The organism is Rahnella perminowiae (assembly GCF_019049695.1).
GTDB lineage: Bacteria > Pseudomonadota > Gammaproteobacteria > Enterobacterales > Enterobacteriaceae > Rahnella > Rahnella perminowiae.
Window position 1 is genome coordinate 1 of record NZ_JAFMOT010000179.1, and the last position, 115,343, is coordinate 115,343.

Annotated in this window: 111 protein-coding genes and 1 other RNA gene (1 of these 112 running past the window's edge); 63 read left to right on the plus strand and 49 right to left on the minus strand. The window is 51.3% G+C overall.

All coding sequences use genetic code 11. From position 1 onward, the window contains the following. Positions 1-90: 90 nt before the first annotated feature. From J1781_RS14420 to smpB, 5 genes are all read right to left on the minus strand, one after another. The gene (locus J1781_RS14420) at positions 91-648 is read right to left on the minus strand and encodes an HNH endonuclease (protein WP_217233791.1); all 558 of its coding nucleotides are present in this window, start codon (positions 646-648) and stop codon (positions 91-93) included. A gap of 3 nt (positions 649-651) precedes the next feature. Next, positions 652-1,944 carry an AAA family ATPase gene (locus tag J1781_RS14425; RefSeq protein WP_217233792.1) on the minus strand — a complete coding sequence of 431 codons (1,293 nt, stop codon included), beginning with the start codon at positions 1,942-1,944 and terminating at the stop codon, positions 652-654. A gap of 192 nt (positions 1,945-2,136) precedes the next feature. Next, on the minus strand, positions 2,137-3,378 hold the full coding sequence (locus J1781_RS14430) for an integrase (RefSeq protein ID WP_217233793.1): 1,242 nt from the start codon (positions 3,376-3,378) through the stop codon (positions 2,137-2,139). 204 nt (positions 3,379-3,582) lie between these two features. Continuing rightward, positions 3,583-3,946, minus strand: a transfer-messenger RNA (tmRNA) gene (gene ssrA, locus J1781_RS14435). A 49-nt stretch (positions 3,947-3,995) separates the two neighbouring features. Next, entirely contained in the window at positions 3,996-4,478 is a 483-nt protein-coding gene (smpB, locus tag J1781_RS14440) for an SsrA-binding protein SmpB (protein ID WP_129952915.1), read from the minus strand. 156 nt (positions 4,479-4,634) lie between these two features. Here smpB and J1781_RS14445 point away from each other — a divergent pair, with 156 nt between their 5' ends. Then, positions 4,635-5,069: a type II toxin-antitoxin system RatA family toxin gene (locus tag J1781_RS14445; RefSeq protein WP_120506496.1), complete on the plus strand. Its 435-nt coding sequence runs from the start codon at positions 4,635-4,637 to the stop codon at positions 5,067-5,069. Further along, complete coding sequence (locus tag J1781_RS14450; protein WP_217233794.1) at positions 5,062-5,346, plus strand: RnfH family protein; 285 nt, start codon at positions 5,062-5,064, stop codon at positions 5,344-5,346. Before J1781_RS14445 ends, J1781_RS14450 begins: the two co-directional genes overlap by 8 nt. A 77-nt stretch (positions 5,347-5,423) precedes the next feature. Here the strand turns inward: J1781_RS14450 and bamE are convergent, their stop codons facing one another. The 3 genes from bamE to nadK all read right to left on the minus strand — a co-directional run bounded on the left by bamE (position 5,424) and on the right by nadK (position 8,517). Beyond that, positions 5,424-5,768 carry an outer membrane protein assembly factor BamE gene (gene bamE / locus J1781_RS14455; RefSeq protein ID WP_037040188.1) on the minus strand — a complete coding sequence of 115 codons (345 nt, stop codon included), beginning with the start codon at positions 5,766-5,768 and terminating at the stop codon, positions 5,424-5,426. Between the two features lie 112 nt (positions 5,769-5,880). Then, complete coding sequence (recN, locus tag J1781_RS14460) at positions 5,881-7,542, minus strand: DNA repair protein RecN (protein ID WP_217233795.1); 1,662 nt, start codon at positions 7,540-7,542, stop codon at positions 5,881-5,883. 96 nt (positions 7,543-7,638) lie between these two features. Further along, on the minus strand, positions 7,639-8,517 hold the full coding sequence (gene nadK, locus J1781_RS14465; RefSeq protein WP_129952912.1) for an NAD(+) kinase: 879 nt from the start codon (positions 8,515-8,517) through the stop codon (positions 7,639-7,641). 137 nt (positions 8,518-8,654) lie between these two features. Between nadK and grpE the strand changes: the two genes are divergently transcribed. Beyond that, entirely contained in the window at positions 8,655-9,242 is a 588-nt protein-coding gene (gene grpE / locus J1781_RS14470; protein ID WP_129952911.1) for a nucleotide exchange factor GrpE, read from the plus strand. A gap of 56 nt (positions 9,243-9,298) precedes the next feature. On the opposite strand, the gene ung is transcribed toward grpE, so the two are convergent. Next, entirely contained in the window at positions 9,299-9,979 is a 681-nt protein-coding gene (gene ung / locus J1781_RS14475) for a uracil-DNA glycosylase (protein WP_217218838.1), read from the minus strand. On the opposite strand from ung, the gene J1781_RS14480 reads away from it, so the two are divergent. Both J1781_RS14480 and grcA read left to right on the plus strand, forming a co-directional pair. Further along, a complete protein-coding gene (locus tag J1781_RS14480; RefSeq protein WP_129952909.1) occupies positions 9,972-10,199 on the plus strand; it encodes a hypothetical protein in 228 nt (75 codons plus the stop codon). The two genes, ung and J1781_RS14480, sit on opposite strands and share 8 nt — an antisense overlap. 118 nt (positions 10,200-10,317) lie before the next feature. Further along, the gene (grcA, locus tag J1781_RS14485) at positions 10,318-10,701 is read left to right on the plus strand and encodes an autonomous glycyl radical cofactor GrcA (protein ID WP_129952908.1); all 384 of its coding nucleotides are present in this window, start codon (positions 10,318-10,320) and stop codon (positions 10,699-10,701) included. A gap of 88 nt (positions 10,702-10,789) precedes the next feature. Here grcA and srmB read toward each other — a convergent pair whose 3' ends face one another. Continuing rightward, entirely contained in the window at positions 10,790-12,118 is a 1,329-nt protein-coding gene (srmB, locus tag J1781_RS14490; RefSeq protein WP_217233796.1) for an ATP-dependent RNA helicase SrmB, read from the minus strand. A gap of 156 nt (positions 12,119-12,274) precedes the next feature. On the opposite strand from srmB, the gene trmN reads away from it, so the two are divergent. Further along, the gene (gene trmN / locus J1781_RS14495; protein WP_129992118.1) at positions 12,275-13,021 is read left to right on the plus strand and encodes a tRNA(1)(Val) (adenine(37)-N(6))-methyltransferase TrmN; all 747 of its coding nucleotides are present in this window, start codon (positions 12,275-12,277) and stop codon (positions 13,019-13,021) included. Positions 13,022-13,083: 62 nt separating this feature from the next. On the opposite strand, the gene nadB is transcribed toward trmN, so the two are convergent. Further along, the gene (gene nadB / locus J1781_RS14500; RefSeq protein WP_205952702.1) at positions 13,084-14,685 is read right to left on the minus strand and encodes an L-aspartate oxidase; all 1,602 of its coding nucleotides are present in this window, start codon (positions 14,683-14,685) and stop codon (positions 13,084-13,086) included. A 214-nt stretch (positions 14,686-14,899) separates the two neighbouring features. On the opposite strand from nadB, the gene rpoE reads away from it, so the two are divergent. Genes rpoE through rseC form a run of 4 tightly spaced genes read left to right on the plus strand, consistent with a single transcriptional unit; the run spans position 14,900 to position 17,616 of the window. Continuing rightward, positions 14,900-15,475 (plus strand): RNA polymerase sigma factor RpoE, encoded by a 576-nt coding sequence (rpoE, locus tag J1781_RS14505; protein ID WP_129953316.1) that lies wholly within the window; start codon positions 14,900-14,902, stop codon positions 15,473-15,475. Between the two features lie 30 nt (positions 15,476-15,505). Then, a complete protein-coding gene (gene rseA, locus J1781_RS14510) occupies positions 15,506-16,153 on the plus strand; it encodes an anti-sigma-E factor RseA (RefSeq protein WP_129952904.1) in 648 nt (215 codons plus the stop codon). Further along, positions 16,153-17,103 (plus strand): sigma-E factor regulatory protein RseB, encoded by a 951-nt coding sequence (gene rseB / locus J1781_RS14515; protein ID WP_129952903.1) that lies wholly within the window; start codon positions 16,153-16,155, stop codon positions 17,101-17,103. Before rseA ends, rseB begins: the two co-directional genes overlap by 1 nt. A gap of 48 nt (positions 17,104-17,151) precedes the next feature. Then, positions 17,152-17,616 (plus strand): SoxR-reducing system protein RseC, encoded by a 465-nt coding sequence (gene rseC / locus J1781_RS14520; RefSeq protein WP_217139389.1) that lies wholly within the window; start codon positions 17,152-17,154, stop codon positions 17,614-17,616. 68 nt (positions 17,617-17,684) lie between these two features. Here the strand turns inward: rseC and J1781_RS14525 are convergent, their stop codons facing one another. Further along, entirely contained in the window at positions 17,685-18,503 is an 819-nt protein-coding gene (locus J1781_RS14525; RefSeq protein ID WP_129952901.1) for a DUF6585 family protein, read from the minus strand. A 423-nt stretch (positions 18,504-18,926) separates the two neighbouring features. Here J1781_RS14525 and lepA point away from each other — a divergent pair, with 423 nt between their 5' ends. From lepA to acpS, 7 genes are all read left to right on the plus strand, one after another. After that, entirely contained in the window at positions 18,927-20,726 is a 1,800-nt protein-coding gene (gene lepA / locus J1781_RS14530; RefSeq protein WP_129952900.1) for a translation elongation factor 4, read from the plus strand. A 28-nt stretch (positions 20,727-20,754) separates the two neighbouring features. After that, positions 20,755-21,732: a signal peptidase I gene (gene lepB / locus J1781_RS14535; RefSeq protein WP_129952899.1), complete on the plus strand. Its 978-nt coding sequence runs from the start codon at positions 20,755-20,757 to the stop codon at positions 21,730-21,732. Between the two features lie 211 nt (positions 21,733-21,943). Then, on the plus strand, positions 21,944-22,624 hold the full coding sequence (gene rnc / locus J1781_RS14540) for a ribonuclease III (protein ID WP_015698392.1): 681 nt from the start codon (positions 21,944-21,946) through the stop codon (positions 22,622-22,624). Then, on the plus strand, positions 22,621-23,526 hold the full coding sequence (gene era, locus J1781_RS14545; RefSeq protein WP_129952898.1) for a GTPase Era: 906 nt from the start codon (positions 22,621-22,623) through the stop codon (positions 23,524-23,526). The genes rnc and era overlap by 4 nt, the downstream gene beginning before the upstream one ends. A gap of 11 nt (positions 23,527-23,537) precedes the next feature. Next, positions 23,538-24,275, plus strand: coding sequence for a DNA repair protein RecO (recO, locus tag J1781_RS14550; RefSeq protein ID WP_129992115.1), 738 nt, complete (start codon positions 23,538-23,540; stop codon positions 24,273-24,275). 103 nt (positions 24,276-24,378) lie between these two features. Beyond that, positions 24,379-25,110 carry a pyridoxine 5'-phosphate synthase gene (gene pdxJ, locus J1781_RS14555; RefSeq protein WP_015698389.1) on the plus strand — a complete coding sequence of 244 codons (732 nt, stop codon included), beginning with the start codon at positions 24,379-24,381 and terminating at the stop codon, positions 25,108-25,110. After that, entirely contained in the window at positions 25,110-25,490 is a 381-nt protein-coding gene (acpS, locus tag J1781_RS14560) for a holo-ACP synthase (protein WP_129952896.1), read from the plus strand. Before pdxJ ends, acpS begins: the two co-directional genes overlap by 1 nt. Positions 25,491-25,638: 148 nt before the next feature. Here acpS and J1781_RS14565 read toward each other — a convergent pair whose 3' ends face one another. Both J1781_RS14565 and J1781_RS14570 read right to left on the minus strand, forming a co-directional pair. Beyond that, on the minus strand, positions 25,639-25,893 hold the full coding sequence (locus J1781_RS14565; protein ID WP_129952895.1) for a YfhL family 4Fe-4S dicluster ferredoxin: 255 nt from the start codon (positions 25,891-25,893) through the stop codon (positions 25,639-25,641). A 113-nt stretch (positions 25,894-26,006) separates the two neighbouring features. Continuing rightward, positions 26,007-26,855 (minus strand): MurR/RpiR family transcriptional regulator, encoded by an 849-nt coding sequence (locus J1781_RS14570; RefSeq protein ID WP_129952894.1) that lies wholly within the window; start codon positions 26,853-26,855, stop codon positions 26,007-26,009. Positions 26,856-26,997: 142 nt separating this feature from the next. On the opposite strand from J1781_RS14570, the gene murQ reads away from it, so the two are divergent. The 4 genes from murQ to tadA all read left to right on the plus strand — a co-directional run bounded on the left by murQ (position 26,998) and on the right by tadA (position 30,544). Beyond that, entirely contained in the window at positions 26,998-27,903 is a 906-nt protein-coding gene (murQ, locus tag J1781_RS14575) for an N-acetylmuramic acid 6-phosphate etherase (protein ID WP_129952893.1), read from the plus strand. Positions 27,904-27,931: 28 nt separating this feature from the next. Then, on the plus strand, positions 27,932-29,302 hold the full coding sequence (locus tag J1781_RS14580) for a PTS transporter subunit EIIC (protein WP_217233822.1): 1,371 nt from the start codon (positions 27,932-27,934) through the stop codon (positions 29,300-29,302). Between the two features lie 4 nt (positions 29,303-29,306). After that, the gene (yfhb, locus tag J1781_RS14585) at positions 29,307-29,945 is read left to right on the plus strand and encodes a phosphatidylglycerophosphatase C (RefSeq protein ID WP_129952892.1); all 639 of its coding nucleotides are present in this window, start codon (positions 29,307-29,309) and stop codon (positions 29,943-29,945) included. A gap of 71 nt (positions 29,946-30,016) precedes the next feature. Further along, positions 30,017-30,544, plus strand: a complete 528-nt coding sequence (gene tadA / locus J1781_RS14590; protein WP_269154559.1) for a tRNA adenosine(34) deaminase TadA — start codon at positions 30,017-30,019, stop codon at positions 30,542-30,544. 18 nt (positions 30,545-30,562) lie between these two features. Here the strand turns inward: tadA and mltF are convergent, their stop codons facing one another. Further along, on the minus strand, positions 30,563-32,023 hold the full coding sequence (gene mltF / locus J1781_RS14595) for a membrane-bound lytic murein transglycosylase MltF (protein ID WP_217233798.1): 1,461 nt from the start codon (positions 32,021-32,023) through the stop codon (positions 30,563-30,565). 278 nt (positions 32,024-32,301) lie between these two features. On the opposite strand from mltF, the gene purL reads away from it, so the two are divergent. The 5 genes from purL to J1781_RS14620 all read left to right on the plus strand — a co-directional run bounded on the left by purL (position 32,302) and on the right by J1781_RS14620 (position 40,459). After that, positions 32,302-36,192: a phosphoribosylformylglycinamidine synthase gene (gene purL, locus J1781_RS14600; RefSeq protein WP_217219572.1), complete on the plus strand. Its 3,891-nt coding sequence runs from the start codon at positions 32,302-32,304 to the stop codon at positions 36,190-36,192. Positions 36,193-36,446: 254 nt separating this feature from the next. Then, positions 36,447-37,058, plus strand: coding sequence for a lipid IV(A) palmitoyltransferase PagP (pagP, locus tag J1781_RS14605; RefSeq protein ID WP_129952888.1), 612 nt, complete (start codon positions 36,447-36,449; stop codon positions 37,056-37,058). 172 nt (positions 37,059-37,230) lie between these two features. Further along, positions 37,231-38,532: a bifunctional glucose-1-phosphatase/inositol phosphatase gene (agp, locus tag J1781_RS14610; protein WP_129952887.1), complete on the plus strand. Its 1,302-nt coding sequence runs from the start codon at positions 37,231-37,233 to the stop codon at positions 38,530-38,532. 100 nt (positions 38,533-38,632) lie between these two features. Continuing rightward, positions 38,633-39,640 carry a fatty acid desaturase gene (locus tag J1781_RS14615; RefSeq protein ID WP_129952886.1) on the plus strand — a complete coding sequence of 336 codons (1,008 nt, stop codon included), beginning with the start codon at positions 38,633-38,635 and terminating at the stop codon, positions 39,638-39,640. A 12-nt stretch (positions 39,641-39,652) separates the two neighbouring features. Next, positions 39,653-40,459: a phosphate/phosphite/phosphonate ABC transporter substrate-binding protein gene (locus J1781_RS14620; protein WP_129952885.1), complete on the plus strand. Its 807-nt coding sequence runs from the start codon at positions 39,653-39,655 to the stop codon at positions 40,457-40,459. A gap of 46 nt (positions 40,460-40,505) precedes the next feature. On the opposite strand, the gene sseA is transcribed toward J1781_RS14620, so the two are convergent. The 3 genes from sseA to J1781_RS14635 all read right to left on the minus strand — a co-directional run bounded on the left by sseA (position 40,506) and on the right by J1781_RS14635 (position 42,862). Beyond that, positions 40,506-41,351, minus strand: coding sequence for a 3-mercaptopyruvate sulfurtransferase (gene sseA, locus J1781_RS14625; protein ID WP_217233799.1), 846 nt, complete (start codon positions 41,349-41,351; stop codon positions 40,506-40,508). A gap of 33 nt (positions 41,352-41,384) precedes the next feature. Then, positions 41,385-41,933, minus strand: coding sequence for a GNAT family N-acetyltransferase (locus J1781_RS14630; RefSeq protein WP_129952883.1), 549 nt, complete (start codon positions 41,931-41,933; stop codon positions 41,385-41,387). Between the two features lie 137 nt (positions 41,934-42,070). After that, positions 42,071-42,862: a helix-turn-helix transcriptional regulator gene (locus J1781_RS14635; protein ID WP_129992106.1), complete on the minus strand. Its 792-nt coding sequence runs from the start codon at positions 42,860-42,862 to the stop codon at positions 42,071-42,073. 137 nt (positions 42,863-42,999) lie between these two features. On the opposite strand from J1781_RS14635, the gene J1781_RS14640 reads away from it, so the two are divergent. Next, on the plus strand, positions 43,000-43,770 hold the full coding sequence (locus J1781_RS14640; protein ID WP_217233823.1) for a class I SAM-dependent methyltransferase: 771 nt from the start codon (positions 43,000-43,002) through the stop codon (positions 43,768-43,770). Positions 43,771-43,825: 55 nt separating this feature from the next. Here the strand turns inward: J1781_RS14640 and J1781_RS14645 are convergent, their stop codons facing one another. Continuing rightward, on the minus strand, positions 43,826-44,746 hold the full coding sequence (locus tag J1781_RS14645) for a DUF808 domain-containing protein (RefSeq protein WP_217139385.1): 921 nt from the start codon (positions 44,744-44,746) through the stop codon (positions 43,826-43,828). Between the two features lie 389 nt (positions 44,747-45,135). On the opposite strand from J1781_RS14645, the gene J1781_RS14650 reads away from it, so the two are divergent. From J1781_RS14650 to ppnP, 8 genes are all read left to right on the plus strand, one after another. Continuing rightward, positions 45,136-45,411, plus strand: a complete 276-nt coding sequence (locus J1781_RS14650; protein WP_217233800.1) for a YdgH/BhsA/McbA family protein — start codon at positions 45,136-45,138, stop codon at positions 45,409-45,411. A gap of 263 nt (positions 45,412-45,674) precedes the next feature. Beyond that, a complete protein-coding gene (locus tag J1781_RS14655; protein WP_129952879.1) occupies positions 45,675-46,253 on the plus strand; it encodes a class I SAM-dependent methyltransferase in 579 nt (192 codons plus the stop codon). A 272-nt stretch (positions 46,254-46,525) separates the two neighbouring features. Continuing rightward, on the plus strand, positions 46,526-47,050 hold the full coding sequence (gene aroL / locus J1781_RS14660; protein ID WP_129952878.1) for a shikimate kinase AroL: 525 nt from the start codon (positions 46,526-46,528) through the stop codon (positions 47,048-47,050). A gap of 538 nt (positions 47,051-47,588) precedes the next feature. After that, positions 47,589-48,383: an IclR family transcriptional regulator gene (locus tag J1781_RS14665; RefSeq protein WP_217220999.1), complete on the plus strand. Its 795-nt coding sequence runs from the start codon at positions 47,589-47,591 to the stop codon at positions 48,381-48,383. A 61-nt stretch (positions 48,384-48,444) separates the two neighbouring features. Continuing rightward, positions 48,445-50,022 carry an OPT/YSL family transporter gene (locus tag J1781_RS14670; RefSeq protein ID WP_129952876.1) on the plus strand — a complete coding sequence of 526 codons (1,578 nt, stop codon included), beginning with the start codon at positions 48,445-48,447 and terminating at the stop codon, positions 50,020-50,022. Between the two features lie 134 nt (positions 50,023-50,156). Next, positions 50,157-51,086 carry a DUF1177 domain-containing protein gene (locus tag J1781_RS14675; RefSeq protein ID WP_217233801.1) on the plus strand — a complete coding sequence of 310 codons (930 nt, stop codon included), beginning with the start codon at positions 50,157-50,159 and terminating at the stop codon, positions 51,084-51,086. 4 nt (positions 51,087-51,090) lie between these two features. Beyond that, positions 51,091-51,768, plus strand: a complete 678-nt coding sequence (locus J1781_RS14680) for an AroM family protein (RefSeq protein WP_217233802.1) — start codon at positions 51,091-51,093, stop codon at positions 51,766-51,768. Between the two features lie 180 nt (positions 51,769-51,948). Beyond that, the gene (ppnP, locus tag J1781_RS14685) at positions 51,949-52,239 is read left to right on the plus strand and encodes a pyrimidine/purine nucleoside phosphorylase (RefSeq protein WP_013576688.1); all 291 of its coding nucleotides are present in this window, start codon (positions 51,949-51,951) and stop codon (positions 52,237-52,239) included. Positions 52,240-52,323: 84 nt separating this feature from the next. Here ppnP and rdgC read toward each other — a convergent pair whose 3' ends face one another. Next, a complete protein-coding gene (rdgC, locus tag J1781_RS14690) occupies positions 52,324-53,238 on the minus strand; it encodes a recombination-associated protein RdgC (RefSeq protein WP_129992102.1) in 915 nt (304 codons plus the stop codon). A gap of 209 nt (positions 53,239-53,447) precedes the next feature. Between rdgC and mak the strand changes: the two genes are divergently transcribed. Next, positions 53,448-54,368 (plus strand): fructokinase, encoded by a 921-nt coding sequence (mak, locus tag J1781_RS14695; RefSeq protein WP_217158665.1) that lies wholly within the window; start codon positions 53,448-53,450, stop codon positions 54,366-54,368. A 70-nt stretch (positions 54,369-54,438) separates the two neighbouring features. Here the strand turns inward: mak and J1781_RS14700 are convergent, their stop codons facing one another. The 5 genes from J1781_RS14700 to sbcD all read right to left on the minus strand — a co-directional run bounded on the left by J1781_RS14700 (position 54,439) and on the right by sbcD (position 61,777). Next, positions 54,439-55,260 (minus strand): ABC transporter ATP-binding protein, encoded by an 822-nt coding sequence (locus tag J1781_RS14700; RefSeq protein ID WP_238483384.1) that lies wholly within the window; start codon positions 55,258-55,260, stop codon positions 54,439-54,441. Beyond that, entirely contained in the window at positions 55,257-56,021 is a 765-nt protein-coding gene (locus tag J1781_RS14705; RefSeq protein ID WP_217221001.1) for an ABC transporter permease, read from the minus strand. Before J1781_RS14705 ends, J1781_RS14700 begins: the two co-directional genes overlap by 4 nt. 11 nt (positions 56,022-56,032) lie before the next feature. Then, the gene (locus tag J1781_RS14710) at positions 56,033-57,055 is read right to left on the minus strand and encodes an ABC transporter substrate-binding protein (protein ID WP_217158666.1); all 1,023 of its coding nucleotides are present in this window, start codon (positions 57,053-57,055) and stop codon (positions 56,033-56,035) included. Between the two features lie 238 nt (positions 57,056-57,293). Continuing rightward, on the minus strand, positions 57,294-60,542 hold the full coding sequence (sbcC, locus tag J1781_RS14715) for an exonuclease subunit SbcC (RefSeq protein WP_217233803.1): 3,249 nt from the start codon (positions 60,540-60,542) through the stop codon (positions 57,294-57,296). Next, positions 60,539-61,777, minus strand: a complete 1,239-nt coding sequence (gene sbcD / locus J1781_RS14720) for an exonuclease subunit SbcD (protein ID WP_217139382.1) — start codon at positions 61,775-61,777, stop codon at positions 60,539-60,541. The genes sbcC and sbcD overlap by 4 nt, the downstream gene beginning before the upstream one ends. 227 nt (positions 61,778-62,004) lie before the next feature. Between sbcD and phoB the strand changes: the two genes are divergently transcribed. Together phoB and phoR are read left to right on the plus strand one after the other, a co-directional pair. Further along, on the plus strand, positions 62,005-62,694 hold the full coding sequence (phoB, locus tag J1781_RS14725) for a phosphate response regulator transcription factor PhoB (RefSeq protein ID WP_013576682.1): 690 nt from the start codon (positions 62,005-62,007) through the stop codon (positions 62,692-62,694). Between the two features lie 22 nt (positions 62,695-62,716). After that, a complete protein-coding gene (gene phoR, locus J1781_RS14730; protein ID WP_129952867.1) occupies positions 62,717-64,036 on the plus strand; it encodes a phosphate regulon sensor histidine kinase PhoR in 1,320 nt (439 codons plus the stop codon). A gap of 33 nt (positions 64,037-64,069) precedes the next feature. Here phoR and J1781_RS14735 read toward each other — a convergent pair whose 3' ends face one another. Together J1781_RS14735 and J1781_RS14740 are read right to left on the minus strand one after the other, a co-directional pair. Next, positions 64,070-64,402, minus strand: a complete 333-nt coding sequence (locus J1781_RS14735; protein ID WP_217221003.1) for a helix-turn-helix domain-containing protein — start codon at positions 64,400-64,402, stop codon at positions 64,070-64,072. Then, positions 64,395-64,676, minus strand: coding sequence for a type II toxin-antitoxin system RelE/ParE family toxin (locus J1781_RS14740; RefSeq protein ID WP_217221004.1), 282 nt, complete (start codon positions 64,674-64,676; stop codon positions 64,395-64,397). The genes J1781_RS14735 and J1781_RS14740 overlap by 8 nt, the downstream gene beginning before the upstream one ends. Positions 64,677-64,949: 273 nt before the next feature. Here J1781_RS14740 and J1781_RS14745 point away from each other — a divergent pair, with 273 nt between their 5' ends. After that, positions 64,950-66,053, plus strand: coding sequence for a cobalamin-independent methionine synthase II family protein (locus J1781_RS14745; protein WP_217233804.1), 1,104 nt, complete (start codon positions 64,950-64,952; stop codon positions 66,051-66,053). A gap of 309 nt (positions 66,054-66,362) precedes the next feature. Here the strand turns inward: J1781_RS14745 and J1781_RS26335 are convergent, their stop codons facing one another. Next, positions 66,363-66,497, minus strand: a complete 135-nt coding sequence (locus J1781_RS26335) for a hypothetical protein (protein WP_268838425.1) — start codon at positions 66,495-66,497, stop codon at positions 66,363-66,365. On the opposite strand from J1781_RS26335, the gene brnQ reads away from it, so the two are divergent. After that, positions 66,496-67,815: a branched-chain amino acid transport system II carrier protein gene (gene brnQ, locus J1781_RS14750; protein ID WP_129992097.1), complete on the plus strand. Its 1,320-nt coding sequence runs from the start codon at positions 66,496-66,498 to the stop codon at positions 67,813-67,815. The two genes, J1781_RS26335 and brnQ, sit on opposite strands and share 2 nt — an antisense overlap. Positions 67,816-67,978: 163 nt before the next feature. After that, complete coding sequence (proY, locus tag J1781_RS14755; protein ID WP_217221005.1) at positions 67,979-69,403, plus strand: proline-specific permease ProY; 1,425 nt, start codon at positions 67,979-67,981, stop codon at positions 69,401-69,403. A gap of 143 nt (positions 69,404-69,546) precedes the next feature. Here proY and ggt read toward each other — a convergent pair whose 3' ends face one another. The 3 genes from ggt to J1781_RS14770 form a co-directional block, all read right to left on the minus strand. Next, positions 69,547-71,298 (minus strand): gamma-glutamyltransferase, encoded by a 1,752-nt coding sequence (gene ggt, locus J1781_RS14760; RefSeq protein WP_217233805.1) that lies wholly within the window; start codon positions 71,296-71,298, stop codon positions 69,547-69,549. Between the two features lie 256 nt (positions 71,299-71,554). Beyond that, on the minus strand, positions 71,555-72,157 hold the full coding sequence (locus J1781_RS14765; RefSeq protein WP_013576674.1) for a peroxiredoxin C: 603 nt from the start codon (positions 72,155-72,157) through the stop codon (positions 71,555-71,557). A gap of 224 nt (positions 72,158-72,381) precedes the next feature. Further along, positions 72,382-72,963, minus strand: coding sequence for an ACP phosphodiesterase (locus J1781_RS14770; protein WP_217221006.1), 582 nt, complete (start codon positions 72,961-72,963; stop codon positions 72,382-72,384). A 133-nt stretch (positions 72,964-73,096) separates the two neighbouring features. On the opposite strand from J1781_RS14770, the gene queA reads away from it, so the two are divergent. The 5 genes from queA (at position 73,097) to secF (ending at position 78,748) form a co-directional block, all read left to right on the plus strand. Further along, the gene (queA, locus tag J1781_RS14775) at positions 73,097-74,170 is read left to right on the plus strand and encodes a tRNA preQ1(34) S-adenosylmethionine ribosyltransferase-isomerase QueA (protein WP_129952859.1); all 1,074 of its coding nucleotides are present in this window, start codon (positions 73,097-73,099) and stop codon (positions 74,168-74,170) included. Positions 74,171-74,268: 98 nt separating this feature from the next. Then, a complete protein-coding gene (tgt, locus tag J1781_RS14780; RefSeq protein ID WP_129952858.1) occupies positions 74,269-75,393 on the plus strand; it encodes a tRNA guanosine(34) transglycosylase Tgt in 1,125 nt (374 codons plus the stop codon). Between the two features lie 162 nt (positions 75,394-75,555). Further along, positions 75,556-75,888 (plus strand): preprotein translocase subunit YajC, encoded by a 333-nt coding sequence (gene yajC, locus J1781_RS14785; RefSeq protein WP_013576670.1) that lies wholly within the window; start codon positions 75,556-75,558, stop codon positions 75,886-75,888. A 27-nt stretch (positions 75,889-75,915) separates the two neighbouring features. Continuing rightward, on the plus strand, positions 75,916-77,763 hold the full coding sequence (secD, locus tag J1781_RS14790; protein ID WP_129952857.1) for a protein translocase subunit SecD: 1,848 nt from the start codon (positions 75,916-75,918) through the stop codon (positions 77,761-77,763). A gap of 73 nt (positions 77,764-77,836) precedes the next feature. After that, the gene (gene secF, locus J1781_RS14795) at positions 77,837-78,748 is read left to right on the plus strand and encodes a protein translocase subunit SecF (RefSeq protein WP_217139566.1); all 912 of its coding nucleotides are present in this window, start codon (positions 77,837-77,839) and stop codon (positions 78,746-78,748) included. A 79-nt stretch (positions 78,749-78,827) separates the two neighbouring features. On the opposite strand, the gene J1781_RS14800 is transcribed toward secF, so the two are convergent. Further along, a complete protein-coding gene (locus J1781_RS14800) occupies positions 78,828-79,391 on the minus strand; it encodes a DUF3251 domain-containing protein (protein ID WP_129952855.1) in 564 nt (187 codons plus the stop codon). A gap of 160 nt (positions 79,392-79,551) precedes the next feature. Between J1781_RS14800 and nrdR the strand changes: the two genes are divergently transcribed. From nrdR to pgpA, 6 genes are all read left to right on the plus strand, one after another. Beyond that, positions 79,552-80,001 carry a transcriptional regulator NrdR gene (gene nrdR, locus J1781_RS14805; RefSeq protein WP_015698341.1) on the plus strand — a complete coding sequence of 150 codons (450 nt, stop codon included), beginning with the start codon at positions 79,552-79,554 and terminating at the stop codon, positions 79,999-80,001. Between the two features lie 9 nt (positions 80,002-80,010). Beyond that, a complete protein-coding gene (gene ribD / locus J1781_RS14810) occupies positions 80,011-81,159 on the plus strand; it encodes a bifunctional diaminohydroxyphosphoribosylaminopyrimidine deaminase/5-amino-6-(5-phosphoribosylamino)uracil reductase RibD (RefSeq protein ID WP_217221007.1) in 1,149 nt (382 codons plus the stop codon). Positions 81,160-81,282: 123 nt separating this feature from the next. Continuing rightward, positions 81,283-81,753: a 6,7-dimethyl-8-ribityllumazine synthase gene (gene ribH, locus J1781_RS14815; protein WP_013576664.1), complete on the plus strand. Its 471-nt coding sequence runs from the start codon at positions 81,283-81,285 to the stop codon at positions 81,751-81,753. A 20-nt stretch (positions 81,754-81,773) separates the two neighbouring features. Further along, positions 81,774-82,187: a transcription antitermination factor NusB gene (nusB, locus tag J1781_RS14820; RefSeq protein WP_013576663.1), complete on the plus strand. Its 414-nt coding sequence runs from the start codon at positions 81,774-81,776 to the stop codon at positions 82,185-82,187. Positions 82,188-82,353: 166 nt separating this feature from the next. Continuing rightward, complete coding sequence (gene thiL, locus J1781_RS14825) at positions 82,354-83,340, plus strand: thiamine-phosphate kinase (RefSeq protein ID WP_217221008.1); 987 nt, start codon at positions 82,354-82,356, stop codon at positions 83,338-83,340. Between the two features lie 62 nt (positions 83,341-83,402). Further along, positions 83,403-83,897: a phosphatidylglycerophosphatase A gene (gene pgpA / locus J1781_RS14830; protein WP_129953312.1), complete on the plus strand. Its 495-nt coding sequence runs from the start codon at positions 83,403-83,405 to the stop codon at positions 83,895-83,897. Between the two features lie 68 nt (positions 83,898-83,965). Here the strand turns inward: pgpA and J1781_RS14835 are convergent, their stop codons facing one another. The 4 genes from J1781_RS14835 to xseB form a co-directional block, all read right to left on the minus strand. Further along, the gene (locus J1781_RS14835) at positions 83,966-84,940 is read right to left on the minus strand and encodes an aldo/keto reductase (RefSeq protein ID WP_129992092.1); all 975 of its coding nucleotides are present in this window, start codon (positions 84,938-84,940) and stop codon (positions 83,966-83,968) included. Between the two features lie 148 nt (positions 84,941-85,088). Continuing rightward, the gene (dxs, locus tag J1781_RS14840; RefSeq protein WP_129992091.1) at positions 85,089-86,951 is read right to left on the minus strand and encodes a 1-deoxy-D-xylulose-5-phosphate synthase; all 1,863 of its coding nucleotides are present in this window, start codon (positions 86,949-86,951) and stop codon (positions 85,089-85,091) included. Between the two features lie 18 nt (positions 86,952-86,969). Then, on the minus strand, positions 86,970-87,899 hold the full coding sequence (gene ispA / locus J1781_RS14845) for a (2E,6E)-farnesyl diphosphate synthase (RefSeq protein WP_217233806.1): 930 nt from the start codon (positions 87,897-87,899) through the stop codon (positions 86,970-86,972). Positions 87,900-87,905: 6 nt separating this feature from the next. Further along, the gene (xseB, locus tag J1781_RS14850; protein WP_129952849.1) at positions 87,906-88,148 is read right to left on the minus strand and encodes an exodeoxyribonuclease VII small subunit; all 243 of its coding nucleotides are present in this window, start codon (positions 88,146-88,148) and stop codon (positions 87,906-87,908) included. Positions 88,149-88,424: 276 nt separating this feature from the next. On the opposite strand from xseB, the gene thiI reads away from it, so the two are divergent. Then, on the plus strand, positions 88,425-89,873 hold the full coding sequence (thiI, locus tag J1781_RS14855) for a tRNA uracil 4-sulfurtransferase ThiI (RefSeq protein ID WP_217233807.1): 1,449 nt from the start codon (positions 88,425-88,427) through the stop codon (positions 89,871-89,873). Between the two features lie 112 nt (positions 89,874-89,985). Here thiI and yajL read toward each other — a convergent pair whose 3' ends face one another. Next, positions 89,986-90,594, minus strand: coding sequence for a protein deglycase YajL (gene yajL, locus J1781_RS14860; RefSeq protein ID WP_129952847.1), 609 nt, complete (start codon positions 90,592-90,594; stop codon positions 89,986-89,988). Beyond that, the gene (gene panE / locus J1781_RS14865; protein WP_217233808.1) at positions 90,557-91,468 is read right to left on the minus strand and encodes a 2-dehydropantoate 2-reductase; all 912 of its coding nucleotides are present in this window, start codon (positions 91,466-91,468) and stop codon (positions 90,557-90,559) included. The genes yajL and panE overlap by 38 nt, the downstream gene beginning before the upstream one ends. Before the next feature lie 238 nt (positions 91,469-91,706). On the opposite strand from panE, the gene J1781_RS14870 reads away from it, so the two are divergent. After that, entirely contained in the window at positions 91,707-92,198 is a 492-nt protein-coding gene (locus J1781_RS14870) for a YajQ family cyclic di-GMP-binding protein (RefSeq protein ID WP_129952845.1), read from the plus strand. 165 nt (positions 92,199-92,363) lie between these two features. Here J1781_RS14870 and J1781_RS14875 read toward each other — a convergent pair whose 3' ends face one another. The 9 genes from J1781_RS14875 to J1781_RS14915 form a co-directional block, all read right to left on the minus strand. After that, entirely contained in the window at positions 92,364-93,662 is a 1,299-nt protein-coding gene (locus J1781_RS14875; RefSeq protein WP_129952844.1) for a Gfo/Idh/MocA family protein, read from the minus strand. Between the two features lie 169 nt (positions 93,663-93,831). Next, positions 93,832-95,196: an MFS transporter gene (locus tag J1781_RS14880; protein WP_129952843.1), complete on the minus strand. Its 1,365-nt coding sequence runs from the start codon at positions 95,194-95,196 to the stop codon at positions 93,832-93,834. 172 nt (positions 95,197-95,368) lie between these two features. Further along, on the minus strand, positions 95,369-96,253 hold the full coding sequence (cyoE, locus tag J1781_RS14885; RefSeq protein ID WP_129952842.1) for a heme o synthase: 885 nt from the start codon (positions 96,251-96,253) through the stop codon (positions 95,369-95,371). 18 nt (positions 96,254-96,271) lie between these two features. Beyond that, complete coding sequence (locus J1781_RS14890; protein WP_013576648.1) at positions 96,272-96,604, minus strand: cytochrome o ubiquinol oxidase subunit IV; 333 nt, start codon at positions 96,602-96,604, stop codon at positions 96,272-96,274. Beyond that, positions 96,604-97,218: a cytochrome o ubiquinol oxidase subunit III gene (locus tag J1781_RS14895; protein ID WP_013576647.1), complete on the minus strand. Its 615-nt coding sequence runs from the start codon at positions 97,216-97,218 to the stop codon at positions 96,604-96,606. The genes J1781_RS14890 and J1781_RS14895 overlap by 1 nt, the downstream gene beginning before the upstream one ends. Further along, a complete protein-coding gene (gene cyoB / locus J1781_RS14900) occupies positions 97,208-99,199 on the minus strand; it encodes a cytochrome o ubiquinol oxidase subunit I (protein ID WP_013576646.1) in 1,992 nt (663 codons plus the stop codon). Before cyoB ends, J1781_RS14895 begins: the two co-directional genes overlap by 11 nt. Before the next feature lie 3 nt (positions 99,200-99,202). Continuing rightward, positions 99,203-100,162 carry a cytochrome o ubiquinol oxidase subunit II gene (gene cyoA, locus J1781_RS14905; RefSeq protein WP_129952841.1) on the minus strand — a complete coding sequence of 320 codons (960 nt, stop codon included), beginning with the start codon at positions 100,160-100,162 and terminating at the stop codon, positions 99,203-99,205. A 431-nt stretch (positions 100,163-100,593) separates the two neighbouring features. Next, the gene (gene ampG / locus J1781_RS14910) at positions 100,594-102,072 is read right to left on the minus strand and encodes a muropeptide MFS transporter AmpG (RefSeq protein WP_217233809.1); all 1,479 of its coding nucleotides are present in this window, start codon (positions 102,070-102,072) and stop codon (positions 100,594-100,596) included. 148 nt (positions 102,073-102,220) lie between these two features. Next, complete coding sequence (locus J1781_RS14915) at positions 102,221-102,799, minus strand: lipoprotein (protein WP_217233810.1); 579 nt, start codon at positions 102,797-102,799, stop codon at positions 102,221-102,223. A 328-nt stretch (positions 102,800-103,127) separates the two neighbouring features. On the opposite strand from J1781_RS14915, the gene bolA reads away from it, so the two are divergent. The 9 genes from bolA to J1781_RS14960 all read left to right on the plus strand — a co-directional run bounded on the left by bolA (position 103,128) and on the right by J1781_RS14960 (position 113,821). Next, entirely contained in the window at positions 103,128-103,442 is a 315-nt protein-coding gene (gene bolA / locus J1781_RS14920) for a transcriptional regulator BolA (protein WP_112151718.1), read from the plus strand. Positions 103,443-103,874: 432 nt separating this feature from the next. Next, positions 103,875-105,179, plus strand: a complete 1,305-nt coding sequence (gene tig, locus J1781_RS14925; protein ID WP_129952838.1) for a trigger factor — start codon at positions 103,875-103,877, stop codon at positions 105,177-105,179. 414 nt (positions 105,180-105,593) lie between these two features. Then, on the plus strand, positions 105,594-106,217 hold the full coding sequence (clpP, locus tag J1781_RS14930) for an ATP-dependent Clp endopeptidase proteolytic subunit ClpP (RefSeq protein ID WP_013576640.1): 624 nt from the start codon (positions 105,594-105,596) through the stop codon (positions 106,215-106,217). Positions 106,218-106,425: 208 nt separating this feature from the next. Then, a complete protein-coding gene (gene clpX / locus J1781_RS14935; RefSeq protein ID WP_095924953.1) occupies positions 106,426-107,700 on the plus strand; it encodes an ATP-dependent protease ATP-binding subunit ClpX in 1,275 nt (424 codons plus the stop codon). A 191-nt stretch (positions 107,701-107,891) separates the two neighbouring features. Continuing rightward, positions 107,892-110,246: an endopeptidase La gene (lon, locus tag J1781_RS14940; protein ID WP_129952837.1), complete on the plus strand. Its 2,355-nt coding sequence runs from the start codon at positions 107,892-107,894 to the stop codon at positions 110,244-110,246. 216 nt (positions 110,247-110,462) lie between these two features. Further along, the gene (hupB, locus tag J1781_RS14945) at positions 110,463-110,738 is read left to right on the plus strand and encodes a nucleoid-associated protein HU-beta (RefSeq protein ID WP_013576637.1); all 276 of its coding nucleotides are present in this window, start codon (positions 110,463-110,465) and stop codon (positions 110,736-110,738) included. Between the two features lie 165 nt (positions 110,739-110,903). Next, positions 110,904-112,784, plus strand: coding sequence for a peptidylprolyl isomerase (gene ppiD, locus J1781_RS14950; protein WP_217233811.1), 1,881 nt, complete (start codon positions 110,904-110,906; stop codon positions 112,782-112,784). 139 nt (positions 112,785-112,923) lie between these two features. Continuing rightward, the gene (locus J1781_RS14955; RefSeq protein WP_217233812.1) at positions 112,924-113,301 is read left to right on the plus strand and encodes a ComEA family DNA-binding protein; all 378 of its coding nucleotides are present in this window, start codon (positions 112,924-112,926) and stop codon (positions 113,299-113,301) included. A 118-nt stretch (positions 113,302-113,419) separates the two neighbouring features. After that, positions 113,420-113,821: a YbgC/FadM family acyl-CoA thioesterase gene (locus tag J1781_RS14960; protein WP_129952834.1), complete on the plus strand. Its 402-nt coding sequence runs from the start codon at positions 113,420-113,422 to the stop codon at positions 113,819-113,821. A gap of 109 nt (positions 113,822-113,930) precedes the next feature. Here J1781_RS14960 and queC read toward each other — a convergent pair whose 3' ends face one another. Together queC and J1781_RS14970 are read right to left on the minus strand one after the other, a co-directional pair. Further along, complete coding sequence (gene queC, locus J1781_RS14965; protein ID WP_129952833.1) at positions 113,931-114,629, minus strand: 7-cyano-7-deazaguanine synthase QueC; 699 nt, start codon at positions 114,627-114,629, stop codon at positions 113,931-113,933. Between the two features lie 109 nt (positions 114,630-114,738). Then, a protein-coding gene (locus J1781_RS14970; protein ID WP_217233813.1) for an SgrR family transcriptional regulator crosses the window boundary here: on the minus strand, positions 114,739-115,343 show its final stretch. 1,108 nt of this gene lie beyond the right edge of the window; 605 of the gene's 1,713 nt are visible here — the last part of the coding sequence; its start codon lies off the right edge, out of view; the stop codon is at positions 114,739-114,741.

Genomic DNA, 115,343 nt, shown 5'->3' on the forward strand with positions numbered 1-115,343 from the left:
TTTCAGGACGGCGATGATCTGGTGCTCAGTGAATCGGATCTTACGCATAGCGATCTCCTCAGGGGACATAATCAGTATGTCGGAAGATCTCTAAAAATGAATGGGCCGTTTTGGTGGGATACTTACATTTGGTTCACTCAACATTAGTGACAGAGCAACTTGTGCAACCCCAAAAGCCTCCATTCTTTGAGCTACTCGATCCAGCGCAACTTGCTCATTATTTGAATCGGTAAAAACTTGTATAGGTTTATCTAAGCCAACTAAGCGCAGCGTATTTCTTGCCATTACTTTTTGTCGTTGCGAAAGATGTGGAGCCAAAGCAATACTGCCATCTACATTATATTTATAAGCATGGAATGTATTGTCTCTATCAGGAAAAATAAACCGACGGAAGTTAACCTTTCCACTACCTTTACATGAGTTGCAGTTGGTACAAGCTAACAAAAAGTTAGACCAACGTTTTTCTAGGGCTGGTTTCCCATAGACACCATCTTTGGGTTCAATATGCTCAACTGCTAATAACGTTACAATTTTTCTTTCACAATAACTGCAATAAAGGCCTAAACGACTCACTAACTCTGGTTTAGCATCTTCATACTTACCAAAATCACCAGCAATAGGAGAAATTCCCTTTTGTACCGGTCGCATCTGCTATTCTCCTAACTTCGCCACACGTTGCATCTCCAAAAAAGCTTGAAAAGCAGGGTTGTCTGCATATGGAGCCAACGAATTAGCCAATCTATCTTTATACTGCTGTAACTTGTCTTCAGGTGCGGTTTTTGCTTCATTGAGAGTTTTCAAATATTCTTTTGCAACTCCTTTCATTTCAGTATATCTGTGACTTACCTCAGGTGTATTCACATCCATTATCCCGTCAGCGATATCTTCAAGGGTTTTGTTCGCTAGTTGAGCAGGAACCAAGCCATCAAGCATTATAAGTTCTTCACTTGAACGGAGGGATTGTATTAAGAATGGAGAGTGTGAAGTGAAAATAAATTGGATTTCCGGAAATGTTGTCCGTAAATCTTCTATCACATGCCGCTGCCATTTTGGATGAAGATGTAAATCGAGTTCATCGATTAAAACAACACCTTCAGTTTTTTCTAGCACCTCCTCACCCAAATGGGGATTTAAAAGCGCTGCTTTTTGAGCAATATCAGCAATCAATGCTAAAACACATCGTTGGCCATCACTCAGCATACTAAATGGCTGAGGTTCAGAATCCCGTAATTTTAATATTAATTCTGATCTTTTAGGATCATAATAAAGATGTTCTGCATTTTCGATACAACTTATTACCGCTTTACGAACCACCGTAAGCATGGTTGATTCTTTCCCTAATTGGTAAGCGTGCCATTCTTGGCGAGCAAACCAAGCAATTAGCTCCTTTAAGCCAATTCGAGGATCCACGCAGTATTTGTATCCATCTAACCTAGAGGGTTTGCTATTAGATTTGCTTAGTAATGGAGTGGTCCTGGATACTTTGGGATCTTGCCATAAACGCATCGTACCGTAATAACTGATTAAAGGTAGAGAAACGTCTTTTTCTAAACTAGTATCGCATTCTTTTGCTAAAGCAATCAAATCACTTGCGTCCCCATAGCGAGTGTTGCCACTAGGCGAGGCCTTGGAACGCTCCCAGTCTATTTTTTTCCCTTTTACGATACCTGATGCTGCTACCACTACTGGCCATGCTTCAACAAATTGAGGCTCACCTTCTTTCTCAAAATAAGACAAAGTAGCATCCGTTGGCTCTAAGCTTTTTTTGTCGTTCTTCTTTTTAAATCCCAATATCCAAGATGCAATAGCGATAGAAACAGCATCCAACAAAGCTGTCTTACCTGTCGCATTTTGACCAACGATCAAGTTGATGTTTGGATGGAACTGGAAGGCTCTTTCTTTATAACAACGAAAGTTTTTTACCGACAGAGTATTTAGTTTCAAAGGCTTGTCCTCGACAGTTGGCAGCGAAACTATCATATCGCATTTAAAATTTTATTTCAGTGTGGTGACTCCCAGCCTTTACCGACATGCTAGAGACAGCGTGTTTTGATGCCGCTTCTAGCATATTGAAGACCTAATGCTAGAGCTTCCCCTGTTAGGTTAAAAGTGATAACTAGTCTTTATTCATTCCCGTCATCCAACTAACCGCATTCCTTTCATCCCCCCTTCAATCATGCTCACACGGTCTGCTGCCATAATAAAATCAGCCCACCACTGCATCATTGGACGACGCTGCTCCAGATAATCGCTGCGGTTGTACGCTCGACGAACTTCGTTCTTATCCACATGGGCAAGTGCCGCCTCAATGACATCAGGCGGAAAACCTTGCTCATTAAGGGCCGTACTGGCAATAGAACGCAGCCCGTGCGAAACGAGCACCCCACCAAAACCTGCGCGTTTTAGCGAAGCGTTAACCGTCTGGCTATTCATTGGCTGGTTGGGCTTGATACGGCTAGGGAAGATAAATTCCCGGTTGCCGCTTAACGGCTTCATCATTTCCAATATCGCAATTGCTTCATCTGACAATGGAACAGTGTGGTCACGGTTCATTTTCATGCGTGATGCGGGGATTTTCCATTCTCGTGCTTCCAGGTCTATCTCGTCCCATCGGGCTTCAGCCGCTTCGGCAGGACGGGTGATAGTAAGAAGTTGCCACATGAATAGGCATCGTGTTGGCAGGATAATGTTGGCGGTACGCATGGTCTGCATGAGTTGCGGTAGCTGGTCTGGACGGATACTCGGCATGTTCTTTTTCTGAGGCTTCTCGAATGCCTTGCCAATATTGACACTGGGGACTGCATCAATCAGACCTGTGTTTTGAGCATAAACCATGACCTCATTGATACGTTGGCAAAGACGACGGACAGTTTCCAAGGCTCCTCGGACCTGAACCGGTTGAACGGCCTGAACCAAAGTATGAGCTTTAATATCTGTAACGATGACGTCACCAATCGCAGGAAAGATATCTCTCTCAAGAGAGCGCCAGATATCTTCTGCATAGTCCTCGGTCACACTGGCTTTCTTCACATTCCACCAACGTTCAGCAACGAGCTGGAAAGTATTGGTTTTAGCTTCAAGCGAACTGCGCAGTTGTTCTTGTTGATGCTCCTGAGGATCGATCTGTTTCGTCAGAAGAGAACGAGACTCTGCACGATAGTTTCGGGCATCAGCAAGGGTAACTGACGGGTAGGGGCCAATACTCTTCTTTGCACGTTTCTTGGTGACAGGACGAATGTAGCGAAACTGCCATATTTTGCTGCCGGTGGATTTGATGAGTAGCTCAAGGCCATAGCCATCATAGAGAACGTAGTCCGCTTCCTTGGGTTTGGCGGATTCGATTTCTTTGACGGATAAAGGTTTGGTTTGTCTTGCCATTGCCGGGTTTCCATAGTTTTAGGCACCTCAAAAACAATAATGCTTTATGAGGTGCCTAACAAGGTGCCTAAAAGGTTCGGATTTAATTAGTTTGCTTCAGACTTCCCGGGACAAATTGAAGGCACAAAAAAGCCCGCAGGGCTTGTGCCATGCGGGCTCTTTAGACTTAATCGGATGACTCTGGTAATCATCGATTGAAGATTTTGGTGGAGCTGGGGGGATTTGAACCCCCGTCCGAAATTACTACACCGTCGGCACTACATGCTTAGTCCAATCTTTACATTCGCCGGTTAGCTGCGGATGGACACGCCACTAACAAACTATCCTGATTGGGTTTAACGCTTTCACCCCAGGCAAGGTGTCCACGCGATCTCTTTTAGGTTTGACCTCTCTTGATCCCCGTCCTAAGAGCGGAGGCTAGGGAGAGAGGGCTCTGAGCAGGGTATTAAGCTGCTAGGGCGTAGTTTTCGTCGTTTGCGACTATTTTTTTGCGGCTTTTTACGAGGCCAACCGCCCCTCGGCATGCTCCTTGGGCTTCGCAAATCCCGTCGAATCCAGAATCAGCCCCAAGTACTGTTGTGCAGTATATCAGAAAAACACCATGCGAAGCCAGAGGCTTAGCGGTTTGCATTCTTCATGATACGTGCTTTGTCTACTTTCCATTCACGATCTTTGATGTCATCGCGCTTGTCGTGCTCTTTCTTACCTTTCGCCAGGCCAATTTTTACTTTGGACCAGGCGTTTTTCCAGTACATAGAAAGCGCGACGACGGTGTAACCATCGCGGCTGACCTTGCCGAACAACGTTTCCAGCTCACGTTTTTTCAGCAACAGTTTTCTTGTGCGTGTCGGGTCACAGACGATATGACTCGACGCCACATTGAGAGGTTGAATGGTTGCGCCAAAAAGAAAGGCTTCACCGTCGCGGAATGTGACATAGCTGTCAGTGATGTTTGCTTTACCAGCACGCATCGATTTGACTTCCCATCCCTGCAAAGCAAGCCCCGCCTCGATTTCATCTTCAATGAAATATTCATGGCGAGCGCGTTTGTTCATCGCGATAGTCGCGGAACCGGGTTTATGTGCTTTTTTCTTTGTCATAGTGACACTTATTATACTGTAAGCGATGCCGATTGAAATCCCCACGCAGTCAGAGTCGGATGTTTTTCCTGTTTGTGGCGCCCTGTGCTTCGTAGTTTTTATTACCGCGTGGATAAATGGTATTATCTGTACGTTTTATGACACCTGGGAAATGATATGCCACAGATAAGTCGTTCTGCGCTTGTGCCGTTCAGCGTGGAACAGATGTACACCTTAGTGAATGATGTCGATGCTTACCCGCAATTTCTGCCCGGTTGTACCGGCAGCCGCATTCTGGAAAACAGCGATTCGTCGATGACCGCAGCGGTTGATGTTTCCAAAGCAGGCATCAGTAAAACTTTTACTACCAAAAATACGTTAATCAGCAATAAACGTATTGATATGCAACTGGTGGATGGCCCGTTTCGTAAACTGACCGGCGGATGGGATTTCATCGAACTTAGTCCGGACGCCTGCAAAGTTCAGCTCAGCCTTGATTTTGAATTTACAAATAAATTGATTGAGTTAGCCTTCGGTAAAATCTTCAAAGAACTGGCTGGCAGCATGGTTCAGGCCTTCACGTTGCGCGCGAAAGAGGTCTACAGTGTCTGAGATCAACGTTGAAGTGGTCTACGCTTTACCGGAACGCCAGTATCTGCGAACGGTAAAACTGGCAGAGGGGAGCAGCGTCGAGCAGGCGGTGAAGGCTTCCGGTTTACTTGAACTGCGTCAGGATATCGATCTAAAACAGAACAAGCTAGGTATCTACAGCCGGCCGGTGAAGCTTGCGGATACAGTCAATGATGGTGATCGCGTTGAAATTTATCGGCCTCTGATTGCCGATCCGAAAGAGTTAAGGCGTATACGCGCCGAACGTTCTAAAAAATAAGGCGCCTCAGGCGCCTTATTTTTTTACCCTGAAAGATGATTTTTGGCGGTAACCAGAGACCATCACACCGGGGCGATTTATTTTTGATCGCTCAACTTCGGTTTGTTGTCGATGTTGGTCAGCGTATCAGACTCGTTGAAGGTCAGCGTTAATGTCTGCTGAGTGACACCTTCATGGCCTGGTTCCTGACGGAACACGTAATACCAAACATTACTGCCAAACGGGTCATGCAACATCGGCGTGCCGAGAACATAAGCAACTTGTTGTTTAGTCATACCGGTATGAATTTTTTGAACATCAGCAGGAGAGAGGTAGTTCCCCTGATTGATGTCAGGCCGATAAACCACCTTTTCCAGAGTGGAACAGCCCGCAGTAAGCATTACAAGAGCTACAGCGGCGGCAGTTAGCGTTTTACAGCGCATAGTCATTACATTCCTTTAGGGCATAAGATGCCGATGATAATAGACCTTTCATCAGTTTGAAACCTTTGCGGAGCACCTGTATGACCGCTGAACTGTAAAAAAGTTGAGCTTTTTACGCTGCGAGTAACTCTTTTGCGTTGGCCAGCGTGTTTCGGGTTACTTCACTTCCGCCCAGCAGACGTGCCAGTTCCTGCAAACGCGCCTTCTTATCAAGGCGATTCATTTGGGTTTCAGTCACTTCACCGTCTGTTTCTTTGCTGACAAAATAATGCTGATGGCCACAACCTGCAACCTGCGGTAAGTGAGTGACGCACATCACTTGCGTTGATTCGCCTAACTGACGCAACAGACGACCGACGATCGCAGCCGTCGGGCCGCTGATACCAACATCTACTTCATCAAAGATCAGCGCCGGCGTTTCCATTTTCTGCGCCGTGATCACCTGAATAGCCAGCGCAATACGCGACAATTCGCCACCGGAGGCTACTTTTGCGAGAGCCTGAAGCGGCTGCCCCGGGTTGGTGGTGACCTGGAACTCAAGGCGATCTGCCCCTTCTATATTTAAATGTTCGGGTTCGAACTGAACCTGAATCTTAAATTTACCGTGTGGCATGGAGAGCGCCTGCATACTTTGCGTAATCAGATGCGTGAGCTCATCGGCAAAATACTGCCGTTTTTCATGCAGCTGCTCAGCAATAGCCACGGCTTGTTGATAATGGTGCTGTACGGCTTCACTCAGTTCAGCCTGATTGGTTTCCTGATCATCAAGCGCCTGCTGCTCCTCGAGCAACTGACGATGTAGTTCAGGGAGTTCTTCAGCACTGACATGGTGTTTACGGGCCAGATTCATCTGGCGGGACAGGCGCTGCTCCAGCTCGAATAAACGGTTTGGATCCATATCCAGACGTTCGCTGTAATGACGTAATTCATCACTGGCCTCACTGACCTGAATAGACGCGTCGTCAAGCATGATGATCAGCTCATTCATTTTGCTGTCGAGCTCAGCCAGTTCAGCCAACTGATGACGGGCGCTGTAGAGCAGACTGACAATATTCTGTTCTTCACCGTCTGCCAGCAAATAAAGCGCATTTTGGCTCAGGGAAAGCAGTTGTCCGCTGTTAGCCAGGCGTTTGTATTCTTCATCAATTTGCTCATATTCCCCTGCCTGGGGAGCAAATTCATTCAGCTCTTTCAACTGGTATTGCAACAACTGACGGCGCGATTCTCGCTCAGTCATCTGTTGCTGATATTGTGCCAACTGACGGCAGCTCTGATGCCAGTTTTGGTAAGCCTTGCGCATTTCTGATAGCAGTAAGGGCTGATCGGAATAAGCGTCGAGTAAATCTTTCTGATGCTCAGGTTTGAGCAGAAGCTGATGAGCGTGTTGTCCGTGAATTTGGATCAAATGCTGACCTAGTTCACGTAGCTGTGACAGGGGGACGGGCGTGCCATTGATAAAGCCGCGCGAACGGCCATCGCTGCTGATAGTCCGGCGTAAGAGACAATCCAGCCCTTCATCAAGCTGATTTTCAGTCAGCCAGTGTTTCGCCGAAGGAGTATCCGCTAAGGTGAATCGCGCACAGATATCCGCACGGCTGGCACCGAGGCGCACCATACTGCCATCCGCACGATTGCCCAGACACAACCCGAGCGCGTCGATAGCAATGGACTTACCGGCACCCGTTTCACCGGTGATTGCTGTCATACCAGCATGAAAATCGATTTCTAATTCGCGGACAATGGCAAAGTTACTGATAGTTAATTGCGCCAGCATGATCACCTTCCTGTACATAACAACAGACCTGTAATTACATACAGTATAAACTGGTTTTATATACAGTAAAGAGGCTGGCGAATTATTTTTATCCGATCAGAAAAGTTTTTTCGACCACCCAAGTTTTGTACTTAATGTATTGAAATAACTGTAGTCTTTAGGATGGATCAGATTCAGGTGAAACTCGCTGCGGCGGATAATCACTTCTTCACCCGGCTGTATCGGCAGGGCGATCTGGCTGTCACAGCTGATTTCAAGGTCATTGCTCATGTGCGAAAACCGCAGGCAAATGGTGCTGCTGCTGTTGATGACCAGCGGGCGCGCCGAGAGCGTATGCGGGAACATCGGCACCAGCGCGATCGCTTCCAAAGTGGGTGTCAGGATCGGACCGCCCCCTGAGAGCGAATAAGCGGTAGAACCGGTTGGTGTGGAAATGATCAGGCCATCAGAGCGCTGGGAAAAAGCGAATTTGTCGTCGATATAAACTTCAAATTCGATCATATGCGCCACTTTCCCCGGATGGAGGACCACTTCATTGATGGCGGTGCTTACGCGACATTGCTGATCTTTGCAGCGCACCATCGCTTCCAGCAGAAAGCGTTGCTCGCTGATGTATTCGCCCTGCAGCACGTCATCGAGTTGTTGCAAAGCGTTATCCGGATCCAGATCGGTCAGAAAACCGAGATTTCCCCGGTTAATGCCAATGACTTTTATGTCATAGCGGGCCAGCACGCGAGCCGCACCCAGCATATTACCGTCACCGCCGACGACCACGGCTAAATCTGCCAGTTTGCCGATCTCAGCCAGGCTCCCCGTCTGTGCGCCTTCCAGGGCTAAATCTTGCGCCACCTGACGTTCGACGATCACCTGATAACCTTTTGAGATTAACCAGTGGTAAAGCATTTCATGGGTGGCAAGTGCGGAAGGATGGCGGGGGTGTCCGACAATCCCAATGCACTCAAATTTTTTATTCATCGCTGTGGTTATCCTCAGCAGGGTGTGATGACTCCTGCATTATGACCGGTTTCATTAAAAACCAAACCTTGAAACCCCGGTTTTGATCCCCATAATAAGCCAACTAGCAAGATTAATGCTAAAACGCGGAGAGATTCATGAGTAGTAAAGAACATAAGACACCTGACGAGCAAGTCTCTGAAGAACTGAAGCAGGAACAAGAGCTGCATACGGAAGCGGAAACTCAGGCGGCAGATGTCGTTGACCCCCGCGATGAACGTATTGCTGAATTGGAAGCGCAGCTGAAAGAACTTCAGCAGCGTGAGCGTGACAGCCTGCTGCGGGCGAAAGCGGAGGTGGAAAATATCCGCCGTCGTACCGAGATGGATATTGAGAAAGCGCATAAGTTCGCGCTGGAGAAATTCTCCGGTGAACTGTTACCGGTAATCGATAATCTGGAACGTGCGCTGGATCTGGCTGATAAATCGAATGCAGAACTGGCGGGTCTGATTGAAGGCGTCGAGCTGACCCTGAAATCCCTGCTGGATGCTGTCCGCAAGTTCGGTATGGAAGTGGTGGCAGATATCCATGTGCCATTCAATCCTGAACTGCACCAGGCGATGACCATGATGGAATCCGAAGAGCTGGAACCTAATCACGTAATGATGGTGATGCAGAAGGGTTACACGCTGAACGGCCGTCTGTTGCGTCCGGCCATGGTGGCGGTTTCTAAAGCCAAAGCCTGATTCTGTTTCACGCAGACTGAGATAATGAAAGAGGCACCTTTGCGGGTGCCTCTTTTTTATTCCGGTAATCTCGGCACCCAGTCAATGGGTGCCAGCCCCTGGGCCACCAGTAAGGCATTCGCCTGCGAGAAATGCTTACATCCCAGAAAACCCCGGTGTGCAGAAAGCGGAGAAGGGTGGGGTGCCTTCAAAATATGATGGCGGTTGCGGTCAATAATATTGCCTTTTTTCTGCGCATGAGAGCCCCAGAGCAAGAAGACGACCCCTTCACGGTTTTCATTGAGCGCGGCAATCACCTTGTCAGTGAATGTTTCCCAGCCCAGTTTGGCATGTGAATGTGCTTTACCTTCTTCTACAGTCAGCACGGTATTGAGCAACAAGACGCCCTGATCTGCCCAGCTCTGCAAATAGCCATGAGAAGGCCGTTCGAAGCCGGGAATATCGGTCATCAGTTCTTTATAGATATTCACTAAAGAAGGGGGAGCGGGAATGCCCGGGCGAACGGAAAACGATAAACCATGCGCCTGATTAGGGCCGTGGTAAGGATCCTGACCCAAAATAACGATTTTAACGTCTGCCAGTTCGGTAGAACGGAAGGCATTAAACACATCCTGTTGTGGCGGATAAATGGTTTTACCTGCCGCGCGTTCGGCAGCGACAAACTTCAGCGTATCAACGAAGTAGGGTTGTTCTTTTTCCTGACCGAGTACGTCATGCCAGGTGAGAGTAGTGGACATTAACGCCCTCCTTGTGAAGGTAATTTTAACTGACTGTAGCTTACCTGCTCATCCTGATGAGTTAAACCCGTGCGCGCTTTTGCTGCTATTTATGTGCAGCTTAACGTTCTATGCAAATTTTTTTGATAATTTACAAAATAATTTAATCTGGCATCTTGGAAAAATTGATATAAAACATAAATATGCTGCGGGTGAGAAATACCCACAAGGAAAAGATTGATATTTATCAAAGAACACGGGGGTGCTCTGCTGTTATATCTGATAACAGGAAAACAGGTTGTCGTTCAAACCTTACGCCAATCAATTAACAGTATCGTAGCCAACAACGGAGGCAACATATGATCACCGGGATCCAAATTACTAAAAGCAACAATGAAGCGCTGAAAAACTCTTTCTGGCTGCTCGATGATGAAAAAGCGCAAGCACGCTGCGTTTGTGCAAAAGCGGGTTTTGCGGAAGATCAGATCGTCGCTGTCAGCGATCTTGGCCAGTTTGAATACCGTGAAGTGCCGATGGAAATCCAACCGACTGTGCGCGTGGAAGGAGGTCAGCACCTGAATGTTAACGTACTGCGCCGTGAAACGCTGGAAGATGCGGTTAAGCATCCGGAAAAATATCCGCAACTGACTATTCGTGTGTCTGGTTATGCGGTGCGTTTTAACTCACTGACTGCTGAGCAGCAGCGTGACGTGATTACCCGTACTTTCACTGAAAGCCTGTAATCGCTCCTGAGTTTTAAGTTTTGAGCTATAAAAAAACCGCCTCCGTTCACACGGGGCGGTTTTTCTTTGCATCCAGCCAGGCCGATATCTATTTAGCGGCGTCTTTTACCGCGTCAGGTTTAACGCGGCGTTTGCCGACGTTTTTGCTGTCACGATGGCGAACTTTAACTTTCACCTTCGACTTTTCCTGTGCCGCTTTTTGTTTTTCTTTGCGTTTCGCCAGCACTTTCTTCGACGGCTTACCGGTGACTTTTTCGCTCGGGGCTTTGGTTTTAGGACGGAATTCGTCCAGCACACGGGCTTTCAGCGGCTCGTTAAGGTAACGGCCAATCTTACCGAGTAGCAGATGGTCATGTGCTTCCACGAAGGAAATCGCAGTACCTTTGCGACCGGCACGACCTGTTCGGCCGATACGGTGCAGATAGATATCAGCGGTCAGCGGCAGATCAAAGTTGAAGACGTGGCTGATATCGTTGATATCCAGGCCGCGGGCTGCAATGTCGGTCGCAACGAGGACGTTAACGCGGTCTTCAACCATACGTTTGACGGCTTCGGTACGTTTCACCTGTACCATTTCGCCTTCGAGATAACAGGAATTAATCCCTGCCTGACGCAGCCAGGCAACCAGCTCATGCACGCGTTCACGCTTGCGCACGAAGATCACGGATTTCGTGACATCTTCCTGTTGCAGCAAATGGATCAGCATCTGGGTTTTATGTGCTACATCGTCGGCACGATAATACCATTGCAGGATTTTTTTGCGTTCGCGACGTGACGGGTCGGCTTCGATTTCTACCGGCTCAGTCAGGATGCGCTCTGCGAATTCACGGATGGCTTCCCCTTCCAGCGTTGCGGAGAACAGCAACGTCTGTTTGCGCCAGCGTGCTTCAGCAGAAATTGTTTCTATATCCTGAGCAAACCCCATATCCAGCATGCGGTCGGCTTCATCAAGGATCAGGGTTTCGATTGCGCGGCAGTCAAAATTTTCTTCTTTAATGTATTGCAGCAAACGACCGGTGGTTGCCACAACGATGTCCTGGTTTTCGCTGAACACTTCGGCGTGGTTCATATAAGCCACGCCGCCGGTGATGGTGGCGATATCCAGTTCGGTATGTTTGGCTAACTCACGCGCTTGTTCAGCAACCTGCATAGCAAGTTCACGGGTTGGCGTGAGGATCAGAATTCGTGGCGGACCCGATTTCTTACGCGGGAAATCCAGCAAATGCTGCAATGCAGGCAGCAGGAATGCCGCTGTTTTGCCGGTGCCGGTAGGAGCCGAACCCAACACATCGCGTCCGTCCATTGCTGGCGGAATGGCCTCTGCCTGAATGACAGTAGGACGGCTATAGCCTTTGTCGCCAAGGGCTTCAATCAGGCGTTCATCGAGTTCGAGTTCGGAAAAAGTGGTTACAGTCATGGTCTACCTCTACTTGGGGCGCCGATTATAGACGTGTTAGACGCGATCTTCACCTATTTAAGCGGTTTGCGTGGCTTTTACTCTGGTTCTCTTTACCCTATGCTACGACAGTTTTCGTTCCCGGCCCTGTTGGCTGGCGTTATTACGGTGAAATGAGTGACAAAAGAAGTCGGTTCTGCAAAAACTTTACGGCGTAACGGATTTACCTTTAAACAATTTTTCGTTGCGCATGACCGTTGTGCGATGAAAGTGGGTACCGACGGTGTTCTGCTCGGTGCCACGGCGCCGGTCAGCCAGGCACGGCGCGTGCTCGATATTGGCTGTGGCAGCGGTCTGATTGCCATGATGCTGGCGCAACGCAGTCAGGCTCAAACCCGTATTGATGCTGTCGAACTGGAACCTTCCGCCGCCGCGCAGGCTGATGAGAATTTCCGCGAATCAGTCTGGGCGACGAGGCTGGCGGTGTATGCGCAAGATATCACTGCGTATGCCGCAGAGCATCCGTCTGAATACGATCTGATTGTCAGTAATCCGCCTTACTTTGAATCGGCGGTGGCCTGCCGCGATGCAGCCCGCAATGCGGCCCGTTACACCGAAACTCTGACGCACGACACATTGCTGGAATGCGCGAAAAATCTGATCACGCCAGAGGGATTATTCTGCGTTGTTTTACCGTACGACATCGGGCTGGCGTTTGAAACCCTGGCTCACCGGCAAGGTTGGTTCAGCGCATGGCGGATGGCCGTACGCGATCGGCCGGGAAAACCGCTAAACCGGTTACTGCTCACCTTATCAAGGCAATCCGTTGAACGGGTTGATGAGGAACTGGCGCTGCGAAAATCGGAAGGTGTCTACAGTGAAGCTTTTTGTGCGCTGATTACTGATTTTTATCTGAATTATTAGCGGATGTCTGAGCTTTTAAAAGTGCGTTCCTTCGCACTTTCCTGGCAGTATTTCGGTAAATACTACGGCTGCAAAATAGTGGGCTGCGGATTTTCCTGTAAATCAGGATAATCCAGCGTGTAATGCAGTCCGCGACTCTCTTTGCGCTCAAGGGCACTGCGGACGATCAACTCGGCCACCAGCACCAGATTTCTCAGTTCCAGCAGGTTATTGGAAATACGAAAGTTTGCATAATACTCGTCAATTTCCTGTTGCAGCGTCATGATGCGGCGCAATGCGCGCTCAAGGCGTTTTGTTGTGCGCACGATCCCGACGTAATCCCACATAAACAGCCGCAGTTCATGCCAGTTATGCTGAATGACAACCTGTTCATCGGAATTATCCACCCGGCTTTCATCCCATTGCGGGATGTTTTTGGCCAGCCGGGCATGCGGCAAACGTTTGATGATGTCTTCCGCCGCTGACCAGCCATAAACGACGCATTCCAGCAGTGAATTAGAGGCCAGACGGTTTGCGCCATGCAGGCCGGTATAACTGACTTCGCCAATGGCATACAACCCATCGAGATCGGTGCGTCCGTGCTGGTCGACCATCACACCACCACAGGTATAATGGGCAGCCGGAACAATCGGAATGGCCTCTTTAGTCAGATCAATACCCAGTGATTGCAGCTTTTCATCAATCATCGGGAAATGATGTTTAATGAATTCCGGCGGACGATGGCTGATATCCAGATACATGCAGTCAGCGCCAAGACGCTTCATTTCATGGTCGATGGCTCTCGCCACGACATCGCGCGGTGCCAGTTCGCCACGCTCATCGAAATCCGGCATAAAACGGGTGCCGTCCGGGCGTTTGAGCAGGGCTCCTTCGCCGCGCAATGCTTCCGTCAGCAGAAAGTTGCGTGCCTGAGGATGATAGAGACAGGTCGGGTGAAACTGGTTGAATTCAAGATTGGCCACACGACAGCCTGCACGCCACGCCATGGCGACGCCATCGCCTGATGAAATATCAGGATTGGTCGTGTACTGATAAACCTTGGCAGCGCCCCCCGTGGCCAGTACAACGGCTTTGGCACGGAGCGTTTCAACATGCTCTTTATCACGGTTCCAGACATATGCGCCAACAACGCGTTGTGTCCCGGGCAATCCAAGCTTGCTTGAGGTGATTAAATCAACGGCATTATAGCGCTCTTTCACGCAAATATTAGCGTGGGCTCTTGCTTTCCCAACCAGCGTAGTCTCTACTTCTTTACCTGTAGCATCAGCAGCATGCAGGATCCTACGGTGGCTGTGACCGCCTTCGCGAGTCAGATGATAACGCTCTTCTGAGCTGGTATTAGGTTCGGTATCAAACAGTACGCCCTGGTCGATCAACCACTGGACGCAATGACGTGCATTACTCGCGATAAATTCAACAGCTTCTTTATCGCATAAGCCCGCGCCGGCAATTAATGTGTCATCAACATGTGAGGCAATGCTGTCTGCTTCGTCGAAAACTGCGGCAATGCCGCCCTGGGCATAGAATGTTGAGCCTTCGTTGAGTGGGCCTTTACTGAGAACAGTGACATGACAGTGGTCTGCAAGTCGCAAAGCCAAAGAAAGGCCCGCAGCGCCACTTCCGATTATCAATACATCGCTAACAAATTCAGATGAAGGTTGCATAACGTATGATGTTTGCAGAAGAAGAGGGAAATTCATGTTAGCCTAAACCTCCGTGCAAAAGCCACGGGCTTGAGACTTCAATAGAAAAAACAATGGCGATGTGGAACTTAATGTTTCATGTGAACTCCAAGCAGTACTTGCTCAGGAATATAATGATGAAAGCTGGCAGTACGATTTTAAGCGCGGAGAAGGTTTTGGGGAGATTTTACCTCGGATGAGCGAGCAGTTAGCCGATCAGGTTCTGGTTGAGCGGGTCCAGAAGGGTGATCAAAAATCGTTCAATTTACTGGTTATTCGTTACCAGCATAAGGTAGCGAGCCTTGTATCCCGCTATGTACCACAAGGCGATGTGCCTGATGTGGTTCAGGAATCTTTTATTAAAGCGTATCGTGCGCTGGAATCTTTCCGCGGCGACAGTGCTTTTTATACCTGGCTGTATCGTATTGCAGTCAACACAGCGAAAAATTATTTAGTCGCTCAGGGCCGACGCCCGCCATCCAGTGATGTCGACGCGAATGAAGCCGAAAATTTCGAAAATGGCGGTGCCCTTAAAGAAATTTCGAACCCTGAGAACTTGATGTTGTCTGAAGAATTACGGCAGGTCGTTTTCCGTACTATTGAAGCACTTCCCGAAGATCTCCGTATGGCGATTACCTTGAGGGAGTTGGATGGATTGAGCTACGAAGAAATAGCCGCCATCATGGATTGTCCGGTGGGTACAGTGAGATCACGTATATTCCGTGCCCGGGAAGCAATTGATAACAAAGTTCAACCGCTCATCCAGCGTTAGAGATGACGGACACAGGAAGGATACTTAGGCATGCAGAAAGAAAAGCTTTCCGCTCTGATGGATGGTGAAGCCATTGATACTGAACTGTTAAGTTCATTATCAACTGATACCAGGCTTCAGCAAGACTGGCAGAGTTATCATTTGATCCGCGATACGCTACGCGGTGATATTGGGAACGTGTTGCATCTGGATATCGCAGACCGTGTGGCCGCAGCGCTGGCAAATGAGCCGGTAAAACTGGTACCGGGTTCCGCAACCGAATCTCAACCTCAGCCTCATACCTGGCAAAAAATGCCATTCTGGCAGAAGGTGCGCCCATGGGCGAGCCAGTTGACTCAGGTGGGCGTGGCGGCTTGTGTCTCACTCGCTGTTATTGTTGGTGTTCAGCATTATAACCAGCCTGACGCATCAGGGGCTTCTCCGGAAACGCCAGCGTTCAATACATTGCCTATGATGGGTAAAGCTTCTCCGGTGAGCTTCGGCGTGCCAAATGAAGGCAATACCACCAGCGGGCAACAAAATGTTCAGGAGCAACGTAAACGCATTAATGCGATGTTGCAGGATTACGAATTGCAGCGCCGCTTGCATTCAGAGCAGCTTCAACTTGAACCTGTTACTCCTCAGCAAGCCGCTGTTCAGGTCCCAGGAACTCAGTCTTTAGGAACGCAAACGCAGTAATGAAGCAAATTTGGTTTGCCGTTTGTTTAGCGGCGGGCAGCGTGCTTACTCCTGGTATCGCCTCGGCAGATTCACCTTCCGAGGCGTTACTACAAGAGATGGGCAAAGCTTCCCAAACGCTGAATTATGAAATGGGTTTTATCAACATCACGAAGCAAGGGATTGATTCCTTTCGCTATCGTCATGCTGTTTCTCATCAAACTCCGCTCGCTCAACTGGTTCTGATGGATGGACCGCGCCGTGAAATTGTCCAGCGTGGGAAAGACATCAGCTACTTTGAGACCGGTTTACAGCCCTTTACGCTGGACGGCGATCATATCGTTGATTCCCTGCCTTCTATCGTCTTTAGCGATTTCACTCTTCTGACTAAATACTACGATTTTATTGCCGTAGGCCGTGCACGTGCAGCCGATCGTCTGAGTCAGGTGATCCGTGTTGTGTCCCGCGATGGTACCCGATTTAGTTATGTCATATGGATCGATGAGCAGACGAAACTGCCGATGCGTGTCGATTTACTGGATCGTGACGGTGAAACACTGGAGCAGTTCCGCGTCATCAGTTTCGATGAAGGACAACAAGTCATTGGAACGGTTGTTGATCTCGAAAAAGCGAGTTTACCGCCGGTGCTGTCTTTACCTGCCTCTGAGCAGGTGAAGTTTGACTGGCAAATAAAATGGCTGCCAGATGGCGTGACGGAGGTGGCAAGTAGCCGCCGGAACTTGCCAAATATGCCTGTATCGATAGAATCCCGGTTGTACACAGACGGACTGTTTAGTTTCTCTGTCAATATCAGTGCAACAACCAGTGGTCCTTCTGAGCAATTGATCAGGCAAGGGCGCAGAACCGTGCAAACCGAAATACGTAATGGCAATGAAATCACTGTCGTCGGTGAACTTCCTCCTTCAACGGCCAAACGTATTGCCGAGAGCATTGTTTTCTCAGCAAAATAGCGTTTAACAGAAATAACGGCCTCAGTGGCAGAAATACAGGGTGATCACATGATGAAAGAATGGGCCACGGTTGTGTCGTGGCAAGACGGTATTGCGACACTGCGTTGTGAAACACAGGCGGGTTGCAGTAGCTGCCATTCACGTTCAGGCTGTGGCGCTCGCGTATTGAATGAGTTAGGGCCGCAAACTGAACATAACCTCCGGGTCAGCGTTAACGAGCCTCTTGTACCTGGTCAGAAAGTTGAACTGGGAATACAGGAAGGGAACCTGTTGCGCTCGGCGTTGCTGGTTTATATGACGCCACTGGTTGGTGTGATTGCAGGTGGCGGCGTATTGCAAGCCGTGCTGAAAGCAGATGTATATGCGGTTGTTGGTGCGGTGCTGGGGGGCGGATTAGGATTTCTGATAGCCAAATCACTGGCTGCGAAAATGGATAGTAAAGCAGGCTACCAGCCTGTGATTTTGCAGGTGGGTTTGCCACCTGACGCTTTCCGTTATTCGGTTGACAGTTAACTCCCTGCTTAATTCTGCTTCTTGCCATGCATAAAAATGACACAGTGTTTGCTAACACTGTGTCATTTTTAATTTCTGACGGGTATACGGTTTTGGATCATATGTTCGATCAGTGCGATGAAAAGATCTGCACTTGAAAGCGATGTATATTCAACAGAGAAAAGGATGCGGCCGTGTTTATCCAGCAGACGTATCAGCGGGCTGTTGCTGCCGCCACTGATAAACTGAATATCCTCAACAGGCACTTTCTTTCCTTCATCGGTGGTTAATACCAGGGCGCTCAGGTGTATCTTTTTTTCGTTCAACGCCAGCAGGTTAGCGCCGATAAATCTTTTCAATCCGGAATGTGGATTGATCAGATAGGTAAAAAGAATATCCCCTCCCTGCGCCAGGGTATTTAAAGCCCAGGGGCCGCGATACATCAGCTGTTCATTTTTAATCACTTCAATTAATCTTTCCGAATTGGCGATGTTTGGCGTAATTCGGTGCCAGACTTTGCTGTCTTCCTCGCGGAATATCATTGTGTTTAAAATACGGCGTGTGTATTTCCCGGTTCTGAAGCGATATATATCCATAATGCGGTCAAAAGGGATAAAACGGTTTTTCTTATCGGTCTGGCTTATAACTAAAATACCGTTTTCATGAAGCTGATAGATTTGATTTGGCCGTATCAGACGTCGCAGCAGGATAAGGACAATACCCAGGGCAATACTGAGCAGAGCGGACAAAATTACAGTATGCAGTCCCTCAGCGGTCTGGCCAAAGGCCAGCAAAAATGCAATCTGCACTGCACCGCCGATCAATAACAATACAGACAGGACCAGAGTGATCCAAGAGTTGGCTTTGGCAAAGCCATGCTGACTGAGCAGCCGCCCTTCATTGATCATAGTGATAACCTTGTAACCGGATTGAATTAAAAAGAAAAAGATATTTATGGAAGAAGGCAAATAAGAGCTTTAAATGTTTGAAATTATGTAATTTCTTTTATAACAATATATTAAGTTTCAACACGGGTTTGTGTATATGGGGATTTTCCTAAAACCAAACGGCATGCGGCACACGCACGCAATACCGGATGAGGACAAACATAGGAGGCACACAGTCACCCGGGTAATGAAAACAAATGAAAATATAAAGATTTCGTCCTGAGAAAGCTCGCATAATCTGGAGTTAGGATGTGGCGAGACTAGGTTTTCACGGTGCTGGCATGTAGAATGCTGCGACTTAGGCGAAAGACAGCCAACCTACAAACCGTCGCTGTATGTTCATGGCGAATGATTCAGAAATACCAAGGTAAAAAAACTTTTATAATGAAGCATATACGAAATTTCTCCATTATTGCCCACATTGACCACGGTAAGTCGACGCTGTCAGACCGTATTATTCAAATTTGCGGTGGGTTATCCGACCGTGAAATGGAAGCGCAGGTCCTCGATTCGATGGATCTTGAGCGTGAACGCGGCATTACCATCAAAGCGCAAAGCGTGACGCTCGACTATAAAGCGAAAGATGGTCAGGTTTATCACCTGAACTTCATCGACACACCGGGCCATGTCGACTTTTCCTATGAAGTTTCCCGTTCTCTCGCCGCCTGCGAAGGGGCGTTATTAGTCGTGGATGCAGGGCAGGGTGTTGAAGCCCAGACGCTGGCAAACTGCTATACGGCAATGGAAATGGATCTGGAAGTTGTGCCGGTTCTGAACAAAATCGACTTACCGGCCGCTGATCCGGATCGTGCGGCGCAGGAAATCGAAGACATCGTGGGTATTGATGCTACGGATGCTGTCCGCTGTTCTGCGAAAACCGGTGTCGGTGTGCCGGAGGTGCTGGAGCGTCTGGTACGTGATGTGCCACCGCCGGTAGGTGATCCTGATGCGCCACTGCAGGCGTTGATCATCGATTCATGGTTCGATAACTATCTCGGCGTTGTCTCTCTGGTACGTATCAAAAACGGCACCATGAGAAAGGGCGACAAAATTAAAGTGATGAGTACCGGACAGGTTTATAACGCCGATCGTCTGGGTATTTTCACGCCTAAACGTGTCGATAAAGACATTCTGAACTGCGGCGAAGTTGGCTGGCTGGTATGCGCGATCAAAGATATTCTCGGCGCACCAGTAGGGGACACACTGACTCTGGCTCGTCAGCCTGCTGACAAAGCACTGCCTGGCTTCAAGAAAGTGAAACCGCAGGTTTATGCTGGTCTGTTCCCGGTCAGCTCAGATGATTATGAAAACTTCCGTGATGCGTTAGGCAAACTGAGCCTCAATGATGCCTCACTGTTCTACGAACCAGAAAGTTCTACTGCGCTGGGCTTCGGTTTCCGCTGTGGTTTCCTGGGGCTGTTGCACATGGAAATCATTCAGGAACGTCTGGAACGTGAATACGATCTGGATCTGATCACCACGGCACCGACCGTAGTTTATGAAGTTCTGACGACCAGCAACGAAACTGTTTATGTAGACAGCCCGTCTAAATTGCCAGCGTTGAATAACATTCTGGAACTGCGTGAGCCTATCGCCGAGTGTCACATGCTGATGCCTCAGGAATATCTGGGCAGCGTGATTACGTTGTGTATTGAAAAACGTGGCGTACAGACCAACATGGTTTACCACGGCAACCAGGTCGCACTGACTTATGAAATCCCGATGGCGGAAGTCGTACTCGATTTCTTTGACCGCCTGAAGTCAACGTCACGCGGTTATGCGTCACTTGATTACAATTTCAAACGTTTTCAGGCTTCTGACATGGTGCGTGTTGATGTTCTAATCAACGGCGACCGTGTGGATGCATTGGCGCTGATCACTCACCGTGGCAATTCCCAGTTCCGTGGACGCCAGCTGGTCGAGAAGATGCAGGAACTGATCCCGCGTCAGCAGTTCGATATTGCTATCCAGGCGGCGATTGGTGCTCATATCATTGCCCGTTCAACCGTGAAGCAATTACGTAAAAACGTTCTCGCCAAATGTTATGGCGGCGACGTCAGCCGTAAGAAAAAACTTTTGCAGAAACAGAAAGATGGTAAGAAACGCATGAAACAAGTGGGTAACGTCGAGTTACCACAAGAAGCGTTCCTGGCCATTCTTCACGTGGGTAAAGACAGCAAGTAAACCCTTAATTGAGTTGTAGGGAGTATGCATGGCTAACATGTTTGCCCTGATTCTGGCGATTGCAACGCTGGTGTCTGGGATTATCTGGTGCCTTGATCGTTTCAAGCTGGCACCTGCACGCCGGGCTAAAATTGCTAAAATTAAGGCTGAAACGGGTGGTGCTGTTGACGATTCAACGTTGAACAAAGTGGCGAAGCAACCGGGCTGGGTAGAAACCTGTGCCTCGGTATTCCCGGTATTGTTGGTTGTGTTTGTGGTGCGTTCATTTATTTATGAGCCTTTCCAGATCCCGTCCGGCTCCATGATGCCAACGCTGCTTATTGGCGATTTCATTGTGGTTGAAAAATATGCGTACGGCCTGAAAGATCCTATTACGCAGACTAAGCTGATCCCAACGGGTGAGCCGAAACGTGGCGATGTTGTGGTATTTAAATATCCGCAAAATCCGAGCGTGGACTATATTAAACGTCTGGTAGGCTTACCGGGTGACAAAGTGACATATGATCCGTTCAGCAAGCAGGTGACCGTTCAGCCTGCCTGTGAAACCGGCAAAAATTGCACCACCGCACTGGCGGTGACATATGACACCGGCGTTGCCAGTGATTTCGTACAGACTTTTGGTCAGTCTTCAGGTGGCGAAGCCAGCAGTGGTTTCTTTGAAACGCCACCGACCAGCAACGTGCCACAAGATGGCGTCCGTCTTGTGCAGCGCAATGAAACCCTGGGTAATGTGACGCATCGTATTCTGACCGTACCAGGCGCGCGTGACCAACTGGGTGCTTATTATCAGCAACCGGGTCAGCCACTGGGAACTTGGGTGGTGCCGGCCGGCCATTATTTCATGATGGGCGATAACCGTGATAACAGCGCTGACAGCCGTTACTGGGGTTTTGTTCCGGAACAGAACTTAGTGGGTAAAGCTTCCGCAATTTGGATGAGCTTTAAAAAACAGGAAGGTGAATGGCCTACCGGTGTTCGTTTAAGCCGAATCGGTGGAATTCATTAATTTAATGGTGCCTATTACCGCAGCATTATATTTCCACTCGTTGTAGAATATCCTTTCGGGCGATAAAAGTTGGCTCCCCTGATTTTACGTTTTAATTTAAAACGAACTGAGGGAGCCACTGCAAACGAAACAGCTTTGGATTGGCTTAGGGCGAAGCAGGCCTGTTCCGTATGCTGAAGTTTTTGACGCATTCTTAGTCTATTGGTAACTCATGAATCCCATCGTAATAAACAGGCTTCAGCGGAAGCTGGGCTACACTTTTCAACAGCAGGAGCTTTTATTGCAGGCACTGACTCACCGCAGCGCAAGCAGTAAACACAATGAGCGTTTAGAGTTCCTGGGTGACTCAATTCTTAGTTATGTCATTGCTAACGCGTTGTATCATCGTTTTCCTCGCGTAGATGAGGGCGATATGAGTCGTATGCGTGCCACGCTGGTACGTGGAAATACGCTCGCGGAAATGGCACGTGAATTCGATCTCGGCGAATGTTTACGCTTAGGGCCGGGCGAATTGAAAAGTGGTGGTTTCCGCCGCGAGTCGATTCTTGCGGATACGGTGGAGGCACTCATTGGCGGCGTGTTCCTGGACAGTGATATCCAGACCGTCGAAAAGCTGATTCTCGATTGGTACCGTAGTCGTTTAGACGAAATCAGTCCCGGTGATAAGCAGAAAGACCCAAAAACCCGTTTACAGGAGTTTTTACAAGGTCGCCATCTGCCGTTGCCTTCTTATCTGGTTGTGCAGGTTCGCGGTGAAGCGCACGATCAGGAGTTTACCATCCACTGCCAGGTCAGTGGCTTGAGCCAGCCGGTTGTAGGAACCGGTTCAAGCCGCCGTAAAGCCGAGCAGGCGGCAGCGGAACAAGCGCTGATACAGCTGGAGCTTGAATGAGCGAAGAAAAGAATTACTGTGGTTTTGTTGCAATCGTAGGCCGTCCTAACGTCGGTAAATCTACCTTGCTGAATGAATTATTGGGGCAAAAAATCTCCATTACTTCCCGCAAACCGCAAACCACGCGTCACCGCATCATGGGTATCCATACCGAAGGGCCCTATCAGGCTATTTACGTGGACACCCCGGGGCTGCACATTGAAGAAAAACGTGCCATCAACCGTCTGATGAACCGCGCTGCAAGCAGCTCAATCGGTGATGTTGAACTGGTGATCTTCGTTGTTGAAGGCACTAACTGGACTGCCGATGACGAAATGGTGGTCAACAAACTGCGTGATTTGAAATCACCGGTTCTGCTGGCAATCAACAAGATTGATAACGTCACCGATAAATCTAAATTATTGCCACATTTGCAATTCCTGAGTGAGCAGATGAACTTCGTCGATATCGTACCTATCTCCGCAGAGAAAGGTACCAACGTTGATACCATCGCAGCTCTGGTGCGAAAACGCCTGCCGGAAGCGATTCATCACTTCCCCGAGGATTACATTACTGACCGTTCCCAGCGCTTTATGGCTTCTGAAATCATCCGTGAAAAACTGATGCGCTTTCTGGGCGAAGAGTTGCCATATTCAGTGACCGTTGAAATCGAACGCTTTGTCAGCAATGAACGGGGCGGATACGACATTAATGGCCTGATTCTGGTAGAACGTGAAGGCCAGAAGAAAATGGTTATCGGTAATAAAGGCTCTAAAATCAAGACAATCGGGATCGAAGCGCGTCACGACATGGAGAACATGTTCGAAGCGAAAGTCCATCTTGAGTTGTGGGTTAAGGTCAAATCCGGCTGGGCAGACGACGAACGTGCGTTGCGCAGTCTGGGTTATGTAGACGATTTATAAGGTCCGCGCCTATGGAAGGCTGGCAACGCGCATTTGTTTTGCATGGGCGACCTTACAGTGAAACCAGCTTAATGTTGGATTTGTTCACTGAGGGGCAAGGGCGGGTACGCATACTGGCTAAAGGTGCGCGTGGCCGCCGGTCCAATTTAAAAGGCTGCCTGCAGCCTTTTACTCCTTTACTGGTTCGCTGGAGCGGGCGGGGAGAAGTGAAAACCCTGCGTAATGCTGAACCTGTCTCCCTTGCTCTTCCTCTTTCCGGGCTGATGCTTTACAGCGGCTTGTACGTCAATGAGCTCGTTTCACGGGTGCTTGAGCAGGAAGCTAATTACTCATCATTGTTCTTCGATTATCTCAACTGTTTGCAAAATCTCGCGAGTGCCAGTGCATCTCCTGAATATGCATTACGTCAGTTCGAACTTTCCCTATTGCACCATCTGGGTTACGGCGTGGATTTTCTGCATTGCGCAGGCAGCGGTGAAGAAGTCAGTGACACCATGACGTACCGTTACCGTGAAGAAAAAGGTTTTATTGCCAGTCTGGTGATTGATCATTCCAGCTTTACCGGCCGGGATTTAAAAGCACTGGCCAGCCGTGAATTCCCGGATGTCTCAACGCTGCGGGCTGCAAAGCGTTTCACCCGCATGGCGCTCAAACCTTACCTTGGCGGTAAGCCCCTGAAAAGCCGCGAGCTGTTCCGCCAGTTTCAGGTTAAAAAACCTGTATCACCTTCTGATAATTCTTCCCGCTAATTCGGAATCCGGGCTACACGCCGCCACTCTCAAAGGTGTAAACTGCAGGAATTAGCGTTTTGTTCCATTCATCAATCAATTCATTCTTAAACCTGGAGCTGTTATGGCTGAGTTGCTGTTGGGCGTTAACATTGATCATATCGCGACATTGCGTAATGCACGCGGTACGGCATACCCTGATCCGGTTCAGGCGGCATTTATCGCTGAACAGGCTGGTGCTGATGGGATCACCGTCCACCTGCGTGAAGATCGTCGTCATATCACCGACCGTGATGTACGTCTTCTGCGTCAGACTATCCAAACCCGCATGAATCTGGAAATGGCCGTCACCGACGAGATGGTCGGTATTGCCTGCGAAATTCTGCCGCATTTCTGCTGTCTGGTGCCGGAAAAACGCGAAGAAGTGACCACTGAGGGGGGGCTGGATGTCGCCGGTCAGCTGGATAAAATGACCGTTGCGGTCACGCGCCTAAGCGAAGCGGGCATTCTGGTTTCCCTGTTTATCGACCCGGATATGCGCCAGATTGATGCGGCCGTCGCGGTAGGGGCACCTTACATCGAAATCCATACCGGTGCTTATGCGGAGGCGAAAACTGACCTTGAGCGTCAGGCCGAGCTGGAGCGTATTAAACAGGGCGCAGCTTATGCAGCCGGTAAGGGGCTGAAAGTGAACGCCGGCCACGGATTGACTTACCATAACGTGCAGCCGATCGCCGCACTGCCGGAAATGCATGAGCTCAATATCGGCCATGCGATTATCGGTCAGGCTGTTATTGACGGATTGTCCGGTGCAGTACGCGAAATGAAAAACCTGATGCGGGAAGCGCGCCGGTAATGAGCATTTTAGGTTTAGGTACGGATATCGTTGAAATTTCCCGTATCGAAGCGGTAATTGAACGCAGCGGCGACCGTCTGGCGAAGCGTATTTTGTGCGCGAATGAATGGTCTGTGTATCAGCAGCACCAACAGCCGGTACGTTTCCTCGCGAAGCGGTTTGCTGTCAAGGAGGCCGCGGCTAAAGCGCTGGGAACCGGGATCCGCAACGGTCTGGCATTTGAGCAATTTGAAGTCGTCAATGATGTGCTGGGAAAACCGGGGCTGGTTTTTCATGCCCGCGCGGCGGAAATGGCTGCAGAAATGGGGGTGAAATCAGTCCATGTTACGCTGGCTGATGAAAGGCGTTATGCCTGTGCCACGGTAATTATCGAGAACTAACCCCTTCGTACTGCAAGCGGCAGATGCGTTGGCTGCTTTCAGTGACCCGAATCACTTACCTGAATAAGCTCATCGGGATCACTTCACTTGCCGCCTTCCTCCCGCTCGAATTATTTTGGGTGGTTTTGAAAATGCATCACGCCGTTAATTATACGGTGTGATGCAATACCACAAACTTATCCCAAAGCTGTTCGTTGGTTTCGGTGTGTTGCGGATTAATGATGATGGTATTGTCGATCGGGCAGACGCTTTGGCAGGTCGGTTTATCATAATGACCGACGCATTCCGTACAACGATCGCTGTCGATTTCGTAAATCTCACTGCCCATTGAAATCGCCTGATTCGGGCACTCCGGTTCGCACATATCGCAATTAATGCATTTGTGTGTGATCAACAGGGCCATGGCGTTTTCTCTTATATTCAATAAACAGATCAATAATCAGGGCGCGCAGTATAGCAGAATTGCGCTGGCGTAGGTTCTGCTCGCGTACCTTTCCATCCTTCAAATGATCCGGATCAAACCAGCTTTTTCACCAATTCTTCGCTGTGACGGATACGCTCCGGTGCATGCGCCGTATCTTGCTGAACCAGTGCGACGAACAATAAATCCGTCAGGGAATATTGCGCCGTACTGGCGGAGAGGGCTGCGCCGCGGGTTGCGGGTAAATCTGCGACCGTATACAAACAATGGTCTGCCTGCTGTTGCAGGGTATTAGGTGAAAAACCGGTGATGGCCAGGACTTTTGCCCCACTCTCGCGGGCGACCTTTGCCGCAAGATTGATTTCGCTCCGTTCACCGCTGAACGAAATCGCCAGCAATAAATCTTCTTTCGACAGCGCCTGTGCGGTGGCAACCAGAACATGCGTATCGGATTCGGCAATTGCCGTGACCCCGATTTTCAGCAGCTTATACGCTAAATCCTTTGCCACTAATCCGGATGCGCCAATGCCACTTAGCACAATTTTTCGGGCACCGGCGAGCATCGACAACGCAATTTGCAGCCGTGGCTCGCTGTTGATATCCAGGGTTGCACGAAGCGCCGATTGTTTCTCAGCCAGTAATTTCTCACCCACAACATGCAGGCTGTCGGTGCTTAAAATCTGATTATGTACAGTGACCGGCTCACTGTTTTCCGGCGATGCCAGTGTTTCACTCATTGCCAGTTTCAGCGCCGGGAAGCCTTTATATCCCAGTTTTTGGGCAAATTTCACCACGCCAGACTGGCTGACACCGGCCTTTTCAGCCAGTTTCTGCGAACTCATATGGCGCGCTTTTTCCGGATGCGCGAGGAGAAAATCAGCCAGTTTGCGGTCATTTTGCGCCAGCGTCGGATAAAGCTGACGGATACGGATCATACAACTCATGGTGGGTTATCCCGGTGTCTCTGAATACTTACATCACGTTTTACGGATTATGTTATCTAAAGTAGCAAATATTCCTCGTATTGATGAATAATATATTCAACTATTGTGTAATAATTTTGAATTAAAAATTCAGGAGAGAATCATGAATCGTCCACTCAATTTAGGCGCACTCGTTTCTGAAAGTCGCAATCCGGATACGATGAACTTAGATGAAATGTCTTCACTGGAATTGGCCACCTGCTTCAATCAGGAAGACCGCAAAGTGCCGGAAGCCATCAATAAAGTTCTGCCTTATATCGCACAGGCTATTGATAAAGCGGCGGCTTCTTTTAAATCCGGCGGACGCCTGATTTACCTTGGTGCCGGCACCAGCGGACGTCTTGGCGTTCTGGATGCTTCGGAATGTCCGCCAACGTTTGGCGTGCCGCACGGCATGGTTGTCGGGCTGATTGCCGGCGGGCCGGGTGCGCTGCTCAAAGCGGTAGAAGGTGCGGAAGACAGTGAATCGCTGGGCGTTGAAGACTTAAAAAACATCAATCTGAACGCGGATGACACCGTCGTCGGATTAGCCGCAAGCGGACGCACCCCTTATGTCATCGGTGCTTTGCGCTATGCCTTCGAAACGGGCTGCGCCACAGTGGCGATTTCCTGTAACCCGGATTCGCCAATTGCCCGCGAGGCGGCTATCGCGATTTCTCCGGTTGTCGGGCCGGAAGCGCTGACCGGTTCAACCCGTCTGAAATCCGGCACGGCGCAGAAGCTGGTGCTGAATATGATTTCAACCGGGGCGATGGTCAAAAGTGGCAAGGTTTATCAGAACCTGATGGTAGATGTGAAGGCGACCAATGTGAAGCTGGTCGATCGTGCCTGCCGGATCGTTGTTGAGGCCACAGGGGCCTCCCGTGCTGATGCTGAACAGGCACTCTCTCAAACCGATTTTGAAGTCAAACCGGCCATTCTGATGGTGCTGGCAGGCATTGACGCGGAGCAGGCCAAAATACGACTGACTAAACACCATGGATTCCTGCGCGCGGCACTGACTGATTAAACTCAAGGAGTTAAGCATGGCGATGGCAATGGATAAAACTCATCTGCTGGCTGCGAAGATTTTGCAGGGCGTCGGCGGTGAAGGGAATATCAGCAAGCTGGAAAACTGCATGACCCGCGTCCGCGTGGAAGTGTATGACGATAACCGGCTGGATCTGGTCAGCCTGAAAACACTGGAAGGTATCAAAGGATATCTTAAACAAGGTGACCAGCATCAGTTTATTGTTGGCCCGGGTGCGGCGGCAAAAGTGGTGGATGCGATGCGTCTGTTGCTGAGCCCTGCCGGGACGGCCAGTTCGTCGGGTGAAAGCGAAATTGTCCGCAATAAAGCCAGCGCCAAAGCGAAATATTCTGCGCCGATGAGCGGGGCGCTGCGCAAACTGGCCGATGTCTTTATCCCGCTGATCCCGGCATTTATCGCCTCAGGGCTGATTATGGGCATTATTAACTTGCTCAAACGGCCTGATATCGCCGGTTCCATTGCTCTTGATTATCCTAATGTGCTTGGCCTGCTGGCAATTTTTGGTGGTGCTGTGTTTGCCATCATGAATATTTTAGTCGGCGTGAATGCGGCGCGCGTTTTCGGCGGTTCTCAGGCCATGGGCGGTGTGATGGCGGGGATCCTCTCCAGCCCTGCACTGGCGCAAATTACCCTGTTTGGTGAAACTTTACAGCCGGGGCGCGGCGGTGTGATCGCTGTATTACTGGTCGTCGCGCTGATGTGCTGGCTGGAGAAGAGGCTGCGTCAGTGGTTGCCGGAATCTGTCGAACTGATCCTTAATCCGCTGATGACGACCCTTATCACTGCGACACTGGCGATTGTAATCCTTCAGCCTGTCGGTGGTTATATCTCTGACGGTATCGCGCAGGGTGTCAATATTGCCATCGATAAAGGTGGATTACTGGTGGGCGCAATACTGGCGGGGACATTTTTGCCGCTGGTATTATCCGGGCTGCATCAGGGGCTGGTGCCGATCCACGTTGAGCTGATCCAGGCACATGGTTCTAATCCACTGCTGCCGATTTTAGCCATGGCGGGCGTGGGGCAGGTGGGCGCGGCAATTGCGGTGTATATTAAAACCCGAAACACACGGCTGAAAAAAGTGATTAAAGGCGCGCTGCCGGTGGGTATTCTCGGTATCGGTGAACCATTAATATTCGGTGTTACCTTGCCGCTCGGTCGTCCTTTTATTGGTGCGTGTCTGGGCGGAGCCGTCGGGGGTGCGCTAATCTGTTACTGGAAAGTCGCGACGGTCATCACGTTTGGTATTTCCGGACTGCCGCTGGCACTGACCATTATTTCCGGCAAAGTGATGTTGTATCTGACGGGTTTAGTCATTACGGTATTGGCTGGTTTTATTTTTACCTGGTTGATGGGGTTCAACGATCCCGAGGAGTAACGGATTGAGTACGAAGCCTGATCGGCGGGTAGTCTTTTTTGATCTTGATGGCACGCTGCACCAGCAGGATATGTTCGGCAGCTTTCTGCGATTTTTGCTCAGACGGATGCCGCAGAATCTGATTTTAGTCGTGCCGGTTCTGCCGCTGATAGGAATCGGGCTGTTTATCCATGGGCGCGCCGCGCGCTGGCCGATGAGCCTGTTACTGTGGGCTATTACTTTTGGTCACAGTGAAGCGCGGCTAAAAGCGCTGGAGCTGCAATTTGTGACTGCCTTTCGCGAGAAAGTGGTGGAGTTTCCGGTGGTGCAGCGCAGGCTGCGTGAATATCTCGACAGCGATGATACTGAAGTCTGGTTGATCACCGGATCACCGGAGAATCTGGTAAAGCAGGTCTATAATACGTCCCTGTTTTTGCCACAGGTCCGTCTGGTCGGCAGCCGGATCGCCCGGGGTAAAGGCGGTTGGGTGTTACCCTTGCGTTGCCTGGGTGAGGAGAAAGTGGTGCAGCTCGAAAGCCGCATTGGTTCTCCGCTTAAACTTTACAGCGGATACAGCGACAGTAAGCAGGACAACCCGTTATTGTTCTTTTGTGAACACCGTTTTCGCGTCAGTAAACAGGGTGAGTTACAGCAACTCGAATAACGGCCAGCACAAAATTCAGCTAAAATGTCTGCCGGTAAAAAATAATTGAGGTTGAAGTGGCAGACGCAGAATTGGCAGTAATAAATGATGATGAACACTGGATGCGGTATGCCATGACGCTGGCGCTGAAAGCGCAGGACGAAGGCGAAGTGCCGGTGGGGGCAGTGCTGATTTTAGACAATCAGGTGATTGGCGAAGGCTGGAACCGGTCTATCGGTCATCATGATCCGACAGCGCATGCGGAAATCATGGCATTACGTCAGGGCGGTGACACTATATGCAATTATCGCCTGCTTGACGCCACACTTTACGTCACGCTGGAACCTTGTGTTATGTGCGCCGGGGCGATGATCCACAGCCGGATCCGCCGCGTGGTGTATGGTGCCGCTGACGCTAAAACCGGTGCTGCGGGATCGTTGCTCGATATACTGCGCCATTCGGGCATGAATCATCAGATAGACATTACTGCGGGTGTACTGGCAGAAGCCTGTTCGGAACAACTGAGTCGTTTTTTCCGTTTTCGCCGCAGTCAGAAAAAAGCGCTGCGACTGGCAGAGCGTGCTGCTCAGGCGGGTAATGCGTCGGATGAACAGGCCTGATAAACAGGCCTGCCAGCCTTACGGTGCCAGGGCTTCCTGCGCATTGACCACCGGATACCCCTGACCTAACTGAGCCTGTAAGGCGGCTTTCTGTGCCTGCTGTTTTTCCTTTTCCATCAGGTATCCCACCAGACTCAGCTGATAACGACGGATATTCTCCACATAGTTATACGCCTGCGTACCACGCGCATATCCGTAACTCGTCCGGCTGAAGAAGCGTTTCTGATTCAGCATCGGCAAGCGTTGCTTCACATCAGCCCAGCTGTCAGGATTGCCTTTTTGCTGCGCCGTCAGCTTACGGGCATCCAGCATATGACCATAACCCATGTTATAAGCGGCAAGGGCAAACCAGATCCGTTCATCCTGCGGAATTGATTCCGGCATTTTATCCATCAGATGCGACAGATACTGGGCACCGCCGCGAATGCTCTGTTCGGCGTCAGTACGGTCGTCGACATTCAGCCCGCCAGCGGTTGCACGGGTCAGCATCATCACACCCCGTACGCCGGTCGGGGATTTCGCCTGCGGATCCCAATGTGACTCCTGATAGGCGATGGCAGCCAGTAAACGCCAGTCAATATTCCCGGCATATTTTTCAAACAGCGGCTGTAAATCCGGTAGCGTACTGTCGATGGCGTTAAGGAAAGTCCGGGTATCGACGTAATCAAAATCGCCCACGTGCCCGAGATATTTCTCCTCCAGCTTTTCCAGTGTACCGTCTTCAGAAATCTGGCTGAAAAAGTCCAGCATGGCGGCCGAGAGGCTGTCGTCATCAGGTTGCTTGCGGTAGTACCAGGTCACGGGTTCGTCATCAGTGGCATCAAAAGCCACCGCCAGACGCGGATAGACGCGCTGCATCAGCGCGATAGTCACCGAATCGCCCAGCGTATAATCGAGTTTGCCGTTCTCGACTTGCTGCAACAAATCGCGTGGCGACATCTTATCGGTCGTGGTCCATGTGAGGTCGGGATACTTTTTCCTGGCGTCTTCGAGTGTGGCGATATGTGCGCTGCCGGCAGACACCACCAGCGAGCCTTTGATGTCCGCAAAGCTTTTCGGACGCACGGCACCCTGCCGGTAAACCAGCTGCTGGGAAACGGAATAGTACTCCGGACCGGCGCGGTAGTTTTTCAGCCGCGCATTGTTATATACCAGCCCGGAAGCCAGCAGGTCAGTATGATCATGGTCCAGATCGTCAAACATGCTCTCGATGGTAGTGTGCTGTGTCACGACCAGCCGCACGCCCAGATAATCTGCAAAGCGTTTAGCCAGTTCGTAATCGAAGCCGAGATTACCTTCCGGAGATTCCATAAAAGTCAGTGGAGAATTGAGCGTGCTTACGCGCAATTCTCCACGGGATTTTATGTGATCCAGCTGGTCGCCTTCACCTCTGTGCCACGGGACTGCGGGCCATAAAGCCAGCGCCAGTAACAGGGCGGCGATCCCCATCAGGACATAATTAATTTTTAGTCGCGTCAAATAGTTATCTCGCTGCGGCGCTCTTGTTTTTTTACGCTATGCTGTGCAGTTAGTATGGTTATATCCCCAGTGCTGACGCATTTTGCTCAACAAAACGGCAGTCTGCAACTTTATTCATGATACCCGCAAGATATGTGGGCCTATAAATGAATATCAAGTTTCCCTGCGCAAACGGTTTCGTCGGACGCCAGCTTTCTTTATAATAGCCCGCGTTTTCCCCCTGTTGCGCCCAATGAAGCACTGTGGTCAGTGTCTTCGAAGACGAGAGATCTGTCATTATGGAAATACTGCGTGGTTCGCCCGCTTTGTCGGCTTTTCGCATTAATAAATTGTTGTCCCGTTGTCAGGAAGTCCGCCTTCCGGTCAGCGATATTTACGCCGAATATGTACACTTTGCCGATGTCAGCGCGCCGCTGAATTCGGACGAACAAACCAAGTTACAACGCCTTCTGAAATACGGTCCTTCTCTCGCTGAACATGCTCCTTCTGGTCGTTTACTGTTAGTGACCCCGCGCCCCGGCACCATTTCTCCATGGTCTTCCAAAGCTACCGATATCGCACACAATTGCGGCCTGTCACAGGTTCTGCGTCTGGAGCGCGGTCTGGCATTTTATGTTCAGGCACCGCAACTGACCGAAGCCCAGTGGAGCGAACTGGGTGCCTTGCTGCATGACCGCATGATGGAAACCGTCTTTGGCCAGCTGGAAGACGCCAGCGCGCTGTTTGCACAGCACCAGCCTGCCCCTGTGCAACATGTGGATATCCTCGGTGAGGGCCGTGGCGCACTGGAAGCCGCCAATACCAAATTAGGTCTGGCGCTGGCGCAGGACGAAATTGATTATCTGATGGCTGCCTTTACGTCGTTGGGGCGCAACCCGACGGATATCGAACTGTATATGTTCGCACAGGCAAACTCAGAACACTGTCGTCACAAAATCTTCAACGCAGACTGGATTATCGACGGTAAAACGCAGCCGAAATCCCTGTTTAAGATGATTAAGAACACCTTCGAACACACCCCTGATCACGTGCTGTCCGCGTATAAAGATAACGCCGCCGTGATGGAAGGTTCACAGGTCGGCCGTTTCTACGCTGATGCAAAAGACGGTCTGTACGATTTTCATCAGGAGCAGGCGCATATCCTGATGAAGGTCGAAACCCATAACCACCCGACGGCGATCTCTCCGTGGCCGGGTGCGGCCACCGGTTCCGGCGGCGAAATCCGTGATGAAGGCGCAACCGGCCGTGGTGCGAAACCTAAAGCCGGTCTGGTCGGTTTCTCCGTTTCCAACCTGCGTATTCCGGGTTTTGAACAACCATGGGAAGAAGACTTTGGTAAGCCGGATCGTATCGTTACCGCGCTGGATATTATGACCGACGGTCCGCTGGGCGGGGCCGCATTTAACAACGAATTTGGTCGTCCGGCATTACTGGGCTACTTCCGTACTTATGAAGAAAACGTCAACAGCCACAACGGCCCGGAGCTGCGCGGTTATCATAAACCGATCATGCTGGCGGGCGGTATCGGTAACATCCGTGCTGATCACGTACAAAAAGGTGAAATCACCGTTGGCGCGAAACTGATCGTTCTTGGTGGTCCGGCGATGAATATCGGTCTGGGCGGCGGTGCGGCATCTTCTATGGCTTCCGGTCAGTCTGATGCCGATCTGGATTTTGCTTCCGTACAGCGCGACAACCCGGAAATGGAACGCCGTTGTCAGGAAGTGATCGACCGCTGCTGGCAACTGGGCGAAGCCAACCCGATTTTATTTATCCATGACGTCGGTGCGGGCGGTTTATCGAATGCCATGCCGGAGCTGGTCAGTGATGGTAACCGTGGCGGCCGTTTCCGGCTGCGCGATATCCTCAACGACGAACCGGGTATGAGCCCGCTGGAAGTCTGGTGTAACGAATCGCAGGAACGTTATGTGCTGGCGGTTTCTCCGGCGCAGCTGGAACAGTTCGATGCGATCTGCCAGCGCGAACGCGCTCCTTATGCGGTCATCGGCGAAGCCACTGAAGAAATGCATCTTTCTCTGGAAGACAGCCATTTCGACAACCAGCCAATAGATATGCCGCTGGATGTGCTGCTGGGCAAAACGCCAAAAATGACCCGCGACGTCACCACGCTGAAAGCCAAAGGCGATAACCTGAATGCGGAAAATATTCAGATTGCTGAAGCGGTAAACCGTGTTCTGCATCTGCCGGCCGTGGCCGAGAAAACCTTCCTGATCACCATCGGTGACCGCACTGTCACCGGTATGGTCGCACGTGACCAGATGGTCGGCCCGTGGCAGATCCCGGTAGCCGACTGCGCAGTCACCACCGCCAGCCTCGACAGCTACCACGGCGAAGCGATGTCACTGGGCGAACGTGCGCCGGTTGCCTTGCTGGATTTCGCCGCTTCCGGTCGCATGGCCGTTGGCGAAGCACTGACGAATATCGCGGCGGTAGAAATCGGCAGCCTGAAACGCGTTAAGCTTTCGGCTAACTGGATGTCTGCGGCCGGTCATCCTGGGGAAGATGCCGGTTTATACGCCGCCGTGAAAGCGGTAGGCGAAGAACTTTGTCCGGCGCTGGGCATTACCATCCCGGTGGGCAAAGACTCCATGTCGATGAAAACCCGCTGGCAGGAAGGTAACGAACAACGCGAGATGACCTCTCCGCTGTCACTGGTGATCACCGCGTTTGCCCGTGTCGAAGACGTTCGTCATACCGTGACGCCACAACTGCGCACCGATAAAGGTGACACCGCGTTGCTGCTGGTGGATCTGGGTGCCGGTCATAACGCACTGGGTGCAACGGCGCTGGCACAGGTTTACCGTCAGCTCGGCAATACGCCGGCGGATGTGCGCAGCGCAGAGCAACTGGGCGGCTTCTTCAATGCCATGCAGGCGCTGGTGTCTGAGCAGAAATTACTGGCATATCATGACCGTTCCGACGGTGGTCTGCTGGTGACGCTGGCTGAAATGGCCTTCGCAGGGCATTGCGGCCTGACCGCAGATATCGCGGCGCTGGGCACTGATGCGCTGGCGGCATTGTTCAACGAAGAACTGGGCGCGGTGATCCAGATCCGTGCATCAGACCGTGAAGCGGTTGAGAAAACGCTGGCTGATTTTGGTCTGGCGGATTGCACGCATTACCTCGGCAGCGTCGAAACCGGTGACCGCTTCATCATTTCTTCTGGTGACAAGCCGGTGTACAGCGAAAGCCGCACCACGCTGCGTACCTGGTGGGCTGAAACGACCTGGCAGATGCAACGTCTGCGCGACAACCCTGAATGTGCCGATCAGGAACATCAGGCGAAAACCAATGATCTGGATCCGGGGCTGAACGTCAAACTGACCTTTGCCCCTGACGAAGACGTGGCCGCACCTTACATCGCGAAGGGCGCGCGTCCGAAAGTTGCCGTGCTGCGTGAGCAGGGCGTGAACTCCCACGTTGAAATGGCGGCTGCCTTCCACCGTGCCGGTTTTGATGCGGTTGATGTCCACATGAGTGATTTGCTGGCCGGTCGCCGGGATTTGCAGGATTTCCATACGCTGGTGGCGTGCGGCGGATTCTCTTACGGTGATGTGCTGGGCGCGGGTGAAGGCTGGGCGAAATCAGTTCTGTTCAATGACCGCGTGCGTGAAGAGTTCGAAGAGTTCTTCCACCGTCCGCAAACGCTGGCGCTGGGTGTGTGTAACGGCTGTCAGATGATGTCTAACCTGAAAGAGCTGATCCCCGGTGCGGAACATTGGCCACGCTTCGTGCGTAACCTGTCTGACCGTTTCGAAGCACGTTTCAGCCTGGTGGAAGTGGCTGCCAGCCCGTCGATGTTCATGCAGGGTATGGCCGGTTCACGTATGCCAATCGCCGTTTCCCACGGGGAAGGGCATGTGGAAGTGCGTGACGCCGCGCATCTGGCGCAAATTGAGCACAGTAATCTGGTAGCGCTGCGTTTCGTGGATAACAACGGTCAGGCGACCGAAAGCTATCCGGCGAACCCGAACGGCTCTCCGAACGGCATCACGGCGGTGACCAACCTGTCAGGCCGCGTTACCGTGATGATGCCGCATCCGGAGCGCGTTTTCCGCACTGTCAGCAACTCATGGCATCCGGAAGAATGGGGCGAAGACAGCCCGTGGATGCGCATGTTCCGCAATGCCCGTAAACAGCTTGGCTAACGCTTAACGGGCTTCAGTAATAAAAATCCGCAGTGCGAAAGCCTGCGGATTTTTTTATGAAACTTACTTAATCCTTACGTTCTGTTTACTTATGGTATTATCTTCAGGGTAGGAATTCTCTTATAATATAATCGGCAATCACTTAAATTTCAGGTAATTAAAAAATAATAAGGGTATTGTTTTTAACTCGTTTAATTATTTTCCAGACGTGATTAGGTATAATAATTCATTACGTCAGGGAGTTATTTGAAAAGATGTTTTATAAAAAAATTACCAGGGATTTAAGTTTCACCGTTGTTCTCGCCTGTTGTGTGCCCGCTTTTGCCGCCAATAATAGTGCCTATCCCACGGATGATCCGAAGCCATCACAGAAAGAGTCTATCTTTCCCGGAATATGGTCAGATTTTAAAGACAAGGTTTCGACGACGTGGAATGATTCTGATTCGCAGGATCTGTATTTACCGGTTATTACCTGGCATAACCGCCTGACCTACGATAAAGAGAAAACCGATAAATATAACGAACGTCCGTGGGGCGGAGGTTATGGTATTTCCCGGTACGATGAAAAGGGTAACTGGAATGGCATTTATTTAATGGCGTTTAAAGACTCCCATAATAAATGGGAACCCATCGGGGGTTACGGTTGGGAAAAAATATGGACACCTGCAGAAGATAAGAACTTCCGCTTAGGGCTGGGGTATACCGCAGCGGTCACAGCTCGTGACGACTATAAATATATCCCGATTCCGATCGTTTTACCGCTGGCTTCCATCGGTTATAACAAACTCACCTTCCAGGCGACATATATTCCGGGAACTTACAATAACGGCAATGTGTTCTTTGCGTGGCTGCGTTATCAGTTCTGATCCGCTTTCTTTGTGACTGAACAAAGCCCGGATACAGGTTGTGAACCTGATCCCCCACTTTTGATGAATATTCCACTATGCTGAAAATTCACCGCAGGAATCAATCTGTTGGCTTCTGCGGCGTTTTTTGTTTTCAGGGAATCTACAAAACACTTCATCAAGAGGATCACTCGTGAAAAAAGCATCCCGTTATTTTGCGTTGTCAGCACTTGCCTGCGTTTTACCTCTCACTTTGCCTGTCGCTCAGGCTGCCCAGTCCGATAATTTAGAACTGCAACAGGTGCTGGTGCTCAGCCGCCACGGTATCCGTGCGCCGCTGGTCAATTATGGTGATGTACTTGCCGAATCGACAACGCACACCTGGCCGGTGTGGAAAACCGAAGGCGGTTTGCTGACACCAAAAGGTGGTCAGGTTTCCGAACATATGGGGCATTATTTCCGTGCCTGGCTGGCGCAGGACAAACTGCTGCCTGCCGCCGGATGCCCTGAAAATACGCAAGTCTTTACCTACGCTAACAGTTTGCCGCGCACCATTGATACCGCGAAACACTTTACCGGCGGGGCTTTCCCCGGCTGCGATGTCCCGGTGCTGAATCGCGTAGAGATCGGCAAAATGGATCCCGTTTTTAACCCGATCATTACCGCAGAAGTGAATGATACTTTCAAAACCAGCGCCCTGAACTCGATTAATCAGCACGCAGGCGAGGGCGGACTGGCAGGGCTGAATCAGCGTCTCAAGCCGAACTATCAGTTGCTGGAAAGCATCCTCGATTATAAAAACAGTAAAATCTGCAAAGAGAAAAAACAGTGCGATCTGGCTTCGCAGCCGTCAGACGTGGTGCTGACCCAGGGCAAGGAACCGGGCATTACCGGCCCGCTACGAATGGCGACCGGGGCAACCGATGCCTTCATGTTGCAGTATTACGAAGGTTTCCCGATGAAGGATATTGCCTGGGGGAAAGTTGATACACCAGACCAATGGACGAAGCTGGAAACTATCAAAAATTTATATCACGAAACACTGTTCGGATCGCCAGCGATTGCGGCCAACGCAGCTAAACCGTTGCTGACCTTTATCGCCGGTGTGCTTGATCCGAAGCTGGCGTCAACCGCTGATCAGAAGGCCGCCCAACAGGCAAAACTGGCGGTGCTGGTCGGGCATGATTCGAATATCGCTTCCCTGCTGGCTGCACTGAAAACGCAGGATTACCAGTTACCGGGGCAGTATGAACGTACGCCTATCAGCGGCACGGTGGTCTTCCAGCGCTGGCACGACAAAAAAGCGGATAAGGATTTGATGAAAATTGAATATGTTTATCCGACTGCCCGCCAGATCCGCAATAATGTGGCGCTGAGCCTCAAAAATCCTCCGGAACGTGTGACGTTGCACATCGAAGGATGTACCACCGACAAGCAGGGTTTCTGTCCGATGGAACAGTTTACCCAGGCATTGCAAAAAGATATGCAGGGCTGAGTTTGTTAGCCGCTAACTGGCAATAGATAGTGATTTAAGTTAGTTAGCGGCATCAATCCATTGTCCGATAATGTGTCAGGCTTTCTGACTCTGGCACATTATGACGTCTTCTTCGTTTTACCTCAGCGCCCGTCAGCGGGCCGAAATTACTCTCCGCTCACGCCATTACTGGTGGAGGCTGGAAATCCCCACCTGGTTGCTGATTGTCTCAGTCTACAGCGGCTGGTTCGCTAGCGTTTTTTTCTGGCATGGTCTCGGTCCATGGCTCGGAACACCGCTGCTTATCTGGTTCACTACCTGGTATATGTCACTGCAACATGAACTCATCCACGGTCATCCTACCCGCAAACCCTGGCTGAATCAGTTATTTGGCATGCTGCCGCTGGCGGTCTGGTATCCCTATGGCCTGTATCGGGATACGCATCTGCAACATCACCGCAATGAACATCTGACGCTGCCCGGCGACGATCCTGAAGCTTATTATTTCAGCCGTACAACCTGGGAAAATCTGTCACCCGCGATGAAAACTGTTGTCCGTTTGCGCAATACCTTGCCGGGAAGAATGTTCATTGGCCCGCTGTCAGATATTGTGAGTGCGCTGACCGGCGCGCTGATGGCCGTATTGCGTGGCGAGTGGCGTACGGTGAGTATGTGGCTGATGCATGGCGTATTGCTGGTAGCCCTGTTCAGCGTGATGGCGCAACGCGGGTTATCGCCGCTGTATTTTATTCTGGCAGTAAGTTATCCCGCCCTGAGCCTGACCAAAGTCCGATCTTTCTTTGAACATCGCGCAGAGCATTTGCCGCAGGCCCGATCGACGCTCAATGAAGCCGGTTTTGTGTGGCGTCTGCTGTTTCTGAATCTGAATTATCATCTGGTACATCACGATTTACCCGGCGTGCCGTGGTATGCGCTGCGACAGGTCTACGTCGCTGACCGTGAGGCGTATATTCAGCGCAGCGAGGGTTTCGTCGTGCATGGTTACCGCCAGTGGTTCCGCGATCACACGCAGATACCTGTAGATGTTGAAGCTCATCCTTTTGCCGCCGGGAAATCTCCGGCGCAACCTGTGCTCAGCGACTATGATTATCAGCAGGATACCCCCTGACGGAGTGGGCAGATGATGCTGATGTCTTTGCCGATGTATGCGATTTCTCCCGCTGATGTGGAAGCGTTCGCCGACGTGTTACGCCAAAAACTCCGGCAACTCGGCCTCGCTTCAACACCGGATGCGCTGAACTGGCCGCAGGATTTATTCAGCCACTGGCAGGCACCGGATTTGTTGCTCAGCCAGACCTGCGGTTTTCCACTGATGGAAAGTTTGCCCCAGGTTCAGCTGGTGGGCACATTCAGTTACCATGCCCCCGGCTGCGACGGTTTCCGTTATCGCAGTTTTTTACTGGCGCGTGAGGAGGATGCCGGATTACATCTGGCTGATTTTCGCCACCGGCGGCTGGCGTTTAACAGTACCGATTCCCAGTCAGGTTATAACAGCCTGCGCGCACTGGTCGCGCCGCTGGCCAAAGACGGAAGGTTTTTCTCACAGGCCACCGCCACCGGAGGGCACCGCGAATCGCTTCATTACGTTCAGCAAAATCTTGCCGATCTTGCCGCGATTGACTGCGTGACGCTGGAACTCCTGCGGCGTACCGGGTCCCGTTCCCTCACCGGGCTGGAGGTGATCGGACAAACCGCCGCTGTGCCCGGTTTACCGATGATCACCTGTGCACAAACTTCTTCGGAGGATCTGGCGATTTTACGGCAGGCGTTGCACGACATTGTGGATGAGCCGGTCAGTAAACCCTTACTTATTGAAAAATTCACCGAAGTTCCACGACAGGCCTACCAGGTGATCAGCCAGATGAAAGCGTTAGCTCTGGCGCTCGGCGTCAGTGAGCTGATGCCTGAGTTGTCAAAAACGGCATAAAAAAACCGGGCGCGGTGCCCGGTTGTCGTTTTCCTGCATCACAGGATCAGTGCGTTTCGATCGGGAAATCTTCGTTAACGTCCCCCCATTCAGCCCACGAACCGTCATATAACAGCACATCTTTAACGCCCAGCGAATCCAGTCCGAATGCCAGGGCGGCGGCTGTAACACCTGAACCGCAACTGGTGATGACCGGTTTATCCAGATTGACGCCCAGACGTTCAAACGTCGCCTTCAGATCTGATGGCGATTTCAGATGTCCGTCCTGCGTCAGTTCGGTAAACGGCACACTCAGGCTGCCGGGAATATGCCCGCCGTGCAGCCCTGGCCGCGGTTCCGGCGCCTCGGCTTTAAAGCGTGCCAGCGAACGGGCGTCGATAATCTGCACCTTGCCGATCGCGTCTTTCACCTGATCCGCACTGACCACCACCGGACGCACCAGCCTGGCATTAAACGTCGTGGGTACGCGGGTGTGCTCGCCGCTTTGCGTCGGCTTACCTTCGGCAATCCATGCATTCAGACCCCCATCCAGCACGCGTACGCTTTTGGCACCGAAACTGGTCAGCATCCACCACACACGCGGCGCGGAGAAGAGATCGCCTTCGTCATACAGTACGATGGTTTGCGTATCGGCCACGCCTAAACGGCTCATTGACGCAGCGAATTCCTCCGCTGTCGGCATCATGTGTGGCAGGCCGGTACTGCAATCAGAAATGCTGTCGACTTCCACATAAATCGCGTTGGGAATATGCGTTTCGAGATATTTTGCGTGGAAATCGATGGGCGGTGTAATGCCCGGTTTGGATTTACGACAATCGATAATGACCACGTCCGGTGAGTTCAGATTCTTCGCCAGCCAGTCGGTAGATACGGTATGGGTAGAAAAAGTCATGTTTTGTTGCCTTATCTTTTTGTGAGGTCAGCCTCAGAGATCGCCCGGGATCAGAGAATACATCCAGGCATCACATGGCTGACCATGATAATAAAGCCGGTTACGGTGCAGGCCTTCTGATATCGCGCCCGTTTTTTCCGCTACCCGGCGGCTGCGTTCGTTGCCCTCCATCACCACGATTTCCAGACGGGTCAGCTCCAGCTCAGTAAACGCAAAGCGTGCCGCCGATCTGGCTGCCAGCGTCGCCAGCCCGTGGCCGGTATAACCGGTACGGATCCAGTAACCGAGATTGGCGAATTTGTACTCGGGCGTGATGCGGTTGATGCCCACGCTGCCAATCAGATTACCGCCTGAACGCTCAAAGATACAAAAATTGAATTCTGTGCCGCGATGGCGTTTCTGCTCGCTGTCGGCCAGGTATTTCCGGCTGTCTTCAAGCGAATATTTATCGGTACACCAGGACTCCCATGCGCCGATATCCTTTACAGACGCTTTAACTGCCGCAAAATGCGTGACGGCCTCAAGTTCAGTCGCTACACGAATTTCGAATTCTTCATCCTGATAAATCTGGCGTGTCATCATGGGCGTTAACCTGTCATTGGGGAAACCAATTATTTAGCAAACCAAAAAAGTCAGCCTCACATATCCGGCATCTGTATGTCAATTGGTGAAAATGACCATTAACCGAGAAAAAACAGCAGGCTGCCCGCTGTGGTTTTTTACGTTTCGGGTACCAGTATCACCAGTTTACATTCTGCATATCCGGCCGGGAAAAAGGTCTGTTGCCGGTAACAGATTTCACCCTGAAGCGGGTGATGGAAACGCCGTTCACCTCCCTCACGCGCCAGCACTTCCTGCTGCGACCACCACTGGTTGAACTCGTGGCTGCGCTCACGCAGGTTGATCACCGACTGGCGGACGGCTTCCGAATGGGCGTAATGACTGGTTTCGGCGCGAAACTCCGCCACCACCCGTTTGGCGCGCTCCGGCCAGTTTGTGACCAGCCGGCGAGCCAGCGGATGCAGGAACATGAACTCCAGCAGATTAGGGTGTTCATCCACTCCCAGCCAGCCACCGAACAACGCTCCTGCCTGGGGATTCCATGCCAGCACATTCCAGGCACTGTCGAGCAGATAACCGGGGCAGGTGAGTTGACTGACGCAATCTTTAAGGCCGGCGTCCGGCGCGCCGGAAGAGGGCAACACCCGGGGATCTTTCACCGACGCCAGACTGAATAAATACTCGCGTGCGGCAGACTCCATGCGCAGCGCTTTTGCCAGTCTGTCGAGTGTCGCAGCGGAAATGGACACATCGCGGCCCTGCTCAATCCACGTATACCACGTTGCACTGATCCCGCTGATTTGCGCCAGTTCTTCGCGGCGCAAACCGCTGGTTCTGCGGCGGGAGGAACCGGGAAGTCCGACCATTTCAGGCGTGACACGTTCGCGGTGAGTACGTAAAAACGTGCCCAGCGCTTTCGGCCCGCTGAGCGACTCTGCATTATCAGTCATGACATTCTCTTAAACAGGAAGTAACTGATACCAGTATAAATGCTCATATTGTTCTCGTATAGAACTCTGCCTATAGTGATTTTGAAACATGAGAAACCCAGTTTCTTATTACAAAAACAAGACAGACAGGAGCAATGATGAATACCAAAAATACTCACAGTGAGGCTGTTGATAAGCAGTTTGGCTCACAGGCACAGGATTACCTGACCAGTGCGGTTCATTCGCAGGGCGCGGATTTACAACGTCTCGCTGCCTTGCTGGCACCCTATAGGGAAGCGCAGGTCATTGATCTGGGGTGCGGCGCAGGGCACGCCAGCTTTGTTGCCGCAGGCGTGGTTAAAAATGTGATTGCTTACGATTTGTCGGCGCAGATGCTGGATGTGGTCATGCAGGCTGCCCGGGATAAGCAACTGACCAATATCACTGTGCAACAGGGCATGGCGGAATCGCTGCCTTTCGAGGATCATAGCGCTGAGGTGATCATCAGCCGCTATTCCGCGCACCACTGGCATGATGTCGGGCAGGCGCTGCGTGAAGTGGCACGCGTGCTGAAGCCGGGCGGTAAATTTATCATGATGGATGTGGTGTCACCGGGACACCCGTTGCTGGATATTTATCTGCAAACCGTCGAAGTGCTGCGCGACACCTCGCATGTTTGCAATTATTCACCAGGTGAATGGCTGAATATGGTGGCTGAAGCCGGGCTGATTGCCCGTGAGGTCACGACAAATCGTCTGCCGCTGGAGTTCACCAGTTGGATTGCCCGTATGCGTACGCCGGAACATTTCGCCGTTGCTATCCGCGAACTGCAAAAAGTCATGTCGGATGAGGTGGTACAACATTTTGAGATCCAGCCTGACGGTACGTTCACCAGTGATATCATGATGCTGGTGGCATCGAAGCACTGAAGATAAAAGCCTAAGAGGCGCCCTTTCACAGAGGGAAGGGCGCACAGCGTCTGTATTATGATTTCTTGCCGAACATTTTCTGCCCAATCATCACCAGCGCCAGCACGGCCGCGCCGACAATCAGACCGACGACTAAATCAGTGGCACCGGTAATCAGTGTATTCACCCAGCTTTCGTGGCCGTGCGTCAGGGGTTCAATCAGGCTGTGCATAAACGGCAGGCCGTGGCTGATGATGCTGCCGCCGACCAGGAACATTGCAACAGTCCCCACCACCGACAGTGCCTTCATCAGCCAGGGAGCGAGATTTACGATGCTGCGACCAAAGGCGCGCACACCCTTCATCATGCTGTTTTCGCCGGAGAGTTTACTCAGATACAAACCGGCGTCGTCGATTTTGACAATCGCGCCGACCAGCCCGTAGACACCGATAGTCATTATCACCGCAATCAGCACCATCACGGTGATCTGATTAAGGAACGGCGCTGATGAGACAATACCGAGCGAAATCACGATGATTTCAGCTGAAAGAATAAAGTCGGTGCGCACAGCGCCTTTGACCTTATCTTTTTCATGCTTTTTAGCATCCGCTTCATTTTTTATTTCAGCGGTGGCCGGTTTTTCTTCAGCAGGATGCTCGCCCGGCATGAGTTTATGGGCGATTTTTTCGAAACCCTCATAACATAAATAAGCGCCGCCAATCATCAGCAGCGGGGTAATGGCCCAGGGGATAAAGGCACTGATCAGTAAGGCCAGCGGAACCAGAATGGCTTTGTTGATCATTGAGCCTTTGGCTACCGCCCAGACGATCGGTAATTCCCGATCGGCTTTTACTCCCGTCACCTGTTGTGCATTCAGCGCCAAATCATCGCCCAGCACGCTGGCTGTTTTTTTCGCAGCGACTTTGCTCATCGCCGCTACATCATCAAGAATCGATGCGATGTCATCGATTAAGGCCAGAAGACTACCACCCGCCATAAATACTCCCTTTTATCATTATGCAAAGGTTCTCCGCACGCGCGGGAAACCGAACTCTGTAACCCTGACAGGACAGCCGGTCACTGCAACAGAGAATTCATACAAAATAATCATAACAGTGATTGCATGCTGGCGTCGATTTGTGCGAAAGTTGTGCGAACTATAAATAACTTTGAAATTCCTCCATACTTTCTCCATTAAATATCGTTGATTCTCCAGCGCTTACGCTAGCAGAAATGTTTGTTTTCATACTCTCCTTATTTTTACCACAATGGTTTAAGTTCTTTACATTGTATTACGTCCGCTTTCATTGCTTCGGCGATAATTAATTCAACGGATTGCTTCCGCCCCCATTAATTAACGAAACTAACGAAAGAAAGGTGCGCAATATGAAACTGTTACCTGCAATTACAGCTGTTGCTATTACTGTTGCTTCATTTTCTGCCCTGGCTGCGACGCCTATTTCAGAAATGCAGGCGCAAAGCGGTACTTATCAGTCACTGGGCATGGTGTCCGTCAGTGCGCCTAGCACCATCCCGGGCAGTTTGCACGACCAGCTGAACCAGATTGCCAGCGACAAAGGGGCGAGCCACTACCGTGTGATTGGTGCGGATGCCCCGGGGGATTCAAGTCTGACCCGTGCCAGTGTTGAGTTGTATAAATAATAAGCAGATATTTTAAAGCGAAACGCTTGATTTATCTGATTTTTATTAGGCTCAATCGTGTTATAGGGAATTGAGAAGGCCAATGTCACCTGACATTGGCCTTTTTTATTCTTTTTATCTTTTCTCTTCGCCGGTTTATTTTGAGAATCATCTCATAGGATTTAATTTATATTAAACTTCCTGGCACTTTTTTATTCTTAATAATCATTTCTTAAGAATTTATAAGTGATATTGAAGTCTATATCCCCCAGGAGGACGTTTAAATGTTAAATGCCGCAATAATGACAATTAAGAACACCGGGATTTCGATTCAGAATCAGTTTTTTTATTTGCAGAATTTTATTACTTCACCACGCACCATGGGAACCCTTATGCCCTCGTCACCGTGGTTGTGCCATGCGATGCTCAGTCAGATTGACTGGACGACATCGCTGGATATTGCCGAACTTGGCGCGGCGGACGGCGTTCTGACCCGCCGCATCCTGAGCCGTATGCGGGCAGACGCCCGGCTTGAGGCTTTTGAAATCCAGCCTGCGTTTATCCGTAAGCTTAATCAGATGAAAGATCGCCGTTTACAGGTGATGGCACATTCAGCCGAGCATATGAGCACGTCGTATGATGCTGTGTTTTCCTGCCTGCCATTGCTCTCGATGCCTCTGCGTACCCGTATCAGAATTTTGCAGACCACGCGGCAACAGCTGAAAGAAAAGGACGGCGTGCTGGTTTTATTCCAGTACAGCCCTCTGTCAGAGAAATTGTTATCACGCTACTTCACCTGGAAAAAAATCCGGGTAGTGAAGAATTTTCCGCCCGCCCTGGTCTATATCTGTAAACCCCGCTGATACAGCAACTTAGAGGATAGGGCTCGCAAAGCTTATTGCAGGCCGTTGCGCAGCAAGGATTTTTCAGTATGATGCCCTTAACGGCGTAAATAAAACGCTACAGAAGCTTCACCGGCAGGTGACAAAAATCTGCCAGTGAGGCTTTTTTGTTGTACTATCTGACGAGTACGCATGCAGGGCAGTACAATGACCATTTTTGACACATACTTCATATTGATGATGGATTTTCATCAGGCGGGCTAACGGCTCCCAGGGAATAAAGGATAGCGGTAATGACACAAACCATTTTCATGGTCGGCGCACGTGGTGCGGGTAAAACAACCGTTGGCAATGCCCTGGCTAAAGCGCTGGGCTACAAATTTGTCGATACCGATCTGGCGTTGCTGTGTACTTCTGGCCTCAGCGTGGCAGATATTGTTGAGCGTGAAGGCTGGGAGGGCTTCCGCCGTCGTGAAACTGAGACATTAAAAGCTATTTGCTCGCCCTTCACCGTGGTTGCCACAGGGGGAGGCGTGGTGCTGTCCCGGGAAAATCGCGACTTTATGGGCCAGAATGGTACTGTCATTTATCTGCGTTCCCCTGCATCTACCCTGGCAAATCGTCTGGAAGATGCACCGCTGGAAGATCAGCGTCCGACATTAACAGGCAAGCCGATCACGGAAGAAATGACGGAAGTATTGAATGAGCGGGAAGCGCTTTATCAGGAGGCGGCCCATCATGTCGTTGACGGAACTCAGGAGCCGCAGAGGGTGGTGAATCTGATTATGGATGCACTGGCGCTGTCGATGGCGCGCTGAATTCCCCTGATATCTGACAAAACGAGCCCGGTGGCTCGTTTTTTTATGTCTGCGCGTTCTGAGCCGTGGCTCCGGGAAAAGCCGGTGTAAACAAAACGGGCCATGTGACGTGACGGAGATCACGTACGCTTAAGTATTGTACTGATGTATAGGTGGGCGTAAAATAATAACCCATGTGATTACTTAACAGCGGAACTCATGATGAAATCCATAATGTCGTTCTTCAGCCAGCATGCCAAAGTGATGCCCGCCATCTGGTCGGTTACCATTATTCTCATTGAAGCTTCTATCGCTCTTTATATTTTGCGTAATATTTAATCACGATAATCTGCTGGTTTTTACATCAGTCACCTCATTAATACTCGGCATTTATTTCTCCTTCCTCTCAATCTAATGGCTTTAGGAATTTCTTTAAGCATATTCCTTTGTGTATTTCATCCTGCGTGAAAAATAAACGACTTGACGCTGACACGTATCAGCTTTAATTTTTATTTAACTAAACAGGAACCTTGTTCCATATAGCGGAACTCGCGCCTTTATGACTACATTGGAAAATGCGGCGGCAGTACTGAAGCTATTTTCAAAACAAGGGATCCGGCAGGGGCATCCCGGTTTGTCGTTCAGTGATGTCGTTGAAAATTTAAAATTACCGAAAAGTACGGTTTCCCGGTTACTGATGACGATGGAAACGGAAGGACTGCTGGAACGTGATCCTGACAGCCGCCTGTACCGGATCGGACGATTATTACTGGCTGTTTCCAGTCATTATTTATCGGCTCCGCTGGTCGATTTAGCGTCACCGTATATGGCGCAACTCAGCCAGCTGACGCAATGCACGGGTTATATTTCCATGCTGGAAGGACGCGACATCATGGTTATGCGCATGTTTCCCGGCAGAACGTATCTGCAAGTGGTCACGCCAGCCGGAAGCCTCCTGCCTGCGCATGAAACGGCCATCGGGCGTGCGATTCTTGCGCGGTATACCGATGATGATGTTCTGGCACGTTATAGCGGTCACTATCAGGTGCATTCTGCTAATTCACCGGCCAGCAGGGAAGTTCTGTTATCCCGGTTGGCGGAAGTCCGGCTGAACGGTGTGTCATTTGCCAACAATGAAACGTTGCTGGGAATAAGTACCTTAGCCACCAGTATTTTTAATAAGCACCGTAATGAGACCGTTGGATTATGTTTGTCTTTCCCTTCACCTGCACAGGGGAAAGACATTCCGGAAGGAATAAAAGAAGGGCTGATTGCTGTAACCCGGCAAATCGCCGAAAAATTGGGTGATGAGTATTGGCATTTATCTAAAACGGCAACAGAGCCGCCAGGATAATGACTTGTAACGGACCCGGATTATTTGCTATGTGAAATACTTGCTCAACACCAGGGGCCTTATGTCAGATCAATCTGCAAAGAATAATAAGGAGAATCCGCTAAAGGATATTGGCACGCTCATCGTAATGATTTTGTTGTCTGTTTTAGGCGCAATCATCGGTGTTCAACTGATTACCACGTTGGGTGTGACGCCAAATACGTCGATTATCGGCGCACTGTTTGCCATGTTACTGGCGCGCATTCCGATGCAGGCTTTTCACCGTTACCGTTCGGTTCACACACAGAACCTGGCGCAAACCGTGATCTCCTCTGCAACCTTTGGTGCGGCAAACAGTTTGCTGATGCCGATCGCTATCCCTTATGTCATGGGGCAGCCGCAACTGATCATGCCGATGTTTACCGGTGTGGCCGCAGCGATGTTACTTGATGCCTACCTGCTTTATCGGCTGTTTGACACCAAAGTGTTCCCGGCCAGCAATGCCTGGCCACCCGGTGTTGCCGCAGCTGAAGCGATCAAAGCCGGTGATAACGGCGGACGTCAGGCCTGGCTGCTGGTTGCAGGCGTAATTGTCGGGCTGGGCGGCGCGATGCTGAAAATCCCGATGGCGGCTTTTGGTACGGCATTTATCGGCAACATCTGGGCGCTCAGCATGTTTGGTATCGGCCTGCTGATCCGCGCGTATGCGCAGCCGGTTGCCGGACTGGATCTCAACGCCTTGTATATTCCGCACGGTATGATGGTCGGCGCGGGGCTGGTGTCTCTGCTGCAGGTGATTCAGGTTGTGCGTGCTAAAAACGCTGATGCCAAAGCCACGTTTACTCAACCGGCGAAAGAGGTGCGTAAAGCGCTCGGCCTGGGCGCATTCGGTTATATCGCCATCGCCGCACTGCTGGCGCTGGCAGGCGGGTTGTACAGTGAAATGTCGGTCGGCATGCTGATTGCGTTCGTGATTTACGCTGCGTTTGCCGCCTTCTTCCATGAGCTGATCGTAGGTATTGCCGCGATGCACTCCGGCTGGTTCCCTGCCTTTGCTGTGGCGCTGATTACCTTAATTATCGGCATTCTGATTGGCTTCCCGCCGCTGGCGTTGTGCGTGCTGACCGGTTTTACCGCCGCAACGGGTCCGGCATTTGCGGATATGGGCTTTGACCTGAAAGCCGGATTCATTTTGCGCGGTTATGGCAAAGATTTGCAGGCTGAACTTTATGGCCGCCGGATCCAGTTATTCGCCGCACTGCTGGCATTTATCATCGCCATTCCGGTGGTGTGGTACGCCCATTACGGTTATTTCGCCCAGGATTTAGTGCCGCCGGTTGCGCGGGTTTATGCCAAAACTATTCAGGCCGGAGCCCAGCCGGGCATTGCGCACAGTCTGCTGATCTGGGCAATTCCGGGCGCATTGATTCAGCTGATTGGCGGCCCGAAACGTCAGCTTGGCGTGCTGCTGGCGACCGGTTTGTTGATCAACAGCGTCATGGCCGGATGGGCCGTGGTCTGCGGCATCGTATTGCGCATTATCATTATCCGCATCTGGGGTGAAAAAGGGCGTACGCCAATGGAAGTGCTGGCGGCGGGTTTTATTGCCGGTGACGCACTCTACAGCTTCTTCACCTCAATTTTCAGTGCCAAAAAGTAGTGAGTACCGCACCAACACCAGGGCTGATGTTCAGCCAGTATTAAACACCTGACTGTTCCCCGATGAACAGCGCCCGCGACCGTTTGGCTACTGCGTGATATACGCCGGTCGCGATGTTTTAAGAGGGCTTTGTGATGAGTTTGCAGCAGACACTAACGGTATTCGAACTGATTGACAGTGCGCATGTCAGTGGTCAGGACATTGTGGACTTATTTGCCCGCTATCCTGAGATCACCGCCAGCACACACCGCGCTGACGGCCCGAAAGGTGGCACTGATTTTGTGCATATCACCATACCGGGCAGCCAGGGGAAAAGCCGTGGCGGTACAGCGCCAACGCTGGGGATTATCGGCCGCCTGGGCGGGATTGGTGCACGCCCGACGCGTATCGGTCTGGTTTCTGATGGTGATGGTGCGATTGCCGCTGTCACCAGCGCGCTCAAGCTTGCTGACATGCAGCGCAAGGGGGACGTACTCGAAGGCGATGTGATTGTTACCACCCATATTTGCCCGAATGCACCGACCCGCCCGCATGATCCGGTCGATTTCATGGATTCACCGATTGATGACGTGACCATGAATGATAATGAAGTGGTTGACGGCGTTGACGCCATCCTGTCCATCGACACCACCAAAGGCAACCGCATTATCAGTCACAAGGGATACGCGATTTCGCCGACGGTGAAAGAGGGGTACATCCTGCGTGTTTCCGAAGATTTGCTGCGCATCATGGAAATGACCAGTGGCAAACCAGCGGTCACTTTCCCGATTACCACGCAGGACATTACGCCTTACGGCAACGGTGTGCACCATCTGAACAGCATTCTGCAACCGTCAACGGCGACTACCGTACCGGTGGTCGGTGTGGCTATTACGGCGGAATCGGTTGTACCGGGTTGTGGCACCGGGGCAAGTCATGAAGTGGATATCGCGCTGGCGGCAAAGTTTGCCGTTGAAGTTGCGAAAGAGTTCGGCCGCGGCACCTGTCAGTTCTTTGATGCCGATGAATATCAACTCTTGTTGTCGCTGTACGGAAGCTTGCGTCACCTGCAAAACCGGAAGTAATACGATGATGACACCTTTTGCGACGTTAACAATCGGACAGGCGCCACGTAGCGACATTATGCCGCTGTTGATGGCACATCTGCCGGCCGGGTCAGTCACCCATGTGGGTTTACTCGACGGGTTAAGCACGGAGCAAATAGAACAGCGTTATGCCGCTGTTGAGGGTGAGGCGATACTGGTCACCCGCCTGCTGGATGGTTCGCAGGTCACGTTGGCTGCACATCGTGTAGAGCGCGGATTACAGGAAAAGATCGACGTCATGGAAGCCCTGGGTTGCATGACCATTCTGCTGCTTTGTACCGGCCAGTTTCATCATCTGCAGGCTAACAATGCGCTGCTGCTGGAGCCTGACCGCATTATTCCCCCTCTGATCGGTTCAATGGTCGGGCAGCACCGTGCGGGCATTGTTGTGCCGGTTGAATCACAGGTGGTTGAACAGGCGGACAAATGGCGCAAATTAGCCAAATCCCCCTGTTTTGCGGTTGCCAGTCCGTATCTTTCTGACGACCAGGAACTGAAGGAAGCCGCGATGTGCCTGGCTGAACAGGGAGCGGAAGTCGTGGTGCTCGATTGCATCGGCTTTAATCGCCATCACGTTGATGTGCTGAAAAAGCATCTGAATATTCCGGTGTTGTTATCGAATGTACTGATGGCAAAACTGGCTGCGGAACTGGTGGTTTGAGGGGATGACTGACGGGCAAACAGCTACCCACAATGGCACTGTGCGACGGTAAAATCAAATCAGCGCTACCGCTTTGCGTGCGGTGTCGTTTCGTGCGGATAAAGCCGTAATAATCAGTGACAGAAGAGGCTTTCTGCCCCTAATATGAAGGCTCTGAAATTTATCGCAAAGGGCCAATCTATGTTGAAAAATAATGAGTATTTTGACGGGAAAGTGAAGTCGATTGGTTTTGACAGCGAAAGTACGGGTTCAGCCAGTGTTGGCGTGATGGCCGTCGGTGAATATACTTTCGGCACCGCAAAGCCGGAAGAAATGACCGTAATCAGCGGCTCTCTGAAAGTGCTGATCCCAGGTTCTCCGGACTGGCAGGTCTTTAAGCCAGGCGAAACCTTCTACATTCCGGGTAAAAGTGAATTCAACTTACAGGTCGGCGAAACCACATCGTATCTCTGTAAGTATTTAACGAAATAGTTATTCAGACACAGTCGAAACAAGAAAGGCGCCAATGAGCGCCTTTTCTTATTTTTGCGGACTGATTTTTGCAGACTGAGAAAATTATCGCTGAGCTTCGCCGCCTAACGCTTCGATCAGGTTCTGGATCAGCGCTGCCAGTTCACCGGTCATCAGCACGAAATCGGCATCGAAACGGCCGGCGAAATCTTCGCGGTCAATATCTTCGTTTTGATCACGAATGACATCGCTGAATTTCAGGCGTTTAATACTGCCGTCGTCCGCCAGCATCAGCGCAATGCGTTCCTGCCAGTCAACGGCCAGTTTGGTCACCAGTTTGCCATTCTCAATATGTGTGGCGATTTCGTCGCTGACCAGCGCCTGCTTCTTACAGCGGATCACACCGCCGTCTTCCAGAATCGCTTTGAGTTCGGCTTCATCCTGCAATGCGAAACCGGCCGGGGTATCCCCTGAACGCACCCATTCGGTCAGCGTCAGTTCGATCGGGCTCTCCATGGTCAGCGGTACCACCGGCAGCGAACCGAGGCTTTTACGCAGCAGCGCCAGCATGTCTTCCGCTTTTTTGGCACTGGCGGCATCAACCATGATCAGGCCGTTAACGGTGTCGATCCACATGAATGTCTGGCTGAAACGGCTGAAGGCGCGCGGCATCAGACTGTGCAGTACTTCATCTTTCAGAGAATCTTTTTCAGTCTTCTTCAGCTTACGGTGTTGTTCACCTTCGAGCTGTTCAATCTTGGCCTGGAGTTCCTGTTTGATCACCGGAGAAGGCAGGATTTTCTCTTCTTTACGGGCGCAGATCAGGATCTGACCGCCGTTGACATGCGTCAGCGCATCGCCACCGTGAGAACCCATCGGTGAGACCCAGCCGGTTTTCGCCATGTCCTGGCTACCGCACGGAGTAAAGGTGAAAGCGCTGAGCTGTTTTTCCATTTCATCAGCAGATAACGAAACTTCACGGCTCAAACGGTAAACTAATAAATTCTTAAACCATAACATGGCGTTATCCCTGTCGCAGCGCACTCGTAGTACGCTGAATAAATGAATGCAGGGCGGCATGATAACCAATTGAGCGTCAGTCGTCGTTAAGAAATCGCCGCACCCTGTAACATTGCATAACAGCTTATTCTGGTGACAGTCGCGTCTGGCTTCTAAACTGAATAAACTCAAAAAAACTGACCCTGCAAAGTGTAAAAGGAGAACACCACGTGCGAATTGGCATTGATTTAGGCGGCACAAAAATAGAAGTCATTGCGTTATCTGATGAAGGTAAAGAGCTGTTCCGTAAACGGGTCGATACCCCGAGAAATGACTACGAACGCACGCTCAAAGCGATCGAAGGACTGGTGCTGGATGCTGAAAAAGCCACAGGCCAGCGCGGCAGCGTAGGGCTGGGGATCCCCGGCACTCTGTCGCCTTTTACCGGTAAGGTGAAAAATTCCAATTCGGTCTGGCTGAACGGACAACAGCTGGATGAGGATCTGGCCCTGCTATTAAAACGCGAAGTGCATATTGCCAATGATGCGAATTGCCTTGCGGTGTCAGAAGCCACTGACGGCGCAGGGGCGGGCCGTCAGACCGTATTTGCGGTTATTATCGGCACCGGCTGTGGTTCCGGTGTGGCGCTTCACGGCGCGGCGCATGCGGGCGGTAATGGCAATGCCGGGGAATGGGGACATAACCCGCTGCCGTGGCAGGATGATGAAGAAATTCAGTTTGCCCGTGAGGTACCGTGCTATTGCGGGAAATCAGGCTGCGTCGAAACCTTTGTTTCCGGCACCGGTTTTGCAGAAGACTACTTCCGTTTGTCCGGTCAGCGGCTGAAAGGCGCAGAGATTATTGCGCGGGTGGAACAGGGGGATGAAACCGCAGAACTGGCGCTCGGACGCTATGAACGCCGTCTGGCTAAGGCGCTGGCGAACGTAGTAAATATCCTCGATCCGGACGTGATTGTCTTCGGGGGAGGCATGAGTAATGTGGATCGTTTGTATCAGACGGTGCCGCTGTTGATTAAACAATGGGTGTTTGGCGGAGAATGTGAAACGCCGATCCTCAAAGCCGTTCATGGTGATTCGAGCGGTGTGCGCGGTGCGGCCTGGCTATGGCCGCAATCGCGCTTTGCGTTGTAAGCATCAGAAATAATCATGAGTAAGTCACAGGAAAAAAAATCGCGCCCCTGTGACTTACCGCCGTTGCCCTTCAGAGCGCCATTTCGCGCTTAAAGACTTCCAGAGTATGTGCCTTGACGCGGATAAATTCCGGATGGCTCATGATTTCCGATCCACGCGGGCGCGGCAGGTCGAACGGTACGATTTCCGCAATCTGCGTCGGTCGCCGCGTCAGCAGTAAAATCTCATCCGCCAGGAACACCGCATCTTCCAGATCATGTGACACAATCAGCATCGTGACGCCAGTCGCCAGTTGCACTTCCTGCAATTTATCGCGGATAAACAGCGTCATCTCGAAATCCAGCGCCGAGAAAGGTTCGTCGAGGAACATCACTTCCGGACGCGTCGCCAGCGCCCGCATGATACATACCGTTTGCTGCTGGCCGCCGGAAAGCTCATACGGATAGCGTTTCAGGTCAAAGCGGATATCAAACATCTGCGTCAGCTCCTCAACCCGTGCATTCACATCGGCTTTGCTCATGCCATGGCGGACCAGTGGATAGGCGATGTTGGCGCGCGCGCTCATCCACGGAAACAGCGCATCGCGGTAGTTCTGAAATACGTAGCCGATGGTGGTTTGTGCCAGCGTTTTGCCGTCAAATAAAATATCGCCCTTATCGACCGGGATCAGCCCGGCGATCATATTCATTAAGGTCGATTTTCCACAGCCATTCGGGCCGAAGATCGACACAATTTTGCTGCGCGGCAGATCCAGATTGAGATCGGTGTAAAGCGGTTGCCCGGCAAAGGCTTTGTTCAGCCCGCGGATTGTCACATGCGTGTCGGGGCGCGTGGCGTATTGAGGCAGCTTCGGGCCTTGGTAGTCAGGGTTCAGCGAGAGAGGTTGCGTCATGCTTTGCTACTCCAGTGCACAGTTTTTTTCTCGATCAGTAAAAAAGCCAGATTCAGCAGATAGCCCAGCGCACCAGTGATCAGGATCGAGGCGTACATATCTTTGATATTGAAAACCTGCTGGGCATCAATGATCCGATGGCCGAGGCCGGTTTCTGAACCGATAAACATTTCGGCGACAATCACGATCACCAGCGCAATCGACACGCCGGTGCGCAGTCCGACAAAGGTTTGTGCCAGGCTTTCCATCAGCATGATGTCTTTGAAAATATGCCAGCGGGAAATACCCATCACTTTGGCGGCCATCAGGCGGGTTTTTTTGGCATTCATCACGCCGTATGCACTGTTGAACAGGATGACCAGCACGGCAGCAAAGGCGGCGATGGCGATTTTGTTGGCATCCGTAATGCCGAAAATCAACATAAACAGCGGGATAAGCGCTGAGGATGGCGTTGAACGGAAGAAGTCGATCAGAAATTCCAGGCTGCGGTAAACTTTTTCATTGCTGCCCAGCATGACCCCCAGCGGCACACCAATGACCGCGGCAAAGGCAAAGGAAACCAGCGTCCGGTAGAGTGTGGCGCCGATATCGGTGCGCATGGACGCATCGGAAAATGACCGGAACATATAGCCAAGTGTCTCGACGGGTGAGGGCAGAAGCACCGGATTGAGCCATTTCGCACTGACGGCCAGTTGCCAGAATAAAAACAGCAGTACCGGGCCGACCAGCGGCAGTAATCTTGAAGACCAGCGTGAAGTCATTCTGTTTCCCCTCATCCCTGATAAATCAGTGAAGCGACATCCACCGGCTTGCTGAAGATTTTCCTTTCTGTAAAGACGTCATAAAATTTCTGGAACCATTGCAGGTTGTCGCCTTTTAAACCGGAATACATCACAAAGCCCGGCAGCGGCACTTCCTTCACCAGCGCCGGTTCAATGCTGGTGTAACCGGCGACATTTTCGCGCGCTTTGTCAGGGTGAGCCGCAATGAATTCCACCGCTTTCTGATAAGCGGCAATAAACTTTTTGGTTTCTTCAGGCTTGCTGGCAATAAAGCTGGCGTTGAGTGCTGCGGCACCGCCAAACCACGGTGCGTCGGCGTTGCCGAGCACATATTTAGAAATCACGCCGGTTTCCAGGGTGCGGGAAAGATTTTTCATCCGCCCCACGGTGCCGGTCGGTTCGAGCGTGTATACACCGTCAATTTGTCCTGCGGCCAGGGCAGGTGCGTGTTGCCCCACCGGCAGTTCGATCACCGACGGGTTAGTGAAGCCATTTTTCTCCAGAATAATTTTCGCCATAGTGACGTTCTGGATCCCCGGGCCGCAGGCAATTTTCTTGCCTTTCAGATCACTGATAGCCTTGGCCGGGCTGTTCAGTGGTACCAGAAACTCATCTAACACCAGCGTGTGGTTTGACGGATTAGAACAGATAATTTTAAACAGACCCGGTGAGGTAATGGCCCCCAGTCCCAGCGCGCCGGTTGCGGTACCATTTGCGCAGCCGTGGATCCTGCCGGTGATCATCCCTTCAACAATTTGTTGTGCGCTGGCGAATTTCACCCCTTTCACATTCAGCCCGGCCTCTTTAAAAAAGCCCTGTTCAAGTGCCACGTACAAGGGTAAACCGCCGACAATCGGCCAGTAGCCAATACGGATTTCATCGTCGCCGGCTGCAAAAACCGACGTCGGGATCATGCCACCCAGGGTTGAAACGCCACCGGTAATGGCAAGCCATTGCATCAGCTGGCGGCGTTTTTTATCGACCGGACGGCATTCTGGTTTGATGTTTTTCATGGGCGGTTCCCTTAGCGGTTATGGATACATTGCAACTTGTACTGCAACTTGTATACATAACGTTAAGCACAGGGCATGCCAGTTTGTTAACGGGCGGGAAGCGGCGTAAATTCAGCAGGTTGACAAAGGGATACGCACTGCGCTGGTGCGATTTTTGGGCGCCTGCTCACAATCAGGATCCACGGCAGGGCATATCGCTAGCAATATTTTTAGCGACATGCCCCGCAAAAGATCGCGGTCAGACTTTAAATTCACTGCTTAAACGGCTGATACCCAGACCATTCACTTTGGTGACTTTGATTTGTACCGGAATGCGATCTTTCATTGCTTCGACATGGCTGATCACGCCGATGGTTTTACCCGAGGCGTTAAGGCTGTCGAGGGCATCCAGTGCCGTATCCAGCGTGTCGGCGTCAAGCGTGCCGAAACCTTCATCAAGGAACAGAGAGTCGATGCGGGTTTTGTCGCTGACCAGATCAGACAATGCCAGCGCCAGCGCCAGGCTGACCAGGAAGCTTTCGCCGCCGGATAATGTGCGGGTGTCACGTAGCGCATCGGCCTGCCAGGTATCGACCACCTGCAACTCCAGCGCATCGCTGGTTTTGCGCTGTAACAGATAGCGCCCGTGCAGTTTTTCCAGCTGGCGGTTCGCCAGATAAACCAGATGATCGAGGGTCAGTCCCTGCGCGAATTTACGGAATTTCGCCCCGTCACTGGACCCAATCATCTGATTGAGATAACCCCAGTCATCACAGGTCAGCTGTGCCTGCGCTATCTGAGCAATCAGCGCCTGTTGTCCGCTGTGGCGCTGCTTGTCGCTTTCCAGTTGGTTCTTCACTTCGCCCAGACGTTGTTGTAACGCTTTCAGTTGTTGAGCCAGTTCCGTCTGCTGCACGGTCAGGGCATTAAGATCACCGTCAGATTCACTCAGATGAGCAGGGCGGACAAGACGATGCTTTTCCAGCATATCTCTGGCGTCAGTCAGTAATGCCTGTGCCTGTGCCAGTTGTTGTTGCAGATGTTCTTTGCGTTGCTGCAGCTGTTGGCGCAGCACGTCGTCAAGCAGCGCTCCTTTCACCGCGGCTTCATCGGCAAACCCGCTGGTGCTCAGCGCCTGTTGCCACACCTGTTCCGTTTGTGTCAGTTGTGCGCTGGTCTGTAATTGTTGCTTCTGCGCACTGGCCAGCTGACCGGCAAGCTGGTCGCGTTGTTCCTGCGCCTTATGCAGCGCGGTCTGGGCATCACTGAACGCTTTTTCTGCCGCCTGCTGTTGCTGATGTAAGTGTTCGCGAACCTGAGCCACCTGGCGCTCGCCGAACAGTTCGAGGCGCCGGGCATGAAGCTCAGAAAGCGCTTTTTCACCTTCGGCCTGTTGTTTTTGCAACCGGACAAGGTCTTGCTGAGATTTCGCCTCTATTTCTACCAGCCGCGTAATGCGTTCGGTCAGCAATGCACTTTGCTGTTGTACTTTTTGTTGGAGATTCAGGGCGTCAGTCAGGGCATCTTTCGCCTGTTGAAGTGCCCGTGCCAGCTGTTCGTGCTGGCCGGTCAGCGCCTGAGACTGCTGCTCTTCTTCGTCGCGGGCGGTCAGCCATTGCGAGATGTCAGTGGTGTCATGCAGGGTAAACGTCAGATTCAGCGGCATGCTGAGCTGTTGCCAGTTTGCCGTCTGCGCATTCAGTTGCTGCTGATCCTGCTCCATCTGGATCTGCAGACGTCTTTGCTGTTCTTTCAGGCTTTTGATCTTCGCCGCCAGTTCGATACCGCTGGCTTTTACCGCATCGAATTCAAGCTGCATTTTCTCGACGCGCTGTGCGGTTTCAGAAGGTTTGATCTCCTGATAGTGTTCAACCGCCGGATGCGAGGTCGAGCCGCACAACGGGCAGGCTTTACCGCTTTGCAAATTCGCGCGTTCAGCTTCGAGGCTGACGATCAGCATTTCCTGTTTATGCAGCGTTTTTACGTCGTTGAGATGTTCAAGTTGTGTCTGACATTGCAGGCGGATCTTATCCAGGCGCTGCTCTTCCTCAGCCAGTTGTACCTGATACTGCGCAAAATCTTGGTTTTGTTGCTGCACGCGCTGGTTAAGCTGCGGGAAAAGTTGCGCGAGCGAAAAAAGCTGTTGTCGCACCGGCCGGAGTTGCATCAGTTCTGTTTGCCGTTTCTGTAAGGCTGCCAGCGGATGCTGTTTTTCCAGAGCTGCCTGACGCTGCTGTGCGGCGTTAAGGGCTTCGGTCAGTGCGGTCTGCCGGGTTTGATGCTGGCGGTTTTCTTCATCCAGTTTTTGTCGTTCTGCCGTTATTTGCCGCAGTGTTGTGTTCTGGTCAGCGGCCTGTTTCTGCGATTCACTGACCGCCCGCTGTGTTTCTGCCAGTGATTTGTGCCACTGAGCGATTTCACCGTCCAGCGGCAGGATTTTTTCTTCGATCAGCGTTTGCATCCGGCGCTGTTCTTCGGCCTGCTTCTGACGTGCAGTTTGCGCCTGTTCTGCTGCCTGGTTCAGCGGCGCCATCTGCGCGATCTGCTGTTCCTGTTGCTGTATCAGTTGCGTCAGATGCTGCTGAAGGCGTTGTGACTCTTCCTGACAACGCTGACGGTCATTGAGTAACGGACGCAGTTTTTCCGCCGGTTCACTGCGTGCCAGCTGTTGTAACTGCGGCGCGGCGGCCAGATTTTCCTGCTCAGCGGCAGCCAGCTGCAACTGAGATTGCTGAAGTTTTTGCTGCACCTGTTGCCATTGTTGCAGCCAGTTCAGATCCCGCTGGCGTTGCTGCGCCTGTTGGCTGAGGCTGTTTTCCTGTGCGTTCAGTTCAGCATGCTGTGCCTCCAGCGTCTGGCGTTGTTCTTCGCTGAGCAGTTCGATGCCGGACATGCGCTGATGCAGACCGTCGAGTACGATGCGCGCTTCTTTATGTTGCTCAAAGACGCGCTGAGACAGCCGTCCGTAAATTTCGGTGCCGGTCAGTTCTTCCAGCAATTCGGCGCGGTCGTTGGCATCAGCATTCAGAAACGCGGCGAACTGCCCCTGAGACAGCATCATGGATTTGGTGAAACGGCCGAAATCCAGCCCGGTCAGTGTGGCGATGGCGTCGAGTTTGTCGCGCACTTTATCGGCCAGAATTTTGCCGCCGGCCAGTAACGCCAGCTCGACTTTCGGTGCCTGCAAGTTGCCATCCGGCGAATTTTTAGCTCGACGCTGGCTCCAGAATGCGCGGTAAGCTACGCCTTTAACTTCAAACTCCACCTCAGCCAGCGATTCGGCGGTGTGGCGGGTCATCAGTTCGTTCTGGCTTGGTGTGATGTTCAGACGTGGCGTCTGATGATAAAGCGCCAGACAAATGGCATCAAGCAGGGTGGTTTTCCCTGCCCCGGTCGGGCCGGTGATCGCGAATAATCCGTTGCTGGCGAACGGCTCGGCAGTGAAATCAATTTTCCATTCGCCTTCCAGCGAGTTCAGGTTTTTTAAACGCAGGCTGAGAATTTTCATTGTGCGCTGTCCTCTGCATTCTGAGCGTGCGTGACCTGCTCAACAACCTGAGCAAAAAGAGTGCGCATCCGCGCCTGACGGGGGGCATCAGGGTCTGGCTCCAGCGCCAGCCGCCGTTCAAAGACGTCGCTGACGCTCAGTTCACTGAGGGTCTCTTTTTCCTGCTGCTCAATGCTGCTGATGCGCTGTTCTTTGCTGCGGCGCAACAGGACAACTTCCACCGGCAAATCCGCAGTCAGCGCCTGAATACGCCGCTGAATATCGCTGAGATAATCCTGCGTGGCGACTTCGATATCAAGCCAGACGGGTTTTTGTGCATCACCGCCTTCGAACTGCGCCAGTTGCTTTTCAATTTCCGCCAGCGAGCCTTTGAGTATCTGCATGGGCTGGAAAACAGGAATTTCCAGCGTGTCGATGGCACTGAGCGTTGCCCCGTCGAAATCGAGCAGATACACACTTTTGGCTTTGCTCAGTTCGTCAAAGCTCAGGGCAATTGGCGAACCGCTGTAACGGATGTGGTGAGTTTTTGCGACGCACTGTGCGCGGTGAATATGGCCAAGCGCCACATAATCAACCGGCGGGAACGCCTGCGCGGGGAAGGCGTCAAGTGTGCCTATATAGATGTCACGCACGGAATCAGAAGTACTGACGCCAACGGTGGTCAGATGGCCGGTTGCAATAACGGGCAGCGGTATGCCGAGTTCATCACGCCTGGCCTGCGCGGCCTGCCAGAGCGCGTCATAATGTGCGGCGATGGCTTCCTGCAATGCCAGTTGTTTGTCGCTGCCGGACTGACCGGCCTGACTGGCCAGCAGATCACGCGGGCGTAAAAACGGGATGGCACACAGTACCGCGCCCGGTTTTCCGTCACGCTGACTGAGCACCAAAATCTGTTCAGACAGATTTTCGCCGACAGTGGCAATCACCCGCGTATTCAGGCAGGAAAGTAGCTCGCGTGATTCATTAAGTGTTGCGACGGAATCGTGGTTGCCAGCCAGTACCACCAGCTGACAGCCGGTTTGTTGTAATTCCACCACGAAGCGGTTATACAATTCGCGGGCATAACTGGGCGGTGATCCGGTATCGAAAATATCACCCGCGACAATCACGGCGTCGACCTGATGTTGCTGCACCTGACCGGTCAGCCAGCGCAGAAATGCCTGATGTTCGGCTGCACGGCTTTTGGTGAAAAAGTACTGGCCAAGATGCCAGTCTGACGTGTGGATCAGGCGCATGAGACTCCTGTATGAACCCTGGATGACGACAATGGGGCAAAGTATAAACGTCGGCGGGGGGAGATGTCCCCGATAAATCAGTCCAATTTCAGCGAGATGGCCGCTAATTATCTGTCATATTTGACTGTAATGAACCATTCTTTTCATTCATAAATCTGTCACAAAACTGACGCATAATGGCGCCCGCAATCAAATAAAAGATCGCTAACCTATTGGCAGGACCTACGATGGCTAGACGTATATTGGTGGTTGAAGACGAAGCTCCAATCCGTGAAATGGTGTGTTTTGTACTGGAACAAAATGGCTATCAGGCCGTAGAAGCTGAGGATTTTGATTCAGCGATTGGGCAGCTTGTTGAACCTTACCCTGAACTTATCCTGCTCGACTGGATGTTACCTGGCGGTTCCGGTATTCAGTTTATTAAGCATCTTAAACGTGAGGCGCTGACCCGCGAAATTCCGGTAATGATGTTGACCGCACGCGGTGAAGAAGAAGATCGGGTGCGTGGCCTCGAAGTCGGTGCCGATGATTACATCACCAAACCGTTTTCCCCGAAAGAGCTGGTTGCCCGCATTAAAGCGGTGATGCGTCGCATCTCGCCAATGGCGGTGGAAGAAGTGATCGACATGCAGGGTTTAAGCCTGGATCCCTCGTCTCACCGGGTGATGGCCAACGAACAGGCGCTTGATATGGGGCCGACAGAATTTAAGTTATTACACTTCTTTATGACGCATTCTGAACGTGTTTATAGCCGGGAACAGTTGCTCAATAACGTCTGGGGCACTAACGTTTATGTGGAAGATCGCACCGTAGACGTGCATATTCGTCGTTTGCGTAAGGCGTTGGAAACCAGCGGACATGACAGAATGATCCAGACTGTTCGTGGTACCGGATACCGTTTTTCAACGCGTTATTGAGTCCTCACAGCGGAGAATCTGTGTGCTAGAACGTTTGTCATGGAAACGATTGGCCGGCGAATTTTTTCTCTTTTGTCTGCCAGCGTTAATTCTCGGTATTTTCGTCGGTCATTTCGGCTGGCTCCTGTTTGTGTCGCTGGTTGCGGCACTGGGCTGGAATTATTACAACCAGCTCAAACTCTCTCACTGGCTGTGGCTTGACCGCAGTATTACGCCGCCGAACGGCCGCTGGAGCTGGGAGCCGCTGTTCTACGGGCTTAACCAGATGCAGATGCGCAACCGGCGTCGGCGTCGTGAATTAGGTCAGTTGATCAAACGTTTTCGCAGCGGTGCTGAATCGCTGCCAGATGCCGTGGTGCTGACCACGGAAGAAGGCAATATTTTCTGGTGTAACGGGCTGGCGCAGGATCTGCTCGGTTTCCGCTGGCCGGAAGATAACGGGCAACATATCTTCAACCTGCTGCGTTATCCGGAATTCCGGCTGTGGATCCAGACCCGCGATTTCAGCCGGGCGCTGAATCTGCAACTCAATAATGAGCATTACGTCGAGTTTCGCGTTATGCCTTATTCAGAAGGGCAACTGCTGATGGTGGCACGCGATGTCACACAGATGCGCCAGCTCGAAGGTGCACGGCGTAACTTCTTTGCTAACGTCAGTCATGAGCTGAGAACCCCGCTGACCGTATTGCAGGGATATCTGGAAATGATGGAAGACGCCAAACTGGAAGAACCTTTCCGCACCAAAGCACTGGATACCATGCAGGAACAGACGCGGCGAATGGACGGGCTGGTGAAGCAGTTGCTGACGCTGTCGAAAATCGAAGCTTCAGCGAATATTGATTTGCATGAGAAAGTCGATATTCCGGTGATGCTCGGTATGCTCGAACGTGAGGTGCAAACGTTAAGCAACGGCCGGCATGAGGTGGTGTTTCGCATTAATGACAAACTGAACGTCTTTGGTAATGAAGATCAGTTGCGCAGTGCGGTATCGAATCTGGTGTATAACGCCGTCAACCACACGCCTGCCGGGACGCGGATTGAAGTCAGCTGGCAGCAAACGCCGCATGGTGCGCAATTCCAGATCAGTGATAACGGGCCGGGCATTGCGCCGCAGCACCTCCCGCGCCTGACCGAACGTTTTTACCGGGTCGATAAGGCCCGCTCGCGGCAGACCGGCGGCAGCGGACTCGGGCTGGCGATCGTCAAACATGCGCTCAGCCATCACCACACCAAACTTGAAGTCATGAGTGAAGTGGGGGTCGGTACGCGCTTTATGTTTACGCTGGCACCGAAGTTGATTGTTCCTCCGGAACAGGCCAGCCAAAGCGATGTAAAGGGATAAAAATCAAGCCACAGCAATAAGCTGTGGCTTCTTTTAGCAAATGATCTGTAACCCTTTTTCTTCGATTAATAGCAGTAAAAGCAGGGCGGCACCCGTTGGTTTCGTTTCGTTGCGTTCCCATTTTTGAATACTGTTAGCCGACATATTGATGAGTCTGGCCAGCACACCCTGACTGATTTTTTCTTTCTCACGCAACGCACGAATACGTTCAGCTGAACTTTCGGCAAAGGCTCTCAGCCGCTCTTCCTGAACGGCCTCATCGACAATTTTGTTAATATCGCGCATCGTGGTTTGTGAAACCACGCCAGATGAGTCATGGAAGCGTTGAGCCATCCGCTGCATTTTTAGCAAACGTTCATCAGCCATTAGACATCGCCTCTTTAATTAATCCAGTCCGAAGTTCTGTTTCGAGTTGCAGCTCTGTGAAGTTGAGCAAATCTTTAGCAATGGCCCGGCCAAACCCTGATTTCGATCTCCCTGTCGGCGCAATTCTCTTCTTGTAAACGTTGCCGGACAAATCCGCATCAAAAAGTCCGTTTGCCAGTTTATGTGCCGACGTGAGGATAACCTGTTCCGACAATTTGCTGGCGGTCATGAAGTCGTGAAAATCCTCTGTAACGAAAATACGTAAACAGTTCATGCTATCGTCCCTGGTAAAAACAACTGTAGTATTTATTACCATAGATCGTCATGGGGCAAATATTGTTCAGCATCATGAAACATCGCAAAGCGATCATGAATTTTATTCAAGCCTCATGAGGATTCCTCTGTTGCTCCGGAGCAATCTGCATGACAATATCGGTTTAAAGACGTTTAGACATCCAGATGTCTAAATATAACGCCGCGTAATTATTCACTATGTAAATCATTCGCATTCCGCCGCCAGAAGCGGGATGGCTAAAAGGAGTCATGCATGCAACGTACAACCCCTCCGTTCCGCGCTGATGTCGTCGGCAGTTTCCTGCGCCCTGCGGCAATTAAACAAGCCCGTAAGCAATTTCAGTCCGGGGAGATTGATGCCGCGCAACTGCGGGCAGTAGAAGACGCTGAAATCCGCCGCGTGGTGGATTTACAGCGCGAAGCCGGTCTGCAAGTGGTCACTGACGGTGAGTTCCGCCGGGCGTGGTGGCACTTTGATTTCTTCGAAGGTCTTGAAGGTGTGGAAGGTTACGACGCAGTGCAGGGGATCCAGTTCAACGGCGTCCAGACCAAAGCACGCAGTATTAAAGTGGTCAGCAAACTCGGTTTCGGCTCGCATCCGATGCTGGAAGATTTCCGTTTCCTGAAAAGCATCAGCGGAACGGCGGTGCCGAAAATGACCATTCCAAGCCCGAGCGTGATGCATTTCCGCGGCGGACGTAACGCCATTAGCAAAGAGGTTTATCCGGATCTGAAAGAGTATTTTGACGATCTTGCGCAGGTTTATCGTGATGCGATTAAAGCGTTTTACGATGTCGGTTGCCGTTATCTGCAACTTGACGACACGGTGTGGGCGTACCTGTGCTCTGAGGATCAAAAGAAGCAAATCCGCGAGCGGGGCGATTCTCCGGAAGCGTTAGCGCGTACTTACGCTGATGTGCTGAATAAAGCGATTGCCGGTAAACCGGATGATCTGGTGATTGGTCTGCATGTCTGTCGCGGCAACTTCCGTTCCACCTGGATTTCAGAAGGTGGCTATGAGCCGGTGGCGGAGATCCTGTTTGGTGGCGTGAACATCGATGCCTTCTTCCTGGAATATGACAACGAGCGTTCCGGTGGCTTCGAGCCGCTGCGTTTCATCAAAAAAGGCCATCAGCAGGCGGTCCTGGGGCTGATTACCACCAAATCCGGTGAACTGGAACTGGCAAAAACAGTAGAATCACGACTGGCAGAAGCCGCTGAATATCTGGATATTAACCAGATTTGCCTCAGCCCGCAGTGTGGTTTTGCGTCTACGGAAGAGGGTAACAGCCTGACCGAAGCGCAGCAGTGGGAAAAACTGAAGCTGGTGGTCGATATCGCTGCCCGCGTCTGGTAACCCCTGACGCGTTGGAAATTCAGCTTCAGGAATATGCTGAGTATTGTGCGTGAAATAACCTGCAGATGGTGATTTCACGCATTTTTTGTCTTATCTGGGCGTATCTTGTGCTTCGTTAGTTTAAAAATCATACATATCATATGGTGTGTTTTTGACGGTATTTAGTGAATATCCCTGCTTTGATATATTAATCTGGTCAAACACTCTGCTTTTTCGATCACGTCTTGCCTTTATACGCTATAAAAGTTTACCTTAGCCTTCGCTGTCGCTCGATACTCCCTGCATAACAACGTAATCATCTGCATATCATCAGGCGTTTTGCTCACTTCGATCCTTATATTGATGCTCTCTGACTTTTTCAGGACATTCATCCTTTTGACGACGTGGCGCGACGGCAGCATCGGACACTTTATTCATTTGAACAGGCAACACGACACCCATCATGAGTACTCGTTTAACAAATAAAGATATTCTGGCGCTGGGTTTCATGACCTTCGCCTTATTCGTCGGGGCCGGAAATATCATTTTCCCGCCAATGGTTGGCCTGCAGGCAGGCCATGACGTCTGGTGGGCTGCTGCCGGGTTTATGATTACCGCCGTCGGGCTACCCGTGATGACGGTCATTGCACTTGCGCGCGTTGGTGGCGGTGTGGATGCCCTGAGTACGCCAATTGGTCGTGGTGCCGGTATTCTTCTGGCGACCGTGTGTTATCTGGCCGTTGGTCCGCTGTTTGCTACGCCACGCACGGCAACCGTATCTTTTGAAGTGGGGATCGCACCGATGACCGGTGACGGCCCGCTGCCTTTACTGATTTACAGCGTGATCTATTTCGCTCTGGTCATTGGCATCTCTCTGTATCCGGGCCGTTTGCTCGATACCGTCGGACATTTCCTCGCGCCACTGAAAATGGTCGCGCTGGCGGCACTGGGTATCGCTGCTGTACTTTGGCCAGCGGGTTCTCCGATGCCAGCGGTGGATGCTTACCAGACGGTGCCGTTCTCCAGCGGTTTCGTTAACGGTTATCTGACCATGGATACACTGGGGGCGCTGGTGTTTGGTATCGTTATCGTCAATGCCGCGCGTTCCCGTGGTGTTACGGATGCCAAACTGCTGACCCGTTATACGGTTCTGGCGGGTCTGATTGCCGGTCTGGGTCTGATGCTGGTTTATCTCAGCCTGTTCAAACTCGGCGAAAACAGTGCTTCACTGGTGCCTGACGCGACTAACGGCGCGATTATTCTGCATGCGTATGTGGCGCACACCTTTGGTGGCATTGGCAGTTTCTTCCTCGGTGCGCTGATTTTTATTGCCTGCATGGTGACGGCGGTTGGCCTGACGTGTGCCTGTGCGGAGTTCTTTGCCCAGTATTTACCGCTGTCTTATAAGACACTGGTCTTCATTCTGGGTCTGTTCTCCATGCTGGTGTCCAACCTGGGGCTGAGCCATCTGATTCAGATTTCAGTGCCGGTACTGACGGCGATTTATCCGCCATGTATCGCGCTGGTTGTGCTGAGTTTCACCCTGCGCTGGTGGAACAGCACCACGCGTATCGTGGCTCCGGTCATGGTGGTAAGTCTGGTGTTCGGCATTGTTGATGGGATCAAAGCCTCTGCTTTTGCTGACCTGATGCCCGCCTGGACCGCTAACCTGCCACTGGCTGCGCAAGGTCTTGCCTGGTTACCGCCTTCATTATTAATGCTGGTGCTGGTGGGAATATATGACAAAATCAGCGGCCCGCGCAGCGTAACCGCGCATCAGTGATCATCGGGTGAATGTTCGAAGAGCTAAAAGCATGAATGTCTGACGAATGTTTCGCCAATCAGGCCACGGAGAACCCTTCCGTGGCTTTTTCATTGGCGGGCTAAAAGTCATTTTTTTAGAATACGATTTTTGATATCAAAAAAAACAACACGGGTTAACGCACATGCAGCAAGAAGCTGAACAACCAATCGCGCAACAAGAAGCGCCGGGCACGAAGTTAAAACGTGGCCTGACAACGCGCCATATCCGCTTTATGGCACTGGGCTCAGCCATCGGAACCGGTTTGTTTTATGGCTCGGCAGACGCCATTAAAATGGCCGGGCCGAGTGTATTGCTGGCGTATCTGGTCGGCGGAATTATCGCGTTTATCATCATGCGTGCCCTCGGCGAAATGTCGGTTAACAACCCGCAGAGTGGTTCATTTTCGCGTTATGCGCAGGATTACCTCGGGCCGATGGCAGGTTACATCACCGGCTGGACATACTGTTTCGAAATCCTGATCGTCGCTATCGCTGATGTCACGGCGTTCGGTATTTATATGGGCGTCTGGTTCCCGGATGTGCCGCAATGGACCTGGGTTCTCAGCGTGGTGCTGATTATCGGCGCGATTAATCTGGTCAGCGTAAAAGTGTTTGGCGAGCTGGAGTTCTGGTTCTCGTTCTTCAAGGTTCTGACCATCATTATCATGATCGTGGCAGGCTTTGGCATTATCTTCTGGGGCATCGGTAATGGCGGGCAGGCGACCGGCATCCACAATCTGTGGAGTCACGGCGGCTTCTTCAGTCAGGGGATCATGGGGACAATTTTGTCATTGCAACTGGTAATGTTTGCTTATGGTGGCATTGAAATCATCGGGATCACGGCCGGTGAAGCAGAAAATCCAAAACAATCTATCCCTAAAGCCATCAACTCCGTGCCGCTGCGTATTCTGGTATTTTACGTGGGTACACTGTTTGTGATCATGTCTATTTTCCCATGGAATCAGGTGGGGACACAGGGCAGCCCGTTCGTGCTGACTTTCCAGCACATGGGTATTACCGCGGCGGCGGCAATCCTGAACTTCGTGGTGATCACCGCCTCGCTGTCGGCGATTAACAGTGATGTATTCGGCGTGGGCCGTATGCTGCATGGTATGGCAGAGCAGGGGCAGGCACCGAAAATGTTCAGCAAGGTATCGCGTCTGGGCACGCCGTGGGTCACCGTGCTGGTGATGATGGCGGCACTGCTGGTAGCGGTTTATCTGAACTACATCATGCCGTCGGCTGTGTTTCTGGTGATTGCGTCTCTGGCGACTTTCGCGACGGTCTGGGTGTGGATTATGATCCTGTTCTCCCAGATTGGTTTTCGTCGCAAACTGAGCAAACAACAGGTGAAAGAACTTGAATTCCCGCTGCGAGGAGGTGTTTACACCTCCGTGTTCGGGATCATTTTCCTGGTGTTCATCATTGGCCTGATTGGTTACTTCCCGGATACCCGTATTTCGCTGTATGTCGGGATGGTGTGGGTAGTGGCATTACTGGTGGGTTATGCCTTCAAACGCCGGAACGATCGCAAGAAAGAAGCGCTGGCGCTGAGCAACAAAGCGTAAGCAAGCACTTACCTTCCGGTAAATTTTAAAGCCCTTGATATCAGATGATTTCGGGGGCTTTTTACTGTTTATAAATTGTTATTAACCAAATCATTCGGGCTGTATCAAGGCAGTCAACGCAGAGACAGCCCGAAGGATGAAGGTTAATAGCCGATGGCGGCACCTGCAGGTCGCCGCACATCATTTGCACCGTAGAGATAACCTTCGCGAACCTTGCCTGACACCGCCGAGTCATTACCTGAGTTCGCCGATGTCACGCCAGCAGCCCCCGGTAACCCCACCATAATCAGCTCTGTCGCGCCCCATGGCGTCTGCTCCACCATCTTGTAACCCATCTTCTGCAGGATGTTCAGGCTGTCCTGAGAAACGCCACGCTGCTCATAATAGACCTCATCCGGCAGCCACTGATGATGAATACGGGGGGCATCCACCGCTTCCTGTGGTGCCATGCCGTAGTCGATAACATTCAGCGCCGACTGCAAAGTAATGGTGATAATACGTGATCCGCCCGGCGACCCCAGAACCATGAAGATTTTACCGTCTTTGGTCACCAGACTCGGGCTCATAGACGATAGTGGGCGCTTACCGGGGGCGATGGCATTTTTGGTTCCCTGTACCAGTCCGTACAAATTCTTCTCGCCGACTTTGGTCGTGAAGTCATCCATCTCATCATTCAGGAAAAAGCCCGTACCCGGTGCAATCACCACTGAACCAAAGCGGCCATTGACCGTATAGGTGGTTGAAACGGCATTCCCCATTTTATCGACAATAGAGTAATGAGTCGTTTCCGGCTTCTCGTGGGGTTCCATGCCAGGCTGAACCGCCGTCGAAGGCGTGGCTTTATCCGCTTCTATTTTCTTACGGATTTCTTCGGCATAGCTTTTGCTGACCAGACGGTCGACGGGATTTTTCACAAACTCCGGATCGCCGAGATAGGTATTTCTGTCCATATACGCATGGCGCATGGCCTCGGTAAGGGTGTGTATAGAGGCTGCAGAGTTGAACCCCATACTTTTCAGATCATAGCCTTCAACAATGTTGAGGATTTCACACATCGTGACGCCGCCGGAACTCGGCGGCGGAGCCGATACGAATTTATATCCGCGGTAACTGCAGGTGATAGGGGCGTCTTCAGTGACCTTATAGTTCGCGAAATCGGCCGCTGTCAGGATGCCGCCACCTTTTTTCGCAGCGGCCTCAACCGCCGCCGGGATTTTGCCTTTATAGAATGCATCCGGACCGTGCCGGGAGATGGACTCCAGCGTGTTGGCTAAATCGGTTTGCACCAGTTTGTCGCCGGGTTGCAGCGGGCTGCCGTCTTTGCGCAGGAAAATACGAGCCGCTTCAGGATCTTCTTTGAAGCGTTTCACGGTGGTGTCGAGAATATCGGTATCGGCGCGGGTCAGCACAAAGCCCTGGTGGGCCAGTTTAATTGCCGGTGCCATAACTTGCTGGCGCGTCAGTTTGCCATATTCTTTCTGCACCGTATCCATGCCCAATACTGTGCCGGGTACGCCTGCAGCGAGATACCCGTACAGGCTGGCACCTTTCTTCACGTTGCCGTCAGCATCCAGATACATATTGGCGCTGGCAGCAGCAGGCGCAGTTTCACGGAAGTTGATAAAGGTATCTTTACCGTTGGCAAGATGCACCGTCATGAAGCCTCCGCCGCCAATATTGCCACAGCATGGGTTAACGACAGCCTGCGCGTAGCCGACAGCCACGGCAGCATCGATAGCGTTGCCACCCATTTTCAGAATATCGACGCCGACCTGAGAGGCCAGATATTGCGAAGTGACGACCATCCCGTTTTTGGCTTCCACCGCAGGATTAGATGCGGCGCAGAGCGGGAAGCTGGTCAGCAAGGCCAGCGCGATGAGTGATTTCCGTAACATATAGGCTCCTGTTTATTACCCTGTCTTTTGAGTCATAACCTTCAGGTTATTGTGTGATAACGCTTTTTTGTTATTTTAGTCCGACCATTATTATGCAAACGTCGCGCCATGATGACGTAGCCTGACCGTTTTCAGCGTAGACCTAAATAACAGAGAGTGAGGAAGCGGGGAGGGAAAAATGTGATCGTGCAGGATAAGAGGCAAAAAAAAACGGCCAGCGAGGCTGACCGTTATGCATCATAAAACCGTGAAGGAATTACAGATTTGATGCGTTTTCAGACAAATATTTGGCCACGCCATCCGGGGATGCGCCCATGCCTTTTTTGCCTTTTTCCCACTGAGCCGGGCACACTTCGCCGTGCTCTTCGTGGAATTGCAGCGCGTCAACCATACGCAGCATTTCGTCGATGTTACGACCCAGTGGCAGATCATTCACTACCTGGTGACGGACAACACCTTCTTTGTCGATCAGGAAAGAGCCACGCAGTGCAACGCCGGCGTCCGGATGTTCAATACCGTAGGCTTTCTGGATTTCGCGTTTGATGTCAGCAACCATCGCGTACTTAACAGGACCGATGCCGCCTTTCTCAACTGGGGTGTTACGCCATGCGTTGTGAACGAACTCGGAGTCGAAGGACACGCCTACCACTTCTACGCCACGATTCTGGAATTCTTCATAACGGTGATCGAAAGCGATCAGTTCTGAAGGACAGACGAAAGTGAAGTCCATTGGCCAGAAGAAGATAACAGTTGGTTTGCCTGCAGTGTGTTTTTTGAAGTTGAAGTTTTCAACTACTTCGCCGCTGCCCAGTACGGCTGCTGCGGTGAAGTCAGGGGCTGGGCGAGTTACCAGAACCATAATATTACTCCTTATGAAACCCAAGAGGGCGTCGTAGGTGAAAGGAAAGGATGAACAAAACGACTGTCAGTATAGGGGCAAGCTGCGGGTGAATAAACCCCATCGCACCAATCAATCAGATAGTATCCGGCTATCAGTCTTTGACGTAAGTCTCAGAGTTCTTTAACAACAACCTCTTGTGTTGCAGGGAATTGCGGGACGGTTCACAGAACTGATGAGATTGATCAGAGTTGTCGGTCTTTCGCCTGTTGCATCATGACCGGATAAAACTGCCAAAAAAGCTGCTCAAGGGCATCGTAATTCAATTCGATATCGTGGAAAGAGCCGGTCAGCGCACTAAGTTTCGGCCTCCGGTTGGCCATACCGCGTAATACGTCCCCAATAAAAGGCAGTGCGGCATAACGTTCCATCCAGCGTTCAGGCCATAAATACGCATTCAGATTCCGGAAACGTTCAGGCATTTCAGGCAGCAGCGGTTCAATTTCCTGCTGACAGGCGTCGAGAAAATCTTCGAGCGATTGCTGTGGATGAAGTGTCGCCCAGTGGCGGGAGAGAAAGTGATCCCAGACGACATCCAGCGTGATGGGCGCGACGCGGCGAAAATCTTCACGAAAATAGCGGCGGGCAATTTTCACTTCCGGCAGCGAATCGGTCATGGTATCTACGCGGCGATGCATGCGGATCCCGCTGACAATTTCAGCTGAATATTGTCCGTCAGGATTGCCGCGAACGAAATCAGCCAGCAGGTTGCCGGTCAGGGAACTTTCGGCCAGAGAGGCTAAGTGGAGATGCGCTAAAAAATTCATCGGGCGAGTATAACGCAGGAAAGTTGATCTCTGACAGGGCTGTGATGCCTTTATTAGCGCAGAAGCTTGCAGGGGATGTCCCGTCCCTCTAGACTAAGCCGCCTGTTTTTGTCGTTAAGTGAAGTGAAAAGCCATGCGTGTTGCCGATTTTTCTTTTGAACTCCCTGAATCCCTGATTGCCCGCTATCCGCAGACCCAGCGCAGCGGCTGTCGTTTGTTGTCTCTGGACGGGCCGAGCGGTGAGTTAACGCACGGCGTGTTCACCGATATTCTGGATAAAATTCATCCCGGTGATTTGCTGGTTTTTAACAATACCCGCGTGATCCCGGCCCGCGTATTCGGCCGTAAGGTCAGCGGCGGTAAAATTGAAGTACTGGTTGAGCGTGTGCTCGATTCACACCGCGTTCTGGCACACGTACGTGCGTCTAAATCGCCAAAGCCGGGCGCTGAACTGCTGCTTGGTGACAACGAAGATATTAAAGCGACTATGGTGGCGCGCCACGATACCTTGTTTGAGCTGGAATTTAATGAAGATCGTGATGTCTTTACTCTGCTCAACGAAATCGGCCATATGCCGCTGCCGCCATATATCGATCGCCCCGATGAAGATGCTGATCGGGAATTGTATCAGACAGTCTACAGCGAACGTCCCGGCGCAGTGGCAGCCCCTACCGCCGGTTTACACTTCGACCAGCCGCTGATGGATGCGCTGAAAGAAAAAGGTGTGGAATTTGCTTTTGTGACGCTGCACGTGGGCGCAGGAACTTTCCAGCCGGTTCGCGTGGACACCATCGAAGACCACATCATGCATGCTGAGTATGCCGAAGTGCCTCAGGGAGTTGTGGATGCGGTGCTGGCCTGTAAAGCGCGGGGTAATAAAGTCGTGGCGGTGGGCACAACCTCGGTACGTTCGCTGGAAAGCGCGGCGAAGGCCAGCGAAGATGCGCTGATTGCGCCCTTCTTCGGTGATACCAAGATTTTCATCTACCCGGGTTATCACTATCAGGTTATTGACTCCCTGATCACCAATTTCCACCTGCCTGAATCGACACTGATCATGCTGGTGTCGGCGTTTGCCGGCTATAAAAATACCCTGAATGCCTATCATCAGGCCGTCGCAGAGCAATACCGTTTCTTCAGTTATGGTGATGCGATGTTTATCAACCGTAACCCGCTGGCGCCACAGGAAGTGGTGGGGCAGCAGTAAACCGCGCCGGACGCACTCGGTGCATCCGGGCTTTCTTTTCCGGGCGTGATGCCACGGACTTAACCTCATCAGACTGTTTCTCTGATGCTGGAGGCAATGTGAAGTACGAATTAAGCACTACCGATGGCCGCGCACGCCGCGGACGTCTGGTCTTTGAACGTGGCGTAGTCGAAACCCCGGCATTTATGCCTGTGGGCACTTACGGCACAGTAAAAGGTATGACCCCGGAAGAAGTGAAAGAAACCGGCGCACAAATTCTGTTGGGTAACACTTTCCACCTGTGGCTGCGTCCGGGGCAGGAAATCATGAAGCTGCACGGCGACTTACATGATTTCATGAACTGGCATGGCCCGATCCTCACCGATTCCGGCGGCTTCCAGGTATTTAGCCTGGGTGCGATGCGCAAAATCAAAGAAGAGGGCGTGCATTTCCGCAACCCGATCAACGGGGATCCGGTGTTCCTGAGTCCGGAAAAATCCATGGAGATCCAAAACGATCTGGGCTCCGACATCGTCATGATCTTCGACGAATGTACGCCATATCCTGCCGACTGGGATTATGCAAAACGCTCGATGGAAATGTCTTTACGCTGGGCAAAACGCAGCCGCGATCGCTTCAACGAGTTGAATAATAAGAATGCTTTGTTTGGGATTATTCAGGGGAGCGTTTACGAAGATTTACGAGATGTATCATTAAAAGGGCTGGTAGATATCGGCTTTGATGGTTACGCTGTGGGCGGACTGGCAGTCGGCGAGCCGAAGGAAGACATGCACCGTATTCTGGAGCACGTTTGTCCGCAAATTCCGGCAGACAAACCTCGCTATCTTATGGGTGTCGGTAAACCGGAAGATCTGGTTGAAGGCGTGCGTCGTGGTATCGATATGTTTGACTGCGTGATGCCAACGCGTAATGCACGAAACGGCCATCTTTTTGTGACCGACGGTATCGTTAAAATCCGTAATGCGAAGCATAAAGATGACACGTCAACGCTTGACGAACACTGTGATTGCTACACATGTCGCAATTATAGCCGCGCTTACTTGCATCATCTCGACCGTTGCAACGAAATTTTGGGTGCGCGCCTGAATACGATCCATAACCTGCGCTATTACCAGCGTCTGATGGCCGGTTTACGCCAGGCTATTGAAGAGGGTAAATTGGAAGCGTTTGTGACAGACTTCTACGAGCGTAAAGGCAAACCGGTTCCGCCTTTAAACTTCTGATTTCTTTCTCGCGTCGGCATCTTCGAAAGGAGGTGCCGATTTTATAATTTCTTGGACCGGCATTATGGGGTATTGTGCGAGACGTTTTATCGCCAGTCTCCGGGTCGGATTCTCGGTTTGTTTTACATCAATTTGCTTCACAACAACAATGAGGGAATTTAAATGAGCCTTTTCATTTCTGATGCAGTCGCAGCGACCGGCGCACCGTCACAGGGAAGTCCTTACTCTCTGGTTATTATGCTGGTGGTTTTTGGTCTGATTTTCTATTTCATGATCCTGCGCCCGCAGCAGAAACGTTCTAAAGAACACAAAAAACTGATGGATTCTATCGGTAAAGGTGACGAAGTCATGACCACAGGTGGCCTGATCGGTCGCGTAACCAAAGTAGCCGAAACCGGTTATGTGGTTATCGCACTGAACGACACCAACGAAGTGATGATCAAACGTGACTTCGTGGCAGCAGTTCTGCCAAAAGGCACGATGAAGTCTATCTAATTTTCGATTTTCCCGAAGGGAACTGCCGTGTTAAACCGTTATCCTGCGTGGAAGTATCTGATGCTGATCGTTGTGGTCATCGTCGGGCTGCTTTATGCACTTCCCAACCTTTATGGTGAGGATCCGGCTGTTCAAATCACTGGTGTTCGGGGTTCCGACGCCAGTGCAGCAACACTGGATCAAGTCCGTAATGTATTAGACCAAAACAAAATCCAGAGCAAATCGATTGCCCTGGAAAATGGCGCTATTCTTGCCCGTTTTAAAGACACAGACGTACAGCTTCGTGCACGTGAAGCGCTGACTGAAGCGTTGGGCGACAAGTTTGTTATTGCACTGAACCTCGCGCCGGCAACACCGCGCTGGTTGAGTATGCTGGGCGCTGAGCCGATGAAGCTGGGCCTCGACTTACGTGGTGGTGTGCACTTCCTGATGGAAGTGGATATGGATACCGCGTTGAGTAAGCTGCAAGAGCAGACCATGGACAGCATGCGCAGTGACCTGCGCGACAAGAATATTCCTTATGCCACGGTGCGTAAGCTCGACAACTATGGCGTTGAAGTGCGTTTCCGCGATGCTGCGACCCGTGATTCTGCAGCCAGCTATCTGAGCCCACGTCATCGCGATTTAGTGATCACTAACAGCGGTGACAATGCTTTGAGTGTGGTGATGACTGATGCCCGCCTGAGTGAAGCCCGTGAGTACGCCGTTCAGCAAAACATCAATATCCTGCGTAACCGCGTAAACCAACTGGGCGTCGCTGAGCCACTGGTACAGCGTCAGGGTTCCGACCGTATTGTGGTTGAACTGCCGGGGATTCAGGATACTGCACGTGCCAAAGAAATCTTAGGCGCGACCGCGACCCTGGAATTCCGTCTGGTTAACACCAACGTGGATGCTTCTGCTGCTTCAACCGGTCGTGTACCGGGCGACAGCGAAGTGAAAGACATGCGTGATGGTCGCCCGGTTGTATTGTACAAGCGGGTGATTCTGACCGGTGACCATATCACTGATTCCACATCCAGCATGGATGAATACAATCAGCCACAGGTCAACATCTCACTCGACAGCGCTGGCGGTAACGCCATGTCTAACTTCACCAAGGATAATATCGGCAAACCGATGGCAACCTTGTTCGTGGAGTACAAAGACAGCGGTAAGAAAGATGCCAACGGCCGTGCGATTCTGGCGAAACAGGAAGAAGTTATCAACGTGGCGACTATTCAGTCACGTCTGGGCAACAGCTTCCGTATCACTGGCGTCAACGATCCGAATGAAGCCCGTCAGTTGTCCCTTCTGCTGCGTGCCGGTGCGTTAATCGCGCCAATTCAGATTGTTGAAGAACGGACCATTGGCCCGACCTTAGGGATGCAAAACATCACTCAGGGTCTGGAAGCGTGCTTGTGGGGCCTGGTGGCATCCATTCTGTTTATGGTGGTCTTCTACCGTAAATTTGGTGTGATCGCGACGACCGCGCTGATTGCGAACCTGGTGCTGATTGTCGGGATCATGTCTCTGCTGCCTGGTGCGACGCTGACCATGCCGGGTATTGCCGGTATCGTACTGACGCTGGCGGTGGCCGTCGACGCCAACGTACTGATAAACGAACGTATCAAAGAAGAGTTGAAGAACGGGCGTTCCGTTCAGCAGGCGATTCATGAAGGCTATAAAGGCGCGTTCTCCAGTATCGTTGATGCCAACATTACGACCCTGATCACGGCAATTATTCTTTATGCAGTGGGTACCGGTTCGATTAAAGGCTTTGCTATCACCACCGCTATCGGTGTGGCAACCTCGATGTTTACGTCGATCGTGGGAACCCGTGCCATCGTGAACCTGGTTTACGGCGGCAAACGCATTAAAAAGCTGTCTATCTGAGGAGTGCGTTGTGGCACAGCAACAACCATATACTGTTGAACAACTGAACTACGGCCGTAAAGTTATCGACTTTATGCGCTGGGACAACGTGGCCTTCTGTATTTCAGGCCTGTTGTTTATCGCATCCGTTGCGATTATGGGCGTTCGCGGGTTCAACTGGGGTCTGGATTTCACTGGCGGTACCGTCATTGAAATCAGCCTTAGCCAGCCCGCTAACCTGGACGTAATGCGTGCCGATCTGGAAAAAGCAGGATTCAAGGATCCTGTCGTTCAGAACTTCGGTAGCAGTCGTGATGTGATGGTTCGCCTTCCACCTGTATCGGGTAATGCCGGTCAGGAACTGGGGAATAAAGTCCTGAGTCTGGTGAATGCGGATATCGACAAAGACGCGACCGTGAAACGTGTTGAGTTTGTCGGCCCGAGCGTGGGGAGTGATCTGGCGCAGGCTGGCGGCATGGCGCTGCTGATGGCGCTGATTTGCATCCTGATCTATGTCGGTTTCCGTTTTGAATGGCGACTGGCGCTGGGGGCGGTAATCGCACTGGCGCATGACGTGATCATCACCATGGGCGTATTGTCACTGTTCAGGATCGAAATTGACCTGACCATCGTCGCGTCCCTGATGTCCGTTATCGGCTACTCGCTGAATGACTCCATCGTGGTATCGGACCGTATTCGTGAAAACTTCCGCAAAATTCGTCGCGGTAATTCTTACGAAATCATGAACGTGTCCCTGACCCAGACGTTAAGTCGTACCATTATGACCTCAGCGACCACGCTGATGGTGGTTCTGATGCTCTATATCTTTGGGGGTGCGTTGCTGGAAGGCTTCTCACTGACCATGTTGATTGGCGTGTCGATCGGTACGGTTTCGTCAATCTACGTGGCGTCCGCGCTGGCCCTGAAACTGGGTATGAAGCGTGAGCACATGTTGCAGCAGAAAGTGGAAAAAGAAGGCGCAGATCAACCTTCGATTCTGCCGTAAGTTGCCGATGGTTCCGTTATCGGAATAGAAAACCTAAACCCCGCGACGCGGGGTTTTTTTTATCTGCTGTTTGCGGTTTTTATCGGGTTACGACAGGCAGGGACTGTGGCGTTGCCACAATATTATGCAGATGTACAAATCCCAGCGTTTCGACAGTCACCTGGTCAAACTTCACATCGACTGTTTTCACCGGACCCGGCAGAAGGTCTGGCTCGACGGTAATGGTCTGGGTCTGCATATCGACAGTCAGCGGCTTGCCTGTAACCGGATCGAGCTGTCCCCAGCTCAGAGATGCCGTAAACGCTGGCAATGGCTGACCGGCATTATTTTTGATTTCCAGTACGGCCTGTACGCCGCTGGCGTCCGGAGCGATACGGGTTAGCTGAAGACTTAATTCACCAATGTTACTTTTGAGCAATGCGGCACTTTTGGCTGCCGGTAATAAATAGACACCATTATCCGACTGGCGGTTGAGGGTGGTTTGCTGTTCCAGTGCGAGGGCCAGATCGGTCAGGTGTTGCAGCTTTTGATTAAGCTGCCCGACTTCCGTTTTCAGGGCCGGTATTTGTGAATTTTGCGTCGCGCAGCCCGTCAGGCTGAACAATGCGGCGCAGACCAACAAAAGGTGTGGATGTTTTGTCATATCAGAGACTTCCTTTCATCTGCCCGTTGAAACATTCCATCCGGGCACCCATATCGATAGCTAAGTTTAACCCGATGTCGATGAAAGTAGCGACAGCCTTTGTTGTCGGCACACTTCGGGTTAAACTACTGTTCAATTGAGTTCGCGATCAGGAAGTGCTATGCATTGCCCATTTTGTGCCGCTGTTGATACTAAAGTCATCGATTCCCGTCTGGTAGGCGATGGATCGCAGGTTCGCCGTCGCCGTCAGTGCCTGGTGTGCCATGAACGTTTCACCACGTTTGAAGTGGCGGAACTGGTGATGCCGCGCGTCATTAAAAGCAATGAAGTTCGTGAACCGTTCAATGAAGACAAACTTCGCGGTGGCTTTCTGAAAGCGCTGGAAAAACGCCCGGTAAGTTCCGATGACGTCGAAACTGCCATCAGCCACATTAAGTCGCAGCTGCGTGCGACCGGCGAACGTGAAATCCCGGCTAAAATGATCGGTAATTTGGTGATGGACGCCCTGAAAGGGCTGGATAAAGTCGCCTATATCCGCTTTGCGTCGGTGTATCGCAGCTTCGAAGATATCCGTGAATTTGGTGAAGAAATCGCCCGCCTTCAGGACTAAGGAAAGCTGATGTCGTCTGAACAATCTGCAAAGCCATTCTCCGCCGAAAACCATACCGATGAGCGCTATATGGCGCGGGCTTTCGAGCTGGCGCGCCGCGGGCGTTTTACCACCACACCTAACCCTAATGTCGGTTGTGTCATTGTATTGAATGGCGAAATTGTGGGTGAAGGCTATCATTTGCGTGCCGGTGAACCCCATGCAGAAGTTTACGCATTACGCATGGCCGGTGAGAAAGCCAGAGGGGCGACCGCTTATGTGACCCTCGAACCGTGCAGTCATCATGGGCGTACACCACCGTGTGCCGATGCATTGCTGGCGGCAGGCGTCGCCCGCGTGGTAGCGGCGATGCAGGATCCTAATCCGGAAGTGGCAGGGCGGGGTTTGTACCGGCTCAAACAAAACGGCGTGGATGTTAGCCATGGGCTGATGCACCCGCAGGCTGAAGCGGTGAATCTGGGTTTCCTCAAACGGATGCGCACCGGTTTTCCCTATGTTCAGCTTAAAATGGGTGCCTCTTTAGATGGCCGAACGGCGATGGCTTCTGGCGAAAGTCAGTGGATCACCTCGGCGGCGGCCCGTGCTGATGTTCAGCGCTTTCGCGCAGAAAGCTCGGCGATCCTGAGCACCAGTGCCACGGTTCTGGCTGACAATCCTTCGCTTAATGTACGCTGGAGCGAACTGGGCAGTGAAGTGCAGGCAATTTATCCCGAGGAAAATCTGCGTCAGCCATTACGGATTATTCTCGACAGTCAAAACCGCGTGACACCACAGCATCAGCTGATGAATTTACCGGGGGAAGTATTACTCGCACGGCTGGAAACTGACTCGCAAGCCTGGCCGGAGTCTGTTGAACAATGGCGCGTGGCCGGACGCGACAATCGTATTGATCTGGTTCTGCTGATGATGCAACTGGCGAAACGTCAGGTTAATTCCATCTGGGTGGAAGCCGGCGCACAACTGGCCGGTGCCTTATTACAAGCCGGTCTGGTTGATGAATTAATCGTTTATATGGCGCCTAAGTTATTGGGCAATAATGGTCGGGCACTGTGTGAACTGCCAGGATTGCAGCATCTGGCGGATGCGCCGGAATTTATTTTCAGCGATATCCGCCAGGTCGGCCCTGACTTACGTTTGCGTCTGAAACCGGTGTATTGAGAATTTTACTCCTCCCTGCGGAATGGCTTTAAAAGCGCATGTCCAGACAGGGTTATTTTATGATAGAATCCGCCCCCCTGCGGCTGGGGTTGAGAAACTCCTGAACCCACTTTAAGGAAAACTATGAACGTTATCGAAGGTGTTGTAGCCACGCCTAACGCGCGCGTAGCGATCGCGATTGCTCGTTTTAACAATTTTATCAACGACAGCCTGCTTTCAGGTGCTGTTGATGCATTAAAACGTATCGGTCAGGTCAGCGATGACAACATCACCGTAGTCTGGGTCCCGGGCGCGTACGAATTGCCTCTGGCAACCCGCGCACTGGCTGAAAGCGGCAAATACGATGCGGTTGTTGCACTTGGCACCGTGATCCGCGGGGGCACTGCCCACTTTGAATTTGTGGCGGGCGAATGTAGCTCTGGCCTGTCCAGCGTTGCCATGAACAGCGAAATCCCGGTTGCCTTTGGTGTGCTGACCACAGAAAGCATTGAACAAGCCATCGAACGCGCAGGGACAAAAGCCGGTAACAAGGGTGCAGAAGCTGCACTGACCGCGCTTGAAATGATTAATGTTATCAAGGCTATTAAAGCCTGAATCTAGTTAAGGGGAAATCCGTGAAACCTGCTGCTCGTCGCCGCGCCCGTGAATGTGCCGTTCAGGCGCTTTACTCCTGGCAGTTGTCGAAAAATGACATCGCCGATGTTGAATTAGAATTCCTGACCGAGCAGGATGTCAAAGACGTAGACATTGCCTATTTCCGCGAACTGCTGGCTGGTGTAGCAAACAGTGCTGAGAAACTCGATGCACTGATGGCGCCGTACCTGTCCCGCCAGCTGGATGAACTGGGCCAGGTGGAAAGAGCAATTTTGCGTCTGGCTCTGTTTGAGCTAAGCAAACGCCAGGACGTCCCTTACAAAGTGGCGATCAATGAAGCCATTGAACTGGCGAAAACTTTTGGTGCTGAAGATAGCCATAAGTTCGTCAATGGTGTGCTGGATAAAGCAGGCCCGCATATTCGTAAAAAATGATCATCAAAAAAGTTTCGGCTTCAGTCACAAATGGCGACAGTCATTTTGGCCTGATAACCGTCTCTGTTGATAATCTGGTGATGTCACCTGGTTTATCTTTTGTGTGACACCCTTCTTAAGGCCGGATTTCCGGCCTTAAGTCATTCTAACGATTTGGAAATGTACTATGTCATGCGGCGAATTTGATGTAATCACTCGCTACTTTAACCGGTTCAGAACCGCCCGACAGGATGTTCATTTAGGCATTGGTGATGATTGTGCCCTGCTGACGGTAGGCGAGAAGCAACTATTAGCAGTCAGCACCGACACGCTGGTCGAAGGCATCCATTTTCTCAAAACGATTTCACCGGCAGACCTGGGCTATAAAGCGCTGGCGGTTAACCTGAGCGATCTGGCTGCTATGGGTGCCGATCCTGCGTGGGTTTCTCTGGCGCTGACACTGCCGGAAGTGAACACTGACTGGTTGCAGGCATTCAGCGACAGTCTGTTTGAACAGCTTAATTATTACGGCATGCAGTTGATTGGCGGGGATACGACACGCGGACCGCTGAGCATGACGTTAACCATTCAGGGTCTGGTGCCTGCGGGGCGTGCGTTAACCCGCGCCGGTGCGGGCATAGGCGACTGGATCTTTGTTACCGGTACGCTGGGTGATAGCGCAGCTGGCCTGGCGATTTTGCTGGAACAGCTGAATGTTGATGATGCGACAACTCGCGAATTTCTGCTTAAACGCCATCTGCGTCCGTCGCCACGTGTTTTACAGGGGCAGGCGCTGCGCGATTTAGCCACCTCAGCCATCGACCTGTCCGACGGACTGGTTTCCGATCTTAAACATATACTGAATGCCAGCGAGTGTGGTGCACGCCTCGATCTTGATGCGATCCCTTTCTCGCCAGCCATGAATCAGGTGGCGGATCCGGAACAGGCACTGAAATGGGCACTGACCGGCGGTGAAGATTATGAACTTTGCTTCACTGTGCCGGAAATTAACCGGGGTGCGCTGGATGTTGCGCTGAGCCATCTGGGTGTCAACTTTACCTGTGTGGGTCAGATTGCGCCGCTTTCAGAAGGTATTAAGTTTATGCGTTCAGGCGTACCGGTCGAACTTGAATGGCAAGGTTTTGACCACTTTGCCGGAGAGGATTTGTTGTGAATATAGGCCGTAAAAAACGCCCGGCGGGGTACAAAGGAAAAACCGGAGATCCGGTTCAGGACATGGCTGCGGCCAAAAAGCGTCTGGATCTGCGTAATCCGTGGCATTTGCTGGCGACAGGTTTTGGCAGCGGTTTATTCCCTGTTGGCCCTGGCACGGCGGGCTCCGTCGCCGCGATCCCGTTCTGGATTGTCATGACCTACCTGCCATGGCAGGTGTATTCGATGATCGTTATGTTCAGCATTTGTATCGGGGTTTATCTTTGCCGCCAGACCGCGCGCGACATGCGGGTTCATGACCATGGCAGTATCGTATGGGATGAATTTGTCGGTATGTGGATCACACTGATGGCGATCCCGGTCAATGACTGGCGCTGGGTGTTGATCGGATTTATCGTTTTCCGTGTGCTGGATATCTGGAAGCCGTGGCCCATCCGCTGGTTTGACCGCAACGTACAGGGCGGAATGGGTATTATGATCGATGATGTGGTCGCCGGTGTGCTTGGCGCGGCTATCATCTATCTGGTCGGGCATCACTGGCCGCTGGGCCTGTTCTGATCTTCGTGACCATGCAGTGAAAAGGCGTTACAGGATTGGCCTGGTAACGCCTTTTTTGTCATCTCAGATTACTGGAAACCGGTCGCCTGATGCGGCACATACGCCATTTCCAGCTCGGCGATTTCCTCAATGGAAAGTTTCACCTCCAGTGCGGCGATGGCATCTTCCAGATGAGCGGGGCGCGAAGCACCGATTATAGGCGCGGTAACGATATGTTTACTTAAGATCCACGCCAGGGCGATCTGCGCTCGTGGTACGCCATGATCTTCCGCTATTTTCCCGACACGCTCAGCGATTTTACCGTCGGCCTCATCGGTCGCGTCATACAGCGTTTTGGCAAAATTATCGGAAACTGAACGGGCGGTGGTTTCTCCCCACGGACGCGTGAGTTTACCGCGTGCCAGCGGACTCCAGGGCAACACTGCAATATTTCTTTCCAGGCACAGCGGGTACATTTCGTTTTCTTCTTCACGCTGGATAAGATTGTACTGATCCTGCATTGAGACAAAACCCGCCCAGCCATTTTGCTCAGAGACATCTAATGCGTGTTTGAACTGATGTGCATGCATGGAAGACGCGCCAATAAAACGCGCTTTGCCGGCTTTTACTACGTCATTCAACGCCTCCAGCGTTTCCTCTATCGGCGTTTCGTAATCCCAGCGGTGGATTTGCAACAGGTCGACATAATCCATGTCCAGACGGCGCAGGCTGTCATCGATGGATTGCATAATCGAGGCCCGTGAAAGCCCGGGTTTTAAGCCGGTGACCGCGTGATACACTTTAGTCGCCACGACAATTTCATCGCGCCTGGCAAAATCCTTCAGGGCACGGCCGACGATTTCCTCGCTGCTGCCGTCAGAATAACTGTTAGCGGTGTCAAAAAAATTAATCCCCGCATCCAGCGCTTGCCGGATGATAGGACGGCTGCTCTCTTCCGGCAGTGTCCACGCGTGGGTGCCGCGATCCGGTTCGCCAAAAGTCATACAGCCGAGACACAGGCGGGAAACTTTCATACCGGTTTTTCCGAGCGTAATGTATTGCATGATGTCTCCTGGTAAGCATGAAGTGATAACAGAAAATCGTGAAAATGATTAGCACGCTATAACTGTAGCTTAAAGCAGGGCAGGCTCGTGTGACTGAAAAGGGAATCGGAGGGGAAACCCCTCTTTCAGGAAGAAAGAGGGGGAATAATCAGGCCAGCCAGTCAGTTATCTGACGGTCAATGCCTTCGGCATCCAGCCCTAAATCATGACGGATTTCGTCCTGTGTACCTTGCGCAACAAAGCTGTCCGCCAGACCGATATTCAGTACAGGCACCAGGATTCGCCTGGACATCAACAGTTCATTTACGCCGCTGCCCGCGCCGCCCATGATGGCGTTTTCTTCCAGCGTGACCAGCACTTCATGGCTGGCGGCCAGTTCCTGAATCAGCGCTTCATCCAGCGGTTTTACAAAGCGCATGTCAACGACGGTGGCGTTGCGTTTTTCTGCTGCGGCCAGCGCTTCCGGCAGCAATGTACCGAAGTTCAGGATCGCTATCTTTTCGCCTTCACGACGCACGACGCCTTTACCGATGGGCAGAGAAGCCAGCGGTTCACAGGAAGCACCGGTACCATTACCACGCGGATAGCGTACGGCAACCGGCCCGTTGTTATGGTGATAACCGGTATGCAACATCTGGCGACATTCGTTTTCATCGCTCGGCGTCATAATGGTCATGTTCGGGATGCAGCGCAGGAAGGAGAGATCGAACGCGCCCTGATGCGTCTGACCATCAGCGCCGACGATGCCACCGCGGTCGATAGCAAACAGTACCGGCAGATTCTGGATCGCTACATCATGGATAACCTGATCATAAGCGCGTTGCAGAAACGTTGAATAGATCGCCACAACCGGCTTGTATCCGCCAATCGCCAGGCCTGCCGCAAAGGTGACGGCGTGCTGTTCGGCGATGGCCACATCGAAATATTGTTGCGGATATTCGCGTGAAAAACGCACCATACCGGAGCCTTCGCGCATCGCCGGCGTAACGGCCATCAGCTGGCTATCTTTGGCAGCGGTTTCGCACAACCAGTCACCGAAAATTTTCGAATAGGTCGGCAGACCTTCTTTGCTTTTCGGCAACGTGCCGGAAGCCGGATCGAATTTAGGCACCGCATGGAAACTGATGGGATCTTTTTCGGCTGGCGCGTAGCCTTTGCCTTTTTTAGTCATAATGTGCAGTAACTGCGGGCCTTTCAGGTCCCGCATGTTTTTCAGCGTCTGCGTCAGCGCCAGCACGTCATGACCATCTACCGGCCCGATATAGTTAAAGCCCAACTCTTCAAACAACGTGCCTGGCACCATCATGCCTTTCAGATGTTCCTCGGTTCGGCGCACCAGTTCTTTAATCGGTGGCAGGCCAGACAGGACCTTCTTGCCGCCTTCACGCAGACGCGAATACAGTTTGCCGGAGAGCAGTTGTGCCAGGTGGTTATTCAGCGCCCCGACGTTTTCGGAAATCGACATCTCGTTGTCGTTGAGGATCACCAGCATGTCGGGTTTAATGTCGCCCGCATGGTTCATCGCTTCAAACGCCATACCTGCTGTGATCGCACCATCGCCAATCACACACACGGTGCGACGGCCTTTACCTTCACGTTCAGCCGCGACAGCCATGCCGAGACCTGCACTGATTGAGGTCGATGAGTGACCGACGGATAGGGTGTCGTATTCGCTTTCACCACGCCACGGGAACGGGTGCAGACCGCCTTTCTGACGGATGGTGGAAATACGGTCACGGCGACCGGTCAGAATTTTGTGCGGATAGGCCTGATGGCCGACATCCCAGACAACGTGATCGAACGGTGTGTTATAGACATAATGCATCGCCACGGTCAGTTCAACCGTCCCCAGACCGGACGCAAAGTGTCCGCTGGACTGACTGACGCTGGCCAATAAATATTGGCGCAACTCATCGCAGAGCTTAGGTAAGCTCTCTTTAGGAAGTGAGCGGAGATCTTCAGGATTCTCCGCCAGCATCAGTGTCGGGTATTTCGCTAATTCAAGACTCATCAGTTGCTCATAGTAAGTTTAATTATCGCGTTCAATGATAAAGCGGGCTAACGCGAGAAGTGGCGCCGTGTTGTAGGAAAGTGCGGCCAACTGATCCAATGCGGAAACGGCTTCCTGATACAGGTCTGCGGCCTTGGTTTTCGCGCCATCCAGCCCCAGCAGGGCAGGATAGGTACTTTTCCCGAGTTGCTGGTCAGCACCCTGACGTTTACCGAGCGTAGCGGTATCGCCAACCACGTCCAGAATATCATCCTGAACCTGAAATGCTAAACCAATGGCCTGCGCGTAGTTATCCAGTATCGGTAAAACGGCACGTCCGGTTTCACCGGCTGCCAGCGCGCCCATGCGCACGGCGGCGCGGATCAGCGCACCGGTTTTATGACGATGAATTTTTTCCAGCGCCTCCAGGCCAACCTGCTGGCCTTCCGCAGCTAAATCCAGAGCCTGACCACCACACATACCGCTGACTCCGCTGGCGCGGGCCAGTTCGGAAATCATCGCCAGACGATCTTTTATGGCAACATCCGGCATTTCGCTGTCAGCCAGAATAGAAAACGCCAGCGTTTGCAGGGCATCGCCCGCCAGAATCGCATTAGCTTCGCCAAATTTAATGTGGCAGGTTGGCTGACCACGGCGCAAATCGTCGTCGTCCATGGCCGGTAAATCATCATGTATCAGTGAATAGGCATGAATACATTCCACGGCAGCCGCAGGCGCATCGAGATTTTTCAGATCGAGGCTGAACAACTGGCCGCTGGCGTAAACAAGATATGGACGCAGACGTTTACCCCCCAGCAGCGCGCCGTAACGCATGGCTTCAACCAGCGGTAAATCTGCCAGCGGCTGTGCGCTGATATAGGCTGTTAGTGCCTCATCGACACGCTTTTGCATTGCGCGCAGTTCACGGGTAAATCCGCCAGCGCTGGAGAGAGAGATCGCTTCAGACATGACCCGTTACTCGGCTTCTGGGGTGAACGGCGTCAGCGGAGCATCGTTGTCGCTGTCGAGCAGGATCTGAACGCGTTGTTCTGCCTGTTGCAGCTTTTGTTGCCCCTGACGTGCCAGCTGGACGCCTTGCTCAAATTCGTTGAGTGCGTCTTCTAACGGCAGCTCGCCCGACTCAAGGCGGGAAACAATCTGTTCCAGTTCGGCCAGAGCCGTTTCAAAATTGGCAGGTGATGCAGATTTTTTTGACATAATTCTCTTTTAATATCGTTGATCAGAACGGATGATCGAAGTACTGAGGCGACAGACTCAGCGCTCAGCCTCAAGAGACATTCCTGTTCAGTATGAGATCGGCTACAGGGTTTTGTGCACAGAGTACCCATTTTAAGTGATATACTCTGCGCCGCAGATATTATTGCTAAGCCCAATGTGACACATAATGAACATTTGGCTTAGCAATAATAGGATCCTAGATCCTTATTCAGCGACTTACTACCCCGTTTTTTCACCCGCTAACAAAAGACTGCCATGAAGTTTATCATTAAATTGTTCCCTGAAATCACCATCAAGAGCCAATCTGTGCGTTTGCGCTTTATTAAGATCCTCTCAAGCAGCATTCGCAATATTGTGCGACCGCATGATGAGACGCTGGCGGTGGTTCGCCACTGGGATCATATCGAAGTTCGCAGTAAAGACGAAAGTAAACACGACCTGATTCAGGAATTGCTCTGCCGCATTCCGGGTATCCGTTATGTGGAAGAAGTTGAAGACCGTCCTTATACCGACGTTCACAATATCTTTGAGCAGGCGCTGGAAGCTTATCGCACTGAAGTAGAAGGCAAAACTTTCTGCGTGCGTGTTAAACGTCGTGGCAAACATGACTTCACGTCTACTGAAGTTGAGCGCTATGTCGGCGGCGGTCTGAATCAGCACATCGAATCGGCCCGTGTGAGCCTGACCGCTCCGCAGGTCACGGTGAAACTGGAAATTAACGACGATAAACTGGTGCTGGTAAAAAGCCGCCTCGAAGGCCAGGGCGGTTACCCGATTGGTACACAGGAAGATGTGCTGTCACTGATTTCCGGTGGCTTTGACTCCGGCGTATCCAGTTATATGCTGATGCGTCGTGGCTGTCGTGTGCATTATTGTTTCTTTAATCTTGGCGGTGCCGCGCATGAAATCGGCGTAAAACAGGTGGCTCATTATCTGTGGAACCGTTTTGGCAGCTCGCATCGTGTGCGTTTTATCGCGGTTGATTTCGAACCGGTAGTGGGTGAAATACTCGAAAAAGTCGAAGACGGCCAGATGGGTGTGGTGCTGAAACGCATGATGGTGCGAGCGGCGTCTGCTATCGCTGAGCGCTACGGCGTCCAGGCACTGGTGACAGGTGAGGCGTTGGGGCAGGTGTCCAGCCAGACACTGACCAATCTGCGTTTGATTGACAATGTTTCGGGCACGCTCATCCTGCGCCCGCTGATTTCTCACGATAAAGAGCACATCATCAGGATTGCCCGTGAAATCGGTACCGAAGATTTTGCCAAGACCATGCCTGAATACTGTGGAGTGATTTCGAAAAGCCCGACGGTGAAGGCGGTGAAAGCCAAGATCGAAGCTGAAGAAGCAATGTTCGATTTTGACGTGCTGGATAAAGTGGTCAGTGAGGCGCGCAATGTCGATATTCGCGAAATCGCTACGCAGGCAGCCGAAGTCGTACCGGAAGTGGAAACGGTGGCGGAGTTTATCTCAACAGACATCGTTCTGGATGTCCGCGCACCGGATGAAGTGGAAGCACAACCGCTGGCACTGGAAAATGTTGAAGTGAAACCGCTGGCGTTTTACAAACTGGCCACTCAGTTTGGCTCTCTCGATCAGAGCAAAACCTATCTGTTATATTGTGACCGCGGCGTCATGAGCCGTTTGCAGGCGCTGTATCTGAAAGAACAGGGTTTCGATAACGTTAAGGTGTATCGCCCTTAGTTTTTACCCTTCAGGCTGCAGGTGCGCTGGCTTTCCTCTTCCCGTCGGGGCCAGCGCAGGCGCAGTTTAAAAGGTTGCCCTACAGCCCGAATTATTTCGGGTATCTGATGGTTCAGGATTCCCGGGCACCTTCATCGGTATAATTATAAATCCCCGGCGCAAGAACCAGTTGCGCGGCAATCTCTGCCGCTTTGGTTTTACCCAGCAACAGATCGATAATCTTCAGGGCAAACTCCATGGATGTGCCCGGTCCCTGACTGGTCAGAAGATTAACGCGTGGATCGAAAATTACGCGACGATCGGACCATTTGTTCGGGTCGATCTTATCCCTCAGGCCCGGGAAGCCAGTCATGTTGCCTACCGGGAATAAATCGTGATATTCCAGCACCAGCGCAGGAGCGGCGCAGATGGCGGCAACGATTTTACCGCTGACGTGCATCTGTCGGACTTTCTCCACCAGCAACGGGCTTTCACTGAAGCAGGTTGCACCAGCGAGGCCGCCTGGCAGTACGATCACGTCATGCTCATCATCTGCGACATCCACCAGTGCGACGTCGGCCAGAATCCGCACGCCGCGTGAGCAGCGGATCTCCAGATTGCCATCGCCGGCGACGCTGGCCGTGATGACGTTAATGCCCGCCCGCACCAGCAAATCAATTACGGTAACGGCTTCTATTTCTTCGCTACCAGGTGCCAGGCAGACCAGAACTGATGCGCTCATAATCGTTTTCCTTTCTCTTAATCTGTTCAAATAAGCGGGTATTCACCGGTAAATTCAGCCCATATTTCCGTCCGCGCCGCAGGACATAGCCGGTAATGTAATCAATTTCAGTATGACGCTGGCTGCGGATATCCTGCAACATCGATGAATGATTTGCTGACGTCGAGTCGATCACCTGATAGACAAAACTGAGTAAAGATTCGCTATGAATTTCAACGCCTTCAATGGCCATCACCTGTGCGACTTCCTGACAGATTTCTTCAATCTGCGCGGTATGGGCCAGTAAATCGCCGTTAGTGCAATTGTATATCGCCGTCAGCGGATTGATGACGCAATTCACCGCCAGTTTATTCCATAACGATGATTTGATGTTGTCATGCCACGCGACATCCGGTAACGCATTATGCAGCGTATCTGCCAGTGAACTCAGTGCAGCACCGCGCGGTGTTACCGGCCCGATGTGTGTGACACCCGCTGCGACATGGACAATTGCGTTGCTTTCATGACGTGCCGCATGGGTCGTCGCGCCTTGCAAAATGGCCAGACGATGGGGCGGTAATTCATCAACAGTACCCATGCCATTATGCAGCAGTAATATTGCGCAATTATCATCAAGCTTTGGCATCAGCGCGCTGACCGCGCCGGAAACCTGCCATGCTTTGAGCGTAACCAGCAGTAATTCGCTTTGTGCCAGATGTTCCGGGTCGTTAGTAGGCATATTGCGATTAAAAGCAATGCCTTCCGGCGAGATAACGTTGACGGCACAAAATGGCTGCGGAATGCGGATCCAGCCCTGTACGTCGTGGCCTTGCTGAGAAAGAGCCGAAAGCCAGAGTTGTCCCAGCGCACCGCAACCCAATACTGTTATTTTCATTGTGCCTCCCGGGAATCGTGGCGAAATAGAACCATGAAGAAGATAGTTGAAAGAATATTCTGCTGTCCGGTTATCTTATTAGTATAGACTTTTGTGCTACAGATCACATTTTCACCTGCACTTTATGAGCACCGGAGCATTTAATGTTTGGTGCTTTGCTGTCGTTTGGCATCGGCGGTTGAAGGCGGTATTATGCACGCCATATAACGCAACACAAAAACTACAGGGAGAAGCGATTATGCCGTCTTTTGACATTGTTTCCGAAATCGACATGCAGGAAGTGCGTAATGCCGTGGAAAATGCCAGTCGTGAACTGCAAACCCGTTGGGATTTCCGCAATATTCCTGCCAGCTTCGATCTCAATGAAAAAAATGAGAGTATTAAAGTGGCCAGCGAATCAGATTTTCAGGTGAACCAGCTGGTGGATATTCTGCGTGAGAAGTTAGCCAAACGTGGCATTGAAGGCGGGGCGTTGGAAATTCCGGAGCAGATGGAGCACAGCGGTAAAACTTACAGTGTTGAAGCAAAATTGCATTCCGGCATTGAATCCACGCTGGCGAAGAAAATCGTCAAGCTGATCAAAGACAGTAAGATTAAAGTGCAGGCGCAGGTTCAGGGTGACGAAGTTCGTGTCACTGGCAAAGCGCGTGATGATTTACAGGCTGTGATGGCACTCATCCGTAACGGCGATTTAGGCCAGCCGTTCCAGTTCAAAAACTTCCGCGACTGATAGCCGTCGTTCTTTGAGCGGCAGATGTGTTGACCGTATTCAGTAACCCGAATCACTTACTCCGGTAAGCGCATCGGGTTCCTTCATTTGCCGCCTTCCTGCCGCTCAAATTACCTGGCTCTCTGGCAATTAACATGGGAACGCATTGCGTCCCTTTTTTGTGGGTTACTTGCGCTGGCGTAGTCTTTTCACCAGCTCGAAATCTTTAAAGTAAACAGGTTTGTCATACTGCATCGACAGGTTCCCGGCGATCCCGGTCAGGATCGACATGGCACCGGCGCGATGATCGGCTGCACGTTTTAACGGATCCTCTTTGCGCTCGCCGAACAAGTCTTCCAGCATCGCATTATCACCGCCGCCGTGACCACCTTCTCCCAGTTGGAATTGTGCCTTCCAGGGTTCGGCAAATAACGGATAAACCGTGATTTCCGCTTTTTCAATGCTGCCTTCTTTTTCGCGTTTCCCACCTGCGTTAACGTAAGACATCTCGACAATTTTCATTTCAATGCGTCCCCGGGTGCCGTTAAACACCACGTTCAGCCCTTCCCATGGCAGATATGCATTCAGTGAATAGGTCAGTTGCACCTTGTTCTGATATTTCACCAGCACCGATAACGTATCTTCAATATTGATGCCCTCGCTGAATACACTCTGATCACGGAAGTAGTTATCTTCGTGTTCCGCATCCAGATACAGCGCTTTAAGCTGGGCATTATTTGCCATATGCAGTGCAAACGGATCATTTTGTGCCTGTGTGTAGCCATGCGCACGCGGATAAAATTCTGTCATGCCGCGTTTCTCAGCATTCTCTTTCCCGTAAAACCGCAGGTCACCCTGGGCGTACACTTTTTCCGGCGTACTGTTCAGCCAGAAGTTCATCAGGTCAAAATGATGGGTGGATTTATGCACCAGCAGGCCGCCGGAATTGCGTTTTTCACGGTGCCAGCGACGGAAGTAATCTGCACCATGTTCGGTATTGAGCAGCCATTCAAAATGAACTGACAGCACTTCGCCGATAGTATCCTGCATCAGCAGTTCGCGTATTTTGCTGTGATGCGGCGCGTAGCGGTAATTGAACGCCACACGCACCTGATAACCGGTGGCATCGACCGCATCCAGAATACGCAGCGCCCGGTGTTCATCAATGGTCATCGGCTTTTCAGTAATGACGTCGCAACCGGCGTGCAGGGCGCGGACGATGTAATCATCATGCGTGCGGTCCATGCTGGTGACAATCACGATATCCGGTTTGGTTTCGTCGAGCATCGTATTGAAACCGGCCGCTTTCCAGGTCGGTACCCGGGCGACGCCACTTTGCTCAAGCTGGCGGTTCGCATAATCCATTCGCGTCTGGTTTGTATCACAGAAAGCCACAAATTTTGCATTGTGGCGGTATTTGCCGGTGATCGCTTCAATGTATAAACCCGAGCGACCGCCGGTGCCAACGAGAGCATATGTTTTCATGAGATCCTCAAAAGGCCCGAAAGCCGTCATCACTGACAAAATTTTTGTTAAGGAATTCCTGAGGATAATGATTACTGAGGTTTTTTAAGTGAGGGGAGTCACGCGGCAGAGATAAAAGTGAAACGCTGTGCCAGTTTGCCAGCACAGCGTGTTTTTGTCAGGAGGGCAATCAGGCCGCGCTGACCAGTTGTTCGAGCGCTTTACGGTTAGTCTGTTTGGTATCCACTTTCACATAGGCACTGAATTCTTCCGGTACGACAACGGCTTCAGCCACACCTGGCTGTGCAAGGATCCGCGCCTGCAAGGCGGAATCTTTCACTGCCAGTTCAGATAAGGTGATACGCAGGCTACTGACATACGGCGGTTCAGTCATAGTAGAGCTAACCAGCAACCAGACGACGGCAATTGCCGCACATACCAGGAATACTGTACCGGCACCGGCGTGTCCGTAAACATAACCGCCTAAGCTGCCACCAATTGCTACCCCGATGAACTGGCTGGTGGAGTAAAGCCCCATTGCCGTGCCTTTATAGCCTGCGGGAGATTCTTTACTGATTAGCGAGGGTAAAATCGCCTCCATCACGTTGAAGGCCAGGAAGAACAACTGGATACCGGCGATGACTGCCCATAAATGCAGGCCAGCAGCCCACAGCACGATTTCAGCCAGCAGCAACACCATCACGCAACCCATGAATACCTGTTTCATGTGGCGCTTTTTCTCGGCGTAAACGATCACCGGAATGACGGCAACGAAAGATGTCAGCATGGTGATCAGATACACCCGCCAGTGTTCACTCGGCGGGAAACCTGCATGTTCCATCACTTGCGGCAACACCACGAAACTCGACATCAGTAACACGTGAAGACACAGGATGCCAAAGTTCAGCTTCAGCAATTTAGCGTTACTCAGCACTTTACCGAAGCTGCCTTTCACCATGCTCGATTCACGGTTCAGGATGTGCGTGGCAGGGGAGGGCACCACGGCCACGGTGATGATGATACCGAGAATGGTCAGCGCCGCGATCGCCCAGAACAAGGCGTGTAAGCCCCAGGCGTGGGTGATGATCGGGCCGAGAACCATTGCAATCGCAAAGGTAATACCGAAACTGATGCCGATAAACGCCATCGCTTTGGTACGGTTTTGCTCGCGGGTCAGGTCAGAAAGCAGGGCCATCACGGCAGCTGCAATTGCGCCAGAGCCTTGCAAGGCACGACCTATGATCACGCCCCAGATAGATTCGGTGGAAGCAGCCACAATGCTGCCGATACAGAAGATGACCAGACCAAAGACGATCAGTGGTTTGCGGCCAACACGGTCAGAAAGCAGGCCAAACGGGATTTGGAAAACAGCTTGTGCCAGTCCGTAAATACCGATGGCGATGCCGATCAGTGTTTCGCTGGCGCCGGACAGTTTCATGCCATAAGTGGTCAGCACCGGCAGCACCATGAACATGCCGAGCATGCGCAAAGAAAATACTGTCCCTAGTCCCCATGTAGCCCGACTTTCCTGCGGGGTCATCTGGTTATCGTTCACATTACTACCTCAAAATAACAATCCGACATTTTAATGATTAAGCCGGCTTGGGTAAAACGATGGATCTTTAGCAGATATTACGAAATTTGCCCGTCAGAGTGAGCAAAAGAAAAGGCCAGTATTGCTACTGGCCTTTAGCTGTGATTTCAGCGGGTTACACTGAACGTGTGCGTTACCAAACGTACGTCAGCAATGATGTCGGGGCAGAATTAAAATCCACGGACATCATGAAGCTCAGCGACATGATAGTGATGATGGAGAAACCAAACAGCTTCCTCGCCCACAGCACATCGTTTTCCGTTTTGTAACCCTTCAGTGCCATACCCAGCCACCAGATACTCACAGCGGCGGCGACGATCAGGTATTTATAACCTGCATAACCGCTCAGGGTCAGCATCAGTGTCGCAATCATAAAGGCCAAAATATAGACGATAATATGATGCTTGGCGACAGAAATGCCTTTCACCACTGGCAGCACCGGGATGCCCGCAGCCTGATAATCCTTGAAGCGGAAGATGGCAATCGCGTACGAATGCGGCATCTGCCACAGGCTGAAAATCAGAAGCAGGATCAGGGCACCGGTATCGAACTGGCCTGAAACGGCACAATAACCGATAACCGGTGGCGCTGCGCCAGATAAGCTGCCGATCAACGTGCCGTATACCGAGTTGCGTTTCATGTACAGGCTGTAAATGCCGACATAAACCACAAAGCCCATCACTGCCAGCCACATCGCCAGCGGATTTGCTCCGATATACAACAACGCAAAGCCCGCAATACCCAGAATGGTCGCGTAAACCAGGCTTGTTTTCGGCGGAATAAGCCCTTTCACCAGGACCCGGTTCTTCGTTCTTTCCATGATCCGGTCGATGTCGCGGTCGATAAAGTTGTTAAATACACAACCCGATGCGACCACCAGCGAAACACCGACCAGTGTGGCGAGAAAGAGTGGGAAGTCGATGCTGCCTTTGGCAGCAAGGAGAAATCCCCCGATGACAGAAATTAAGTTGCCGAAAATAATTCCTGGTTTCGTTACTTGCAGGTATTGCTTAATCATCACGTGCAGCTCGGCTCTTTAACTGACCATCATATTGAGGTTGAGGTTATACATAATCCACAATGAGCCCACAACAACGATAAAGATAATCACAGCGGTGAACAGAAGCGCCACCAGGTTCCAGCGCTCTTCCGACGACGTATTCATGTGCAGGAAGAACACTAAATGGACAACGATCTGGATGATGGCGGAAGCAACCACGGTACCCAGAATCAGTGAATGTGATGCCGTGTCGGTCATGACCATGGCAAACGGGATCACCGTCAGGATAACCGACAAGATGAAGCCAATAGCGTATGACTTCAGGCTGCCGTGGCTTGCGCCACCATGGGAAGTAGCAGAATGACTCATTACATCGCTCCCATCAGATAAACAACGGTAAACACGCAGATCCACACCACGTCAAGGAAGTGCCAGAACAGGCTCAGACACATCAGACGGGTTTTGTTAACTTCCGTCAGACCGCGACGTGAAACCTGAACCATCATCGTCAGGATCCAAATCAGACCACAGGTCACGTGCAGACCGTGGGTGGCGACCAGTGCAAAGAAGCCAGACAGGAAACCACTGCGTTGCGGGCCATAGCCTTCAGCAATCAGGTGATGGAATTCATAGAGTTCCATCCCGATGAAGCCTAAACCGAACAGGAATGTCAGGAACAACCAGCCGTTAACAGCGGCTTTGTTGCCTTTGTTCATGCCCAGCATGGCAAAGCCGTAAGTGATACTACTGAACAGCAGGCAGAAGGTTTCTACCAGCACGAACGGCAGTTCAAAAATGTCTTTACCAGAGGGACCGCCAGCGGTCCCGTTTACCAGCACTGCATATGTCGCGAACAGGCTCGCAAACAAAATGCAGTCACTCATCAGGTAGATCCAGAAGCCGAAGACTTTGGTTGCACCTGCATCGTGGTGCCCATGCTCAGCATGGGCCTCATCGTGGTGAGTCAGAGTATCAGTTGCCATGTTTCACACCTGCTTTACGGATTTGTTCATAATGTTGGTTTTCAATACGTTCCACTTCTTCAACTGGCACGTAGTAATCAACATCTTCGTCGAAGCTTTTCGCAATCCAGGTCGCAGCCAGGGCAATGAAGCTCACTGCAGCCAGCCACCAGATATCCCAGATTAAGGCGAAACCACAAACCAGACTCAGCATAGCGATGATGAAACCGGCGCCGCTGTTACGTGGCATATGAATCGGTTCATATTTAGCAGGCTGCTTGTAAGCGGTACCTTTCTCTTTCATGTCCCAGAACTCATCGCGGTCGTGAATTTGCGGCACGATGGCGAAGTTGTAGAACGGAGGAGGAGAAGATGTTGACCACTCCAGAGTACGTGCGCCCCACGGGTCGCCGGTCAGATCACGGTTCTGGTCGCGGTCGCGAACGGAAACGAAGATCATGATCAGCTGGCAGAGGATACCGCAGGCAATCAGTGCAGCACCGCATGCCGCAACAACCAGCAGCGGGTGGAACTCAGGGTCGATGTTCTGGCTGACACGACGGGTCATGCCCATGAAGCCCAGTACGTACAATGGCATGAATGCAACGAAGAAGCCGATGATCCAGAACCAGAATGAACGCACACCCCATTTTTCGTTCAGCGTGAAGCCGAAGGATTTAGGGAACCAGTAAGTCAGACCTGCGAAGCAACCGAAGACCACACCACCGATAATAACGTTATGGAAGTGGGCAATCAGGAACAGGCTGTTGTGCAGCACGAAGTCAGCACCCGGAACCGCCAGCAGAACGCCGGTCATACCACCTACAGAGAAGGTGATGATGAAGCCAACAGTCCACAACATCGCCGCGTTAAGCGTGATACGGCCCTGATACATGGTGAACAGCCAGTTGAAGATTTTTACCCCGGTCGGGATAGAAATGATCATCGTCATGATGCCGAAGAAGGCATTGACGTTAGCGCCTGAACCCATGGTGAAGAAGTGGTGCAGCCAAACGATGAACGACAACACGGTGATGGCGATGGTTGCCCATACCAGCGAGGTGTAACCGAACAGACGTTTTTTGGAGAAGGTCGCGGTCACTTCCGAGAACACACCGAATACTGGCAGAACCAAAATGTACACTTCCGGATGGCCCCAGGCCCAAATCAGGTTGATGTACATCATCATGTTGCCGCCCATATCATTCGTGAAGAAATGGGTGCCCAGATAACGGTCTAAAGTCAGCAGTGCAACAGTCACGGTCAGAATCGGGAAGGACACGATAATCAACACGTTGGTGCACAGTGCGGCCCAGGTAAATACCGGCATTTTCATCAGCGGCATACCCGGTGCGCGCATCTTCAGGATGGTCGCAAAGAAGTTAACACCGGTCAGCAAGGTACCGACACCGGATATCTGGAGACTCCAGATCCAGTAATCTACCCCGACCCCCGGACTGTATTCCTTACCTGACAGTGGCGGATAAGCTAACCAGCCGGTCTGTGCGAACTCACCCACACCCAGAGAGATGTTGATCAGCACAACAGCCGCGGCGGTAAACCAGAAGCTCACGTTGTTCAGGAACGGGAACGCAACGTCGCGCGCACCGATTTGCAAAGGAACAACCACGTTCATCAGACCGATTACGAAAGGCATCGCCATGAAGAAAATCATGATCACGCCGTGCGCGGTAAAGATTTGGTCGTAGTGATGAGGGGGGAGGAAGCCCGGCTCGCCCGCAGAGGCAAGGACCTGCTGGCTACGCATCATGATGGCATCGGCAAAACCACGCAAAAGCATGACGAAGGCCAGAATGATATACATGATACCTAATTTTTTGTGGTCGACGGAGGTCAGCCACTCGGTCCACAGATACTTCCACTTACCGAAATAGGTGATGCCGGCAACGACTGCCAGACCACCGATAATAATTGCGGCAACTGTGACCATGATAATCGGTTCATGATACGGAACCGAATCAAGCGTTAATTTTCCGAACATCTTTTATTCCTCGGCTCCGGCTGCGTGAGACTGTCCACCCATATCCATGCCTTTCATGTCAGCGCCTGCAGGTATTGGCATGGTATGACCTTCCGGCGCTGCCTTCATGTCATGCATGGAGTATTTGCCAATGATTTCTTTAAACAAACCAGGTTTTGCAACAGAGAAGTATTCGACCGGGTTGTCGATGCTCTGTACAGCCAGTTTGTTGAAGTCATCAGTTGTCGCCAGCTGATTCGGTGCACTTTTCACTTTCGCTACCCAGGTGTCGAAATCGGCACGGGTTGGAGTCGCAATTGTGTTGAACTTCATACCTGAGAAGCCGCGGCCGCTGAAGCTTGCTGAAATGCCTTTATACGTACCCGCTTCATTTGCAATCAAATGCAGCTGAGTTTGCATACCGGCCATCGCATAAATCTGCCCGCCTAACTGAGGAATGAAGAACGAGTTCATCACAGAGTCTGAAGTGACTTTGAACTGAACAGGCACATCTTTAGGAATAACCAGTTCGTTAACGGTCGCGATGCCCTGTTCTGGATAAATGAACAACCATTTCCAGTCCAGAGAAACGACTTCAACCGTCATCGGTTTTTGGTCAGTCACAATTGGCTTGAACGGATCAAGCGAGTGGGTGGTTTTCCAGGTAATCGTTGCCAGGATGGCAATGATAATAATTGGAACTGTCCAGACGACGGCTTCAATTTTGTTGGAGTGGGACCAATCAGGACTGTATTTTGCTTTTGTATTGGAAGCGCGATACTTCCAGGCAAAGGCAAACGCCATGATAATAACTGGTATAACAACGATCAGCATTAAACCGATAGCGGTTAAAATCAGCGTTCTCTGCTCAAGTCCAATTGCTCCCTTGGGATCCATCAATGCCGTATTGCAACCGCTCAACATTACTGCGGAGGCAAATAAGGACAACATCCCAATACTTTTATTGTATTTCTTAAGTCTCATCTAACGACCTCAATAACTAGGGCTCTATTGTCGCTTCAGGTGTGCGGGCATTTTACGGGAAGGTTGCAGGACTGTAAACACGCTTAAACAAGTGTCAAAGCGCTGTTGACACTTTATGTTAACGCAGTCACACATGTCACGGAACGTGACAATTTACAGTCGGCAACAATATGTTGCGTATGGATTTTTTTCTATAGTGATGAAAAACAAGGAGTGACAGATTTTGACATTATAATTGCCGTGCGATATCGCATCGGTAGGTTTAATTAATGTTAAATTAATGTAGACAGCAGGTGAAATAAAAGCACAAAAAGCACGAAAGAAAATTATCCCTGAAAATATTATTTTTTCTGGATTTAATTTATTGCCTCATATGTAGAGATAATTTGTTAAATGAAATACGCCATTCATTTCGAATGAATGGCGGTAAATCAGGCACGTGCAGTACGGCGCAGAGATAAAAAATCGAGCAGGCTGCCTAAAATAACGCCAGTCAGGCAAATGATGGCACCCGCTTGTAACAGGATTGTCGCCAGACTGTGCCAGGATGCCCATCCGGCACTGTCGATTATCAGCGTGAGCAGCCAGAGTACCAATAACACGCTGCCCGTCAGCATGCAACGTAACGCCCAGCGGTACGGGACGGCGAAGTGAATGCGTGGCAGGAAAGCCTCTGTTTTTTGAGTGTATTCAAGAGTCTGCCGGCAAACTGCAAGCAGTAACAAGCCGGGTATAGCGGCCACAATCGAGAAAAGATAAAACCAAGGCCAGCCGTAAGCTTCAACGAACCATCCGGCAATCGGCCCGACATATACGCGTCCCACGGCAGACAATGCTGAAAGCAGCGCAAACTGGGTGGCAGAGAATGACCGATTACACAGTGTCATGAGCAACGCCACGAACGCAGCTGTCCCCATACCGCCACACAGGTTCTCAAAGAAAATCGCCGCGCCCATGGTGGTTAAATCTTTATCGGTAATGGCCAGGATCCAGTAACCGGCGTTGGAAACAGCCTGTAAAATCCCGAACAACATGAGTGCGCGGAACACGCTCAGACGCTGCATTAACATTCCGCCAAATAAGGCGCCGATAATCGTTGCCATCAGCCCGAGCGTTTTATTTACCAGCCCGACCTCCCCGGCATCAAAGCCAACGCCACGGATTAAAAATGTTGTACTCAGGCTACCTGCAAAGGCATCGCCCATTTTGTACATGACGATGAGCAGCAAAATCAGCCAGGCATTGTTGCGGCCGAAAAAATCTTTAAGCGGGGAGATAACAGCCATCTCAATACTGCGAGGCGCGGGTTGGGCGTTTTGAGGTTCCGGTGCTAACAGGGTAGCGAGAACGCCTATCAGCATCAGACCCGCCATCAGCCAGTACATATGCTGCCAGCCGAGATACCGGTCAGCCAGCCATAACGCCAGTCCCCCTGAGACCAGCATCGCCAGACGGTAACCCAGGACCGACACGGCGGCACCATTTCCGCGTTCTTCCGGTGGCAGTACATCGGTTTTATACGCGTCGAAAACGATGTCCTGCGACGCCGAGGCGAAGGCGATCAGTACGGCCAGCGCAGCCAGCCAGAATAAGTCTTTTGAGGGATCCATAAATCCCATCGCGAAAATCGCCACGACCAACAGCAACTGCGTCAGGATCAGCCATCCTCGTCTGCGCCCGAGAAAAGAGGGGGTATAGCGATCCATCATCGGCGACCATAAGAATTTAAACACGTAGGCCTGACCTACCAGCGAAAAAATACCGATGGTTTTCAGGTCGACATTTTCGACCGTCATCCACGCTTGCAATGTGCCGGACGTCAGCGCCAGGGGTAAACCGGAAGCGAAGCCCAGAAGCAATAAAATGACCGTATTGCGTTGCGTGAAAATTTTAAAGTACTGACTGATCATGAAAATTGTGTTCCTGCGAACCGTTGAGAGAGTGGCGCACATGCATAATAAAGGAAGGGATACATTTCAGGAAAGATAATCGCTGGCTGTAAAAAGCATTCTGCCCGGACGAGCCGGGCAGAATTCATCATGTAAACTTCAGCTGAACTTAACGGGCGTTTGCTTTGATGAAGTCGCTGATGCTGGTATCTGACGCCATGTCACTGATGACATCGCCTAGTGTGGTGTTAACGGCATTGGTGATTTTTGCGTTAGTCGCAGACAGTGCACCCTGAACGTTATACGTCGAGCGGTAGTTTTTTACCTGCTTGCTGCCGTTTTTCGCTGTCGCGATGATAGAAATATCGGCTTTGGTGGTGATGTTATAACGCAGGTTCCCTTCCTGAACGTCAGCATACAGTTTGTTCACCACAATTTGCAGATCAACGGCACCGTCAGCACCGACCATGTAGCCCCGGGCAGTCATTTGCTTCTCCAGAGATTCCTGCAGCAGGAAGCGAAGATCACGTGACGGGATCAGGGAAATCAGCTGACCATCGCGGTTCACTTTCGCCAGTGCCTGATCCTGGCGCTGGTCAGCACCATTAATGCTGATAGTAATCCCCTGCAGGGTAGGATCCTGGGAAGGCAGAACAATTTTCGGGGAAACATCCAGCGTGTTAGTGCTGGTAGCGCAACCCGCCAGCATAAAGAGCGCCAGAACAGGGAAAATAATTTTCTTTAGCATGTGTATTTTCTCAATATTAATAAGGGAATAGTGCTCAAAAATTTGCCGACATCATAACATTGCCATTTGCCGGGGGAAGTCCCAACAATCCGGAAAAATGTGTTTTTCGCGTTTTTTTTCAGCAAAGTCACAGTAAAGCGGCGAACGGCTGACGTCATCCATGGCTAAGCGGCACTTTATTTGACAGACTGAGCGGCATTTTTATCAATCCGCAGCAGAAATTTATTCTTCTGGTGTGCATAGAATCTGGAAAGCCGCCTATCATTATAAAAGGATAGGGGTACCAGACAGGCGCAGTTCTCTGCTGATGCGGTTTAAGGAGATTGCTATGATTCGTGAGCAAATAGAAGCAAAATTAGTTGAAGCATTCGAACCTGCGTTTCTGGAAGTGACTGACGAAAGCTATCGTCATAATGTCCCGGCAGGCTCTGAGAGCCATTTTAAAGTGGTCATGGTGTCCGATAAGTTTATCGGGGAGCGTTTCCTGGCGCGCCATCGAGCCATCTACGGGAAATTAACCGAGGAGCTGGCAGGCAGTGTACATGCGCTGGCTTTGCACACATATACCTTGAAAGAATGGGAAGGCTTACAGGATACGGTACCGGCTTCACCGCCATGTCGTGGTGCGGGCACAATGGCCTGACAGTGGCGATCTGATTCACAAAAGGCATAAATATCGGCTTTTGACACGGTAAAACTGGAACTTTCCTTGTCAGATGCGGTATTAGTAGGTGCGAATTTCAAGAAACGGCCTGCGGGCCGTTTTTGTTTTTCTTCTGACGGACTGACGGCAAGAGGTTTGTGCCTCTGAATGACCGCATTTTTCGAAGGATCGAGTCCCGTGTGAGTTTCCCTCCCGCGCATCAGAGACCGTCCTCGACTCAATGCGTATGCGCCGCTATAATGTCGCGTCTAATTTTTCCGGAATGGTTTCGGACGCTCTCGAATACAGGGCTACGTTCTGATACAGAACTGTCCCGGTTCTTAGAAGTCGTTTTCAAGGTAAGTTTGCGCTCATCTTGAGAACGACTTCTGGAGTTGACCGAGCACTGTGATTTTTTTTTGAGGTAACAAGATGCAAGTTTCTGTTGAAACCACTCAAGGCCTTGGGCGCCGCGTAACGATTACTGTTCCTGCTGAAAGCATTGAAAAAGCAGTGAGCAGTGAACTGATCAACGTCTCTAAAAAAGTACGTATTGACGGCTTCCGTAAAGGCAAAGTACCCAGCCATATCATCGAACAGCGTTACGGCGCGTCAGTACGTCAGGACGTACTGGGTGATCTGATGCAACGCAATTTCGTTGATGCGATCATCAAAGAAAAAATCAATCCAGCTGGCGCACCTAACTATATCCCGGGTGAGTACAAGCAGGGTGAAGACTTCAACTTCTCCGTAGAATTTGAAGTGTACCCGGAAGTTGAGCTGAAAGATCTGGAAAACATCGAAGTTGAAAAACCGGTTGTTGAAGTTAACGACGCTGATGTTGACACCATGCTGGAAACTCTGCGTAAGCAACAAGCGGACTGGAAAGAAACTGATGCTGCTGCCACTGCTGAAGACCGCGTAACTGTTGATTTCTCCGGTTCTATTGACGGTGAAGAATTCGAAGGCGGTAAAGCTTCTGATTTCGTACTGGCTATGGGCCAGGGCCGCATGATCCCAGGCTTCGAAGACGGTCTGGTTGGTCACAAAGCCGGTGAAGAATTCACTATTGACGTGAACTTCCCGGAAGATTACCACGCTGAAAACCTGAAAGGTAAAGCGGCTAAGTTTGCTATTACCCTGAAGAAAGTTGAACAACGTGAGCTGCCAGAGCTGACGCCAGAATTCATCAAACGTTTCGGCGTGGCTGATGGTTCTGTAGAAGGTCTGCGCGCTGAAGTGCGTAAAAACATGGAACGCGAGCTGAAAGGTGCTGTTCGTAACCGCATCAAAACTCAGGCAATTGACGGTCTGGTCAGCGCTAACGAAATCGACGTGCCATCTGCATTGATCGACGGCGAAGTGGATGTTCTGCGTCGTCAGGCTGCACAACGTTTTGGCGGCAACGAAAAACAAGCGCTGGAACTGCCACGCGAATTGTTCGAAGAGCAAGCTAAGCGTCGTGTCGTTGTCGGTTTGCTGCTGGGCGAAGTCATCAGCCAGCATGAACTGAAAGCTGATGAAGATCGCGTTAAAGCGCTGATCGAAGAAATGGCATCAGCGTACGAAGATCCACAAGAAGTGGTTGAGTTCTACAGCAAAAATAAAGAGCTGATGAACAACATGCGTAACGTCGCGCTGGAAGAACAAGCGGTCGAAACTCTGTTGTCTAAAGCGAAAGTGACCGAAAAGGCCACGACTTTTACTGAGCTGATGAACCAGACTCAACCTGCATAATTTTAATGCACATTGCTGAACCTGTTTACAGGTTTGCTTCCAAAGCCCGCAGTTTTTACTGCGGGCTTTTTATTTCCTGAAAATCAGGTATTTTTGTTTTTGACTGTTGTTTTTGCACTATATTTATCAATATAAGGCACAGCCGACGTAGAAACCGTTGACCGCCCCCCTCAGGATGGTTTTTTACGGAGCCTGGGGCGCATCAAAAAAAGAAATGTCCCTGCAGGCTTGAAAAAGGGGGCAATTTCCCCCATTGATAAGAACTAACCCAGGTAAATTTGTACTTAAAATCTGACTGATAAACACCGTCAGGCGTGTAAATGGCGACTTGGCCGCTTGAGCATAGTCATGTGTGCCTATCTCAAGTAGAATTGATGTTAAATAGCGCCAAACAGAATCTATTAGGAGACGGTTATGTCATACAGTGGTGAAAGAGAGCAATTTGCACCAAACATGGCGTTGGTACCCATGGTGGTTGAGCAAACTTCACGGGGCGAGCGTTCATACGACATCTTCTCCCGTCTGCTTAAGGAACGTATTATCTTCCTGACCGGCCAGGTCGAAGACCATATGGCTAACCTGATTGTTGCCCAGATGCTATTCCTGGAAGCAGAAAGCCCGGAAAAAGACATTTATTTGTATATCAACTCACCGGGTGGCGTGATCACTGCCGGTATGTCGATTTATGACACCATGCAGTTTATCAAACCAGATGTCAGCACGATTTGTATGGGACAAGCATGTTCAATGGGTGCATTCCTGCTGACCGCCGGGGCTGAAGGCAAACGTTTTTGCCTGCCAAACTCACGGGTAATGATCCACCAGCCACTGGGTGGTTTCCAGGGTCAGGCGACAGATATCGAAATCCACGCTAAAGAAATCCTGAAAGTGAAATCTCGTATGAATGAACTGATGGCGAAACATACGGGAAAATCTCTTGAAGAAATAGAGCGTGACACTGAGCGTGATCGTTTCCTGTCCGCTGATGAGGCTGTACAGTACGGGTTAGTAGACTCCGTATTTACCCATCGCGCCTGACGGCTTATTTCTGCCGGGCTGATGGTCTATAGTTATACTCATACGGTCGTCTCAACGGCAGAGCTTTAGCCACTAAAGCTCTGCTGAAATGAGTCATAACAGGAATGAACAGACATCAGCCAAACAAACATGCGGCTGTTGTGTAATATAGTGGTGTCGTGGTGTTATTGTTACGCTGCGGGACTGATACCAGAGAAGAGGTTTACTGATGACAGATAAGCGCAAAGACGGTTCAGGAAAGCTGCTGTACTGCTCTTTTTGCGGCAAAAGCCAGCATGAAGTTCGTAAGCTGATTGCCGGGCCGTCAGTGTATATCTGCGATGAATGTGTCGATTTATGTAATGACATTATTCGCGAAGAGATCAAAGAAGTCGCGCCACACCGTGAACGCAGTGCACTACCGACGCCGCATGAAATCCGTCAGCACCTTGACGATTATGTTATCGGCCAGGAACCTGCGAAAAAAGTGCTGGCAGTGGCGGTCTATAATCACTACAAGCGCCTGCGTAATGGCGATACCAGCAACGGTATCGAATTAGGTAAGAGCAACATTCTGCTGATCGGGCCGACCGGTAGTGGTAAAACGCTGCTGGCTGAAACCCTGGCACGTTTCCTGGATGTGCCATTTACGATGGCCGATGCGACCACCCTGACCGAAGCCGGTTATGTGGGGGAAGACGTCGAAAATATCATTCAGAAACTGCTACAGAAATGCGATTACGATGTTCAGAAAGCGCAACGCGGTATTGTTTATATCGATGAAATCGACAAGATTTCCCGCAAATCGGACAACCCATCGATCACGCGTGACGTGTCCGGTGAAGGTGTTCAGCAGGCGCTGTTGAAACTGATTGAAGGCACGGTGGCTGCCGTTCCACCGCAAGGCGGACGCAAGCATCCACAGCAGGAATTCCTGCAGGTTGATACCTCGAAAATTCTGTTTATCTGTGGCGGTGCTTTTGCCGGCCTGGATAAAGTCATCGGACAGCGTATCAATACCAATACCGGTATCGGTTTCGGTGCCGAAGTGAAAGGCAAAGAGCAGAAAGCGACGGAAGGTCAGTTACTGGCTCAGGCAGAACCTGAAGATTTGATCAAATTTGGTCTGATCCCAGAGTTCATTGGCCGTCTGCCCGTGGTGGCGACCCTGAGTGAGCTGAATGAAGAAGCTCTGATTCAGATTCTGAAAGAGCCGAAAAATGCGCTGACTAAGCAATATCAGGCATTGTTCAATCTGGAAGGCGTTGAACTGGAATTCCGGGACGAAGCACTGACGGCGATCGCGAAAAAAGCCATGGTCCGTAAAACCGGGGCCCGCGGTCTGCGTTCCATTGTGGAAGCTGCATTGCTGGATACTATGTATGATCTGCCATCTCTCGAAGATGTCGAGAAAGTGGTTATTGATGAATCCGTGATTGCGGGTCAGTCAGAACCTCTGATGATTTATGGCAAACCAGAAGCACAACAGGCATCTGGCGAATAATTAGCCAATCTATCCAGAGAGTTAGCCACGAAATGGGGGATTTTGTCCCCCATTTTTTTTTCGCACATTCTTATCGTTGAATGTCGGACATTCATCCCCATATACTCAGTTAACGACTTGCTGAAACCCGTCTGACTCGTGTTTCACGAGATTTCCTTAACCTGGCGGAAGCTAAACTAAGAGAGAGCTCTATGAACCCTGAGCGTTCTGAACGCATAGAAATCCCCGTATTGCCTCTGCGCGATGTGGTGGTTTATCCGCACATGGTGATCCCGTTGTTTGTTGGCAGGGAAAAATCGATACGATGCCTCGAAGCCGCGATGGATCACGACAAAAAAATCATGCTGGTGGCCCAGAAAGAAGCCTCAACAGATGAGCCGGGCGTTAACGATCTCTTCTCCGTGGGTACGGTTGCCTCAATATTACAAATGCTGAAGCTCCCGGACGGCACGGTCAAAGTGCTGGTGGAAGGGTTACAACGCGCGCGTATTACGACACTTTCTGACAGTGGCGAGCATTTTGCTGCCCAGGCGGAATACCTGGAATCTCCGGCTGTGGATGAACGCGAGCAGGAAGTTCTGGTGCGTACTGCGATTAATCAGTTTGAAGGTTACATCAAGCTGAACAAAAAGATCCCGCCGGAAGTGCTGACTTCGCTCAACAGCATTGAAGACGCTGCACGTCTGGCTGATACCATCGCTGCACATATGCCACTGAAACTCGCTGACAAACAATCTGTCTTGGAAATGTTTGATATCACCGAGCGTCTGGAATATCTGATGGCGATGATGGAATCGGAAATTGACCTGTTGCAGGTTGAGAAACGCATTCGCAATCGTGTCAAAAAACAGATGGAAAAAAGTCAGCGTGAGTACTATCTGAACGAGCAAATGAAAGCGATTCAGAAAGAACTCGGTGAAATGGATGACACACCTGACGAACACGAAGCGCTGAAACGCAAAATCGAAGCGGCCAAAATGCCGAAAGATGCGCGTGAAAAAACCGAAGCTGAGCTGCAAAAACTGAAAATGATGTCGCCGATGTCCGCCGAGGCCACGGTTGTCCGTGGTTATATCGACTGGATGCTTCAGGTGCCATGGAATGCCCGCAGCAAAGTTAAAAAGGACTTGCGCAAAGCACAGGAAGTTCTGGATACCGACCATTATGGTCTGGAGCGTGTCAAAGACCGCATTCTGGAATATCTCGCTGTGCAGAGTCGTGTCAGCAAAATTAAAGGGCCTATCCTCTGTCTGGTGGGGCCTCCGGGCGTGGGTAAAACCTCACTGGGTCAGTCAATCGCACGCGCGACTGGCCGTCAGTATGTGCGAATGGCGCTGGGTGGCGTACGTGATGAAGCGGAAATCCGCGGTCACCGTCGTACCTATATCGGTTCCATGCCGGGCAAACTGATCCAAAAAATGGCTAAAGTAGGGGTTAAAAACCCGCTGTTCCTGCTTGATGAGATCGACAAGATGTCATCAGATATGCGTGGCGATCCGGCCTCTGCCTTGCTGGAAGTCTTGGATCCGGAACAAAACGTGGCGTTCAACGATCACTATCTGGAAGTCGATTATGACCTGTCAGATGTGATGTTTGTGGCGACCTCTAACTCCATGAATATCCCGGCTCCGCTGCTGGACCGTATGGAAGTGATTCGTCTTTCCGGTTATACCGAAGACGAAAAATTGAACATCGCCAAACAGCATCTGTTACCGAAGCAGCTTGAACGCAATGCGCTTAAGCAGAACGAACTGACTGTGGATGACAGCGCAATCATCGGTATTATCCGTTTCTATACCCGTGAAGCGGGTGTACGTAGTCTGGAACGTGAGTTGTCGAAACTGTGCCGTAAAGCGGTTAAGCAATTGCTGATGGATAAAGACACCAAGCATATTGAAATCAACGGCGACAACCTGAAAGATTTCCTGGGTGTGCAGAAGGTCGATTATGGCCGTGCTGATACCGAAAACCGTGTAGGTCAGGTTACAGGTCTGGCGTGGACCGAAGTGGGTGGCGAACTGCTGACCATCGAAACGGCCTGCGTACCGGGCAAAGGTAAGCTGACTTATACCGGTTCTCTGGGGGAAGTCATGCAGGAATCTATTCAGGCCGCGCTGACGGTTGTCCGTTCACGTGCAGACAAACTGGGTATTAACCCTGACTTCTACGAAAAACGTGATATTCACGTTCACGTACCAGAAGGGGCAACGCCAAAAGACGGTCCGAGTGCGGGTATTGCTATGTGTACCGCGCTGGTGTCTTGTCTGACAGGCAACCCCGTTCGTGCAGATGTTGCGATGACCGGTGAAATCACGCTGCGTGGTCTGGTTCTGCCAATTGGTGGTCTGAAAGAAAAACTGCTGGCAGCCCATCGTGGCGGCATTAAAGTGGTTCTGATCCCGGACGACAATAAACGTGATCTGGAAGAAATTCCGGCAAACGTGCTGGCAGATCTTGAGATCCACCCGGTAAAACGCATTGATGATGTTCTGAACATTGCACTGCAAAATCCGGCCTACGGCGCATTGCCGGTGGCAGCAAAATAGTGACTTCAGCTTACACAGTTGAATAAAACTGAGGCTGGCAGGTGAAATCTCACTTGCCAGCTTTTTTTTGTGCCGTTAACTTAGTCAACGGTCATAGAGTTTCAGGCTGCTTTCAGTCGCTTGCATCGCTCTGACAAGATTGATATAACAGCAGCGCGGTCACGTCCGTAGGGAAAATGCGCCGTGATGAACGAATTTTAAGAGGGGATGATAAGAGTGAATAAGTCACAATTGATCGACAAAATTGCTGCAGGCGCTGATATTTCTAAAGCCGCAGCGGGACGTGTTTTAGATGCTGTTCTTGCATCTGTCACTGACACCCTGAAAGCTGGGGATGAAGTAGCTCTGGTTGGTTTTGGGACTTTCTCTGTGCGCGAACGTTCAGCACGTACTGGTCGTAACCCACAGACCGGTAAAGAAATCAGCATTGCAGCGGCTAAAGTGCCTGGCTTCCGTGCAGGTAAAGCGCTGAAAGATGCCGTTAACGGTTAATTACCCGCAGACTGACGTCGAAACTGTGTGAAGCGCATCACTGATGCTTTTTCATTCAGGTCTGGTTGTTAAACAATAACCTGACGTCATCGGGCTGGTAAGGTAAGATATAAGGCGCATCGAAAACGGTGCGCTTTTTTTATTACAGCGGAGTGTTGCCACACTATGATGGACAATTTACGCGCGGCCGCCAATCACGTCGTGCTCAAAATCATTCTGGCCCTGATTATTCTGTCCTTTATTTTGACAGGGGTGGGCAACTACCTGATCGGCGGTTCAGGCGACTATGCAGCGAAAGTGAATGGTCAGGAAATAGGACGTGCTCAGCTGGAACAGGCAGTTCAAAACCAGCGTAGCCGTTTGCAACAGCAGCTTGGAGATCAATTCTCTGCGCTTGCGGGCAGCGACGGTTATATGCAGCAATTACGCCAGGAATCCCTGAGCAATCTGATTGATGTCACTTTGCTGGATCAGTATTCCAAAAAATTAGGCATTACCGTCAGCGATCAGCAGATCAAAGACGCGATTATTGCCACCCCGCAATTCCAGACTGACGGGCGTTTCGACAACGCTAAATATCTGCAAAGCATCCAGGGTATGGGATACACCGCCGATAATTTTGCGCAGCTGATGAAACAACAACTCATCAGTCAGCAGCTGGAACAGGCCTATGGCCGGTCCGATTTCGTTCTGCCTGTGGAAAGCAAATCATTGGGTGAGCTGATTCTTCAGAGCCGTGATGTGCAGACTGCCACAGTGGATACCGATGCACTGGCAGCTAAACAGCAGGTCACTGATGCTGAATTGCAGGCATTCTACGATCAGAACAAGAACAACTTCCTCTCGCCTGAACAGGTGAAAGTCAGCTACATCGAAATGGATGCAGCGGCCATGCAGGGGAAAACAGATGTGTCGGATGCGGATATCAGCGCTTATTACGACCAGCATAAAAGCGAATTTGGTCAGCCTGAACGACGTCGCTACAGCGTTATTGTCCTGAAATCTCAGGCTGATGCTGATGCTGTGGCCGCCGAGCTGAAAAAAGGCACCGATTTCGCGGCGCTGGCTAAGTCTAAATCGACCGACACCCTGAGTGCCAAACAGGGGGGAGATCTGGGCTGGATGGAACCTGAAACCACGTTACCCGAATTTAAAAATGCCAATCTGACTACGAAAGGTCAGGTCTCTGGTGTGATTAAATCTGACAGCGGCTTCTTCATTCTGCGCCTTGATGATGTGACGCCTGAGCAGGTCAAACCGTTAGCTGACGTTCGCAACACGATTGCAGACAAGCTTAAACAAGAGAAATCACTGGATGCTTACTACGCGCTGCAACAGAAAGTCAGCGAAGCGGCAACCAATGACAACGAATCTCTGGCCTCAGCTGAAGAAGTTGCCGGTACGAAAGCGGTTCATACTGACTGGTTCACCCAAAATAAAATCCCGGCAGGTATTAATTTTAAACCTGTCGTACAGGCGATTTTCGACGGTGGCCTGATTGGTCAGGACGGTTCTCCGGGCAGTAACTCAGACATTATTACCGTTGATGGTGACCGGGCCTTTGTGGTTCGCGTGGATGCGCATAAAGCTGAAGGGGTCAAACCTTTCGCTGACGTGAAAGATCAGGTGACGACGCTGGTGAAGCGGCAGAAAGCACAGGATCAGGCGCGGATGGAAGGCGAGAAATTACTGACCGCGTTGAAAGATGGCAAAGGCGATGATGCCATGAAAGCTGCTGGCCTGACATTTGGCGCAGTCCAGAAAGTACAACGCAGCCAGCAACCTTCCGCATTCGAAGAAAACGTCTACGCGCTGCCTCATCCTCAGAAAGACAAGCCGGTTTATGGCCTGACTCAGGACGATAAAGGCAACAGCGTACTGGTCAAACTGAATGCGGTGACGCCAGGCACCCTTCCTGACGCCGATGCAGTACGTTTTAATCAGGAAATGCAACAGACCTCCTCGAATGTGACTTTTGATGCGCTACTGACCAACCTGCGCCAGGAAGCGAAAATTAAATACGGTTCTGCTGCACAAAACCAGTAAACGCCGCAAAGTTTTGCAACGCGTTGCAACAAACAAAAGGCCGCTTCCGCGGCCTTTTCCACATTTGAAAGTTGCCCATTGTCCGCTTTCTTTGCCTGATGCACTCTCTCCATGCTGTCAAACACATGGAGGATACAGCATGAAAAAATTAGGCATTACCTCACTTTCGTTAGCGCTGGCGCTGGGGCTTTCTACACTGCCTGTAATGTTGCAAGCCGCTCCCAATGCGACCAGTAGCGTGGCGACCACGGCACCGGCGACGGCAGCCAGCAAAAACACTGGCCCGCAAGTGAAAAAGGAGCAAGTAGCCGTCACCGATGAAGGTACCGTAAGCATCAACACAGCGACGGCGGAAGAATTTGCCAGCGTGATGAACGGCGTCGGTATGAAAAAGGCGCAAGCCATTGTCAGTTACCGCGAAGAGCTGGGGAAATTTACGGATATTGAACAACTGCGTGAGGTGCCGGGGATCGGCGCCGCATTGTTTGAGCGTAACAGGGACCGTCTGAAATTGTGACGGATGTCGCGGCGGTGATCCCTTAACGGTTGCCGCCGTTTTCTTCTGCTAATCTCTAAAGACATCTGACCAGTTTGGTCGTATACCTCAGACGACTATCAGGAGTTTTTTAACGATTATGCATACGTTCATTAAAGTTCGCGGTTTTCACATTGATGTTTATCAACACGTAAATAATGCGCGTTATCTGGAGTTTCTTGAAACGGCGCGCTGGGAGTGGCTCGACAATCAGTCGGGTTTCCAGTGGATGAGCCAAAACAAGATTGCTTTCATTGTGGTGAATATCAACATCAACTACCGAAAACCGGCCGTACTGGGCGACGTTCTGCGTATAGACAGCAGCTTGCAGCAACTGAACGGACGCAGCGGTGTTCTCGAGCAGGTTGTTACCTGTGAAGGTGAAGTGGTTGCGGATGCGACGCTGACGTTCGTATGTATCGATTTGCGCACGCAAAAAGCGCTGCCGCTGGAAGGGGAATTGCTCGAACGGTTACGTGAACTGGAACTGGAAAACGATTAACCTTTTCGCTTTATACATAATAACTGCCGCGCGGAAAGAACAAACAGACGGGCGGTTTGTAAGCCGCCCGTTACCGAAAGTCAGTCACTGCAACACCACAACCCTAATACTAGCGCAGCCCGGTTTTATTCTTCATGTTACTCATCACGCCCGCTTGATCCTGCATGTACTGTTGCAAGCCATTGGCGCGCAAATGGCATGCTGCACACTCACCGCAGCCATCACCGGCAATGCCGTTGTAGCAGGTTAACGTTTTATGGCGAACCAGATCCAGTTGCTGATAATAATCAGCCAGTGCCCAGGTTTCGGCTTTATTAAGCCACATTAACGGAGTCTCGAAGCGAACATCGCGTGCCAGACCCAGTGAGACGGCGGCATTCAGCGCCTTAACAAATTCATCGCGACAATCAGGATAACCGGAGAAGTCAGTTTCACACACACCGGTGATCACCGCTTCTGCCTGGATCTGATAGGCATAAATGGCTGCCAGTGTCAGAAATAGGATGTTCCGGCCGGGAACGAATGTACTCGGCAGGCCGCCGTTACTTTCATCATTAAAGTTTGGCACCGGAATATTATCGCGGGTCAGGCTGCTGACAGCCAGTTCGTTTAACAAACCGACATCCAGCAGTTTGTGGGCACGAGCGCCCAGTTCCACAGACAGTTTTTGTGCGATCTCAATTTCTGCACGATGACGCTGACCATAATCGAAAGTAACGCAGTGGACTTCGTCATATTGCTGCAGAGCCTGAATCAGGCAGGTTGTTGAATCTTGTCCGCCGCTAAAAACCACCACTGCTCTTTTCATTAAGATTACCTGTTGTTAAAACCATTATCTAAAACCTACTGCGCACCGGGCAGTAAAATTGCCCTAATGTTACTTTCCTTTCCCTTCAGAGTGTAGTGAAACAGCTCCTTCAGGTACTTTCCGTTGGCAGTGGCGGCGGAACCCATGCCTGACAAAAATCGAACCAGCCCCATGCGGTGAGTTGCACTCCGCTGATGCGCGGTGGTGCGCTGACCTGATACTGATAGTTAAACAATGGCGTGACGATGGCTGATTGCATCCACTGAAAAAAATGATCGCGCAGTTCGTCCGAGCGATGATTTTCCAGCGGAATTTGCTGGATAGCGCTAAGGCGTTGTTGCTGGCGGCCATAATCTTCTTCACGCAGAATTCCCGGCCAGAGCGGATCTTGCTGTAACCAGTTTTCCAGTGAGGCATCAGGGGATTCGCCAATCAGGCGATCACCGAGAAGCAGGTCAGCCGAGTCCAGCCGTGCATCATCTTCCCATAGTCGCCCGGCATGATACTTAATCTCCAGTGCACAACCTTCTTCCGCCAGCTTTTTCCGGAGCGCCTTCGCCACCAGCTCGAATTCAACCGGCGGGTGAAACAGTAATGTCAGTTTTGCAGGCAGCGGAACATCCGCATCATCGTGCAAAGGTATTGGCCAGCCAGGCAACATTTCCTTGCTGGCTTTCACCAGATCATGATCGATAGGTAAATTATCCAGCATGC

Coding starts and splice junctions, on each gene's coding strand:
- J1781_RS14420 (WP_217233791.1), bottom strand. CDS start 648: ATGCGACCGGTACAAAAGGGAATTTCTCCTATTGCTGGTGATTTTGGT.
- J1781_RS14430 (WP_217233793.1), bottom strand. CDS start 3,378: ATGGCAAGACAAACCAAACCTTTATCCGTCAAAGAAATCGAATCCGCC.
- smpB (WP_129952915.1), bottom strand. CDS start 4,478: ATGACAAAGAAAAAAGCACATAAACCCGGTTCCGCGACTATCGCGATG.
- J1781_RS14445 (WP_120506496.1), top strand. CDS start 4,635: ATGCCACAGATAAGTCGTTCTGCGCTTGTGCCGTTCAGCGTGGAACAG.
- bamE (WP_037040188.1), bottom strand. CDS start 5,768: ATGCGCTGTAAAACGCTAACTGCCGCCGCTGTAGCTCTTGTAATGCTT.
- recN (WP_217233795.1), bottom strand. CDS start 7,542: ATGCTGGCGCAATTAACTATCAGTAACTTTGCCATTGTCCGCGAATTA.
- nadK (WP_129952912.1), bottom strand. CDS start 8,517: ATGAATAAAAAATTTGAGTGCATTGGGATTGTCGGACACCCCCGCCAT.
- grpE (WP_129952911.1), top strand. CDS start 8,655: ATGAGTAGTAAAGAACATAAGACACCTGACGAGCAAGTCTCTGAAGAA.
- ung (WP_217218838.1), bottom strand. CDS start 9,979: ATGTCCACTACTCTCACCTGGCATGACGTACTCGGTCAGGAAAAAGAA.
- grcA (WP_129952908.1), top strand. CDS start 10,318: ATGATCACCGGGATCCAAATTACTAAAAGCAACAATGAAGCGCTGAAA.
- srmB (WP_217233796.1), bottom strand. CDS start 12,118: ATGACTGTAACCACTTTTTCCGAACTCGAACTCGATGAACGCCTGATT.
- nadB (WP_205952702.1), bottom strand. CDS start 14,685: ATGCAACCTTCATCTGAATTTGTTAGCGATGTATTGATAATCGGAAGT.
- rpoE (WP_129953316.1), top strand. CDS start 14,900: ATGAGCGAGCAGTTAGCCGATCAGGTTCTGGTTGAGCGGGTCCAGAAG.
- rseA (WP_129952904.1), top strand. CDS start 15,506: ATGCAGAAAGAAAAGCTTTCCGCTCTGATGGATGGTGAAGCCATTGAT.
- rseB (WP_129952903.1), top strand. CDS start 16,153: ATGAAGCAAATTTGGTTTGCCGTTTGTTTAGCGGCGGGCAGCGTGCTT.
- rseC (WP_217139389.1), top strand. CDS start 17,152: ATGATGAAAGAATGGGCCACGGTTGTGTCGTGGCAAGACGGTATTGCG.
- J1781_RS14525 (WP_129952901.1), bottom strand. CDS start 18,503: ATGATCAATGAAGGGCGGCTGCTCAGTCAGCATGGCTTTGCCAAAGCC.
- lepA (WP_129952900.1), top strand. CDS start 18,927: ATGAAGCATATACGAAATTTCTCCATTATTGCCCACATTGACCACGGT.
- lepB (WP_129952899.1), top strand. CDS start 20,755: ATGGCTAACATGTTTGCCCTGATTCTGGCGATTGCAACGCTGGTGTCT.
- rnc (WP_015698392.1), top strand. CDS start 21,944: ATGAATCCCATCGTAATAAACAGGCTTCAGCGGAAGCTGGGCTACACT.
- era (WP_129952898.1), top strand. CDS start 22,621: ATGAGCGAAGAAAAGAATTACTGTGGTTTTGTTGCAATCGTAGGCCGT.
- recO (WP_129992115.1), top strand. CDS start 23,538: ATGGAAGGCTGGCAACGCGCATTTGTTTTGCATGGGCGACCTTACAGT.
- pdxJ (WP_015698389.1), top strand. CDS start 24,379: ATGGCTGAGTTGCTGTTGGGCGTTAACATTGATCATATCGCGACATTG.
- acpS (WP_129952896.1), top strand. CDS start 25,110: ATGAGCATTTTAGGTTTAGGTACGGATATCGTTGAAATTTCCCGTATC.
- J1781_RS14565 (WP_129952895.1), bottom strand. CDS start 25,893: ATGGCCCTGTTGATCACACACAAATGCATTAATTGCGATATGTGCGAA.
- J1781_RS14570 (WP_129952894.1), bottom strand. CDS start 26,855: ATGAGTTGTATGATCCGTATCCGTCAGCTTTATCCGACGCTGGCGCAA.
- murQ (WP_129952893.1), top strand. CDS start 26,998: ATGAATCGTCCACTCAATTTAGGCGCACTCGTTTCTGAAAGTCGCAAT.
- J1781_RS14580 (WP_217233822.1), top strand. CDS start 27,932: ATGGATAAAACTCATCTGCTGGCTGCGAAGATTTTGCAGGGCGTCGGC.
- purL (WP_217219572.1), top strand. CDS start 32,302: ATGGAAATACTGCGTGGTTCGCCCGCTTTGTCGGCTTTTCGCATTAAT.
- pagP (WP_129952888.1), top strand. CDS start 36,447: ATGTTTTATAAAAAAATTACCAGGGATTTAAGTTTCACCGTTGTTCTC.
- J1781_RS14615 (WP_129952886.1), top strand. CDS start 38,633: ATGACGTCTTCTTCGTTTTACCTCAGCGCCCGTCAGCGGGCCGAAATT.
- J1781_RS14620 (WP_129952885.1), top strand. CDS start 39,653: ATGATGCTGATGTCTTTGCCGATGTATGCGATTTCTCCCGCTGATGTG.
- sseA (WP_217233799.1), bottom strand. CDS start 41,351: ATGACTTTTTCTACCCATACCGTATCTACCGACTGGCTGGCGAAGAAT.
- J1781_RS14630 (WP_129952883.1), bottom strand. CDS start 41,933: ATGATGACACGCCAGATTTATCAGGATGAAGAATTCGAAATTCGTGTA.
- J1781_RS14635 (WP_129992106.1), bottom strand. CDS start 42,862: ATGACTGATAATGCAGAGTCGCTCAGCGGGCCGAAAGCGCTGGGCACG.
- J1781_RS14640 (WP_217233823.1), top strand. CDS start 43,000: ATGAATACCAAAAATACTCACAGTGAGGCTGTTGATAAGCAGTTTGGC.
- J1781_RS14645 (WP_217139385.1), bottom strand. CDS start 44,746: ATGGCGGGTGGTAGTCTTCTGGCCTTAATCGATGACATCGCATCGATT.
- J1781_RS14650 (WP_217233800.1), top strand. CDS start 45,136: ATGAAACTGTTACCTGCAATTACAGCTGTTGCTATTACTGTTGCTTCA.
- J1781_RS14655 (WP_129952879.1), top strand. CDS start 45,675: ATGTTAAATGCCGCAATAATGACAATTAAGAACACCGGGATTTCGATT.
- aroL (WP_129952878.1), top strand. CDS start 46,526: ATGACACAAACCATTTTCATGGTCGGCGCACGTGGTGCGGGTAAAACA.
- J1781_RS14665 (WP_217220999.1), top strand. CDS start 47,589: ATGACTACATTGGAAAATGCGGCGGCAGTACTGAAGCTATTTTCAAAA.
- J1781_RS14670 (WP_129952876.1), top strand. CDS start 48,445: ATGTCAGATCAATCTGCAAAGAATAATAAGGAGAATCCGCTAAAGGAT.
- J1781_RS14675 (WP_217233801.1), top strand. CDS start 50,157: ATGAGTTTGCAGCAGACACTAACGGTATTCGAACTGATTGACAGTGCG.
- J1781_RS14680 (WP_217233802.1), top strand. CDS start 51,091: ATGATGACACCTTTTGCGACGTTAACAATCGGACAGGCGCCACGTAGC.
- ppnP (WP_013576688.1), top strand. CDS start 51,949: ATGTTGAAAAATAATGAGTATTTTGACGGGAAAGTGAAGTCGATTGGT.
- rdgC (WP_129992102.1), bottom strand. CDS start 53,238: ATGTTATGGTTTAAGAATTTATTAGTTTACCGTTTGAGCCGTGAAGTT.
- J1781_RS14700 (WP_238483384.1), bottom strand. CDS start 55,260: ATGACGCAACCTCTCTCGCTGAACCCTGACTACCAAGGCCCGAAGCTG.
- J1781_RS14705 (WP_217221001.1), bottom strand. CDS start 56,021: ATGACTTCACGCTGGTCTTCAAGATTACTGCCGCTGGTCGGCCCGGTA.
- J1781_RS14710 (WP_217158666.1), bottom strand. CDS start 57,055: ATGAAAAACATCAAACCAGAATGCCGTCCGGTCGATAAAAAACGCCGC.
- sbcC (WP_217233803.1), bottom strand. CDS start 60,542: ATGAAAATTCTCAGCCTGCGTTTAAAAAACCTGAACTCGCTGGAAGGC.
- sbcD (WP_217139382.1), bottom strand. CDS start 61,777: ATGCGCCTGATCCACACGTCAGACTGGCATCTTGGCCAGTACTTTTTC.
- phoB (WP_013576682.1), top strand. CDS start 62,005: ATGGCTAGACGTATATTGGTGGTTGAAGACGAAGCTCCAATCCGTGAA.
- J1781_RS14735 (WP_217221003.1), bottom strand. CDS start 64,402: ATGGCTGATGAACGTTTGCTAAAAATGCAGCGGATGGCTCAACGCTTC.
- J1781_RS14740 (WP_217221004.1), bottom strand. CDS start 64,676: ATGAACTGTTTACGTATTTTCGTTACAGAGGATTTTCACGACTTCATG.
- J1781_RS14745 (WP_217233804.1), top strand. CDS start 64,950: ATGCAACGTACAACCCCTCCGTTCCGCGCTGATGTCGTCGGCAGTTTC.
- brnQ (WP_129992097.1), top strand. CDS start 66,496: ATGAGTACTCGTTTAACAAATAAAGATATTCTGGCGCTGGGTTTCATG.
- J1781_RS26335 (WP_268838425.1), bottom strand. CDS start 66,497: ATGATGGGTGTCGTGTTGCCTGTTCAAATGAATAAAGTGTCCGATGCT.
- proY (WP_217221005.1), top strand. CDS start 67,979: ATGCAGCAAGAAGCTGAACAACCAATCGCGCAACAAGAAGCGCCGGGC.
- ggt (WP_217233805.1), bottom strand. CDS start 71,298: ATGTTACGGAAATCACTCATCGCGCTGGCCTTGCTGACCAGCTTCCCG.
- J1781_RS14765 (WP_013576674.1), bottom strand. CDS start 72,157: ATGGTTCTGGTAACTCGCCCAGCCCCTGACTTCACCGCAGCAGCCGTA.
- J1781_RS14770 (WP_217221006.1), bottom strand. CDS start 72,963: ATGAATTTTTTAGCGCATCTCCACTTAGCCTCTCTGGCCGAAAGTTCC.
- queA (WP_129952859.1), top strand. CDS start 73,097: ATGCGTGTTGCCGATTTTTCTTTTGAACTCCCTGAATCCCTGATTGCC.
- yajC (WP_013576670.1), top strand. CDS start 75,556: ATGAGCCTTTTCATTTCTGATGCAGTCGCAGCGACCGGCGCACCGTCA.
- secF (WP_217139566.1), top strand. CDS start 77,837: ATGCGCTGGGACAACGTGGCCTTCTGTATTTCAGGCCTGTTGTTTATC.
- J1781_RS14800 (WP_129952855.1), bottom strand. CDS start 79,391: ATGACAAAACATCCACACCTTTTGTTGGTCTGCGCCGCATTGTTCAGC.
- nrdR (WP_015698341.1), top strand. CDS start 79,552: ATGCATTGCCCATTTTGTGCCGCTGTTGATACTAAAGTCATCGATTCC.
- ribD (WP_217221007.1), top strand. CDS start 80,011: ATGTCGTCTGAACAATCTGCAAAGCCATTCTCCGCCGAAAACCATACC.
- ribH (WP_013576664.1), top strand. CDS start 81,283: ATGAACGTTATCGAAGGTGTTGTAGCCACGCCTAACGCGCGCGTAGCG.
- thiL (WP_217221008.1), top strand. CDS start 82,354: ATGTCATGCGGCGAATTTGATGTAATCACTCGCTACTTTAACCGGTTC.
- pgpA (WP_129953312.1), top strand. CDS start 83,403: ATGGCTGCGGCCAAAAAGCGTCTGGATCTGCGTAATCCGTGGCATTTG.
- J1781_RS14835 (WP_129992092.1), bottom strand. CDS start 84,940: ATGCAATACATTACGCTCGGAAAAACCGGTATGAAAGTTTCCCGCCTG.
- dxs (WP_129992091.1), bottom strand. CDS start 86,951: ATGAGTCTTGAATTAGCGAAATACCCGACACTGATGCTGGCGGAGAAT.
- ispA (WP_217233806.1), bottom strand. CDS start 87,899: ATGTCTGAAGCGATCTCTCTCTCCAGCGCTGGCGGATTTACCCGTGAA.
- xseB (WP_129952849.1), bottom strand. CDS start 88,148: ATGTCAAAAAAATCTGCATCACCTGCCAATTTTGAAACGGCTCTGGCC.
- thiI (WP_217233807.1), top strand. CDS start 88,425: ATGAAGTTTATCATTAAATTGTTCCCTGAAATCACCATCAAGAGCCAA.
- yajL (WP_129952847.1), bottom strand. CDS start 90,594: ATGAGCGCATCAGTTCTGGTCTGCCTGGCACCTGGTAGCGAAGAAATA.
- panE (WP_217233808.1), bottom strand. CDS start 91,468: ATGAAAATAACAGTATTGGGTTGCGGTGCGCTGGGACAACTCTGGCTT.
- J1781_RS14870 (WP_129952845.1), top strand. CDS start 91,707: ATGCCGTCTTTTGACATTGTTTCCGAAATCGACATGCAGGAAGTGCGT.
- J1781_RS14875 (WP_129952844.1), bottom strand. CDS start 93,662: ATGAAAACATATGCTCTCGTTGGCACCGGCGGTCGCTCGGGTTTATAC.
- cyoE (WP_129952842.1), bottom strand. CDS start 96,253: ATGATTAAGCAATACCTGCAAGTAACGAAACCAGGAATTATTTTCGGC.
- J1781_RS14890 (WP_013576648.1), bottom strand. CDS start 96,604: ATGAGTCATTCTGCTACTTCCCATGGTGGCGCAAGCCACGGCAGCCTG.
- J1781_RS14895 (WP_013576647.1), bottom strand. CDS start 97,218: ATGGCAACTGATACTCTGACTCACCACGATGAGGCCCATGCTGAGCAT.
- cyoB (WP_013576646.1), bottom strand. CDS start 99,199: ATGTTCGGAAAATTAACGCTTGATTCGGTTCCGTATCATGAACCGATT.
- cyoA (WP_129952841.1), bottom strand. CDS start 100,162: ATGAGACTTAAGAAATACAATAAAAGTATTGGGATGTTGTCCTTATTT.
- ampG (WP_217233809.1), bottom strand. CDS start 102,072: ATGATCAGTCAGTACTTTAAAATTTTCACGCAACGCAATACGGTCATT.
- J1781_RS14915 (WP_217233810.1), bottom strand. CDS start 102,799: ATGCTAAAGAAAATTATTTTCCCTGTTCTGGCGCTCTTTATGCTGGCG.
- bolA (WP_112151718.1), top strand. CDS start 103,128: ATGATTCGTGAGCAAATAGAAGCAAAATTAGTTGAAGCATTCGAACCT.
- tig (WP_129952838.1), top strand. CDS start 103,875: ATGCAAGTTTCTGTTGAAACCACTCAAGGCCTTGGGCGCCGCGTAACG.
- clpP (WP_013576640.1), top strand. CDS start 105,594: ATGTCATACAGTGGTGAAAGAGAGCAATTTGCACCAAACATGGCGTTG.
- clpX (WP_095924953.1), top strand. CDS start 106,426: ATGACAGATAAGCGCAAAGACGGTTCAGGAAAGCTGCTGTACTGCTCT.
- lon (WP_129952837.1), top strand. CDS start 107,892: ATGAACCCTGAGCGTTCTGAACGCATAGAAATCCCCGTATTGCCTCTG.
- ppiD (WP_217233811.1), top strand. CDS start 110,904: ATGATGGACAATTTACGCGCGGCCGCCAATCACGTCGTGCTCAAAATC.
- J1781_RS14955 (WP_217233812.1), top strand. CDS start 112,924: ATGAAAAAATTAGGCATTACCTCACTTTCGTTAGCGCTGGCGCTGGGG.
- J1781_RS14960 (WP_129952834.1), top strand. CDS start 113,420: ATGCATACGTTCATTAAAGTTCGCGGTTTTCACATTGATGTTTATCAA.
- queC (WP_129952833.1), bottom strand. CDS start 114,629: ATGAAAAGAGCAGTGGTGGTTTTTAGCGGCGGACAAGATTCAACAACC.